The organism is Nonomuraea sp. NPDC049624 (assembly GCF_040675255.1).
Lineage (GTDB): Bacteria > Actinomycetota > Actinomycetes > Streptosporangiales > Streptosporangiaceae > Nonomuraea.
In genome coordinates, this window is the sequence record NZ_JBFAOR010000007.1 from 55,845 (window position 1) to 166,825 (window position 110,981).

116 protein-coding genes (2 of these 116 cut by a window edge) are annotated in these 110,981 nt (G+C 71.8%); 59 read left to right on the forward strand and 57 right to left on the reverse strand.

Going from position 1 to position 110,981, the window contains the following annotated elements; translation table 11 throughout:
- Positions 1-409 carry the start of a serine hydrolase domain-containing protein gene (locus AB0J76_RS28145; protein ID WP_352319450.1) on the reverse strand. The gene continues 794 nt to the left of window position 1, outside the view, so only the first 409 of its 1,203 coding nucleotides appear in the window; it begins with the start codon at positions 407-409; its stop codon lies beyond the left edge, outside the window.
- Positions 410-438: 29 nt separating this feature from the next.
- Here AB0J76_RS28145 and AB0J76_RS28150 point away from each other — a divergent pair, with 29 nt between their 5' ends.
- Entirely contained in the window at positions 439-1,347 is a 909-nt protein-coding gene (locus AB0J76_RS28150) for a cyclase family protein (protein WP_352319452.1), read from the forward strand.
- A gap of 10 nt (positions 1,348-1,357) precedes the next feature.
- On the opposite strand, the gene AB0J76_RS28155 is transcribed toward AB0J76_RS28150, so the two are convergent.
- A complete protein-coding gene (locus tag AB0J76_RS28155; RefSeq protein WP_352319454.1) occupies positions 1,358-1,525 on the reverse strand; it encodes a hypothetical protein in 168 nt (55 codons plus the stop codon).
- A 3-nt stretch (positions 1,526-1,528) separates the two neighbouring features.
- Between AB0J76_RS28155 and AB0J76_RS28160 the strand changes: the two genes are divergently transcribed.
- Both AB0J76_RS28160 and AB0J76_RS28165 read left to right on the forward strand, forming a co-directional pair.
- Complete coding sequence (locus AB0J76_RS28160; protein WP_364390956.1) at positions 1,529-1,780, forward strand: hypothetical protein; 252 nt, start codon at positions 1,529-1,531, stop codon at positions 1,778-1,780.
- A 77-nt stretch (positions 1,781-1,857) separates the two neighbouring features.
- On the forward strand, positions 1,858-2,094 hold the full coding sequence (locus AB0J76_RS28165) for a hypothetical protein (protein WP_364390959.1): 237 nt from the start codon (positions 1,858-1,860) through the stop codon (positions 2,092-2,094).
- On the opposite strand, the gene AB0J76_RS28170 is transcribed toward AB0J76_RS28165, so the two are convergent.
- Genes AB0J76_RS28170 through AB0J76_RS28180 form a run of 3 tightly spaced genes read right to left on the reverse strand, consistent with a single transcriptional unit; the run spans position 2,079 to position 5,846 of the window.
- Positions 2,079-3,566, reverse strand: coding sequence for an AMP-binding protein (locus tag AB0J76_RS28170; RefSeq protein ID WP_352319979.1), 1,488 nt, complete (start codon positions 3,564-3,566; stop codon positions 2,079-2,081). The genes AB0J76_RS28165 and AB0J76_RS28170 overlap by 16 nt on opposite strands.
- A 2-nt stretch (positions 3,567-3,568) precedes the next feature.
- Positions 3,569-4,636 carry an LLM class flavin-dependent oxidoreductase gene (locus AB0J76_RS28175; protein ID WP_352319977.1) on the reverse strand — a complete coding sequence of 356 codons (1,068 nt, stop codon included), beginning with the start codon at positions 4,634-4,636 and terminating at the stop codon, positions 3,569-3,571.
- Between the two features lie 46 nt (positions 4,637-4,682).
- Complete coding sequence (locus AB0J76_RS28180) at positions 4,683-5,846, reverse strand: MFS transporter (protein ID WP_352319975.1); 1,164 nt, start codon at positions 5,844-5,846, stop codon at positions 4,683-4,685.
- A gap of 74 nt (positions 5,847-5,920) precedes the next feature.
- On the opposite strand from AB0J76_RS28180, the gene AB0J76_RS28185 reads away from it, so the two are divergent.
- Positions 5,921-6,922 (forward strand): ROK family transcriptional regulator, encoded by a 1,002-nt coding sequence (locus AB0J76_RS28185; RefSeq protein ID WP_352319973.1) that lies wholly within the window; start codon positions 5,921-5,923, stop codon positions 6,920-6,922.
- Between the two features lie 39 nt (positions 6,923-6,961).
- On the opposite strand, the gene AB0J76_RS28190 is transcribed toward AB0J76_RS28185, so the two are convergent.
- Positions 6,962-8,392: an ATP-binding protein gene (locus AB0J76_RS28190; RefSeq protein WP_352319971.1), complete on the reverse strand. Its 1,431-nt coding sequence runs from the start codon at positions 8,390-8,392 to the stop codon at positions 6,962-6,964.
- Positions 8,389-10,038 (reverse strand): FAD-dependent oxidoreductase, encoded by a 1,650-nt coding sequence (locus tag AB0J76_RS28195; protein ID WP_352319969.1) that lies wholly within the window; start codon positions 10,036-10,038, stop codon positions 8,389-8,391. The genes AB0J76_RS28190 and AB0J76_RS28195 overlap by 4 nt, the downstream gene beginning before the upstream one ends.
- Before the next feature lie 84 nt (positions 10,039-10,122).
- Between AB0J76_RS28195 and AB0J76_RS28200 the strand changes: the two genes are divergently transcribed.
- The gene (locus AB0J76_RS28200; protein WP_352319967.1) at positions 10,123-10,695 is read left to right on the forward strand and encodes a helix-turn-helix domain-containing protein; all 573 of its coding nucleotides are present in this window, start codon (positions 10,123-10,125) and stop codon (positions 10,693-10,695) included.
- Here the strand turns inward: AB0J76_RS28200 and AB0J76_RS28205 are convergent.
- Both AB0J76_RS28205 and AB0J76_RS28210 read right to left on the reverse strand, forming a co-directional pair.
- Positions 10,685-11,446, reverse strand: coding sequence for an SDR family oxidoreductase (locus tag AB0J76_RS28205; RefSeq protein ID WP_352319965.1), 762 nt, complete (start codon positions 11,444-11,446; stop codon positions 10,685-10,687). The two genes, AB0J76_RS28200 and AB0J76_RS28205, sit on opposite strands and share 11 nt — an antisense overlap.
- Before the next feature lie 24 nt (positions 11,447-11,470).
- Entirely contained in the window at positions 11,471-12,316 is an 846-nt protein-coding gene (locus AB0J76_RS28210; protein ID WP_352319963.1) for an RNA polymerase sigma-70 factor, read from the reverse strand.
- Positions 12,317-12,434: 118 nt separating this feature from the next.
- Between AB0J76_RS28210 and AB0J76_RS28215 the strand changes: the two genes are divergently transcribed.
- Together AB0J76_RS28215 and AB0J76_RS28220 are read left to right on the forward strand one after the other, a co-directional pair.
- Positions 12,435-13,112 carry a ThuA domain-containing protein gene (locus AB0J76_RS28215; protein ID WP_352319961.1) on the forward strand — a complete coding sequence of 226 codons (678 nt, stop codon included), beginning with the start codon at positions 12,435-12,437 and terminating at the stop codon, positions 13,110-13,112.
- A 51-nt stretch (positions 13,113-13,163) separates the two neighbouring features.
- Positions 13,164-14,051: a hypothetical protein gene (locus AB0J76_RS28220; RefSeq protein ID WP_352319959.1), complete on the forward strand. Its 888-nt coding sequence runs from the start codon at positions 13,164-13,166 to the stop codon at positions 14,049-14,051.
- Between the two features lie 7 nt (positions 14,052-14,058).
- Here the strand turns inward: AB0J76_RS28220 and AB0J76_RS28225 are convergent, their stop codons facing one another.
- Positions 14,059-14,697 carry a MerR family transcriptional regulator gene (locus AB0J76_RS28225; protein ID WP_352319957.1) on the reverse strand — a complete coding sequence of 213 codons (639 nt, stop codon included), beginning with the start codon at positions 14,695-14,697 and terminating at the stop codon, positions 14,059-14,061.
- Positions 14,698-14,712: 15 nt separating this feature from the next.
- Positions 14,713-15,561, reverse strand: coding sequence for a LysR substrate-binding domain-containing protein (locus AB0J76_RS28230; protein ID WP_352319955.1), 849 nt, complete (start codon positions 15,559-15,561; stop codon positions 14,713-14,715).
- A 257-nt stretch (positions 15,562-15,818) separates the two neighbouring features.
- Between AB0J76_RS28230 and AB0J76_RS28235 the strand changes: the two genes are divergently transcribed.
- Positions 15,819-16,889: an acetyl-CoA acetyltransferase gene (locus tag AB0J76_RS28235; protein ID WP_352319954.1), complete on the forward strand. Its 1,071-nt coding sequence runs from the start codon at positions 15,819-15,821 to the stop codon at positions 16,887-16,889.
- A 78-nt stretch (positions 16,890-16,967) separates the two neighbouring features.
- Here the strand turns inward: AB0J76_RS28235 and AB0J76_RS28240 are convergent, their stop codons facing one another.
- The gene (locus AB0J76_RS28240; protein WP_352319952.1) at positions 16,968-17,918 is read right to left on the reverse strand and encodes a BadF/BadG/BcrA/BcrD ATPase family protein; all 951 of its coding nucleotides are present in this window, start codon (positions 17,916-17,918) and stop codon (positions 16,968-16,970) included.
- Positions 17,919-17,997: 79 nt separating this feature from the next.
- Between AB0J76_RS28240 and AB0J76_RS28245 the strand changes: the two genes are divergently transcribed.
- The 5 genes from AB0J76_RS28245 to AB0J76_RS28265 are packed head-to-tail and all read left to right on the forward strand — an operon-like array spanning position 17,998 to position 22,862.
- Positions 17,998-18,867, forward strand: coding sequence for a MurR/RpiR family transcriptional regulator (locus tag AB0J76_RS28245; protein ID WP_352319951.1), 870 nt, complete (start codon positions 17,998-18,000; stop codon positions 18,865-18,867).
- 1 nt (position 18,868) lies between these two features.
- The gene (locus tag AB0J76_RS28250; protein ID WP_352319949.1) at positions 18,869-19,603 is read left to right on the forward strand and encodes an SIS domain-containing protein; all 735 of its coding nucleotides are present in this window, start codon (positions 18,869-18,871) and stop codon (positions 19,601-19,603) included.
- 17 nt (positions 19,604-19,620) lie between these two features.
- Positions 19,621-21,033, forward strand: a complete 1,413-nt coding sequence (ngcE, locus tag AB0J76_RS28255; protein ID WP_352319947.1) for an N-acetylglucosamine/diacetylchitobiose ABC transporter substrate-binding protein — start codon at positions 19,621-19,623, stop codon at positions 21,031-21,033.
- Positions 21,033-21,944, forward strand: a complete 912-nt coding sequence (locus AB0J76_RS28260; protein WP_352319946.1) for a sugar ABC transporter permease — start codon at positions 21,033-21,035, stop codon at positions 21,942-21,944. The genes ngcE and AB0J76_RS28260 overlap by 1 nt, the downstream gene beginning before the upstream one ends.
- Positions 21,945-22,862 (forward strand): carbohydrate ABC transporter permease, encoded by a 918-nt coding sequence (locus AB0J76_RS28265; protein ID WP_352319944.1) that lies wholly within the window; start codon positions 21,945-21,947, stop codon positions 22,860-22,862. It begins immediately after the preceding gene.
- A gap of 254 nt (positions 22,863-23,116) precedes the next feature.
- On the opposite strand, the gene AB0J76_RS28270 is transcribed toward AB0J76_RS28265, so the two are convergent.
- Positions 23,117-23,584 carry an NUDIX domain-containing protein gene (locus AB0J76_RS28270; protein ID WP_352319942.1) on the reverse strand — a complete coding sequence of 156 codons (468 nt, stop codon included), beginning with the start codon at positions 23,582-23,584 and terminating at the stop codon, positions 23,117-23,119.
- Between the two features lie 13 nt (positions 23,585-23,597).
- Positions 23,598-23,912 carry a hypothetical protein gene (locus AB0J76_RS28275; RefSeq protein ID WP_352319940.1) on the reverse strand — a complete coding sequence of 105 codons (315 nt, stop codon included), beginning with the start codon at positions 23,910-23,912 and terminating at the stop codon, positions 23,598-23,600.
- Between the two features lie 29 nt (positions 23,913-23,941).
- On the opposite strand from AB0J76_RS28275, the gene AB0J76_RS28280 reads away from it, so the two are divergent.
- Entirely contained in the window at positions 23,942-24,124 is a 183-nt protein-coding gene (locus AB0J76_RS28280; RefSeq protein WP_352319938.1) for a hypothetical protein, read from the forward strand.
- A gap of 14 nt (positions 24,125-24,138) precedes the next feature.
- Here the strand turns inward: AB0J76_RS28280 and AB0J76_RS28285 are convergent, their stop codons facing one another.
- Positions 24,139-24,615, reverse strand: coding sequence for a MarR family transcriptional regulator (locus tag AB0J76_RS28285; RefSeq protein WP_352319936.1), 477 nt, complete (start codon positions 24,613-24,615; stop codon positions 24,139-24,141).
- A gap of 67 nt (positions 24,616-24,682) precedes the next feature.
- Between AB0J76_RS28285 and AB0J76_RS28290 the strand changes: the two genes are divergently transcribed.
- From AB0J76_RS28290 to AB0J76_RS28300, 3 genes are all read left to right on the forward strand, one after another.
- Positions 24,683-25,525: an alpha/beta fold hydrolase gene (locus AB0J76_RS28290; protein WP_352319934.1), complete on the forward strand. Its 843-nt coding sequence runs from the start codon at positions 24,683-24,685 to the stop codon at positions 25,523-25,525.
- Positions 25,526-25,671: 146 nt separating this feature from the next.
- Positions 25,672-26,586 (forward strand): ABC transporter permease, encoded by a 915-nt coding sequence (locus AB0J76_RS28295; RefSeq protein ID WP_352319933.1) that lies wholly within the window; start codon positions 25,672-25,674, stop codon positions 26,584-26,586.
- A gap of 88 nt (positions 26,587-26,674) precedes the next feature.
- Positions 26,675-27,226 carry a GNAT family protein gene (locus AB0J76_RS28300; RefSeq protein ID WP_352319931.1) on the forward strand — a complete coding sequence of 184 codons (552 nt, stop codon included), beginning with the start codon at positions 26,675-26,677 and terminating at the stop codon, positions 27,224-27,226.
- Here the strand turns inward: AB0J76_RS28300 and metE are convergent.
- Positions 27,217-29,376, reverse strand: coding sequence for a 5-methyltetrahydropteroyltriglutamate--homocysteine S-methyltransferase (gene metE, locus AB0J76_RS28305; protein ID WP_352319929.1), 2,160 nt, complete (start codon positions 29,374-29,376; stop codon positions 27,217-27,219). The genes AB0J76_RS28300 and metE overlap by 10 nt on opposite strands.
- Before the next feature lie 82 nt (positions 29,377-29,458).
- Here metE and AB0J76_RS28310 point away from each other — a divergent pair, with 82 nt between their 5' ends.
- Positions 29,459-30,298, forward strand: a complete 840-nt coding sequence (locus AB0J76_RS28310; RefSeq protein WP_352319984.1) for a LysR family transcriptional regulator — start codon at positions 29,459-29,461, stop codon at positions 30,296-30,298.
- A 67-nt stretch (positions 30,299-30,365) separates the two neighbouring features.
- Here the strand turns inward: AB0J76_RS28310 and AB0J76_RS28315 are convergent, their stop codons facing one another.
- Both AB0J76_RS28315 and AB0J76_RS28320 read right to left on the reverse strand, forming a co-directional pair.
- Positions 30,366-31,046 carry a DNA alkylation repair protein gene (locus tag AB0J76_RS28315; protein WP_352319928.1) on the reverse strand — a complete coding sequence of 227 codons (681 nt, stop codon included), beginning with the start codon at positions 31,044-31,046 and terminating at the stop codon, positions 30,366-30,368.
- A complete protein-coding gene (locus AB0J76_RS28320) occupies positions 31,043-31,714 on the reverse strand; it encodes a TetR family transcriptional regulator (RefSeq protein WP_352319927.1) in 672 nt (223 codons plus the stop codon). Before AB0J76_RS28320 ends, AB0J76_RS28315 begins: the two co-directional genes overlap by 4 nt.
- Before the next feature lie 98 nt (positions 31,715-31,812).
- On the opposite strand from AB0J76_RS28320, the gene AB0J76_RS28325 reads away from it, so the two are divergent.
- The 3 genes from AB0J76_RS28325 to AB0J76_RS28335 all read left to right on the forward strand — a co-directional run bounded on the left by AB0J76_RS28325 (position 31,813) and on the right by AB0J76_RS28335 (position 35,240).
- Positions 31,813-32,967, forward strand: a complete 1,155-nt coding sequence (locus AB0J76_RS28325; RefSeq protein WP_352319925.1) for an acetyl-CoA C-acetyltransferase — start codon at positions 31,813-31,815, stop codon at positions 32,965-32,967.
- Between the two features lie 190 nt (positions 32,968-33,157).
- Positions 33,158-34,570 (forward strand): glycoside hydrolase family 3 N-terminal domain-containing protein, encoded by a 1,413-nt coding sequence (locus AB0J76_RS28330; protein ID WP_352319923.1) that lies wholly within the window; start codon positions 33,158-33,160, stop codon positions 34,568-34,570.
- 4 nt (positions 34,571-34,574) lie between these two features.
- A complete protein-coding gene (locus AB0J76_RS28335; protein WP_352319921.1) occupies positions 34,575-35,240 on the forward strand; it encodes a pentapeptide repeat-containing protein in 666 nt (221 codons plus the stop codon).
- A gap of 48 nt (positions 35,241-35,288) precedes the next feature.
- On the opposite strand, the gene AB0J76_RS28340 is transcribed toward AB0J76_RS28335, so the two are convergent.
- Genes AB0J76_RS28340 through AB0J76_RS28355 form a run of 4 tightly spaced genes read right to left on the reverse strand, consistent with a single transcriptional unit; the run spans position 35,289 to position 38,530 of the window.
- A complete protein-coding gene (locus tag AB0J76_RS28340) occupies positions 35,289-36,311 on the reverse strand; it encodes a nitronate monooxygenase (protein WP_352319919.1) in 1,023 nt (340 codons plus the stop codon).
- Positions 36,308-37,042 carry a CoA-transferase gene (locus AB0J76_RS28345; protein WP_352319917.1) on the reverse strand — a complete coding sequence of 245 codons (735 nt, stop codon included), beginning with the start codon at positions 37,040-37,042 and terminating at the stop codon, positions 36,308-36,310. Before AB0J76_RS28345 ends, AB0J76_RS28340 begins: the two co-directional genes overlap by 4 nt.
- Positions 37,029-37,805, reverse strand: a complete 777-nt coding sequence (locus AB0J76_RS28350) for a CoA-transferase (protein ID WP_352319916.1) — start codon at positions 37,803-37,805, stop codon at positions 37,029-37,031. Before AB0J76_RS28350 ends, AB0J76_RS28345 begins: the two co-directional genes overlap by 14 nt.
- Positions 37,802-38,530, reverse strand: a complete 729-nt coding sequence (locus tag AB0J76_RS28355; RefSeq protein WP_352319914.1) for an enoyl-CoA hydratase family protein — start codon at positions 38,528-38,530, stop codon at positions 37,802-37,804. Before AB0J76_RS28355 ends, AB0J76_RS28350 begins: the two co-directional genes overlap by 4 nt.
- Before the next feature lie 46 nt (positions 38,531-38,576).
- On the opposite strand from AB0J76_RS28355, the gene AB0J76_RS28360 reads away from it, so the two are divergent.
- Positions 38,577-39,305, forward strand: coding sequence for an SDR family oxidoreductase (locus AB0J76_RS28360; RefSeq protein WP_352319912.1), 729 nt, complete (start codon positions 38,577-38,579; stop codon positions 39,303-39,305).
- Between the two features lie 29 nt (positions 39,306-39,334).
- A complete protein-coding gene (locus AB0J76_RS28365; RefSeq protein ID WP_352319910.1) occupies positions 39,335-40,243 on the forward strand; it encodes an SDR family oxidoreductase in 909 nt (302 codons plus the stop codon).
- Positions 40,244-40,253: 10 nt separating this feature from the next.
- On the opposite strand, the gene AB0J76_RS28370 is transcribed toward AB0J76_RS28365, so the two are convergent.
- Genes AB0J76_RS28370 through AB0J76_RS28380 form a run of 3 tightly spaced genes read right to left on the reverse strand, consistent with a single transcriptional unit; the run spans position 40,254 to position 42,508 of the window.
- The gene (locus AB0J76_RS28370; RefSeq protein WP_352319908.1) at positions 40,254-41,324 is read right to left on the reverse strand and encodes a hypothetical protein; all 1,071 of its coding nucleotides are present in this window, start codon (positions 41,322-41,324) and stop codon (positions 40,254-40,256) included.
- Positions 41,321-41,809 (reverse strand): SigE family RNA polymerase sigma factor, encoded by a 489-nt coding sequence (locus AB0J76_RS28375; RefSeq protein ID WP_352319906.1) that lies wholly within the window; start codon positions 41,807-41,809, stop codon positions 41,321-41,323. The genes AB0J76_RS28370 and AB0J76_RS28375 overlap by 4 nt, the downstream gene beginning before the upstream one ends.
- A gap of 45 nt (positions 41,810-41,854) precedes the next feature.
- Complete coding sequence (locus AB0J76_RS28380) at positions 41,855-42,508, reverse strand: NIPSNAP family protein (protein WP_352319904.1); 654 nt, start codon at positions 42,506-42,508, stop codon at positions 41,855-41,857.
- A 215-nt stretch (positions 42,509-42,723) separates the two neighbouring features.
- On the opposite strand from AB0J76_RS28380, the gene AB0J76_RS28385 reads away from it, so the two are divergent.
- The 3 genes from AB0J76_RS28385 (at position 42,724) to AB0J76_RS28395 (ending at position 44,177) form a co-directional block, all read left to right on the forward strand.
- Entirely contained in the window at positions 42,724-42,981 is a 258-nt protein-coding gene (locus AB0J76_RS28385; RefSeq protein ID WP_352319902.1) for a hypothetical protein, read from the forward strand.
- 32 nt (positions 42,982-43,013) lie between these two features.
- A complete protein-coding gene (locus AB0J76_RS28390) occupies positions 43,014-43,271 on the forward strand; it encodes a hypothetical protein (protein WP_352319900.1) in 258 nt (85 codons plus the stop codon).
- A gap of 90 nt (positions 43,272-43,361) precedes the next feature.
- Positions 43,362-44,177, forward strand: a complete 816-nt coding sequence (locus AB0J76_RS28395; RefSeq protein ID WP_352319898.1) for a hypothetical protein — start codon at positions 43,362-43,364, stop codon at positions 44,175-44,177.
- On the opposite strand, the gene AB0J76_RS28400 is transcribed toward AB0J76_RS28395, so the two are convergent.
- The 6 genes from AB0J76_RS28400 to AB0J76_RS28425 all read right to left on the reverse strand — a co-directional run bounded on the left by AB0J76_RS28400 (position 44,178) and on the right by AB0J76_RS28425 (position 49,966).
- Complete coding sequence (locus AB0J76_RS28400) at positions 44,178-44,924, reverse strand: SDR family oxidoreductase (protein WP_352319897.1); 747 nt, start codon at positions 44,922-44,924, stop codon at positions 44,178-44,180.
- A gap of 34 nt (positions 44,925-44,958) precedes the next feature.
- Positions 44,959-46,164: a hypothetical protein gene (locus AB0J76_RS28405; RefSeq protein ID WP_352319895.1), complete on the reverse strand. Its 1,206-nt coding sequence runs from the start codon at positions 46,162-46,164 to the stop codon at positions 44,959-44,961.
- 28 nt (positions 46,165-46,192) lie between these two features.
- Positions 46,193-47,488 carry a DUF2252 domain-containing protein gene (locus AB0J76_RS28410; protein WP_352319893.1) on the reverse strand — a complete coding sequence of 432 codons (1,296 nt, stop codon included), beginning with the start codon at positions 47,486-47,488 and terminating at the stop codon, positions 46,193-46,195.
- Positions 47,489-47,551: 63 nt separating this feature from the next.
- Positions 47,552-48,325: an SDR family oxidoreductase gene (locus AB0J76_RS28415; RefSeq protein WP_352319891.1), complete on the reverse strand. Its 774-nt coding sequence runs from the start codon at positions 48,323-48,325 to the stop codon at positions 47,552-47,554.
- An 11-nt stretch (positions 48,326-48,336) separates the two neighbouring features.
- On the reverse strand, positions 48,337-49,458 hold the full coding sequence (locus AB0J76_RS28420; protein ID WP_352319889.1) for an acyl-CoA dehydrogenase family protein: 1,122 nt from the start codon (positions 49,456-49,458) through the stop codon (positions 48,337-48,339).
- A complete protein-coding gene (locus AB0J76_RS28425; protein ID WP_352319982.1) occupies positions 49,445-49,966 on the reverse strand; it encodes a flavin reductase family protein in 522 nt (173 codons plus the stop codon). Before AB0J76_RS28425 ends, AB0J76_RS28420 begins: the two co-directional genes overlap by 14 nt.
- 286 nt (positions 49,967-50,252) lie before the next feature.
- Here AB0J76_RS28425 and AB0J76_RS28430 point away from each other — a divergent pair, with 286 nt between their 5' ends.
- Positions 50,253-51,413 (forward strand): acetyl-CoA acetyltransferase, encoded by a 1,161-nt coding sequence (locus AB0J76_RS28430; RefSeq protein WP_352319981.1) that lies wholly within the window; start codon positions 50,253-50,255, stop codon positions 51,411-51,413.
- Between the two features lie 3 nt (positions 51,414-51,416).
- Positions 51,417-51,860 carry an OB-fold domain-containing protein gene (locus AB0J76_RS28435; protein WP_352319887.1) on the forward strand — a complete coding sequence of 148 codons (444 nt, stop codon included), beginning with the start codon at positions 51,417-51,419 and terminating at the stop codon, positions 51,858-51,860.
- A gap of 377 nt (positions 51,861-52,237) precedes the next feature.
- Here the strand turns inward: AB0J76_RS28435 and AB0J76_RS28440 are convergent, their stop codons facing one another.
- A complete protein-coding gene (locus AB0J76_RS28440) occupies positions 52,238-52,561 on the reverse strand; it encodes a hypothetical protein (RefSeq protein WP_352319885.1) in 324 nt (107 codons plus the stop codon).
- Positions 52,562-52,699: 138 nt separating this feature from the next.
- On the opposite strand from AB0J76_RS28440, the gene AB0J76_RS28445 reads away from it, so the two are divergent.
- From AB0J76_RS28445 to AB0J76_RS28455, 3 genes are all read left to right on the forward strand, one after another.
- Positions 52,700-53,452: a GntR family transcriptional regulator gene (locus AB0J76_RS28445; protein ID WP_352319883.1), complete on the forward strand. Its 753-nt coding sequence runs from the start codon at positions 52,700-52,702 to the stop codon at positions 53,450-53,452.
- 265 nt (positions 53,453-53,717) lie between these two features.
- Positions 53,718-54,254, forward strand: a complete 537-nt coding sequence (locus AB0J76_RS28450; protein ID WP_352319881.1) for a GNAT family N-acetyltransferase — start codon at positions 53,718-53,720, stop codon at positions 54,252-54,254.
- Positions 54,255-54,422: 168 nt separating this feature from the next.
- The gene (locus AB0J76_RS28455; protein WP_352319879.1) at positions 54,423-55,103 is read left to right on the forward strand and encodes a copper homeostasis protein CutC; all 681 of its coding nucleotides are present in this window, start codon (positions 54,423-54,425) and stop codon (positions 55,101-55,103) included.
- A 4-nt stretch (positions 55,104-55,107) separates the two neighbouring features.
- On the opposite strand, the gene AB0J76_RS28460 is transcribed toward AB0J76_RS28455, so the two are convergent.
- From AB0J76_RS28460 to AB0J76_RS28480, 5 genes are all read right to left on the reverse strand, one after another.
- Entirely contained in the window at positions 55,108-56,244 is a 1,137-nt protein-coding gene (locus AB0J76_RS28460; protein ID WP_352319877.1) for an aldolase, read from the reverse strand.
- Between the two features lie 8 nt (positions 56,245-56,252).
- Entirely contained in the window at positions 56,253-57,575 is a 1,323-nt protein-coding gene (locus AB0J76_RS28465; RefSeq protein ID WP_352319875.1) for an FAD-dependent oxidoreductase, read from the reverse strand.
- A gap of 173 nt (positions 57,576-57,748) precedes the next feature.
- Complete coding sequence (locus AB0J76_RS28470) at positions 57,749-59,266, reverse strand: AMP-binding protein (RefSeq protein ID WP_352319873.1); 1,518 nt, start codon at positions 59,264-59,266, stop codon at positions 57,749-57,751.
- Positions 59,267-59,282: 16 nt separating this feature from the next.
- Complete coding sequence (locus AB0J76_RS28475) at positions 59,283-60,350, reverse strand: hypothetical protein (RefSeq protein WP_352319871.1); 1,068 nt, start codon at positions 60,348-60,350, stop codon at positions 59,283-59,285.
- Positions 60,347-61,414 carry an LLM class flavin-dependent oxidoreductase gene (locus AB0J76_RS28480; protein ID WP_352319869.1) on the reverse strand — a complete coding sequence of 356 codons (1,068 nt, stop codon included), beginning with the start codon at positions 61,412-61,414 and terminating at the stop codon, positions 60,347-60,349. The genes AB0J76_RS28475 and AB0J76_RS28480 overlap by 4 nt, the downstream gene beginning before the upstream one ends.
- A 101-nt stretch (positions 61,415-61,515) precedes the next feature.
- On the opposite strand from AB0J76_RS28480, the gene AB0J76_RS28485 reads away from it, so the two are divergent.
- Positions 61,516-61,989 (forward strand): hypothetical protein, encoded by a 474-nt coding sequence (locus AB0J76_RS28485; RefSeq protein WP_352319867.1) that lies wholly within the window; start codon positions 61,516-61,518, stop codon positions 61,987-61,989.
- Positions 61,990-61,995: 6 nt separating this feature from the next.
- Here AB0J76_RS28485 and AB0J76_RS28490 read toward each other — a convergent pair whose 3' ends face one another.
- Positions 61,996-62,967 (reverse strand): acyl-CoA dehydrogenase family protein, encoded by a 972-nt coding sequence (locus AB0J76_RS28490; RefSeq protein WP_352319865.1) that lies wholly within the window; start codon positions 62,965-62,967, stop codon positions 61,996-61,998.
- A gap of 133 nt (positions 62,968-63,100) precedes the next feature.
- Between AB0J76_RS28490 and AB0J76_RS28495 the strand changes: the two genes are divergently transcribed.
- The gene (locus tag AB0J76_RS28495; protein WP_352319864.1) at positions 63,101-63,772 is read left to right on the forward strand and encodes a hypothetical protein; all 672 of its coding nucleotides are present in this window, start codon (positions 63,101-63,103) and stop codon (positions 63,770-63,772) included.
- Between the two features lie 129 nt (positions 63,773-63,901).
- Positions 63,902-65,644: a proline--tRNA ligase gene (locus AB0J76_RS28500; protein WP_352319862.1), complete on the forward strand. Its 1,743-nt coding sequence runs from the start codon at positions 63,902-63,904 to the stop codon at positions 65,642-65,644.
- Positions 65,645-65,804: 160 nt separating this feature from the next.
- On the opposite strand, the gene AB0J76_RS28505 is transcribed toward AB0J76_RS28500, so the two are convergent.
- Positions 65,805-66,293: a ferritin-like domain-containing protein gene (locus tag AB0J76_RS28505; protein WP_352319860.1), complete on the reverse strand. Its 489-nt coding sequence runs from the start codon at positions 66,291-66,293 to the stop codon at positions 65,805-65,807.
- A 26-nt stretch (positions 66,294-66,319) separates the two neighbouring features.
- Positions 66,320-66,838 carry a hypothetical protein gene (locus AB0J76_RS28510; protein WP_352319858.1) on the reverse strand — a complete coding sequence of 173 codons (519 nt, stop codon included), beginning with the start codon at positions 66,836-66,838 and terminating at the stop codon, positions 66,320-66,322.
- 308 nt (positions 66,839-67,146) lie between these two features.
- On the opposite strand from AB0J76_RS28510, the gene rimP reads away from it, so the two are divergent.
- The 8 genes from rimP to truB all read left to right on the forward strand — a co-directional run bounded on the left by rimP (position 67,147) and on the right by truB (position 74,962).
- Positions 67,147-67,641 (forward strand): ribosome maturation factor RimP, encoded by a 495-nt coding sequence (rimP, locus tag AB0J76_RS28515; protein ID WP_352319856.1) that lies wholly within the window; start codon positions 67,147-67,149, stop codon positions 67,639-67,641.
- A 12-nt stretch (positions 67,642-67,653) separates the two neighbouring features.
- Positions 67,654-68,658, forward strand: coding sequence for a transcription termination factor NusA (gene nusA, locus AB0J76_RS28520; protein ID WP_352319854.1), 1,005 nt, complete (start codon positions 67,654-67,656; stop codon positions 68,656-68,658).
- Positions 68,642-68,941, forward strand: a complete 300-nt coding sequence (locus AB0J76_RS28525; RefSeq protein WP_352319852.1) for a YlxR family protein — start codon at positions 68,642-68,644, stop codon at positions 68,939-68,941. Before nusA ends, AB0J76_RS28525 begins: the two co-directional genes overlap by 17 nt.
- A gap of 125 nt (positions 68,942-69,066) precedes the next feature.
- Positions 69,067-72,177 carry a translation initiation factor IF-2 gene (infB, locus tag AB0J76_RS28530; protein WP_352319850.1) on the forward strand — a complete coding sequence of 1,037 codons (3,111 nt, stop codon included), beginning with the start codon at positions 69,067-69,069 and terminating at the stop codon, positions 72,175-72,177.
- A gap of 120 nt (positions 72,178-72,297) precedes the next feature.
- Positions 72,298-72,594 (forward strand): DUF503 domain-containing protein, encoded by a 297-nt coding sequence (locus AB0J76_RS28535; RefSeq protein ID WP_352320823.1) that lies wholly within the window; start codon positions 72,298-72,300, stop codon positions 72,592-72,594.
- 39 nt (positions 72,595-72,633) lie between these two features.
- Positions 72,634-73,074 carry a 30S ribosome-binding factor RbfA gene (gene rbfA, locus AB0J76_RS28540; RefSeq protein ID WP_352320726.1) on the forward strand — a complete coding sequence of 147 codons (441 nt, stop codon included), beginning with the start codon at positions 72,634-72,636 and terminating at the stop codon, positions 73,072-73,074.
- Entirely contained in the window at positions 73,071-74,108 is a 1,038-nt protein-coding gene (locus AB0J76_RS28545; RefSeq protein ID WP_352320728.1) for a bifunctional oligoribonuclease/PAP phosphatase NrnA, read from the forward strand. Before rbfA ends, AB0J76_RS28545 begins: the two co-directional genes overlap by 4 nt.
- Complete coding sequence (gene truB, locus AB0J76_RS28550; protein ID WP_352320730.1) at positions 74,090-74,962, forward strand: tRNA pseudouridine(55) synthase TruB; 873 nt, start codon at positions 74,090-74,092, stop codon at positions 74,960-74,962. Before AB0J76_RS28545 ends, truB begins: the two co-directional genes overlap by 19 nt.
- A gap of 19 nt (positions 74,963-74,981) precedes the next feature.
- Here truB and AB0J76_RS28555 read toward each other — a convergent pair whose 3' ends face one another.
- Positions 74,982-76,001 carry an SAM-dependent methyltransferase gene (locus tag AB0J76_RS28555; RefSeq protein ID WP_352320732.1) on the reverse strand — a complete coding sequence of 340 codons (1,020 nt, stop codon included), beginning with the start codon at positions 75,999-76,001 and terminating at the stop codon, positions 74,982-74,984.
- Positions 76,002-76,103: 102 nt separating this feature from the next.
- On the opposite strand from AB0J76_RS28555, the gene AB0J76_RS28560 reads away from it, so the two are divergent.
- The 8 genes from AB0J76_RS28560 to AB0J76_RS28595 all read left to right on the forward strand — a co-directional run bounded on the left by AB0J76_RS28560 (position 76,104) and on the right by AB0J76_RS28595 (position 85,216).
- A complete protein-coding gene (locus AB0J76_RS28560) occupies positions 76,104-77,030 on the forward strand; it encodes a bifunctional riboflavin kinase/FAD synthetase (RefSeq protein WP_352320734.1) in 927 nt (308 codons plus the stop codon).
- A 181-nt stretch (positions 77,031-77,211) separates the two neighbouring features.
- On the forward strand, positions 77,212-77,481 hold the full coding sequence (gene rpsO / locus AB0J76_RS28565) for a 30S ribosomal protein S15 (RefSeq protein ID WP_090945762.1): 270 nt from the start codon (positions 77,212-77,214) through the stop codon (positions 77,479-77,481).
- A gap of 375 nt (positions 77,482-77,856) precedes the next feature.
- Entirely contained in the window at positions 77,857-80,193 is a 2,337-nt protein-coding gene (locus AB0J76_RS28570; protein ID WP_352320736.1) for a polyribonucleotide nucleotidyltransferase, read from the forward strand.
- 46 nt (positions 80,194-80,239) lie between these two features.
- Positions 80,240-81,547: a pitrilysin family protein gene (locus AB0J76_RS28575; protein ID WP_352320738.1), complete on the forward strand. Its 1,308-nt coding sequence runs from the start codon at positions 80,240-80,242 to the stop codon at positions 81,545-81,547.
- 113 nt (positions 81,548-81,660) lie between these two features.
- Positions 81,661-82,398, forward strand: a complete 738-nt coding sequence (gene dapB / locus AB0J76_RS28580) for a 4-hydroxy-tetrahydrodipicolinate reductase (protein WP_352320740.1) — start codon at positions 81,661-81,663, stop codon at positions 82,396-82,398.
- Between the two features lie 146 nt (positions 82,399-82,544).
- Positions 82,545-83,018 (forward strand): GNAT family N-acetyltransferase, encoded by a 474-nt coding sequence (locus AB0J76_RS28585; RefSeq protein WP_352320741.1) that lies wholly within the window; start codon positions 82,545-82,547, stop codon positions 83,016-83,018.
- A gap of 9 nt (positions 83,019-83,027) precedes the next feature.
- Entirely contained in the window at positions 83,028-83,690 is a 663-nt protein-coding gene (locus AB0J76_RS28590) for a TenA family protein (RefSeq protein WP_352320742.1), read from the forward strand.
- Positions 83,681-85,216 carry a helix-turn-helix domain-containing protein gene (locus tag AB0J76_RS28595; protein ID WP_352320744.1) on the forward strand — a complete coding sequence of 512 codons (1,536 nt, stop codon included), beginning with the start codon at positions 83,681-83,683 and terminating at the stop codon, positions 85,214-85,216. The genes AB0J76_RS28590 and AB0J76_RS28595 overlap by 10 nt, the downstream gene beginning before the upstream one ends.
- A 12-nt stretch (positions 85,217-85,228) precedes the next feature.
- On the opposite strand, the gene AB0J76_RS28600 is transcribed toward AB0J76_RS28595, so the two are convergent.
- Positions 85,229-85,465: a glutaredoxin domain-containing protein gene (locus AB0J76_RS28600; protein ID WP_352320746.1), complete on the reverse strand. Its 237-nt coding sequence runs from the start codon at positions 85,463-85,465 to the stop codon at positions 85,229-85,231.
- Between the two features lie 130 nt (positions 85,466-85,595).
- On the opposite strand from AB0J76_RS28600, the gene AB0J76_RS28605 reads away from it, so the two are divergent.
- Genes AB0J76_RS28605 through AB0J76_RS28625 form a run of 5 tightly spaced genes read left to right on the forward strand, consistent with a single transcriptional unit; the run spans position 85,596 to position 92,674 of the window.
- The gene (locus AB0J76_RS28605) at positions 85,596-87,218 is read left to right on the forward strand and encodes an ABC transporter substrate-binding protein (RefSeq protein WP_352320748.1); all 1,623 of its coding nucleotides are present in this window, start codon (positions 85,596-85,598) and stop codon (positions 87,216-87,218) included.
- Positions 87,191-89,131, forward strand: coding sequence for a prolyl oligopeptidase family serine peptidase (locus AB0J76_RS28610; RefSeq protein ID WP_352320749.1), 1,941 nt, complete (start codon positions 87,191-87,193; stop codon positions 89,129-89,131). The genes AB0J76_RS28605 and AB0J76_RS28610 overlap by 28 nt, the downstream gene beginning before the upstream one ends.
- A complete protein-coding gene (locus AB0J76_RS28615; RefSeq protein WP_352320751.1) occupies positions 89,131-90,084 on the forward strand; it encodes an ABC transporter permease in 954 nt (317 codons plus the stop codon). Before AB0J76_RS28610 ends, AB0J76_RS28615 begins: the two co-directional genes overlap by 1 nt.
- Positions 90,081-90,923, forward strand: a complete 843-nt coding sequence (locus tag AB0J76_RS28620; RefSeq protein ID WP_352320753.1) for an ABC transporter permease — start codon at positions 90,081-90,083, stop codon at positions 90,921-90,923. Before AB0J76_RS28615 ends, AB0J76_RS28620 begins: the two co-directional genes overlap by 4 nt.
- 2 nt (positions 90,924-90,925) lie before the next feature.
- On the forward strand, positions 90,926-92,674 hold the full coding sequence (locus tag AB0J76_RS28625) for an ABC transporter ATP-binding protein (RefSeq protein ID WP_352320825.1): 1,749 nt from the start codon (positions 90,926-90,928) through the stop codon (positions 92,672-92,674).
- On the opposite strand, the gene AB0J76_RS28630 is transcribed toward AB0J76_RS28625, so the two are convergent.
- The 10 genes from AB0J76_RS28630 to AB0J76_RS28675 all read right to left on the reverse strand — a co-directional run bounded on the left by AB0J76_RS28630 (position 92,671) and on the right by AB0J76_RS28675 (position 102,558).
- Entirely contained in the window at positions 92,671-93,246 is a 576-nt protein-coding gene (locus AB0J76_RS28630) for an XRE family transcriptional regulator (RefSeq protein WP_352320754.1), read from the reverse strand. The genes AB0J76_RS28625 and AB0J76_RS28630 overlap by 4 nt on opposite strands.
- A gap of 35 nt (positions 93,247-93,281) precedes the next feature.
- Positions 93,282-94,127, reverse strand: coding sequence for an alpha/beta hydrolase (locus AB0J76_RS28635; RefSeq protein ID WP_352320755.1), 846 nt, complete (start codon positions 94,125-94,127; stop codon positions 93,282-93,284).
- Between the two features lie 7 nt (positions 94,128-94,134).
- Positions 94,135-94,860, reverse strand: coding sequence for a GAF and ANTAR domain-containing protein (locus AB0J76_RS28640; protein WP_352320757.1), 726 nt, complete (start codon positions 94,858-94,860; stop codon positions 94,135-94,137).
- 98 nt (positions 94,861-94,958) lie between these two features.
- Entirely contained in the window at positions 94,959-95,957 is a 999-nt protein-coding gene (locus AB0J76_RS28645) for an adenosine deaminase (protein ID WP_352320759.1), read from the reverse strand.
- Positions 95,958-95,959: 2 nt separating this feature from the next.
- Complete coding sequence (locus AB0J76_RS28650) at positions 95,960-97,699, reverse strand: adenine deaminase C-terminal domain-containing protein (RefSeq protein WP_352320761.1); 1,740 nt, start codon at positions 97,697-97,699, stop codon at positions 95,960-95,962.
- Positions 97,696-99,045: a cytosine permease gene (locus tag AB0J76_RS28655; RefSeq protein ID WP_352320763.1), complete on the reverse strand. Its 1,350-nt coding sequence runs from the start codon at positions 99,043-99,045 to the stop codon at positions 97,696-97,698. The genes AB0J76_RS28650 and AB0J76_RS28655 overlap by 4 nt, the downstream gene beginning before the upstream one ends.
- Before the next feature lie 216 nt (positions 99,046-99,261).
- Positions 99,262-100,137 (reverse strand): 1,4-dihydroxy-2-naphthoate polyprenyltransferase, encoded by an 876-nt coding sequence (locus tag AB0J76_RS28660; RefSeq protein WP_352320764.1) that lies wholly within the window; start codon positions 100,135-100,137, stop codon positions 99,262-99,264.
- 12 nt (positions 100,138-100,149) lie between these two features.
- Complete coding sequence (locus AB0J76_RS28665; protein WP_352320766.1) at positions 100,150-100,638, reverse strand: GNAT family N-acetyltransferase; 489 nt, start codon at positions 100,636-100,638, stop codon at positions 100,150-100,152.
- A gap of 164 nt (positions 100,639-100,802) precedes the next feature.
- Entirely contained in the window at positions 100,803-100,955 is a 153-nt protein-coding gene (locus AB0J76_RS28670; RefSeq protein WP_352320768.1) for a CGNR zinc finger domain-containing protein, read from the reverse strand.
- Positions 100,956-101,190: 235 nt separating this feature from the next.
- Complete coding sequence (locus AB0J76_RS28675) at positions 101,191-102,558, reverse strand: PLP-dependent aminotransferase family protein (protein WP_352320770.1); 1,368 nt, start codon at positions 102,556-102,558, stop codon at positions 101,191-101,193.
- A gap of 376 nt (positions 102,559-102,934) precedes the next feature.
- On the opposite strand from AB0J76_RS28675, the gene AB0J76_RS28680 reads away from it, so the two are divergent.
- The 3 genes from AB0J76_RS28680 to AB0J76_RS28690 all read left to right on the forward strand — a co-directional run bounded on the left by AB0J76_RS28680 (position 102,935) and on the right by AB0J76_RS28690 (position 105,306).
- Positions 102,935-103,780, forward strand: a complete 846-nt coding sequence (locus AB0J76_RS28680; protein ID WP_352320772.1) for a DMT family transporter — start codon at positions 102,935-102,937, stop codon at positions 103,778-103,780.
- A 95-nt stretch (positions 103,781-103,875) separates the two neighbouring features.
- Complete coding sequence (locus AB0J76_RS28685) at positions 103,876-104,898, forward strand: hypothetical protein (protein WP_352320774.1); 1,023 nt, start codon at positions 103,876-103,878, stop codon at positions 104,896-104,898.
- A gap of 9 nt (positions 104,899-104,907) precedes the next feature.
- A complete protein-coding gene (locus AB0J76_RS28690) occupies positions 104,908-105,306 on the forward strand; it encodes an ASCH domain-containing protein (RefSeq protein ID WP_352320775.1) in 399 nt (132 codons plus the stop codon).
- A 478-nt stretch (positions 105,307-105,784) separates the two neighbouring features.
- On the opposite strand, the gene AB0J76_RS28695 is transcribed toward AB0J76_RS28690, so the two are convergent.
- On the reverse strand, positions 105,785-106,027 hold the full coding sequence (locus tag AB0J76_RS28695; protein ID WP_352320777.1) for a GntR family transcriptional regulator: 243 nt from the start codon (positions 106,025-106,027) through the stop codon (positions 105,785-105,787).
- Between the two features lie 42 nt (positions 106,028-106,069).
- Positions 106,070-106,546 carry a GntR family transcriptional regulator gene (locus tag AB0J76_RS28700; protein ID WP_352320779.1) on the reverse strand — a complete coding sequence of 159 codons (477 nt, stop codon included), beginning with the start codon at positions 106,544-106,546 and terminating at the stop codon, positions 106,070-106,072.
- Positions 106,547-106,656: 110 nt separating this feature from the next.
- Between AB0J76_RS28700 and AB0J76_RS28705 the strand changes: the two genes are divergently transcribed.
- Entirely contained in the window at positions 106,657-106,956 is a 300-nt protein-coding gene (locus AB0J76_RS28705; RefSeq protein WP_352320780.1) for a hypothetical protein, read from the forward strand.
- A 790-nt stretch (positions 106,957-107,746) separates the two neighbouring features.
- On the opposite strand, the gene AB0J76_RS28710 is transcribed toward AB0J76_RS28705, so the two are convergent.
- The 3 genes from AB0J76_RS28710 to radC form a co-directional block, all read right to left on the reverse strand.
- Complete coding sequence (locus AB0J76_RS28710; RefSeq protein WP_352320782.1) at positions 107,747-108,058, reverse strand: hypothetical protein; 312 nt, start codon at positions 108,056-108,058, stop codon at positions 107,747-107,749.
- Positions 108,059-109,370: 1,312 nt separating this feature from the next.
- Complete coding sequence (locus AB0J76_RS28715) at positions 109,371-109,814, reverse strand: transposase (RefSeq protein WP_352320783.1); 444 nt, start codon at positions 109,812-109,814, stop codon at positions 109,371-109,373.
- A gap of 683 nt (positions 109,815-110,497) precedes the next feature.
- A protein-coding gene (gene radC, locus AB0J76_RS28720) for a DNA repair protein RadC (protein WP_352320785.1) crosses the window boundary here: on the reverse strand, positions 110,498-110,981 show its 3' portion. 173 nt of this gene lie beyond the right edge of the window; the window shows 484 of its 657 coding nt (coding positions 174-657); its start codon lies off the right edge, out of view — the gene reads right to left on this strand; it ends in the stop codon at positions 110,498-110,500.

Below are 110,981 nucleotides of genomic sequence, written 5' to 3' on the forward strand. Positions count from 1 at the left end.
GCCGGGCCGCGATGGCCGGCAGGTCCTCGAACTCCGCCACCGGCACCGGCGTCTCGATCACCGGCAGCCCGCAGGAGTGCGTCAGCACGTGCTCGACCGTGACCGCCTCCTTGCCTCCGGCGGCGAACTCCGGCCACACGTCGGCGACCGGCGCCCGAACGTCCACCAGCCCCCGCTCGGCGAGCCGCAGCAGCACGGTGGCCGCCACGGCCTTCGTGCACGAGTAGGCGAAGGCCGGGGTGTCCGCCTCCCAGGCGCGTCCCGTGTGCCGGTCGGCGACGCCGTCCCACAGGTCGACGACCAGCTCGCCGTCGAGGTGGACGGCCACCGCCGCGCCCAGCTCCTCGCCCTCGGCGAAGTTCCGCTCGAACGCCTCCCGCACGCGGGAGAACCGGGGATCGCAGTACATCAGACCTCCGCAGGAAAGGAAGCGCTTACTTGGTGCACGAGCCTAACAACTGGGGACGATTCGGCCCAGACGATCAGCGGGGCACTCTCAACCTGCTGACCCCCGCCGTCGTCCTGGAGGCCCTGCGCAGCGCCGTCACGGGCGAGGTGCTGAGCCTGGCCATGCCGATCAGGGGAGCCACCTCCTCGGCGGCCCCCACGACCGTCCCCCACCTGCGGGGCCGCCCGCTGCCGCAGCACTTCATGTCCGTGGACGGCGGCGACTACGCCGCCGGCGCCCGGCCGGTCGGCGACGGCCTGCGGGTGGCCGACGACGCCCTGCTGGTCAGCCACCACGGCACCACCACCCACATGGACGCGCTGTGCCACATGTGGACCGGCGACCGGCTCTACAACGGTCACCCGGCCGCCCGCGTCCGCTCCTACGGCGCCACCAGGTGCGGGATCGAGCACGTCGGCGGCGTGGTCGCCAGGGGCGTGCTGTTCGACGTGCCCCGGCGGCTCGGGCTCGACCACCTGCCGGCGGACTTCCGGATCCCGGCCGGGCTGCTGGAGGAGATCGCCACGCCGCGCCCCGGCGACGTCGCGGTGGTCCGTACGGGATGGCCGCTGGTGTGGCAGCGGTCGCGCGAGGAGTACTGGGCAGGGCAGCCGGGGTTGTCGGCGGAGGCCGGCGCCTGGCTGGCCGCCCGGGACGTGTCGGCGGTGGCCTGCGACAACGCCGCCGTGGGCGGCCTGAACGAACGTCAGCTCGCCGACGAGTGCGCCGCCGACGACCTGCACCTCATCCTGCTCCACCGGCACGGCGTGCACCTGCTCGAGATGTTGTGGCTGGAGGAGCTGGGCGCGGCCGGGCGGACGGAGTTCGTCTTCGTGGCCGCGCCGCTGCGCATCGAGGGAGGCACCGGCAGCCCGATCACCCCGCTCGCCGTCCTGTGAGCGCGCCGGGTCACCAGGTGACGGGCAGGCTCCTGACGCCGTAGACCGAGGCGTCGTGCTTGACCGGCACCTCGGCCGCCGGCACGGCCAGCCGCAGGCCGGGGAAACGCTCGAACAGCGCCCGGTAGCCGATCCGCAGCTCGATCCTGGCGAGCTGCTGGCCGAGACACTGGTGCACGCCGTGCCCGAAGGCCAGGTGGCGGCGCGCCTCCGGACGGCCGGGATCAGCCGGTCGGGGTCGGCGTACACGGCCGGGTCGCGGTTGATCACGGGCAGGGACAGGGCCACGGTCTCGCCCGCCCTGACCGTCACGCCCGCCACCAGCAGGATCACCGCGAGCCCGGCGAGCTCGTCGTCGAGCTCGCCGGTCAGGTCGCTGATCAGGCCGCCGTCCGGCTCCACGCGCCGGCGGCGGGCCAGGTCGCGCAGGTAGCCGGTCAGCTCGGCGAGCGCCCCCGCGCCGTCCGCGCCGAAGGTGACGAGCCGGGCGCTGAGCTCCTGGAACCAGTCGTGATCGGCGTACGGGACGCCGAGCAGCTCGCAGATGACCAGCGACGGGATCGGCAGCGCGTACGCCGTCACCAGGTCGGCCGGCGGCCCGGCGGCGGCCATGGCGTCGAGGTGGTCGGCGGCGATGCGCTCGATCCGCGGTTCGAGCAGGCGCATCCTGCGCAGCGTGAACCGGCCGGTGAGCAGCCGGCGGAACCGGGGATCGCCCAGCACCGCGCGGGTCAGGCGCCCGGGTAGTTGCCGCCGCCGTACGCGGCGTCGAGGGCGTCGTAGTCGGGGGTGAAGCCCTGCTTGGGGATGGCGTCGGCGAACACCACCTCCCGCGGCCTCTTGTACGCCGCCAGCTCACCCCTGACGTGCGCGACCAGGTCCTCCCGCGAGGCGGCGGCGTCCGGCCTGAGCACCACGACCGCCTTGACGGCCTGGTGCCAGCGCGGGTCGGGCACGCCGATCACCGCGGCGTCGGCGACGGCCGGGTGGGTCCTGAGCGCGCGCTCGACCTCGGCCGGGTAGATGTTCTCGGCGCCCGATTTGATCATGCGGAGCCGGGGGCCGATGAAGGTGATGGTGCCGTCGGGTTCGCGGCGGCCGAGGTCGCCGGTGTGATGCCAGCCGTACCGCGACTTCTCCGCATTTAAGTCGGGCCGGGCGAAATATCCGGAAAAGAGGGTCTTGCCCCTCGCGCAGATCTCGCCCACCTCGCCTGCCGGCACCTCCGCGCCCTCCGGATCCAGGATGCGCACCTGGACCAGCGGCGACGGCCGTCCCGCGAACCCCGCCCCGCCCTCGGCCAGCCCCAGGAAGGTGAGCATGCCGCCCACCTCCGTCTGCCCGTACCCGCCCATCTTCGAGCGGCACCAGGGTGAGTCGTCCACGGTGATCATGTCGTCCCACTCGGCGGAGTGGGCGACGAAGCGCAGCGAGGACAGGTCGTACTTGCCGCCCGCGTTCGCCGCCGCGACCGCGTCGATCATCGGTCCGAACAGGAACGCCTGCGTCACCCGCTCGGCGTCGACCAGCCGGCAGACCTCCTCGGCGTCGAAGGCGGGCGTGAACACGTTCGTGCCGCCGATCTGGAGGGTGGCCAGGCAGAACATCATCGTCCCGACGTGGAAGAGCGGCCCGTCGTTGAGGAAGGTGAACCCCGGCTCCATCTGCCGTACGACGAGCAGCGTGGCGCTGTGGGCCACCAGGGCGGCGCTGCTGAGCAGGGCGGCGCCCGGCCGCCCCCCGAAGGCGGCGGTGTAGAGGGCGAGCACCGGTTCGGCGTCGTCCACCTGCGGGAACTCGCGCAGCGAACCCCCGGCGACCAGCTCCTCGTACGCCTCGCCCGCGCGCACCCACGTCACCTCGTCCGCCAGCTCGGCTGCGGTGTCGGAGTGCTCCCAGACGACGACCCGCGGCGCCAGGTCGGCCAGGACGAAGCGCAGCTCGTCCCCGGACTGCCGCCAGTTGGCCGGGCAGAGCACCGCGCCCAGGCGGGAGCAGGCCAGCAGCAGCTCCAGCACGGCGTGCGAGTTCTGGCCGAGCCACATCACCCGCTCACCGGCGGCCACGCCGCGCCCGGCCAGGGCGTCGGCCAGCCGCGTCACGCGGGCGTCCAGCTCGGGGTAGGTGAGCCGCACGTCCCCGTCCACCACGGCGGTGACCAGGGGGCGGCTGCGGGCGTGGTCGGCCAGGACGTCGGACAGGGTGAGGCTGTGGATCATCGTCATCCTCCTGCGGGGGCGAAGGCCGGCATGACCTCGGCGGCGAAGAAGCGCATGACCCGCTTCATGTCCTCCAGCGGCATGGGCCTGGTGCTGCCGAAGTCGCACAGGAGGTTGCTGAAGCCGGCGTCCCTGAGCAGCGAGATCTGCTCGATCACGCGGGCGGGGTCGCCGATGACCTCCAGCTGTTCCCAGCGGAAGTCCGGCGAGACCGAGCCGCCCTTGAGGTAGCGGTCCTGGTAGTACTCGAAGCCCTCGGCGGCCTTGCCGGTCCTGGGGTCGATGGGCGCGCTGCGCTCGTTGAAGATGCGCGAGCGGTCGAAGGACGCCTCGAACCTGGCCTGGTCCTCGCGGGCCCGCTCCAGCGTGGGGGCGACATAGACGCTGCGGGCCACCACCAGGTCGGCCCCCGCCGGGTGGCCGGCCCGCGCGGCCGTCTCCCGCCAGGTCTCGGCCGCCTTGACGACCTTGCGGAACGTCGCCGCGGGGTCGGCCAGGACGGGCAGGCCGCGCTCGGCGTACATGGTGACGGTCTCGGGGGAGACCGCGGCCACGTGCAGCGGCGGGTGCGGCGACTGCAACGGACGCGGTACGAGCGAGACCTCGGCGCCGGTCCGGTAGAACTTCCCCTCGTGCCGGTACGACTCCCGCGTCCACAGCCCGAGGATCACCTCCAGCGCCTCGTTGAACCGGTCGCGCGCCTCGGCCAGGTCGATCCCGAAGCCTTCGAACTCGAAGCTCTGGTATCCCCGCCCGATCCCCAGGTCGAGCCGCCCGCCGGAGAGCACGTCCACCTGCGCGGCCTCCTCGGCCACGTGGACGGGGTTGTGCAGCGGCAGCACCACGATGCCGGTGCCGAGCCGGAGCCGGGAGGTGCGGGCGGCGGCGTGGGCGAGCATGGTGAACAGGTTGGGGGCCACGCCGTAGTCGCGGAAGTGGTGCTCGGCCAGCCGCACCCCGTCGAAGCCCAGCTCCTCGGCCAGTTCGATGAGCTCCAGATGGTAGTCGTAGACGTCCTTGAAGCTCTGGCCGTCGAAGCGGTGGAAGAGGTGGAAGGTCGAGAACTTCATGCGGCGGCCTCTCCGTATGTAAACCAAGCGCTCGCTTGGGAGCGTATCACGCCGGCTGCCGCTCCAGGACCACCTCCGTGGCGGCCTCGCGCGGCCGCAGCACCGGCGCGAGCAGCGTGAGCGCCACCAGGATCCCCGTGATCAGCGCGAACGCCGCCGGGTAGGACACGCCGTCGGCCACCCATCCCGTCACCGCCGGCGCGGTCAGCCCCGACAGGTACGTGATCGTCGCGACCCCGGCGACCCCCTCGCCCGGCGTGGGCCCCGCGTTGCCCGCCGCCGCGAACACCAGCGGCACGATGACCGCGACCCCCAGCCCGACCAGCGCGAACCCGACGATGCCCAGTGCGGGCGTGCGGGCCAGGACCACCAGCACGCCGCCCGCGACCGCGACGATCCCGCCCGTCCTGACCGCCCGCACCGGGCCGGTCAGGCGCACCACCCGGTCGCCCAGCAGCCGGGCGCCGGCCATGCAGAGCATGAAGATCGTGTAACCCGCGGCGGCCACGCCCGGCCCCGCGTCGGCGACGTTGGTGAGGTAGACCGCGGCCCAGTTGGAGCTGGCGCCCTCGGCGAACGTGCCGCAGAAGCCGACCACGCCGATGGCCGCGATGGCCCGCGAGGGCAGGGCGAACCGGCGCGGCGCGGGCCCGGCGGCGGCCCGCGGCCCGTCGGGCAGCAGCCCCCGCCCGGCGATCCCGCCCGCGACCACCAGGACGGCGGCGCCGACGCCCAGGTGCAGGCGGGCGTCGATGCCGGCGTGCGCGGCCAGGGTGCCGAGGCCGCCCGCCGCCAGGCTGCCGACGGCCCACATGCCGTGCAGGCCGGAGATGACCGGCTTCTTCAGATGCCGTTCGAGCGTGACGCCGTGGGCGTTCATGATGACGTCGCACATGCCGGCCGACGCGCCGTACAGCAGGAAGATGACGAACAGCCAGACGGGAGCGGGGGCGAAGGCGGGCAGGGCCAGGCCGCCGCACCACAACGCGAGCAGCGCGCGCGTGGTGGCGCGGCTGCCGAACCGGTGGGCCAGGCGACTGGCCAGCGGCATCGCCGCGAAGGCCCCGATCGAGGGGCAGAGCAGCGCGAACCCGAGCATCGCCGCGCTCAGGTGGACGTGCTCCTGGAGCCACGGGATGCGGGTGGCGAAACTGCCGGCGACGGCTCCGTGTGCGGCGAAGACGGCCGCGATGGCGCGATGAGGGCTCATGGCCAGAAAAACTATCAGGCAACCTTCCTGATGAAAAGAGCTATCAGGGAGGCTTCCTGACTATTATGGGCGGCGTGAAGACCGCGACCCCGTCCATGGCCCGTGCGATCAACGACCGGCTCGCCCTCGACCTGCTGCTGGAGCACGGTCCGCTGACCGCCCCGCAGCTTCGTGAGCTGACCGGCCTGTCCCGGCCCACCGTCTCCGACCTGATCGAACGGCTCAAGGGCGGCGGCCTCATCGAGGAGGCCGGCGAGCGCGGCGAGGACCGTCGCGGCCCCAACGCCCGCCTCTACGCGCTGGTCGCCGGCCGGGCCCACGTCGCCGGGGTCGACCTGCGCCGCACGGCGATCAAGGTCACGGTCGCCGACCTCACCGGCCAGGTGGTCGGCTCGGCCGTCCGCGAGATCTCCGGCGACCTGGTCGCCCTCGTCGCGGCCACGGTCGCCGAGGCCGCCGCGGGCCGCCCGCTCGACAACGTGGTCATCGGCGCGCCGGGCCTGGTCAAACCCATGGACGGCGAGCTGGCGGTGGCCAACGACGTGCCCGGGTGGCGGCCCGGCCTGGTGGGCGCCGTGCGCGAGCGGCTGGGCGTGCCCGTCGTCCTGGAGAACGAGGTGAACCTGGCCGCCGTCGCCGAGCTGCGCACCGGCGCGGCCCAGGGCAGCGACGACTTCGTGCTGCTCTGGCTGGACGACGGCATCGGCGCCGCGGTCGTGCTCGGCGGGCGGGTGCGGCGCGGCGCGTCAGGGGGCGCGGGCGAGATCGGCTTCCTCGACGTGGAGGGCACGCCGTTGTGCATCCTGCTCCAGAACACCACCCGGCCAGAGGAGCTGGCGCGCCGGGTGGCCAAGGGCGCCTTCGCCTTCGTCACCCTGCTCGACCCCGGCCTGGTGGTGCTCGGCGGGGCCACCGGCCAGCAGGGCGGCGACGAGCTGGCCGAGCAGGTCGCCGTCCGGCTGGGCGAGCTGTCGCCCGCGCCCACCGAGGTCAGGGCCACCCGGGTCGGGGGCAACGCGGTGCTGGAGGGGGCCGTGCTGACGGCCCTCGACACGGCGCGGGACAACGTCTGGTGACCCGCGCCGCGCCGGAGGGCCCGCCTCAGACGGTCCGGCTCACTGGACGGCGGCGGGCTCGCGCAGCGGCAGGCGCACCTCGAACCAGGTCTCGCCCGGCACCGAGCGCACCTTGAGCTCGCCGCCGTGCCGCCCGGCCACGATGCGGTAGGAGATGTCCAGGCCGAGCCCGGTGCCCTCGCCCACGCTCTTGGTGGTGAAGAACGGCTCGAAGATCCGGTCCTTGATCGCCTCGGGCACGCCGGGGCCGGTGTCGCCGATCTCGACGATCGCCTCGTCCTCGTCGTGGGCGGTGCGGACGGTCAGCGTGCCCTCCTCGCCCATGGCGTCGAGGGCGTTGTGGATCAGGTTCGTCCACACCTGGTTGAGCTCGCCCGCGTAGCAGGGGATGAGCGGCAGCGTGCGGTCGTAGTCGGTGACCACGCTGACGCCCGGCGGGGTCTTGCCGCGGAAGATGGCGATCGTGCTGTCGAGCAGGTCGTGCACGTCGATCATCTGGAACGGCGCCCGGTCCATCTGCGAGTACTGCTTGGCCGAGCGGATCAGCGAGGTGATGCGCTCGGTGGCCTCGGTGACCTCGTTCAGCATCTGGGAGATCTCGACGGCCTCGGCCAGCCAGTGGAGGGCGGCCGGGGTGTGCTCCTCGCCCACCTTGCCGCGGATCTTCTGCAGGTACTCGGCGGTGAAACCGGCGTTGACCAGCGCGGGAGCCAGCTCCCACGCGTCCTCGACGCCGACGTCCTCCAGCGCCTCGCCCAGCTCGTCCTCGGCGTCGGAGATCTCCAGCGGGGAGCGCTGCGGCTGGTTGCCCAGGTTGCTCGTGCACGCCTCCTGGGCCTCGATCAGCGTGCGCAGCTTCTCCGGCGGGATGCCGGCCTCGGCGAGCTGGGCCAGCTGGATGCGGGACGCCTTGATCAGCGAACGCAGCTCGCTCACCGCGCGCACGGCCGCCGCCGCCGGGTTGTTCAGCTCGTGCGTGAGCCCGGCCGTGATCGTGCCGAGCGCGGTCAGCCGCTGCCGCCGGTCGATGATCTCCCGCTGCATGCGCCCGCCCGACATCATGCCGTCGAGCAGGTGCATCGCCATCGGGAACCACTCGGCCACGATGTAGGCGAACTTCTTGGCGGGCAGCAGGAAGATCCGCGAGGGCGCGGTCGCGCGCAGCGTGTGCTGGTAGGTCTCCGGCGCCCGGTCGCCCAGGTAGGCCGAGGTCGCGCCGCCGTACACGCCGGGCTGGGAGGCGCGCGGCATGGCGACGGTGCCGGCGCTGACCGTCTCGTTGATCATCTGCACCTCGCCCTCCAGCAGCACGGCGAAGCACTCGGCCGGCTCGCCCTGCCGGACGATGTCCTCGTCCTGGGCGAACGAGCGCACCCGGCCGCTGGCGGCCAGCTTGCCGAGCTGCTCGTCGGTCAGCCGCTCGAACAGGAAGAGTTTGCGCAGTTCGTCGATGTCGACGGTGTCGGTCATTGCTTCTCCAGATAACGATGCACCAGCGCGACGGCCATCGCGCCCTCACCGACGGCGGAGGCGACCCTCTTGATCGACTCGGCCCGCACGTCCCCCGCGGCGAACACGCCGGGCACGTTGGTCTCCAGGTAGTAGGGCTCGCGGCGCAGCGCCCAGTTGCGCGGCCGCCTGCCGCCCTGCACCAGGTCGGGCCCGGTCAGCACGAACCCCTTGGCGTCCCGCTCGATCGTCTCGCCCAGCCACGACGTGTACGGCTCGGCCCCGATGAACACGAAGAGGTACTGGGCGTCGACCGTGCGCTCCTCGCCCTTGGTCGACAGCGTGAGCCGTTCGAGGTGGTCGTCACCGGCGCCGGCGACGACCTCGGTCAGGAGGCTGACCTCGATGTTGTCGATCGCGTTGATCTGCTCGATGAGGTAGTGGGACATGGACTTCTCCAAACCATCACTCCTCACCAACAAATGGACCTTGCGTGCGAATCCCGCCAGGTAGACGGCCGCCTGCCCGGCCGAGTTGGCCGCGCCGACGATGTAGACCTCGTTGTCCTTGCACGCCGGGGCCTCGGTCAGCGCGGCGCCGTAGAAGACGCCCCGGCCGACGAACTCGTCCAGGCCGGGCGCCTCCAGCCGCCGGTAGGTGACGCCGGTGGCCAGGATCACCGCGTGGGCGGCGATCTCGCCGCCGTCCTTGAACCCGATCACCCGGGCCTGCCCGCGCGGCTCCAGATGGGTGACCTTGCGCGCGCTCAGCAGCTCGGCCCCGAACTTCAGCGCCTGCCGGCGCGCCCGGTCGGCGAGCTGCTGCCCGGACACGCCGTCGGGGAAGCCCAGGTAGTTCTCGATCCTGGAGCTCTGGCCCGCCTGGCCGCCCGAGGCGTGCGCCTCGACCAGCACCGTGTTCAGGCCCTCCGACGCGCCGTAGACCGCCGCGCCGAGGCCCGCGGGCCCGCCGCCGACGACGATCAGGTCGTAGAAGTCGGTGGCCGGCGTGGTGGACAGCCCGACCGCGGTGGCCAGCGTGGCCTGGTCGGGGGACTCCAGCGTGGTGCCGTCCTCGGTGACCACCAGCGGCAGGTGACAACCCTCGCCCGCCGCCTTGACGAGCTGCGCGCCCTCAGGGTCCTCGGCCAGCATCCACTGGTAGGGCACGTGGTTGCGGGCCAGGAAGTCCCGCACCTGGTACGAGCGCGCCGACCAGCGGTCGCCCACCACGCGCAGCTCGGGACGGGCCGTGCGATCGGTCCGCATCCAGGCGTCGAGCTGGCCGTCGATCACCGGGTAGAACTTCTCCTCCGGCGGGTCCCACGGCTTGAGCAGGTAATGATCGAGGTCGACCACGTTGATCGCCTGGATCGCGGCGTCGGTGTCGGCATAGGCGGTCAGCAACACCCGGCGCGCGTACGGGTACATGTCCATGGCGGCTTCCAGGAACTGCACGCCGTTCATCTGCGGCATCCGGTAGTCGGCCAGGATCGCCGCCACCTCGTCGCCGCGCAGCCGCATCTCCTTGACCGCCTCGATGCCGTCGTGGGCAGCCTCGGCGCGGACAATCCTGTACTCATGGCCGTACCGGCGCCTGAGGTCACGAGCCACCGCCCGCGACACCCCCGGGTCGTCGTCGACCGTCACGATGACCGGCTTGTCCATTCCCCTACCTTCTCCCCAATGGTCCCTAAGGGAAGGATGTCATGCACGCGTGGGTTGGTGAGCACTCGCTCATATCATGGGCGGATGAGCACCCGTGAGCGCATCCTCGACGCCGCCGAGCAGGCCATTCGGGAGTTCGGCATCTCGGGTGCGACCACGCGGCGCATCGCCCAGGCGGCCGGCTGCTCCGAGGCGCTGCTCTACAAGCACTTCGCCGGCAAGGAGCAGATGTTCCTCGCGGTCCTGCTCGAACGGCTGCCCGCGCTCGCGCCCGCGCTGGCCCGGCTGCGGCTGAGCACGGGCGAGGGCGACCTGGCTGACAACCTCACCCGCTTCACCCTGGCGGCGCTGGAGTTCTACACCGAGGCCGCCACCATCGCCTCCGGCATGCTGGCCGACCCCTCGCTGCTGGCCCGGTTCAAGCACATGCTCGCCAGCACCGGCACCGGCCCCCACCTGCCGATCGGGGCCCTGGCCGAGATCCTCGACGCCGAACGGGCCGCGGGCCGCACCGACCCCGGCCTCGACCCCGGCCCGGCGGCCGCCCTGCTGATGGGCGCCTGCTTCCACCGGGCCAACCTGTCCTACTTCGTCGACCCGGCCGACAAGGACGAGGAGTGGGCGGCCGGCGTCGTCGCCACCCTGCTCAGGCGATGACCCGGCCCGCGCCGCCGTCGACCAGCATCGAGACGCCGTTCACGTACGAGGCCCGCTCGCTGGCCAGGAACGCGATGACGTCCCCCACCTCCTCGGCCTGACCGACCCGCCCGACCGGCACGGCCCGGCCGCGCTCCTCGACCACGTCGTCGCCGCCCGACATGCCGCGCAGGCGTTCGGTGTCGATCGCCCCCGGCAGCACGTTGTTGACCAGCACGCCGTCGCCGCCCACCTCGCGGGCCAGCGTGCGCACGAGCCCGGCGACGGCCGGGCGCATGGCGTTGGACAGCGCCAGCCCGTCGATCGCCTCGCGGACGGACGAGCTGGTGACGGTGACGATCCGGCCCCACCCCCGCGAGCGCATCTCCGGCAGCACCGCCTGGATCAGCCGGACGGTGCCGAGCAGGTTGCGCTGCACCGCGACGTCCCAGTCTTCGAGGCCGACCTCGTCGAAGCGGCCGGTGGGCGGGCCGCCCGCGTTGGCCACCAGGATGTCGACCGGGCCGAGCACGTCGCGCGTCTCGTCGGCCACCCGCTGAGCCGCCGCCGGGTCCTCCACGTCGGCCAGCACCGCGTGCACCACGTGGCCGAACTGCTGCAGCTCCACCACCGCGTCCGCGAGCCGCTCGGGGTTGCGCGCGCTGACGCACACGTCGCAGCCCTCGCGCGCGAGGCTCTTGGCGGCGGCCAGGCCGATGCCCGCGCTGCCGCCGGTGACCAGGGCGACCTTGCCCGAGATGCCGAGATCCATAAGGCGACTATAGTGACGGGCCGATCACTCCGGCCGCACCCGGGTCAGCTTGTCGGGGTTGAGCACGCCGTAAAGCCCCTGGATGCGGCCGTCGCGCACGTCCAGGGCGATGAGCTGGTCGGTCCCGGCCACGTGCGTCCACAGGGCGGGGCGGCCGTTGGCCTCGACGAGGTGCGCCCGGCTGAAGTCGTAGCGGGCCAGCAGGCCGCCGATGAAGGCGCTGACCTTGCGCCGGCCCAGGATCGGCCGCAGGGCGGCCCGGACCTTGCCGCCGCCGTCGTTCCACATGACGACGTCCTCGTGCAGCAGCTCGGTCAGCGCGTCGAGGTCGCCGCCGCCGGCCGCCTCCATGAACTTCGTCAGCAGCCTGGCGTGGTCCTCGTTCGTCGGCGTGAACCGGTCGCGGCCCTGCGACACCCGGACCGAGGCGCGGTGGTGCATCTGCCGGGCGTTGGCCACCGACGAGCCGACGATCTCGGCGATCTCGTCGTACGGCAGCTCGAACGCCTCCCGCAGCACGAACACCGCCCGCTCCGGCGGCGACAGCTTCTCCATCAGGTGCAGGGTGGCGAAGGAGACGGTGTCGCGCAGCTCGGCGGTGTCCAGCGGCCCGGCCTCGCCCGTCGCGACCGGCTCGGGCAGCCACGGCCCGGTGTAGGCCTCCCGCCGCACGCGGGCCGAGCGCAGCTGGTCGAGGGCCAGCCGCGAGACCACGGTCAGCAGGAACGCGCGGGGCTCCCTGATCTGGCTCCGGTCGGCGCCCTCCCAGCGCAGCCAGGCCTCCTGCACGACGTCCTCGGCGTCCCACATGCTGCCGAGCAGGCGGTAGGCCAGGCCCAGCAACATCGGGCGGTATTCCTCGAAGTCCACGTCCGGCATCATGCCCTGCCGCCCGGCCGGGCGGCTCGGCGGGGCGGCTCGGCGGGGTGGTACAGGTGGGCGGCTCGGGTGGGTGGTCAAGGCGGGCCGGGCGTGATGGGCTGGGGGCGTGGCGAGAAATCTGATCCTGTCAGGAGGGCTCTTCCACGACTTCGCCGCCACGTCGGCCGCGCTCGCCGACGTGCTGGGCGAGGTGGGCGTCGAGTCCGAGATCACCGAGGACATCGCGGGCGCGCTGAGCGAGCCGCCGGAGGTGCAGCTCATCACGGTCAACGCGCTGCGCTGGCAGATGGGCCAGGACCGCTTCGCCGACCTGCGCGGCGAATGGCGCTTCGCGCTGCCCGCCCAGGCCCGCACCACGCTGCTCGACCACCTCGACCGGGGCGGCGGCCTGCTCTGCGTGCACACGGCCGCGGTCTGCTTCGACGACTGGCAGGGCTGGCCGCGGGTGCTCGGCGGCTGCTGGAACTGGCCTAAGTCCCACCATCCGCCCCTCGGTTGGACCGGCGTGCGGGTGCACGGCGCCGCCCACCCCATCGTGGCGGGCCTGCGCGACTTCGACCTGGTGGACGAGGTCTACAGCGACCTCGACGTGCTGCCGGACGTGCGCCCCCTGGCCTCCGCGAACGGCCAGCCGCTGGTGTGGGCGCGTCCGGTGCGCCGCGGCCGGGTGGTCTACGACGCGCTGGGGCACGACACCAGGTCCTACGACAACGAGATCCACCGGACCCTGCTCCAGCGGGCCGCGTTGTGGCTGCTGAAACGGCCGGTGAGCGACACCGGGTGACATGTCCGGTTCGAACAAGACCCGAGCTCGCGCGGCGGGCACGATGGCCCTATGAACGTCAATCTCTCGGCGGTCGCCGGGTTCCTGGCCACGCACGCGCGGGTCCTGGACCGGCGCCGCTTCCACTTGCTCATGGGGGAGACCGGCCCGGCCTCCGTGCTCGGCGCCCTCGACGCCTACCGCAACCCCGACGGCGGCTACGGCTGGGGCCTGGAGCCCGACCTGCGCTCGCCGGAGAGCCAGCCGGGCGCGGCGCTGCACGCCTTCGAGGTGCTGGAGGAGATCGGCCCCGACACCGCGCCGCAGGCCGTCGCGCTGTGCGACTGGCTGGAGTCGGTGACGATGCCCGACGGCGGGCTGCCGTTCGCGCTGCCGCTCACCCTGACCGAGGGCACCGCGCCCTGGTGGGCGGGCGCGGACACGAGCACCTCGTCGCTGCAGATCACGGCCATCTCCGCGGCGGCGGCCCACGGCGTGGCCGCCCACGACCCGGCCGTGGCCGGGCATCCGTGGCTGGAGCGGGCCACCCGCTACTGCCTCGACGCGATCCAGGCGCTGGACGAACGGCCGCACGCCTACGTGCTCTCCTTCGCCGTGCGCTTCCTGGACGCCGTCCACGGGACGCGGCCCGAGGCGGCCGGGCTGCTCAAGCGGCTGGCCGCGTACATCCCCGAGGGCGGACGGGTGCCCGTGGAGGGCGGCACCGCGGAGGAGCGGCTGAACCCCCTCGACTTCGCGCCCTACCCCGGACGGCCGGCGCGCGAGCTGTTCGCGCCCGAGGTGATCGCCGCCGACCTCGACCGGCTGGCCGGGACGCAGCAGGAGGACGGCGGCTGGGTCGTGGACTACGCGCGGATCTCGCCCGCCGGCGCGCTCGAATGGCGGGGCGCGGCCACCGTACGGGCCGTCGAGATCCTGCGCCGCAACGGCGTGCTCTGACCGGTTCTCACCGGCCTGACCGCTGGCGCTGCCCCACCCGGCGGGCCGACTCCGACTCCTGGGCCATGCGGCGCAGCGTGTCGAACGCCTTGCCGTACAGGACGGTGCCCAGCACCAGGGCCTCCACGGCGGCGTCGCGCGGCCCGTCGAAGGGGATGGTGTCCATCTCGACCTCGGTCACCAGCTTCCTGGCGGCCTCGACGTACGGCGCGAGGTCGACGCGCAGGCCGAGCTGGCGCATGCGGACCACCGTCTGCGCCAGCTCGTCGCGGGTGGGGGCGTCCTCGACGACGGTCCAGCCCAGCTCGTCGAGCAGCCGGTCGACCTCGGCCCTGGCGGTTCGCCACTCCTCGTCCTGCTCGGGCTCGACGACCGGGCCGAGCGCGTAGTGGGCGATCCCCAGCATGCGGTGGATGGGCAGCGTCTCGTCGTCGACGGCGGCGATGACCTGCTTGATGGCGGCCACGGGGAGCCTGCCCACCTCCAGCAGGGCCCGGATCAGGCGCAGCCTGCGCAGATGGGACTCGTCGTACTCCGCGCGGGTCGCGGCGGTCTGCTCGCCCGGGTGCAGCATGCCCTCACGCAGGTAGTACTTGATCGTGGGGATGGCGACATCGGATCGGGCGCTCAGTTCTGAGATGCGCATCGATAGATAATAGCGCTATCCAGAGCGGGCGACGTGGCGGGCCGCGCTCACCACCTCGTGCACGTCGGCCTGCCGGTTCCACAGGAAGACCGCCTCCAGCGGTGGCACGTCCTCCTTGATGGGCACGAAGGCGAGCGCGTCGGGCACGGTGCTGCCCTCGTGGACGCACAGGCTGTAGCCGGCCCCCGCGGCCACCATGTCGATCACCAGGTCATGGGTGGCGGCGGCCGGGCCAAGCCGGGGATGCAGCCGATGCCGGACGAACCCCTCCAGGAACCGCCGGGCCCCGGCGACCGCGTCCGACTCCGGCATGATCAGCGGCTCGCCGGCCAGGTCCGCCAGTGACAGCGCCTCCCGCCCGGCCAGGGGATGGTCGCGCGGGAGCAGCGCGCGGACCGGGAAACGATGGACGAGCATGCGGGCCACGCCCCTCGGCAGCGATCCGGGGGCGTAACCGAGGCCGGCCTGCAACGTGCCGTCGGCGATGGAGATCAACTGCTCGGCCGTGCTCATCGGCGCGATCCGCACCGGCACGTTCTGGAGCTGGGCGAGCAGCCGGGCGGCCACGTCGGCCAGCCCGTCGGCCACGCCCAGGCGGGCGGTGCGGCCCTTGCCGCGCGCGGCGGCCACGGCCCGTTCGTAGGCGTCGAGCGCGACCGTGGCCTGGGCCAGGAACGCCTCGCCCGCCTCGGTGAGCCGCACACCGCTGGACGAACGGCTGAACAGCTCGACGCCTATCTCCTTCTCCAGCGCCCTGAGCTGCTCCGACAGGGTGGGCTGCGCGATGTGCAGCGCGGTCGCGGCGCGGCGGAGGCTGCCGGCGCGCGCGATCGCCATCGCGTATCTGACGTAGCGCAGATCCATCTCTCACCTCGGGGTGATGATGATGGGCTATCGGCTGATCACCTCTCCGTATTACAAGACGGGGCAGCCCGCGTGAAGACATCCAGTCACGGCTCATGCCTTCCCGCTGCTCAGGGCCTCGCCCGACCTGGCGGCGAAGACCTTCGGACGGAAGACGCCGTCGTTGCGGCCGCCCGGAAACACCGCGTTCGGCGCGCTGGGAGCCTCGGCCGTCCGCGTGCCGAGCAAGCGCTTGTCTACGCGTGTTATCGTGCGGGATGCAGTCCTTCGCCGGGTGCGCGGCCGTGGCCGGGATCGGGATGACCGCGCTGACCAGGACGTCCGGGCGCACCGAGCTGGAGCTGGCCGCCGAGGCGTGCCGGGCCGCCTGCGCGGATGCCGGGATCACACCCGGCGAGGTCGACGGGCTGCTCAGCTACCACATGAACGACTCGGCGCCGGTCGTCCAGGTCGCCCGCGCGCTGGGGATCGAGCGGCTGCGCTGGCACAACGACATCTCCGGCGGCGGCACGCAGGCCGCGTCCGTGCTGGGGGACGCGGCCATGCTGATCCACGCCGGTCTGGCCAGGAACGTCCTGGTCTTCCGGGCGCTCAACGGGCGGTCCGGCACGCGGATGAACACCGCCTCCACCGGCCCCCTGGAACGCCACACCTACGGCCTGGCGGGGCCGATCCCGCTGTTCGCCATGGCCGCCACCCGCTACCTGCACGACACCGGACTCACCGCCGAGCACCTGCACGCCGTGGTCGGCCAGTCCAGGCGCAACGCCGCCGCCAACCCGCGCGCCCTGCGCCGCGAGCCCCTGGACCTGGCCGCCTACCTGGCCAAACCGTACGTCTGCACGCCGCTGCGCACCGCCGACTGCTGCCTGGAGACCGACGGCGCGTGCGCCCTGCTGGTGAGCGGCGTCCTGGACGGCCCGCGCATCCGGGCGGTCGTCCGCGGGGGAGGGCCCGGCTGCTCCTCCATGGACCGCTCGCCGGACGTGACGGCCGTCTTCTCCGAGCACGTCGCGCCGATGTTGTGGGCGGCGTCCGGGATGCGGCCCTCGGACGTCCGGGCGGCGCTGCTCTACGACGCCTACTCCTGGCTGGTGCCCCGGCAACTGGCGGACTTCGGGCTGGTGGCACGGGAGGACCTGGGGGCGTACCTGCTGGAACGGCGGCACGCGTGGGTGAACCCGCACGGCGGCCTGCTGTCGGAGGGGTACGTGCACGGGCTCAACAACGTGGCCCAGGCGGTGCGGGAACTGCGCGCCGGGCACGAGACCGCCCTGGTGACCGGTTTCGGCGGCAGCTACGGCAGCGCGGCCCTGCTCACCCGTTGAGCGTCAGGGAACGAGCGTGAACTGAACGTCAGGGAATGAGCGTGAACTGAACGTCAGGGAATGAGCGTGAACTGAACGTCAGGGAGTGAGCGTGAACGCCGCGTGCGAGCTCCGGCCGTCGTCGCCGGGCAGCACGCCGCGGGCCGCCAGCCAGGCCGCCGCGCCCGCCGCGTCGCGCGCCGTGCGCACCCGCTCGCCGGACAGCCGCGCCAGCACGGCCCGGCGCACCGGCCCCTCGCTGGTCAGCACGCTGCCCGCGAGCACGACGTCGCCCGAGACGTGCACCCTGCGCAGGGTGGCCACCAGACGGTCGGCGGCCTCCTCGGCGACCTTGAGCGCCATCGGGTCACCGGCCTCGGCCGCCCGGCTGACCAGGGCGGACAGCGCGGCCAGGCGCATGTGGTGGGCCTGCGCGAGCCGGACGAACCGGTCGGCGACCGCCCGCGGCGACCCCGGACGCTCCTCGCCCAGGAAGTGCTCGACGACGAGCGCGACCAGGCTGCCTGGCTCGCCCGTCGCGCCCCGGTCGAGGGCGGAGACCACGGCCTTGGCGGCGGCGCGGCCGATCCAGAAGCCCGAGCCCTCGTCGCCCAGCAGCCAGCCGAGCCCGTCGGCGATCGTGTCGATGCGGTGGCCGGCGACCCTGGCCGCGACCGCGCCCGTGCCCGACAGCAGCAGCGAGCCGTCGGGCTCGGCGGTGCCGGCGGCGTAGGCCACCGCCACGTCGCGCTCGATCAGCGGGCCCGCCTCGATGCCGTGGCCGGCCCAGACCCGGGCCAGCTCGGGGACCAGCGTGTCGACCTGGCCCGCGACCCCGGCCAGCGAGGCCACGACCTGGCCGCCGTCGTGCGACCCCAGCGCCTGCCCGAGCGCCGTGCCGATCGCCGCCACCGCCTTGTCCAGACCGTGCGCCGAGGGGTTGCCGGCGCCCGCCCGCGCGTAGCCGACCCGGGTGCCGTCGAGGGTGTGGACGGAGACGCGCGTCGAGGTGGCTCCCGCGTCGACACCGACCACCAGCGATTTGGTCACGGTCAAATTCTGGGGGTTGACGTGACCGGGAAGCAAGAATAATTTTCGCCAGAAGACCGAGTATTCGGAAGGAATATTCGTGACTTCAGGAGCCCTCGGGCGCGTCGAAACAGAACTGCCCGGCCTGCCGGAGGCGTTGCGCCGGGTCGGCGAGGTGATACTCGGCGACCCCGCCGAGGCCGCCCGGTCGACCATCATCGCGCTGGCCGAACGGGCGGGCAGCTCGCCCGCCACCGTGACGAGGTTCTGCCGGGCGTTCGGCTTCTCCGGCTACGCCGAGCTGCGGGTCGCCCTCGCCACGGAGACCGGCAGGGCCGCGCAGGCCGGCTGGGGCGCGGGCGTCGGGCACGAGATCGGCCCCGACGACCCGCTCGACTCGGCCATCGAGGTGATGGCCGCCGCCGACGCCAGGCTCATCCAGGACACCGCCGCCCAACTCGACCTCGCGATGGTCGCCCAGGTCGCCGACGCCGTCGTCAGGGCCCGCCGGGTGCTGCTGATCGGCGTCTCCACCAGCGGGAACGTCGCCACCATGCTCGAAGGCAGGCTGCGCCGCATCGGCATCCCGTGCTGGAGCGCCGGCGACGCGCACGTGGCGCTGTCGGAGGCGGCGCTGCTCGGCGCGGACGACGTCGCCATCGGCATCAGCCACCGGGGCCGCACCCGCGAGGTCATGGAGGCGCTGGCCGAGGCGGGCAGCCACGGCGCGACGACGGTCGCCGTCACCTCCTTCGCCCGCTCGCCGCTGGCCGAGCTGGCCGGCCTGGTGCTGACCACGGCCAGCAGGGAGACCACGTTCCGGCTGGGCGGGCTGGCGGCCGTGCACTCGCAGCTCTTCGTGCTCGACGCCGTCTACGTGGCGGTCGCGCAGCGCACGTACGAGCGCACCAACGAGGCGTTCGAGCTGACGATCAGCGCGGTGGAGAGCCACCGCGTGGAGAGAGGCTGACATGCGGTACGCGTCCAAGGCCCTCGCCCTCGCCGGGCAGGTCGCCGAGAGCCAGGCGGAGCCGGTGCGCCGGGCCGCCGCCCTGATCGTCGCCGCGCTGCGCGCCGGCGGGGTGGTCAACGCGTTCGGGTCGGGGCACTCCGAGGCCATCGCCATGGAGATCGCCGGACGGGCCGGCGGCCTGGTGCCCAGCAACCGCCTCTCCCCGCGCGACCTCGTCCTGTACGGCGGCCGGCCGCCGAGCGTGCTCACCCCGGAGCTGGAACGCGACCCGGCCGTCGCCCACGAGATCTACGACCTGGCCCCCGTCGAGCCGCAGGACGTGTTCGTCCTGATCTCCAGCTCCGGCGTGAACGGCACGGTCGTGGAGCTGGCCACGCTGGTCAAGGAGCGCGGCCACCCGCTCGTCGCGATCACCTCGGTCGCGCACAGCACGCGCATGACCTCGCGCCATCCCTCGGGCGGCAAGCTCATGGACCTGGCCGACGTCGTGCTCGACAACGGCTCCCCGTACGGGGACGCCGTCCTCGACCTGCCGGACGGCGGCACGTACGGCGCGGTCTCCACGATCACCTCGGCGCTGCTCGCGCAGATGGTGGTCACCGAGGCGGTGGAGGAGCTCGTCGCCCTGGGCGAGCGGCCCCCCGTCTACCTGTCGGTCAACGTGACCGGCGGCGACGAGCACAACAAGGCCCTGGAGAGCCGGTACGCAGGGCGAATACGACGAGGATCATGAACAGCTAGGAGCCATCAATGCCTGACACCCCCCATATCAGCCGTCGTCAACTCCTGCGCGGCGCGGCCCTCGTCCCCGTCGCGGGGGCGCTGGCCGCCTGCGCCACCCCGGCCGCCAAGCCCACGGCCACCGCCTCTTCCGCGCCGGTGGCGACCAGCGCGGCCAACCCGTTCGGCGTCGCGGACGGCAAGCCCCTGGAGGTGTGGATCTTCGACGGCGGCTTCGGCCAGGACTACGCCAAGAACATCCACGAGCCCCTGTTCAAGACGAAGTACCCGAAGAGCGAGATCAAGCACAACGCCACCAAGGAGATCACCAAGGTCCTGCAGCCGCGGTTCGCCGGCGGCAACCCGCCGGAGGTCATCGACAACTCCGGCGCCAACTTCATGGACTTCGGCGCCCTGTCCCAGGACGGCCAGCTCCAGGACCTCACCGCCCTGCTCGACGCGCCGAGCTGGGACGACCCCGCCGTCAAGGTCCGGGACACCATCGACCAGTCGGTCATCGACATCGGCACCTACGACGGCAAGTTCAGCGTGCTGGGTTACGTGAACTACATCCACGGCATCTGGTACTCACAGAAGGTGTTCAGGGACAACGGCTGGGAGATCCCCAAGACCTGGGACGAGTTCGTCAAGCTCTGCGAGACGATCAAGAAGTCCGGCAAGATGGCGCCCTTCACGTACGCGGGCAAGTTCCCCCAGTACCTGTACGAGCCGCTGCTGACCATGGCCGCCAAGGTCGGCGGCAACGAGGTGCTGGTCAACATCGACAACCTGGAGGACGGCGCCTGGACCACCGAGGCCATGAAGACCGCCGCCACGGCCTGGGCCGAGGTGGGCGCCAAGTACCTCATGGAGGGCACGACCGGCCTCGACCACGTGCAGACCCAGACAGCCCAGAACAAGTACAAGGTGGCCATGCTGCCGTCCGGGTCGTGGCTGGAGAACGAGCAGAAGAGCACCACCCCGCCCGACTTCGAGTACGGCATGTTCCCGATCCCCGACGTCACCGGCTCCGACAAGATGCCGTACGGCACCCTGCACACCCAGCCCGGCGAGAACTTCATGGTCTCGGCCAGGAGCGCCAACCCGCAGGGCGGCATCGAGTACCTGCGCGGCATGTTGTCGAAGAAGGCGGCCGGCGACTTCAGCGAGATGGTCAAGACGGTGACCGCGGTCAAGGGCGCGACCGAGGGCCGGACGATCTCGCCCGGCGTCACCAGCGCCTCCAAGGCCGTCGCCGACGCGGGCGCCAACACCGTCTACTACCGCTGGTACACCTGGTACGGCCAGCTCAAGGACGAGGGCATCGCCGCCACCGGCGAGCTGATGTCCGGCGGCCTGACGCCGGAGAAGTACCTGGAGCGCATGCAGAAGAAGGCCGACGAGATCAAGAACGACTCCTCGATCAAGAAGTACAAGCGCTGATGTTGTTCAACAGGTATCGCCGCGGGCTGTTCATCACCGCGTTCCTGGCAGCCCCGGTGATCCTCTACCTCGCCTACGTCATCTCGCCGCTGATCCAGGCGTTCCGGATCGCGATGACCGACTGGCGCGGCGTGACGGCCACACCGGACTTCATCGGGCTGGACAACTTCGTCCGGCTGTTCAAGGACGGCGTCTTCTGGAAGGCCGTCAGCCACAACGCCATGCTGCTCGTGCTGCTGCCGCTGCTCACGATCGTCATCGCGCTGTTCTTCGCCTTCCTGCTCAACGTGGGCGGGCGCAAGGGCTCCTCGGGCATCGCGGGCTCGAAGTTCTACCGGGTGGTGTTCTTCTTCCCGCAGGTCCTGGCCGTGGCCGTGGTGGGCGTGCTGTTCCAGCAGGTGTTCCGGCCCGACGGCAGCGGCATGCTGAACGGGCCGCTGATCGCGCTCGGCGCCAAGCCGGTCGGCTTCCTGTCCGACCCCGGCGTGGCCTTCTGGTCGGTGCTCGGCGTGCTGGTCTGGCAGGCGGTCGGCTTCTACGTCGTGCTGTTCTCGGCCGGGCTGGCCTCCATCCCGCGCGACATGTTCGAGGCGGCGCAGATCGACGGCGCGGGCCGGTTCAGCCTGTTCTTCCGCATCACGCTGCCGCTGCTGTGGGACACCATCCAGGTGGCCTGGGTCTACCTCGGCATCCTGGCGCTCGACGCGTTCGCGATCGTGTGGGTGATGACCGACCAGCACGGCGGCCCCGACTGGTCGACCACCGTCATGGCCGCCGAGATCTACCGCAACGCCTTCCAGTACTTCCGCTTCGGCTACGCCTCGGCCCTCGGCGTCATGATGTTCTTCTTCACCGTCGGCTTCGCCATCCTCTCGCTGCGCCTGTCACGCCGCGAACGAATCGAGTACTAGATGACAACGACGACCACATGGACGGTGGCGAACTCCCGCAAACTGGCCCGCCAGGAGCGCCGGCGACGGCTCGGGCCGATGGCCCTGCTCTCCCACGTCGCGCTCCTGGTGTGGACGGTGCTCGTCGTGGTGCCGATCCTGTGGACCTTCCTGGCCTCGGTGAAGAGCGAGGACGAGATCTTCGGCGAGGCATGGGGGCTGCCGGCCAGGCTCAACTGGGACAACTTCGCCCGCGCCTGGGAACAGGCGCACATCGGGCAGTACATGCTCAACAGCGTCATCGTCGTCACCTTCAGCGTGGCCGGGACGATGCTGCTCGGCTCGATGGCCGCGTACGTGCTGGCCCGGTACCCCTTCCGCGCCAACCGGCCGATCTACTTCCTGTTCGTGTCCGGGCTGGCCTTCCCGGTGTACCTGAAACTCACGCCGCTGTTCTTCGTCGTGCAGAACATGGGGGCGGTGCCGGTGGTGGGGCCGTACATCGGGCTGAACACGCACGCGGGGCTGGTGCTGGTCTACATCGCGTACTCGATGCCGTTCACGGTGTTCTTCCTGACGGCGTTCTTCCGTACGCTGCCCACGGCGGTGGGGGAGGCGGCCATGGTGGACGGGGCCTCGCACACCCGCGTGTTCTTCCAGATCATGTTGCCGATGGCCAGACCGGGCATCATCAGCATCACGATCTTCAACGTGCTCGGGCAGTGGAACCAGTACCAGCTGCCGCTGGTGTTGCTGCAGGATCGGGACAAGTGGGTGCTCACGCAGGGGATCGCTGACATCTCCACGTCCGCCGGGTACGACCAGGACTGGTCGGCGCTGTTCGCCGCGCTGACGCTGGCGATCCTGCCGATGCTGGTCGTCTACACGGTGTTCCAGCGCCAGATCCAGTCCGGCCTGACCTCGGGAGCCCTCAAGTAGGGAGGTCGCCTTCGGCCGATGGTCTTCGCCGAGGGGGCGCTTCGCGCCTCGGGAGCTCAGGCAGTTCAATCTGAGGCGCCTGGCGGCGCAACCCACGCGCCTGGCGGCGCCATGGTCCGGCCCGCTCACGGCCGGCTACTACCGGGTTGCTCCTGGGCTCTGCCGGGAGGCCCATCGCAGTCGGCATGGTGTCGCCCTGGGTGGGCCCGAACCTCGTTCCGCTTCCACGAGACATCGACGACAACGGATCCAGGTCAATCGATATGCGGATTCCTCTGCTGCAGATAGTCGTTGAGCTGTCGCCACTGGGTCGGATGGATGTCGAGGATATGCAGTTTGTCCGGCTCGACCCAGCGCACGTCGCTCGCCTCGTCGTTGGCCTCCGGACGGCCGCCGACCGGGCGGGCGATCAGCATCACCTCGTACTCCTGGCGGACCTCGCCGTCGGTGTAGGCCACGATGTGGCCAGGGTCGGAGTAGACGCCGAGGAGGCCGGTGGGCTCGACGCGGACGCCGGTCTCCTCTTCCGTCTCCCGTACGGCGCACTGTGAGGGGGTCTCGCCGATCTCCATCTTGCCCATCGGCAGCGCCCACTGACCGGTGTCGCGCCGGCGCTGCATGAGGATGCGGCCGGCGTCGTCCACGGTCACCGTGCCGCAGGCCGGCACCAGGCTGTTCGCCTTCGGGGCGTCCGGGTCGTTCCAGTACTCGACTCGTCCCATGGGCGATGCCTCCTCAGACTTCCGCGCCGGACCACGGAACGGCTCCGGCCCAGACTCGCTCGAACGATGACATGTAGTGCTCGGCCATCGTCCCTCCGTCGAGACGATGGAAGTGGAAGGTCGGGTTGGCAGAAGCTGGTTCGCCGTACGCGTGCGGGTTGACCAGGAGGTCGTCGTCGTAGCGGAACAGCGAGGCGTACAGAGTGGTCGCGTGCAGACGGATCTCGCAGCCATCGAGGTCCGGCAGCGTCCGGTAGCAGGTCAAGGATGAGCGGATCTTGGCCGGCAGCGTTCCGCCCAGCCCTTCCTCGCGGTCTCGCGTCTCCACCGACTGCGCGCCGGGATCGCCGAATCACCTTGCGGGAGGTTCTCGGCAGGTTTCCCGGGTGGCGGATCATCGACGTGACCGGCGGCTGGGTCGCGTTCCGCGTGCCTCTCGTGTCCGGTGACAGCGGGCTCTCGAACGTCCGCTGCGGGGCGACCATGGCGGAACTGGCCGGCAACCTCCAGACCGAGAGCAGGCTGCAACAGCCAGGCTGACTTGCGCCGTCGGCCTAACTCCGGGTGACGGTTTTGTGGACGTCGCCGAGGAAGCGTTCGATGGTGGCCCGTTCCGCGGGGTCGTACCGGCCCATGAGGGCGACGATCTCCTGGATGAGCGGGCCGAAGAAGCTCCAGCCCAGCGTGACGGCGCCCTCGTCGACCTTCAGCAGCACCCGCCGCCGGTCCCGGGTGTCGCGTTCCCGGCGGACGTGGCCGAGCCGTTCCAGACGGTCCACCACCGCCGTGGTGCCCGCGGAGTTGAGGCCGAGGTGCGTGCCCAGCGTTCCTGGGGTGGCGGGGGCGCCGGTGCGGGCGGCGTCGAGCAGGCAGATGAGGGCGCGTACGTCGGTCGGGTGCAGGGCGTGCGCGGCGGCGAACCGCTCGCCCATGCGGTCGAGTTCCACGGTGACGGCGCGCAGCAGATGGACCAGCCGCATCCCGGCGTCCTGATCGTCCACGTTTTCGGCATGCTCCGGCCGCATCGTCATGCCACCAGTATGGCATTATCTCGCCGAGCGAGATTGTTGGTGAGCAAGCTATTTAGTTAGGTGCGGCATGTCCGACTTCTTCTCCGCCTACGACGCGGTCCTCGAACGCTGGCCGGTTCCGGTCGAGCCGATCGACCTGCCGTCGGCGTACGGCACGACCCGGGTGAACGCGTGCGGCCCCGCCGATGGCCCGCCGCTGGTCCTGCTGCACGGCGGTGGCACCACGGCGGCGATGTGGTACGCCAACGTCGCCGCGTTCGCCTGCCGCCATCGCGTCTACGCCGTGGACCGCATCGGCGAGCCGGGCCGCAGCGTCCGCGGCGAACGCCCCCTGCGCACCGTCGGCGACCTGCTCGGCTGGCTGGACGGCGTGCTCGACGGCCTCGGCATCGACGGCGCCGCGGTGTGCGGACACTCCTACGGCGGATGGATCGCCCTGACGTACGCGCTCCACGCGCCCCGGCGGGTCGAGCGGCTCGTCCTCCTCGACCCGACGCAGTGCTTCGGCGGGTTCCGGCCGGGATACCTGGCCCGCGCACTGCCCACCCTGCTGCGGCCGACGGCCGCTCGCGCGCGGGCCTTCCTGGAGTGGGAGACCGGCGGCGCGCCCGCCGACCCCGCCTGGCTGCGGCTCTACGGCCTGGCCGCGGAGTTCCCGGACACGAAGGTCGTCACCGGGAAACGGCCCGAGCCGGGATCGCTGCGCGCGCTCACCACGCCCGCTCTCGTGCTCGTCGCCGGACGCGGCAAGGCGCACTCCCCGCACCGCGTCGCGTCGGCCGCCGCCCGCCTGCTGCCGGGCGCGCGGACCGAGGTGCTGCCGCACCTGTCCCATCACGCGATGCCGTGGCACGACCCCGCCGACCTCAACGCCCGCGTCGTCGACTTCCTCGACGGACGAGCCACCTGACCCGCCGCCCGCGCCGCCGCCCTTCTCAAAAGCGCCCGGACGCCCGCGCCGCCGCCCCTCTCCAAAGCGCCAGGACGCCCGTCCCGCCACGCCGGAGCCTAGACTCCTGGGCATTCCGCGACGCAGCAGGCCGTGAGGAGACTCCCATGTCATCCGCGCCCGAACAGGAATCACTCGCCGCCCTCGCGACCCGGCACGGGCTGAGGCGAGCCATGGCCCGCCCGGACCTGCACGTCTACCTGCGCCGATTATGGGAACGCCGGCACTTCATCCTGGTGTACGCGACCTCGCGCACCGCCTCGAAGTACTCCGGCTCCGCGCTCGGGCAACTCTGGCAGGTGCTGACGCCGCTGCTGAACGCCGGCATCTACTGGGTCATGTTCGGCCTCGTCCTGGGCGGACACGACCACATCGAGAACTATGCCGCGTTCCTTGTCACGGGGATGTTCGTCTTCACCTACAGCCAGCGGTCGGCCTCGGCGGGGGCCAAGTCCGTCTCGGGGAACCTCTCGCTCATCCGCGCCCTGCACTTCCCGCGCGCCGCGCTTCCCCTGGCCTACACCCTTCAGGAGTTGCGGCAGGCGGCGGTCTCCATGGGGGTGCTGCTCGTGCTCGTGGTCGTCATGGGGGAGTTCCCCACCTGGTTCTGGCTGCTGATCCCGGTCGCCGTGCTGCTGCAGACGATGTTCAACATCGGGCTGAGCCTGGTCCTGGCGCGGTTGGGGGCCTCGCTGCGCGACGTGAACCAGCTCCTGCCGTTCGTTTTGCGGACCTGGTTGTACGCCTCCGGGGTCTTCTTCTCGATCCAGTACAAGATCGTGGGATATCCGGACCCGGTCACCGGCGAGCCGGTCGGCGGGGTGGGGCTGCCGCAGTGGGTGGCCGACGTCATGTATCTCAACCCCGCGGCCTCCATCATCGAGTTCATGCGCGACATCCTGATCCACGCGTCCAGCCCGCGCCCGCTCGTCTGGCTGAGCTGCGCGTTCTGGGCGGTCGCCGGGCTGACCCTCGGGCTCTGGTACTTCTGGCGGGCCGAGGACACGTACGGGCGCGGGTGAGGGCCGGAAAGCGGGTGAGGGCCGGAAAGCGGGTGGGGGCCGGAAAAGGGTTCGCGCGCCGGGGGCGTGCTCTGGTTTGCTCCCCATCATGACGTCTGCGTGGGTCGGCGAGCGCGTGCGCCTGAGGGCCATCGAACCGGAGGACTGGGCGGCGCTCTTCGCCTTCGAGGAGGACACCGACGCGGCCAGGAACGGCTGGCGGCTGCCTCCGCCCCGCTCGGCCGCCCAGGCGCAGAAGTGGGCCAGGGAGCTGGCCGAGCAGGAGTCCGACATGGACGAGCTCCGCCTGGTGATCGCCGACGCGGCCGACGGCCGGCCGGTCGGCATGCTCAACACGCACGAGGTCGAGCGCATGCACGGCACGTTCTGCTACGGCATCTCCATCGGCACCCCCCACCACCGCAAGGGCTACGCCAGCGAGGCGATCGTCCTGCTGCTGCGCTACATGTTCGCCGAGCGCCGCTTCCAGAAGGCCGAGGCGTGGGTCTACAGCTCCAACGAACCGTCGCAGGCCCTGCACCGGCGGCTCGGCTTCGTCGAGGAGGGCCGCCGGCGCAGGAGCCGCTTCGCCGCCGGGCGCTACGACGACGGGATCCTGTTCGGGATGACGGTCGAGGAGTTCACCGAGCTCTACGGCTGAAGCTCGGCCCGCAGCCGCCGGGTGGCCTCGACGACGTGCGCCAGCGAGGCTTCCACCTGCTCGTACGTGCGCGTCTTCAGCCCGCAGTCGGGGTTGACCCAGACCCGCTCGGCCGGCAGCGCCGCCAGCGTCCTGCGCAGCAGGTCCTCGACCTCGTCCGCGCCGGGCACGCGCGGGGAGTGGATGTCGTACACGCCGGGGCCGAGGCCGCGGCCGAACGTGCGCACCGCGCCCAGGATGCGCGCCCCCGAGCGGGCCGACTCGATCGTGGTGACGTCGGCGTCCAGGCCGTCGATGGCGGCCAGGATCTGGTCGGCGTCCGAATAGCACAGGTGGGTGTGGATCTGGGTGCGGTCGGCCGCGCCGGAGGTGGCCCGCCGGTACGCCGCCACCGCCCACTCCAGGTAGTCGGCCTGAGCGGCCCGCCGCAGCGGCAGCAGCTCGCGCAGGGCGGGCTCGTCCACCTGGATGATCGACACGCCGGCCGCCTCCAGGTCGCGCACCTCCTCGCGCACCGCGTCGGCCACCTGGAACACCACGTCCCGCAGCGGCAGGTCGTCGCGGACGAACGACCAGGCGACGATCGTCACCGGCCCGGTGAGCATGCCCTTGACCGGCTTGGCGGTGAGCGACTGCGCGTAGGAGGCCCAGCGCACGGTGATGGGCCCGGGACGGCCGACGTCGCCGTGCAGGATCGGCGGCCGGGTGCAGCGCGACCCGTACGACTGGACCCAGCCGTTCGTGGTGACCGCGAACCCGTCCAGGTGCTCGGCGAAGTATTGGACCATGTCGTTGCGCTCGGGCTCGCCGTGCACGAGCACGTCCAGGCCGAGGCGTTCCTGCACCCTGACGACGCGCTCGATCTCGGCCTCGACGCGCCGCTCGTAGTCCTCCTCCGACAGCGTTCCGGCCACCACGGCCGCCCTGGCCGCGCGCAGCTCGCCGGTCTGCGGGAACGAGCCGATGGTGGTGATCGGCAGTACGGGCAGGCCCAGGTGGGCGGCCTGGGCGGCGGCCCGCACCGGGTACGGCGCCCGCTCCTCCGGCGCGGCCGGCGCGGTCAGCGGCACGGAGGGCGCGGCCGGGACCGGCCCCCGGAAGTCCGGCCCCTCGGCGACGGTGAGGGCCAGCGCCACCACCTCGGCCACCTTCTGCTCGGCGAACGCCAGCCGTTCCCGCAGCGCCGGGTCCAGGTCGGGCTCGGCGGCCACGTCGTAGGGCACGTGCAGCAGCGAGCACGACGTGCTCACCGTCACCCGGTCCGCGCGCACGCCGCCGAGGGCGGCCAGGGCGCGTTCCGGCGCGGTGCGCCACACGTCGCGGCCCGACACCACGCCCGCGACCACGGTCTTGCCCGGCAGGTCGGGCACGGCGCCGCCGCGCACCAGGTCCACGCCGATCGCCTCGACGGGCGTGCCCGCCAGCACCGGCAGCGCGGGCCCGAGGTCGCCGAAGTAGGAGGCCACGAACAGCCCCGGGCGGACGGCCGCCGACCCCAGCCGGTCGTAGGCGAGCCGCACGGTCGCCAGCTCCTCGGGCGTGCGGTCGCCGACCAGCGCCGGCTCGTCGAGCTGCACCCAGTCGACGCCCTCGGCGGCCAGCGCCGCGAGCAGCTCCTCGTAGCAGCCGAGCACGTCCTCCAGCCGCTCGGGCGCCCCGGCCAGCAGCAGGAACGTCACCGGCCCGACCACGACGGGCCGCGTCTCGTAGCCCAGCGCGCGGGCCTCGCGCACCTCGGCGAGCGGCTTGGCGGCGTCCAGCTTGAAGACGGTCTCCGGGCCGATCTCCGGCACGATGTAGTGGTAGTTGGTGTCGAACCACTTCGTCATCCGCAGCGGCGCCAGCCCCTCGGTGCCCCTGGCCATCGCGAAGTAGGGGTCCTCGGCCGCGCGGTAGCGCTCGGGCACCGCGCCCAGCAGCACCGCCGTGTCCAGCACGTGGTCGTACAGGGAGAAGGTGTTGGACGGCAGCCCTTCCAGGCCCAGCTCGGCCAGCCGCCGCCAGGTCCGCTCCCTGATCTCCGCGCCCGTCCGCTCCAGCTCCGCGCGGCCGGACCGCCCGTCCCAGTACGACTCCAGGGCCCGCTTCAGCTCCCGTCGCGGCCCGATCCTCGGGTACCCGAGCACCGTGGACGTGGGGAATGGCGACATCTCAGCTCCTCGATCACGTCGGTCAGATGCGGGAATCGTGTCCGGCGAGGCCGACGTGGTGCATCATCGATAAGTGCTGCTTATGCTCAAGGAGATCCACTGCTTCCTCCTGGTCGCCGAGCGGCTCGGCTTCTCGGCCGCCGCCGCCGACCTGGGCATGTCGCAGCCCGCCGTCAGCCAGGCCATCACCCGGCTCGAACGCGCCGCCGGGGTCAGGCTCTTCGAGCGCAACGCCCGCGAGGTGCGGCTGACGGCCGAGGGCAAGGGCCTGCTGCCGTACGCCCGGCAGGTGCTCGAATCGGCCCAGGCGTTCACCGCGGAAGCCGCCAGACTGGCCCGCCCGACCATTCACCTGGCTTATCCACCGCTGGTGGGCACCCTCGCCGCGCGCATCGCCAGACGGCTGGCCGGACGTGCCCCGGCGATCGGCGTCGAACTCGTCGTGGCCGGGCGGGGCGCCGCGGCCCAGGCGCTGGGCAGCGGGGAGGTCTCGGCCGCGATCCTGGCCACGCCGGCGCCCGCGCAGTTCGTCACGGCGGCCCGCTTCCACGTGACCGTGGACCATCTGGCCGTCCCGCTCGGGCACCGGCTGGCCGGGCACGGCAGGGTGACGCCGGACGACCTGGGCGGGCAGGTGCTGCTGACGCCGGGGAGCCGGCCGTGGGCGGGGCTGCCGGGGCGGGCGCGGATGGTGGCCGACGACGACTTCGCCGCCGCGCTCGATCTCGTGGCCGCCGGGGCGGGGGTGCTGCCGATCCCGCAGCTCCTGGTCAGGGCCGTCAGGCGGGACGACGTGCGGTTCGTGCCGCTGGAGGCGGGGGAGCTGCGCATCACCTACGCGCTGGCCTGGGCGCGCGAGCGGGTGACGCCGGAGCTGATGGCGCTGGTGCAGGCGGTGCAGGACGCGCTCTGGACCAGGTGAGAGCAGGTGAGAGCAGGTGGGAGCAGGTGAGGGCAGGTGAGAGCGGATGAGGCCGGATGAGGAGGGGCTAACTCACGGGCAGGTTCTTCAGGGCCTCGCGGCGGCTCAGGCCGGAGATGCCCTTGGCGCGGACGTACCGGATGACTTCGTCGGGGTTGGTCTTGGCGTACTCGCGTAAGGACCAGCCGATGGCCTTGCGGGCGAAGAAGTCGGTGTCGGACAGGCTGGGCTCGATGCAGGCGTATAACAGGGCCGTGTCGGTGCGGGACTTGAAGCGGTTCTGGCACAGGATCGCCGTGCGGCGCTTCCACAGGTCGGCGTCGGCCGCCCATTCCAGCATGAGCGGGCGCATGGTGTCGGGGAAGGCCGCCAGCAGGTCGCCGACGCGATGGGTGGCCAGCTCGTCGACCAGGTCCCACCAGGCGCCGGTGACGATCATCTCCTCGTACATCGGCACGGTGTAGAGGGTCTGGAAGTCGCGGTAGTAGCGGTGGCCGGTCAGCTCGACGGCGGCGTAACGCTCCTCGCGGTACTCGGCCTCCCGCCACAGCGAGAGCACCGCGCGCCGCCACTCGGGCGCGGAGTCGAGGCGGTGGCGGGCGAACACCCGCCGCAGCGCCGCCCGCCTCGGCGTGGCCTGCACGCCGAGGAAGGGCATCTCCGACTTCATGTACGCGCGCATCGGCTCGGCCTTGTCCGGCTCGGCGACCTCCTCAAGGGCCAGCCGCACCGCCTTGCCGAGGCTCATCCCTGACGCTGGGTCGTGCGCTCGCCGGTGGCGAGCCCGTCGAACAGCACCGTGATGTAGTGCTCGGCCAGCGCGGTGGTGTTGAGCCGGCCGCCGGGACGGAACCAGCGCACGGCCACCCAGATGGTGTCGCGGATCATCCGGTAGGTCAGCTTGGGGTCGACGTCGGCCCTGAACAGCCCGGCCGCCTGACCGGCCTTGATCTGGGTCACCCAGATCTGCTCGACCTCGTCCTCGGCCTTGACCAGGTAGTTGAAGCGCTCGAACTGGCGCAGGTAGTTCCAGTCGTTCTGCATGACGGTGATCGCGGCGCGGTGGGGCTCCAGCGTGCCGAAGCCGATGCGCACCATCTCCGACAGGACCGTGCGGGCGTCGGAGTTGGTGTCGACGGCGGCGCGGTAGCGGGCGATGAGGTCGTCGAGGAAGGTGGACAGCACCTCGTCGACGATCGTCTCCTTGGAGTCGAAGTGGTGGTAGAGGCTGCCGGACAGGATGCCCGCCTCGTCGGCGATCTCGCGTACGGTCGTGGCCTGGAAGCCCTTGCGCGCGAAGAGCTCCGCGGCGAGTTTGACGAGGTGGTCGCGCCGCTCTGAGGCCGCCCCAGTGGAGGAGGCGCGCTGGCGCTTCGCCGGTGACGTGGTGGTGCCGGAGTTCTTTCGCGTGGTCACGTTTCCCATTATGAGCCCTCAGACAATCGCTTGTTCACGCGTCAGGCCCAGCTCGTAGGGCATTATCCTACTTACCAAGCGCTTGTTAGGATGCGGGGATGAACGAGGCTTACATCGTCGCCGCCGTCCGTACCCCCGTCGGGCGCAGGAACGGCGGGCTGGCCGCGGCCCACCCGGCCGACCTCGGCGCGCACGTCCTGCGCGAGCTGATGCGGCGGGCCGACGCCGATCCCGCCGCCGTCGAGGACGTGATCTTCGGCTGCGTGGACACGATCGGGCCGCAGGCCGGGGACGTCGCGCGTACCTGCTGGCTGGCCGCCGGGCTGCCCGAGCAGGTGCCGGGCGTCACCGTCGACCGCCAGTGCGGCTCCTCGCAGCAGGCCCTGCACTTCGCCGCCCAGGCCGTGCTGTCGGGAACCAGCGACCTGGTGGTGGCGGGCGGCGTGCAGAACATGAGCATGATCCCGATCTCCTCGGCCATGCTGGCGGGCCGGCCGCTCGGGCACGAGACCCCGTACGCCGGGTCCAAGGGCTGGGCGGCCCGCTACGGCGCGGCGGAGGTCTCCCAGTTCGCCGGGGCCGAGCAGATGGCGGTGGCCTGGGACCTGTCGCGCGAGGAGATGGAGCTCTACGCCTACGAGTCCCACCGCCGCGCGCTGCGGGCCGTGGACGAGGGGCGCTTCCGGCGCGAGATCGTCCCCTGTGAGGGCGTCGCCGACGACGAGGCCCCCCGCCGGGACACCTCGCCGGAGAAGATGGCCGTGCTCAGGCCGTTGAGCGAAGGGGGACGGCTCACGGCGGCGCTGGCCTCCCAGATCTCCGACGGCGCGGCGGCGCTGCTGGTCGCCTCGCCCCGGGCCGTACGCGACCACGGGCTGACCCCGCGCGCCCGCGTGCATCACCTCTCGGCGCGCGGCGCGGACCCGATCATGATGCTCTCCGCCCCCATCCCCGCCACGGCCCACGCCCTGGGCCGGACCGGCCTGGCCATCGACGACTTCGACGCGATCGAGATCAACGAGGCGTTCGCCTCCGTCGTGCTGGCCTGGATGAAGGAGACCGGCGCCGACCCGTCCAGGGTGAACCCCAACGGCGGCGCCATCGCGCTCGGCCATCCGCTCGGCGCGACCGGCGCGGTCCTGACCGTGAAGCTGCTGCACGAACTGGAACGCACCGGCGGCCGGTACGGCCTGCAGACCATGTGCGAAGGCGGGGGACAGGCGAACGTCACCGTCATCGAACGTCTCGGCTGAAAGGCCGTGCCGCGCAACTGAAGTGAGCATTTACGGCAATGGTTGAATAAGACACGGAAGGAACCGGGCTGACATCAGAAAATGCCTCTAGCAAATAGGAAACTTTCCTATTAGATTTCGGGTCATGCCCCTCAGCGGTGACCTTCTTCGCCTCGCCGATGCCGTCCTCCTCCCTGGTTTCGTGGGACAGATGCCTCCGGACTGGATCCGCCGACGACTCGGCGAGGGACTGGCCGGCGTGGTGCTGTTCTCCCGCAACATCGCCGACCCCGCGCAGGTCGCCCGGCTCACCGCCGCACTGCGCGCGGAGAACCCCGCGGTGCTCGTCGGCACCGACGAGGAGTCCGGCGAGGTCACCCGGCTGGAGGTGAGCACCGGCAGCAGCCGTCCCGGCGGCTACGCGCTCGGCGTCGTGGACGACGTCGGCCTCACCGAGGCTCTGGCCAGGGACATGGGCGGCGAGCTGGCGGCCGCGGGCATCACGATCGACTTCGCCCCGTCCGCCGACGTCAACTCCAACCCCGACAACCCGGTCATCGGCCTGCGCTCCTTCGGCGCCGACCCCGCGCTCGTCGCCCGGCACACCAGGGCGTTCGTCCGCGGCCTGCAGTCGGCCGGGGTGGCCGCCTGCGCCAAGCACTTCCCCGGCCACGGGGACACCACCGTCGACTCCCACCACGGCGTGCCCGTGGTGGCCGACGCCGGCATCGAGGAGGCGCTCTTCCCGTTCCGGGAGGCGATCAAGGAGGGGGTCCGGTCGATCATGACCGGCCACCTGCTCGTGCCCTCCTACGACGCCGAGCTGCCCGCCACGCTCAGCCCCAAGGTCCTCACGGGCCTGCTGCGCGAGGAGCTGGGCTTCCAGGGAATGATCATCACGGACGGCATAGAAATGGCTGCGGTGTCGGGGGCGTACGGGATCGGGGGCGCCTCCGCCCGCGCCATAGCCGCGGGGGCCGACGCGATCTGCGTGGGCGGCGAGCGGGCCGACGAGGCCACCGCCATCGAGGTCCGCGACGCCATCGCCGCCGCCGTGACCGAAGGACTGCTGCCCGAGGAGCGACTGGCCGACGCCGCACGCAGGGTCCGCGAGCTGGCCGCCTGGACCACCTCCTCGGGCAGCCCCGTACCGGAGGACGGCTACCTCGGGCTCTCCGCGGCCCGCCGGGCCGTCCGCGTCACCCGCAGGTCCACGGCGGCCGTGCTGCCGCTGACCGGGGCGGCGCACGTGGTCGAGCTGACGCCCGAGATGAACCTGGCCATCGACAAGGGCACCCCGTGGGGCGTCGGCGAACCGCTCGGACGGCTGCTGCCCGGCACCGCCGTCACCCGGCTGGCGGCCGGGGACACCACCGGGCCCAGGCTGGAGCGGCTGATAGGCGAGGCGGCGCAGCGCCCGCTGGTGATCGTGGTCCGCGACGCCCACCGCTACGCCTGGCAGGGCGAGGCGCTGCGGCACCTGCTCAGCGCCCGGCCGGACGCCGTCGTCGTGGAGATGGGCCTGCCCGCCCGCTCCGACCTCGGCGCCGTGCACATCGCCACGTACGGGTCGGCGCGGGTCTGCGGCCAGGCGGCGGCGGAGGTGCTCACCGGTACGCTGTGACACCGTGATCCTCGACGGCGAAGACCTCTCCCACAGCCGCCCCGCCCTCCACGACGACGGGCCGCACGTCTTCCGCGACTGCGACCTGACAGAGGCCGACCTGTCCGGAGCCGCGCTGGCCGGCGCCCGCTTCGAGTCCTGCGTGCTCGACGGCGCCGACCTGCGCAAGGCCGACCTCGACGGCGCGGTCTTCGCGGGCGGCGGCGGCATGCGGCCGAGGTTCAACGACGCCGACCTGATCGACGCGACCTTCACCGACGTCGACCTGTCCTCGGCCCAGTTCGGCGGCGCCCTGCTCACCGACGCCTCCTTCCAGGGCTGCCGCATGATCGGCGCCGCGCTCACGGCCTCGCGCGGCACCGGCTTCAAGGTCGCGCGGTGCAACCTGACGCTGGCCAACCTCGGCGGCTGCTCGCTGCGCGGCGAGTTCATCGAGGGCGTGCGCTTCGACGACGCCGACCTGTCGGGCTGCGACTTCACCGAGGCCACCTTCAGCGACTGCCGGCTCATCGGCACGCGACTGCTCAACACCACCTTCGCCAAGGCCGACCTGCGCGGCGCCGACCTCGGGCAGCCCGACGACGCCAAGCTGCGCGCCTTCGCCGGCGCGATCATCAACCAGACCCAGGCCAACGCCATCCTGCTGGCCAGGGGCATCACCGTCGTGTGAGCCAGACGCGCCGCGGATCAGACCAGCACGGATCAGGCGCCGTGCGGGTCAGGGCAGGCGCTTGAGCACCGCCTCGGCCTCGGCCATCACCCGGCCGATCAGCTCGGCGCACGACGGCAGGTCCTCGATCACGCCCACCACCTGGCCGGAGGCCATCACCCCGAGGTCGGCCCGGCCGTCCACCATCGCCGCGCGCAGCAGCACCGGCGTGTTGGCCGCCTGGAGCACCTGCGCCCAGGTCAGCTCCCGGCCGCGGCGCATCCGGCGTCCCTCGCGGACCAGCGCGCCCCACGACAGGCCGGACAGCCGCCGGAACCGTGCGCCGTTCAGCACCGCGCGCAGCAGCCGCGACCGTTCCAGCGAGGCCACGAACGGGGTGCTGAGCACGCGGTGCGGCACGCCGTCCACCCTGGTCGTCACGACGGTCTCGCGGGCGGTCAGGTAGACGTCCTTGACCGTGTCCGGCACCGGGGACTCGCGGGTCAGCAGGAACCGGGTGCCCATGGCGATCCCGCACGCGCCGTAGGCCAGCGCGGCGACCAGGCCCCGGCCGTCGAAGAAGCCGCCCGCCGCGATCACCGGGATGTCGACCGCGTCCACGACCTGCGGCAGCAGCAGCGTGGTGGCCAGCGGGCCGGTGTGCCCGCCGCCCTCGCCGCCCTGCACGATCACCGCGTCCACGCCCCACGCGGCCACCTTCTCGGCGTGCCGGCGCGCCCCCACCGACGGGATGGTGACGACCCCCGCGTCCTTGAGCCGGGCGATCAGCTCGCGCCGGGGCGCCTGGGCGAACGACGCCACCCGCACGCCCTCCCTGATCATCACCTCCACCCGCTCGGCCGCGTCGTCGGCGTCGGAGCGGATGTTCACCCCGAAGGGAGCGTCGGTCCGCTCCTTGACCCGCCTGACCGCCGCCGTCATCTCGGGCACCGACATGGTGGCGGCGCCGATCACGCCCAGCCCGCCCGCCGCCGAGACGGCCGCGGCCAGTCGGGCGCCCGCGACGTACCCCATGCCGGTCTGGACGACGGGATGGCGGCAGCCGGTGAGCTCGGTCAGCGCCGTCCTCACCCGGCCACCTCGCGGTCGCGCGCCCGGCCGGGATCCAGCCGGTCCAGGACGGCCAGCTCGACCGCGTCCGGCTCCCGCGTCGTGGGCACCTGCGGCGGGACGACCAGGTCGAAGCCGGTGGCGGCCAGCACGTCGGCCACGCCCACCCCCGGATGCGTGGACACCAGGCGCATCGAGCCGTCGGGCGTGGCGAAGTCGAGCACCGCCAGGTCCGTCACCACCCGCCGCAGCTCGTACGCCCCCCGGTCGGTGCCCAGCCCGCTCACCATGTCCACCTCGGGCACGAACACCCGCCGCGAGTGCCGCGGGATCCAGTAGCTCGTCGGGTCGCACCGCGTGTTCCCCGGCGCCCCGCGCACCCCGAGGAGCTGGGCCTTGGGCCGGGCCCAGTCGCCGATGCAGGAGATGTTGCTGTTCCCGTGCCGGTCGATCTGGCTCGCGCCGAGCATCACGTGCCGGCGGCCGTTCAGCACCAGCCACAGGTGCTCCCGGAACGGCAGCCACCCCTCCACCACCCCGGGCGCCGCCCCCAGCGCGGGCACGTCGCCGGTGAGCAGGCAGACGCCGTCGGAGGTGAGCAGCTCGGGCTCGAACGTCAGCCGGGCCAGCCGCGCGGCCAGCACCGTGATCGCGCCGCCGATCCCGGCCGCCAGGATCTCCCCGTCGCCCCTGAACGCCTCCGCGCAGGCCAGCACACAAACGTCCGCCCTGCTCACCTCAGTTCTCGTCATCGACGCCGCCCTCCACGTACCGCCGCTGCCGTTCCTCGTCGCGCGGGTAGTCCGGCTCGCACGAGGTGAACCCGGCCCCGCCGGGCGCCTCGACCACGCCGGTCACCATCGACCGGCTGATCAGCAACGACTGCACCGGGCCCTCCTTCAGCAGGTCGGCGGTGTCCACCAGCCGCTCGCAGGACACGTAGCAGCGCGCGGCAGCCTTGGCGTACAGGTCGTCGAAGTACGGGTCGGGCCCGAGGTACTGGGCGTTCCCGCGGGCGTCGGCCCGGTTCAGGTGCACCAGCGCCACGTCCATGGTCAGGGCGGGCACCGCGACCAGCTCCTCCCCGTCCCCGTACGGCGAGCGCACGGTCCGCAGCTCCGGATTGACCCGCAGCACGCCGGACCCGAGCCCCGCCCGCGTCGGCAGGAACGGCAGCCGGTGCGCCGCCGCCAGCAGCCCGAACATGAACATGCCCTCGTCGTACTCGGTGAACTCGACCGCGCCCGCCTGCCTGGCCGCCCGGAAGTGCGGTTCGAGGGGGATGGAGTCGAGCGTGACGAACGGCGCCACGACCCTGCGCACCTTGCCCGCCGCGCACAACATGCCGACGTCCGGGCCGCCGTAGGAGACGACCGTCAGATCCCGGACGGACGTCCGCAGCAGGCCGCCCACCAGGGCCATGGGCTTGCGCCGCGAGCCCCAGCCGCCGATCCCGACCGTCATCCCGCTCTCCACCGAGGCCGCGACCTCCTCGACGGACATCACCTTGCTCATCGGAACCGCTCCCTGTGCTCGTCGCCCATGCCCATGAGGTTCAGCTCGAAGGTGAAGCCCTGCTCGAAGCGGTAGCTGCGCCGCACGTCCACCGGGTCGATGCCGTTCAGCGACTCCTTGGCGCGGCGGATGACGTACGGATCCTTGGCCGCGATCTGCCCGGCCACCTCCATCGCCGCCGCGCGCAGCTTGTCGCGCGGCACCACCTCCAGGACCGACCCGAACGCGCGCAGCTCGGCCGCCGTGACGTTCCGACACGTGTAGACCATGGCCCGCATGAGGTGCTGGGGCACCAGCCGGGCCAGGTGCGTGGCGGCCCCGAGCGCCCCGCGGTCCACCTCGGGCAGCCCGAAGTAGGCGTCCTCGCTGGCCACCACCACGTCGGCGTTGCCGGCCAGGCCGACGCCGCCGCCCAGGCAGTGTCCGTGCACGGCGGCGACCACCGGCACCTCGCACTCGTAGACGGCCGCGAACGCCTCGAAACACTGCCGGTTCGCCCCGACGAGCGCCGTGTGCCCGGCGTCGGCTTGCATCTCCTTGATGTCCACGCCGGCGTTGAACCCGCGGCCCTCGGCCCGCAGCACCACCACCCTGGTCGCCGGGTCGCGCCCGGCCGCGCGCACCGCCGCCGCCAGGTCGGCCCAGCCCTGGACGGTCAACGCGTTCACCGGCGGCACGTCCACCACGACCTCGGCGACCGGCCCGTCCCGCAGTGTGATCCCCATCGCGCTCCCTGGTCGCACCTAACGCTTGCTTGGTACGGTAGCACCCGTGACGGTCACTTACGACTACACGGGCAGGTCCGTGCTGGTGACGGGCGGCACCCAGGGCATCGGCGCGGGCATCGCCAGGGCCTTCCGCGCGGCCGGCGCCGACGTGACGGTCTGCGCCAGGAAGGATCCCGGCCCGCTGGACGGACTCCGCTTCGTCCAGGCCGACGTGCGCGTCCCGGCGGACGTCGAACGGCTGGTCGCCGGGTTCGACCGCCTGGACGTGCTGGTCAACAACGCCGGCGGCTCGCCGCCCGCCCCCGTGTCGGGCACCTCGCCGCGCCTGCACGCCCGCGTCATCGAGCTCAACCTGACCGCCCCCCTGCTGGTCTCCCAGCGGGCCCACCCGCTGCTGGCGGCCGCCCGCGGGGCGATCGTGATGATCGGCAGCGTCAGCGGCGCCCGTCCCTCGCCCGGCACAGCCGCGTACGGCGCCGCCAAGGCGGGCCTGCACCACCTGGCCCGCTGCCTGGCCGCCGAATGGGCCCCCGAGGTCAGAGTCAACTCGGTGGTGGTCGGCCTGGCCGACACCACGGCGGCCGAGCGGTACACCGGACAGGGCCGGGCGGACGCCACCATCCCCGCGGGCCGCCCGGCCACGCCCGCCGACGTGGCCGCGGCGTGCCTGTGGCTGGCCGCCCCCGGCTACGTCACCGGCGCCGAGGTACGGGTGGACGGCGGCGGCGAGATCCCCGCCTGGCAACACCTGGCTTCTGACGATATTTCCTGATATCTGTGCATGATCCCTTGGGAGGTCTTGTGGGCATTTGCGCTGGCCGCGTGGTGATCGTGACAGGCGCCGGACGCGGCATCGGCAGGCAGCACGCCCTGGAGTTCGCCCGGCAGGGCGTCCGCGTCGTGGTGAACGACCTCGGCACCGCCCGCGACGGCGGCGGCGCGTCCGCCGGCCCGGCCCACGAGGTCGTCGCCGAGATCGAGGCCCTCGGCGGCCGGGCGGTGGCCAACTGCGACGACGTGTCCGACTGGGCCGGCGCCGCCCGGCTGGTCAAGACCGCCGTCAGCGCGTACGGCCGGCTGGACGTCCTGGTCAACAACGCCGGCTTCCTGCGCGACCGCATGCTGGTCTCGATGACCGAGCAGGACTGGGACGACGTCGTCCGCGTGCACCTCAAAGGCCACTTCCTGCCGCTGCGGCACGCGGCCGCGTACTGGCGGGAGCGCTCGAAGGCGGGCGAGGAGGTGTCCGGCAGGGTGGTCAACACCTCCTCGGGCGCGGGCCTGCTGGGCAGCGTCGGCCAGGCAGGCTACTCGGCGGCCAAGGCCGGGATCGCCGCGCTCACCCAGGTCGCCGCCGCCGAGCTGGCCCGCTACGGCGTCACCGTCAACGCCATCGCGCCGGCCGCCCGCACCCGGATGACCGAGGAGGTGTTCGCGGCGACCATGGCCAGGCCGCAGGACGGGTTCGACCCCATGGACCCGGCGAACGTCGCCCCGCTCGTGGTCTGGCTCGGCTCGGCGGCCTCCGCGCACGTGACGGGCCGGGTCTTCGAGGTCGAGGGCGGCACGATCGCGCTCGCCACCGGCTGGCGCCACGGCCCCGCCGTGGACCGGGGCGCCCGGTGGTCGCCGGAGGAGGTGGGGGAGGCCGTCGCCACGCTCCTGGAGGCCGCGCCCGCCCCCGAACCGGTCTACGGCGCGGCCCCCTGACCCCCGCCGGCTAGCGGACCAGTCCGGGCACGGACGACTGGCCGTCCCCCCGCAGCGCGAACAGCTCGGTGGCACGTCCCGAGTCCACGTCCACCGCGTAGACCACGGCGGTGGCGCGGGGGTCGTCGTCCGGATAGGCCAGCATCGTCACCTCACGGGCGGACGTCCAGCCGCCCAGTTTGGCCGGCCGCAGCCCCGCGGCGAGCCCGGCCGGCCTGACCCGGCGCTCCGCGCCTCCCGTGACGTCGAAGACGACGATCGTGCCGTCGCGCCGCACCATGGGCTCGCGGTTCCGGTCGAGGGTCGTGCCGACGCGGGCGATCGTGCGGCCGTCCGGGGCCAGGGCGCTGAAGTCGTAGGTGTGCTCCGGGACCGTCAGCGGGTCGCGGCCGGACACCCACAACGACGTGGTGTCCCCCTTGGCCCTGGCCAGCACGACCGGGCCCGTCCCGTCGGCCACGCTCACCGGCCACGAGCCCTTCGGCAGCGAGGCCGACGTGCCGGCCCGCACGTCCACGAGCCGGGGCGCGCCCGTCGCCGACACCGCGAACCGCAGGCCGCCGGGGGAGAGCCGCAGCGCGTACTCGCCGGCGAAGTCCCGGTCGTCCTGCTTCAGCGGCGACGTCCACACCTGGCCGCCGGCCAGGTCCCGGACGACGATCGCGCGCTTGCCAGGGCTGTAGTAGGCGATCCGGCGCCCGTCGGCCGTCGCCTCGACCGGCCCGTTCCGCGGCCCGTCGGTCAGCTCGTACGTGGCGCCGTCCCGGGTGACCAGCCGCCACCGGCACGCCGGACCGTCGGTGCGGCACATCGGCCGGTAGAACTGCTCGACCGGCGCGACCCCCTTGGCGGGCAGCGGAGGGGCGGTGGCCGCCGGCGGCGTGAGCACGATCGGCGGCGCCGGACGCGCCTGCTGCAGCAGCACGGCGCCGCCGCCCCCGACCACGCAGAGCGCCGCCGCGACGCTCACCGCCAGCCGGGTCGCGCGCCTGCGCCGGGCGCGCAGGACGGCCCGCGCCCCCAGGTCGACGACCGGCGCCTGCTCGGCCAGCGCGTGCAGGTCCTCGCGCAGCGTCTTCATCGGTACACCTCCGCGGGGGTCAGGGCGCGCAGCCTGGACAGCGCGTAGTGCGTCTGGCTCTTGACCGTGCCGAGCGAGACGCCCATGAGCCGGGCGGTCTCGTGCTCGGTGCGGTCCTCGTAGAAGCGCAGCACGATCACCGCGCGCTGTTTCGGGGTGAGCCGGGCCAGCGCCTTGAGCAGGGTCAGGCGGCGCACGGTCGCCTCGTCGTGCGCGTGCCCGCCGATCTCCGGCAGCTCGGCGGCGGGCAGCTCGGGCCGTCTGCGCCGGCGCCAGGAGATGGTCTGGTTCACCAGCGCCCGGCGCGCGTACGCCTCGGGGTTGCCGTCCTTCGCGAGCTTGCCCCAATGCGAGGCGACACGGGTGAGGACGGTCTGCAACAGGTCCTCGGCGAGATGGGGGTCTCCGGTGAGCAGGTACGCGGTCCGCATCAGCGACTGCTGACGGGCGCGGACGAACTCGTGGAACCCCTCGTAGCGGTCCATGTAGGAAATCAACTCCGCCGAGGGCCCGAGGGTTGGAAGAAGTCGTCAGCGCATCGACGACCGGGCGGTGGGACGCAGGCGCAGCCGCACCGGCGGGGCGGTCAGGCGGGCGTCCAGCATGGGCAGGTCCGCCTGGCGCTCGACCTCCGGCCGGGCGAACCGGGTGAACCACACGAACACGTTCTCCCCGGTCCGGACGGGCAGGCGGGGGAAGGTGTTCTCGGCGTGCTCGCTCTCCAGGCAGCCGACCGGCGGCGTCCCGGCCTCGGCCAGCGCGGGCGCGACCTGCCCGGCGAAGAACTCGGCGAAGCCCTCCCCGACGTGGCAGATGGTGGCGACGTACAGGGCGGCGGGGAGCTCGGCCGCACCCGCGGGGGGCCGTTCCCAGGAGGGCAGCTCCGGGCCGGACGGGCGGAGCAGCAGCACGTCGTCGGAGTCGATCATGGTGGCGTTGGCGGCGTCGCGGTGCGCCCGCCAGACCGGGCCGTCGTAGAAGCCCTCCAGTGCCGCCCGGCGCGCCTCCATGTCGGGGAAGGCGCGCAGCCAGGTGAAGGTGTCGGGCGCGTCCGGATCGCGGAAGGTGCCCGCGACGCGCATGCCGACCGCCTCCTGCGGCTCGACGAACTCGCGCTCGAACAGCGTGATCAGGGTGTCGCGCCGTCCGGGGTGAAGGGTGTACCGCCGTAGTTCGTAGATCATGGCCGGACGCTAGGGCGGGGTCACTGCCATCTCGTGTCAGGGTAGGCGGCGAACAATGTTCTGATAACTCTCTGCTACCGATTGGCAACGCAGAGTTATATAGTCGCATTGACCTTGATCCCAATGGGTCACAGAAGGTCAAAAAGAGGGCGGCGGCTGCCCAGGGCCCTGGCTCCCGCCTCCTCGCAGGGGTCCACACCGGTGAAGGAGCAGAAGTGATCAAAAGGCTGTGCGCCGCAGGGGCCGTGCTGGCCGCGGCCGCCGGCGTCGCCATGGCGGCCGTTCCCGCCCACGCTGACACCTGGTCCGACAACTGGAGCAGCAACAGCGACTCGTCGCAGTCGGGCAACAACTTCGGCGACGTCTCCGCGGCCAACCGTGGTGGCTGGGACTCGACCAACGTCAACAACATCAACGGCGTCGCGACCACCGCCACCGACGGCGGCATCGCGGTGACCTACATCTTCTACTGACCTCCGTACAGCTCCGAGGAAGGGACATCGACATGATGAAGAAGCTCTGCGTGACCTCCGGCGCCGTCGCCGCGGCCGCCGCCCTGACGCTCCTGTCCGCCCCGGCCCACGCCGACGTCACCGCGGGCAACTCCAGCTCCAACCACGACACCTCCCAGTCGGGCAACAACTTCGGCAACGTCGTGAACGTCAACGTGAGCGGCACCGACGCCACCAGCGTCAACAACGTCAACGGCAACGCCACGACCGCCACCGACGACAGCCACGCCGGCACCAGCGTCGACTCCTAGCCAGGCCCGGGGGCGCCCTCCGGCGCGGAGAGGGCGTCCCCGTGCGGGCCGGGTCGAGGCGGCCCGGCCCGCCCCCACTACCATCCCTGGATGACGAACTGTGCATATGTCACCTTTGATGACCCAACCGGCCTGGACGACGAGCGTGACCTCGCGCTCTCCCACTGGCACGCCCACGGCATCGAGGGCCGCGCCGAACGCTGGGACGACCCCGCGGCCGACTGGAGCGCCTACGACGCCGTCGTGGTGCGATCGGCCTGGGACTACATCGACCGGCGCGCGGAGTTCCTGGCCTGGGCCCGCCGCGTCGAGTCCGTCACCAGGCTGCTCAACCCGGCCGTCGTCCTGGAGGGCAACACCGACAAGACGTACCTGAGAGACCTGGGCGTGCCGACCGTGCCGACCCACTGGTCCGCCCACGACCTGCCCGACTGGCCCGAGTACGTCGTCAAGCCCGCGATCTCCGCCGGAGCCCGCGACACGACCAGGACCACCGACCGCGACCGGGCGGCCGAACTGGCCGCCGCGCTCCAGGCCGCGGGGCGGCAGCCGATGGTCCAGCCCTACCTCGACATGGTGGAGTCGGAGGGCGAGACCTCCCTGCTGTACTTCAACGGCCGCCTCAGCCACGCCGTCCGCCGCCATCCGATGCTGAAGGCGGGGGCCACCCTCGACCACAACGCGCGGGCCGAGCTCCGCACCCCGGCCCCGGACCAGGTCGACCTGGCCGAGAAGGTGCTCGCAGCCATTCCCCACGCCCTTCTCTACGCCAGGATCGACCTGGTCCGGCTGTCCGACGGCACGCCGGTGGTCATCGAGCTGGAGCTGACCGAGCCGTACCTGTTCCTGCGCTACGCCCCGGACGCCCCGGCGAACTTCGCCAGGGCCCTGAAGGCGCTGGTCTGATCAGCAGGAGATCCCGCCGTCCACCGGGATGACCGTGCCCGTCAGGTACGACCCCGCCCGCGAGGACAGGAAGACGGCCGTGCCCGCCATGTCGTCGGGACGGCCGATCCGCCCCAGGGGCACGTTCGAGGCGATGGCGGCGCGGGTGGCGGGGTCGTCCAGGGCGAAGGCCATCATCTTGGAGTCGAACGGCCCGGGGGCGATGGCGTTGACCGTGATGTGCTCCTTGGCCAGCTGCCTGGCCAGGTGGCGGGTCAGCATGTGCACGGCCGCCTTGGTGGAGGAGTAGGCGTAGCTCTCCAGGGCGGGCACCCGGATGCCGTCGATCGAACCCACGTTGATCACCCGGGCCGGGTCGTCCGGGCCGGCCGCCTCGCGCAGGTTCGGCAGGAACTTCTGGGTCAGGTAGAAGACGCCCTTGACGTTGATGTCCCAGAGCTTGTCGAAGGCGTGCTCCGGATACTCCTCCAGAGGCGCGCCCCAGGTGGCGCCGGCGTTGTTGACCAGCACGTGCAGCGGGCCGCCCACCGCCGTGACCAGCGTGTCCACCCCCTCGGGCGTGGACAGGTCGGCCTGGACGGCCGTGCACCCCAGCTCGGCGGCGGTCTTGTCGACCTCCGCCGCCTTGCGTGCCGATATGACGACGGTCGCGCCGGCCGCCACGAACCCGGCGGCGATCATGCGGCCGATGCCGCGCGAACCGCCGGTGACGACGACCGTCTTGCCTTCCACCGAGAACAGACTCATGTTCCGGAAGCATGCCATACCGACTGGTCGGTTACTAGCTGCCCTCGTCCTTCACCCAGAGTCGCAGCAGCCCCCGGAAGTGCTCGGTGAACCGCTCGCGCTCGGCCGCCGGGTACGTGGCCGCCACCGTGTCGACCAGCAACCGGTCGAACTCCGGCCCGTCCACCCACTCCAGGACGATCTCGTCGAGGTGCGCCAGATGCGTGCGGCAGAACTCCTCGTACCGGTCCACCTCGAAGTAGCGGTCGGCCAGCTTGCGGTACTGGGCCAGCCGTTCCCCGTAGTCGCCGGTGACCTCGAAGTAGTCGTGCGTCTCCAGGTCGATGCGCGGCCGGCGGCGGGTGGCCACGCAGAACACGCTCCACTTCACCAGCGCCTTGATCGCCCACGGGAAGTAGTAGTGCAGGCTGGTCAGCGCCACGTCGGGGCAGGCGTTGGCGTAGTCGATCGGGTGCACGTCGGCGCCCTTGACCAGCGTCTCGCAGGAGTTGAACTCCCAGCGGAAGAACGCGTTCACCAGCCGCCCGACGGTGACGACCTCCTCGCCCACGGACGGCGAGAGGAACTCGTGGTCCACGGCGTACCTCGCGTGCATCGGCTCGTCGGGGCGGAAGCGCATGACCATGGTCTCCGCGCCGATCGACAACGACCTGGCGAAGGCGTCGTACCCCTCGACGGACTGCTGGAGGTGCATGAGCATCGCGCCGCTCTCGTCGTAGGCGCGGTGCAGCTCGTCGCGGTCGCGGACGCGGGAGACGCCCCGCCAGGCGCCGCCGTCGTAGGGCTTCATGAACAGCGGATAGCCGATGCGCTCGGCGACCGCGTCGAGGTCGAAGGCCCGGTTGTAGCGCTCGGCGGTGTAGGCGTACCGGGAGTTGTCCACCGGGTTCTTGTACGGCACCAGCACCGTCTCCGGCACCTTGAGCCCGAGCCGCATCATCGCGCAGTAGGCCGCGTGCTTCTCCATCGACTGGAACGTGAACGGGCTGTTCAGCAGATAGACGTCGTCCATCATGGCGATCTTCTTCAGCCACTCGCGGGGGTGGTAGTACCAGTACGCCAGCCGGTCGATCACCAGCTCGTGACGTGGCTTGGCGCGCAGGTCGAACGGCTCGATCGTGATGCGCTCGACGTCGAACTCGCCCACCCCCTTGATCGGCCCCACCCGGCGTAACACGGTCTCGAACGCCGCCGGCCAGTCCTCCTCGGTCCCCAGCAGCAGCCCAATGAGATGACGCACGATGCTCCTCCGCGGCCGCCGCGAGGGCTCACAGGCCGGGCAGGCGACCGTTCCTGAACAGGTCGACGAACCGTTGATGGTCTTCACGGGCCTGTGCCCCATATCGGTGGGCGAAATCCACCAGCATGCCGATAAATCCGGATTGATCGCCGTCGATGACCGCCACGATCGCCTCCTCCGTCGAGAAGTCCACCAGGTCGTGGCTGGACTCGTCGTCGGCCACCGAGTGCATGCGCGCCACCGCCCGTCCCAGGTCGCGCATGATGGAACGCAGCTCGTCGGGCTCGTTGACGTCGTCCCAGTCGAGGTCGGCCGAGTACGGCGACACCTCGGCCACGAGCTGGCCCACCCCGTCGAGCGAGGCGTACCCGAGCCAGGGGTCGGCGTAGGCCTGCAGCGCCCGCTGCGACTCGGCCGTGCGGTGGCCCTGGTGCAGGAAGTAGGAGGCCGCCTTCTCGTTGTCGACGTACCGGGCCACGGCCGGCGCCTGGGCCTGCTTCATGTAGAGGATGACGTCGTTCTCCAGCGCCTGCGAACGCCCCTCCAGCAGCAGGTTGTACGACGGCAGCCCCGCCGACCCGATGCCCACGCCCTTGCGCAGCGCCACGTCCTTGACGACGTGCTCGACCGGGCTGGACGGCGTGGGCAGCGTCCCGAGGTAGCCCTCGAACGCCGCCAGCACCTTCTCCCGGGTCGCGGCGTCGACCTCCTCCCGGCCGTCCATGAGGGCGAAGCGCCGGTCGTAGTCGTCGATCACGGTCTCCACGTCGAGCATCGCCACCCGCGTGCTGAGCCGCGCCGTCTGCAGCACCCGGTGCAGCACGCCGCCGGTGGTCTCCAGGGTGAGCGAGCCGATGGCGTCGTCGCCGCCGGTCGCGATGCCGTGCAGCTCGGTCAGGTACGCCCGCGCGAACTCGGTCACCAGCACGCTGATCGTCTCGTCCGACAGCGCCTTGGCGTAGCCGATCAGCGCCACGCTGGCGGCGAAGCGCTTGAGGTCCCAGACGTAGGGGCCGACGTAGGCCTCGTCGAAGTCGTTGACGTTGAAGACCAGCACCCCGGAGGCGTTCATGTACGTGCCGAAGTTCTCGGCGTGCAGGTCGCCGTGGATCCAGACCCGGCCCGTGGGCTCGTCGAGGTAGGAGCCGTCGGCGAAGTCGCCGGTCAGGTCGGCGTAGAACAGGCCGGCGCTGCCCCGGTAGAAGGCGAAGGGGGAGGCCGCCATCTTGCGGAACTTGCGCCGGAAGGCGGCCGGGTCGCGTTTGATCGACTCGCCGAACTCGCTGATCAGGACGTCGAGCAGGAAGGAGGAGCGTGTGCCCATGCAACGGACGGTAGCCCGCCCGATGCCCGCCGCCTACCCCGAATTCTCCCTGACAGGGCCAGGTCAGGGATGTTGCGAGGACACCGAGACGGTCTCGCCCGTCATGTACGAGGAGTAGTCGCTGGCCAGGAAGACGATCACGTTGGCCACCTCCCACGGCTCGGCCGACCGCCCGAACGCCTCCTTGGCGGCCAGCTCCGCCAGCAGCTCCTCGCTCGTCACCTTCGCCAGGAAGGGGTGCACGGCCAGTGACGGCGCCACCGCGTTCACCCGTACGCCGTGCTCGGCGACCTCCAGCGCGACGCACCTGGTCAGCGCCATCACCCCGGCCTTGGCCGCCGCGTAGTGCGCCTGCCCGCGCTGAGCCCGCCAGCCGACCACCGAGGCGTTGTTGACGATCACGCCCGAGCCCTGGCCGATCATGTGCCGGACCGCCGCCCTGGTGCACCGCATGGTGCCGTTGAGGGTGACGTCGAGGACCGTGTGCCACTGCTCGTCGGTCATCTCGGCCAGCGGGGCCGTACCGCCGAGGCCGGCGTTGTTGATCACCACGTCGAGCCGGCCGTGCGCCTCCACCACCGCGTCGAACAGCGCCAGCACCTGCGGCTCCGACGTCACGTCGCACGGGACCGCCAGGGGCTTGACGCCGGTCAGCTCGGTCAGCGCGTCGGCGGCGGCGGCCAGGCGGCGCTCGTGCCGGTCGGACAGGACGATCGTCGCCCCCTCCTCGGCGCAGCGCCTGGCGGTGGCGTAGCCGATGCCCGCGCCCGCGGCGGCGGTCACCAGCGTGACCTTGCCGTCGAGCAGACCGTGCGACTTCGGATAGGGCGGTGCCATCCGTGCTCCAATCAGCGGGGGAGTCCAAGAGTGCGCTCGGCGATGATGTTCCGCTGGATCTCACTCGACCCGGCATAGATCGTGTCCGCCCGGCTGAACAAATACAAGCGCTGCAGGTCGTTCAGCCCGCCCGCCGCCACGAGCCCGGCCTTCCCCTGCACCTCCTGCGCCAGCTCGCCCAGCCGGCGATGCCACTCCGACCAGTAGAGCTTGGCGATCGACGCCTCCGGACCCGGGCTCGGGCCCAGCATCCGCAGGGCGTTCAGCCGCATGATCTCCAGCTCCAGCCACGACCGCACGAGCCGGTCGCGCAGCACCGGGTCCTCGGCCGCCCCCGTCCGCCGGGCGGTCGCGATCACCTCGGCCAGCTCCCGCCGGAACCCGATCTGCTGCCCCAGCGTGGACGCGCCGCGCTCGTGGCCCAGCGTGGCCATGGCCACCCGCCAGCCGTCGCCCGGCGCCCCGAGCAGGTTCCCCGCCGCCGTGCGGGCGCCGTCGAAGAACACCTCGTTGAACTCGGAGGTGCCGGTGAGCTGCCTGATCGGACGCACGGTGACGCCCGGCCCGCCCATCGGCACCAGCAGGTACGACAGCCCGCGATGCCGCTGCGAGCCCTCCTCGGTCCGGCACAGGACGAAACACCAGTCGGCGACGTGGGCCAGCGACGTCCAGACCTTCTGCCCGGTGATCACCCATTCGTCGCCTTCGAGCCGCGCCCTGGTCTGGACGTTGGCCAGGTCGGACCCGGCCTCGGGCTCGGAGTAGCCCTGGCACCACAGCTCCTCGCCCCGCTGGATCGGCGGGAGGAACCGGTCCTTCTGCTCGTCGGTGCCGAACTCCAGGATGGTCGGGCCGATCAGCCCCTCGCCGATCAGGCCGACCCGGGCGGGGGCGCCGGCCCTGGCGTACTCCTCGTAGAAGGCGACCTGGTCGTCGAGGGAGGCGGCCCGGCCGCCGTACCGCTCGGGCCAGCTCAGGCAGGTCCACCCCGCCTGGCCGAGCCGGCGTTCCCAGGCCAGGCGCAGGTCGTGCCCCTCGTGCTCCCTGCCGGGCCCGCCGAGGCCGCGGACGTGCGCGAACTCGCCGGACAGGCTCTCCTCCAGCCAGGCGCGGGCCTGCTCACGAAGGCTCAACAAAGCCCCCGTAGCCGCCCTGGAAGAAGACCAGGGGGCCGCCGTCGGCGTGCGTGTCGAGCTGCAGCACCCGGGCCACCACGATCATGTGGTCGCCGGCCGGGTGCTCGGCCTCGATCACGCAGTCGAGCCAGGCCAGCGCGCCTTCGAGCACCGGGTTGCCGCCGGGGGAGCCGGTCCAGGCCAGGCCGGCGAACTTGTCGCCGCCCTTGGCCGCCATCTGCGCGCAGACCGGCTGCTGGTGCTCGGCCAGCACGTTGACGGTGACGACCTTCGCACCGCGCACCCGGGGCCAGCTCGTGCTGGTGTGGGCCACGCAGAAGGCCACCAGCGGCGGGTCGAGCGAGACGGAGGTGAAGGAGTTGGCCGCCAGGCCGCACGGCTGGTCGTTCGCCGGGTCGAGGGCGGTGATCGCCACCACGCCGGTCGCGAACCTGCCGAGGACCTGGCGGAACCGGCGGCCGTCGATGTGGCCGTTCCCGTTGTGCTGTGCTGGGCCGGGCGGCATGGCGGCTCCGTTACGAGTCCTGCTGCGCTGGTAGGGCGTCGGAAGGCCGCGACAGCCGTCCGGCGCGATGAGCCGGGCAGCGTGTGTGCTCATGGGGTCCGCCTCCTCGTCACCGACTGCGCCCATCATACATACCAAGCGCTTGCTTGGACACTAGGCTCGTTCCGGAAAGCCTGTCAAGCCGCCCGCAGCCCGCTGCGGCTGCCGCCCGCCTTCCGGCGGCCGGGTCGTTCGCGGTTGACATGGGGAAAAGGGTGGGCATAGCGTGATCTATGTGCCCAAGCGCTTGCTTGATTTTCGGGATGTGACCGCCATCGCGGGGATCGGCTACACCCCCTTCACCAAGAACTCGGGCGTCAGCACCCTCACCCTGGCCTGCCGGGCCGTCCTGGCCGCCCTCGACGACGCCGGCCTGCCCTCGGACGCCGTGGACGGCCTGGCCACCCACCGCGTCGGCGACTCGGCCCCGCCCTCCCTGGTGGCCCCCGCCCTCGGTCTGCCCGACCTCGCCTGGCACCTCGACCAGTTCGGCGGCGGCAGCGTCTCGCACGCCGTCGTCGGCCAGGCCGCCCTGGCCGTGGCCACCGGGATGGCCGAGACCGTCGTCTGCTACCGCGCGATCAACGCCCGTTCCGAGTTCCGCATGGGCGGCACTGGGCGTGGGGTGCCGGTCAGCCCCGAGGTCCAGTACCAGGCCCCGTACGGCTACGTCGCCCCGCCGCAGCAGTACGCCATGTACGCCCGCGCCCACATGCTGCGGTACGGCACCAGGCCCGAGCACTTCGGCCGCGTCGCGGTCACCCAGCGCGCCAACGCGGTCAAGAACCCGCGGGCCCTCATGCGCACCCCGATCACGCTGGAGGACTACCTGGCCGGCAGGTGGATCGCCGAGCCGTTCCGCCTCCTGGACTGCTGCCTGGAGACCGACGGCGCCTGCGCCCTCGTCGTCACCACCGCCGAACGCGCCCGCGACCTGCGCCGTCACCCCGTCCTGATCTCGGCGGCGGCCTGGGGCGGCGGCACGTCCCACCTGTCGGGCACGGGCCCGGCCGATCCCACGGTGACCGCGGCCGCCGCCCTGGCCCCGCGCCTGTACGCGCAGGCCGGCCTCGGGCCCGGCGACGTGGACGTGGCCGAGATCTACGACTGCTTCACCTACTCGGTGATCGTGCAGCTGGAGGACTACGGCTTCTGCGCCAAGGGCGAGGGCGGCCCGTACGTGGAGTCGGGCGCCACGGCCCCGGACGGCGAGCTGCCCGTGAACACCCACGGCGGCTTCCTGTCGGAGGGGTACGTGCACGGCGTCAACCACGTCGCCGAGGCGGTCGCCCAGCTCAGGGGCGAGGCCGGCGACCGGCAGGTGCCCGGCGCCGAGGTGGCGCTCTCGACCGCCCAGCCCGGCTACATCCTGCCCGCCACCTCCGCGCTGATCCTCAGGAGGTCGTGACCCATGCCCTACGGTCCCCGCCCCGAGCCCGACCGCGACTCCGCCGAGTGGTGGGAGCGCCTGGCGCGCGAGGGGTTCGCGGTGCAGCGCTGCGACGGCTGCGGCACCGCGCGCTTCCCGGCGCGGGCCTTCTGCCCGTCCTGCCGGGGCGAGGCGTGGCGGTGGCTGCCGGTGCCGGCCGAGGGCGTGGTCGAGAGCTGGATCGTCAACCGCCGGGCCTTCCTGCCGGGGGCGGGGGAGCCGTACGTCGTGGTGATGGTCCGGCTGGACGCCGTGCCCGGCTGCCTGGTGCACGGGAACTGGCGCGGCGCCGCGCCCGAGCCGCTGCCCGGCCAGCGCGTACGAGGGGTGCGCACGCGCGTCGACGACCGGCTGACCCTGCTCGACTGGGAGCCCCTGGACGGGGACGCGGATGCCCATTCGCCCGAGCGCACATCCTCCCGCTGATCGGTCCAGATCCGGACTTTCGATTCGTACCGGAAAATCCCACCAGTCCCACCATTGCGAAGGTGCCTACAGGTTGGCCCGTGAGGGTTGATGATGAAGCTGAGGCGTCAACCATGGAGGCGACCCGGACGTGGCGGCGTACGTGTGCGGTAGCGACTCGGCGACAGACGTGACACCGAGGTCACGACCGCTGACCCCTGCCGCCGGCCCGGGCCCGCGTCGGACGGCGCGCAGCCCTCCGGGCACGGGGGCGGTACGGCGGCGCAAGACAGGTCCCTCTCGGAGGAAGGCGCGTCCTGGCGGGCGTGGGGGACCCGCCAGGACGCGCTTCCTGCCCCGTGCGCGGCGACGCCAGGACTCCGGCGAGGGATGGAGTCCTAGGCCGCGAGTTCGCGCACGGAGTCGGTGGGGGTGTGCGAAGGCACGTGCCGCCGGTGACGAACGGTGCTGCGTCGAGCCGCACCGACAGGGTCATCGATGGGGTGCGTGACGGGGGCGCCACCCTCCTCGTTCCAGACAAAGGATCCGTCTATGCACCACACGGTCAGTTCGGTCGACACCGAGAGCACGGACAATGCCTTTTCGTTGCTCTGGTGCTTGTGGGAGAACCCGTCGCGGCGCAACGCGTAACGCAGTAAACGAGTTGCTTCGCGGGGGTCCTGCCAGGGCAGGAACGGCGTGTCCGAGTGAACCGGCAACACTTGGCCTCCACCCCCTCACCGGCCTTTAGATGGATTTGTACCAACGAATGGATGATGGGCCGGTCGAGGGGCTTCGGTCAAGGGGTTGTGGCCTGCTAGAACCAGATCGTCTAAATTGTTGGAACAAAAGGGGTGAAAGTGGCAAGGTCGGTGCTGTATCAGCAGGTGGCGGCGGAATTGCGTCGAGCCATCTACTCGGGTGTCCTCGGCCCCGGGGCGCAGCTGCCGACCGAGGCACAGCTCATGGAAGACCACGGGGTGAGCAGGAACACCGTCAGGCTGGCTCTCGGGGAGCTCGTCAACGAGGGGCTGGTCACGCGCACGCCGAGGCGCGGCACGGTGGTCCGCGACCGCAGGCCGCTGCTCATCTACCCGCAGCGCGAGCTGGAGCCGCAGCCCACCGGTGAACTGAAGGAGGCCTTCGCCTACGCCGTTGCGCAGGAAGGCCGGGCGCCGAGCCAGTACATTGAAGTGCTGACGGTTTCTCCCGTCGAGGAGATCGCCAGCAGGCTGGAACTGGCCGACGGAGAGCTGGCGGTCGTGCGTCGCCGCCTGCGGTTCGTCGACGGCCAGCCGTACAACACCAACGACTCCTACTTCCCCCGTGATCTGGTCGCCGACTCCGAGATCGCCAGGCCCGGAGACATCGCGCGCGGGGCGAACAGGGTTCTGGAAGAACTCGGGCACGCGCAGATACGCGTCGTCGACGACATCTGGGCCCGCATGCCCAACCAGGAGGAGGCCGAGCGCCTCCAACTCGAACTCGGCACGCCAGTCATGGTCTACGTCCGAGTCGGATACGACGGGGCCGACATGCCAGTGCGTGTCGCTGTGTCGGTGCTGCCCGCCGACAAACATCTGATCAGATACGAGCTCGATCGTCGCCGCTGACGGGCTCGGTTGAAGGGGTGATCCCGCCGGCCGGGCGCAGCGAGAAAGCCGCCTCGCTGGCCTAGGGGAGTCGTGCATACTCCCCTAAATCGCCATTTATCCATATATATCGGGTTGAGGACCCATATCGCCCCTGCGCGACATTGCGTCATCACGCTGTGTGTCGGCACGGGCACCCAACGCATCGAAGGGCTGTATTATGCACACAAACACCCTCCTTCACCCCCTCGCACTCCGGCGCGCGGAGCCCTCGGACCTTCCCGGCGTGCTCCGGCTTCTCGCGGACACCGCCGAGTGGCTGCACACCCAGGGAGTGCGGCAGTGGCCGCGGCAGGGATTCGGCCCCGAGCGGATCGAGCCGCTCATCGAGGAGCGGGTCCTGTACCTGCTCGACGACGAACTGCGCTATCTCGACCCCGACGTCCAGGCCCCGCCCGTGGCGACCATCGCCCTCGACGGCAACGCCGACCCGGAGTTCTGGACCCCGGCCGACGACCCGGGGGCCGCGCTCTACGTCCACAAGCTGGCCGTGGCCAGGCCGTGGTCCGGCAGCGGGCTCGGCGACGCGCTCCTCGACTGGGCCTGCTCCGCGGCCCGTTCCGCCGGGCTGCCCTGGCTCCGGCTCGACTGCGCCAAGGCCAACCCGCGGCTGCAGGAGTACTACCGCATGCGCGGCTTCCGGCACGTCCGCACGGTGGATCTGCCGCACCGCTCGTCCGGGGCCCTGTTCCAGCGGCCGTCGCGCGACCTGACCACGACGGCCTTCCGTGACCTGACGGTCGCGGAGCTGATCAGCGCCTAGCGAACCCCTCTGGCCGGATCCGGTCCGGAAGGCGGCCGGGTCCGGCCGGTGGTCGCGCGCCGTCTCGCGCCAGGCGGCAGGTCACCTCGCCGGCATGTACCGCAGCGGCCCCGATGGGCCCGTGCGTTTCCGGCGCAAGTGGACAGAGCGCCATATAACCTCTTTGCCATGACCGGATCCCTCCTTGAGGTGATCGCGCTCAATGTGCGCGACGCCGTGGCCGCCGAGCAGGGCGGCGCCGACCGCCTGGAGGTCGTCGCCGACATGGCGGCCGACGGGCTCACCCCTGCACCGGAGACGGTCGCCGCGATCGCCGCGGAGTGCCCCCTGCCCCAGATGGTGATGCTCCGCTGCGCGGCCAACTTCACCGCCGACCCCGAGGTCCTGGACCGGCTGCGCCGCGACGCCAAGGCGCTCGCGCAGGCCGGCGCGGCCGGGTTCGTGTTCGGCTTCCTGGACGGCGCCGGCGTGGTCGACCTGGCGGCCACCGAGGCGCTCATCCACGCCGTCTCGCCGCTCCCGTGGACCTTCCACCGCGCGGTCGACCACGCCGCCGACGTGCAGGCGTCCTGGCGGGCCGTGCGGCTGCTGCCCAACCTGGCCACCGTGCTCACCTCCGGCTCCCCCCAGGGCGTCGGCGCAGGGCTGTCCACGCTCAGGTCCAGGGCCGAGGCCGGCGACGGGTCGATCATCCTGGCCGGCGGCGGGCTCAAGCCCGCGCACGTGCCCGACCTGCTGGACTACGGCATCCGCGCCTTCCACGTGGGCTCGGCCGTACGGGCGAGCTGGACGGACCCCGTCGAGTGGCGGCTGGTCCGGCAGTGGCGCTCCCTGGTCGAGCGCGACTGAGCCCTCAGGGATCCCCGGGCCGCCCGGCTCGGAGGGACAGGGCCGCGTCGGCGCGGCGGAGGGCGGCGGCCAGCGTCCTGACGGTGGCCGGCTCGTCCATGACGCCGCCCCCGGCCGCCCGCCGCTCCTCCCAGGCCCGTACGCGCTCCCGGTAGGAGTCGTAATGGGCCAGGTGGAAGGCGTAGACGGTGGCGAACCTGCTGACGAGCTGCGCCGGATGCATGTCCCAGCCCTGGTGGAAGCCATGGGCCAGGGAGTGGCCGACCAGCCGGGCGTGCCTGCCCCACAGGGCGTGGACGTCGTCCGCCCGGTCGGAGGCGGGCCCGGCGGCCAGCGAGCCGTCGGACAGCTCGACGCCCGTGCCCGCGAACGCCGTCTGCATCACGTGCCTGGCGTGGTCGCAGGCCGGATGGTCGAGCCGCTGCTCGTGCGGCGGCAGGCCGATGGCGGCGGTGTAGTCGAACACGCCGAAGTGCGCCGCGGCCAGCCGCCCGCCGAGCGTCCCGGGCAGCTCGGCCCGCAGGAAGGGCAGCGTCTGGGGAGCCTCCACCTGCATCTCGAAGCGCAGTCCGGCCAGGCCGAGCCGCGCCTCCAGCCGTTCCAGCACGCCCGCGAACTGCCCGAGGTACTCCTCCATCAGCACCTTCGGGAACGTCACAGTGAACCCCGCCGGCAGCTCGCCCGCCCGCTCCAGCACCCCGGCCAGGAAGCCGCCGAGCGTGCGCACCGACCTCGCCGGGTCGCCGTCGGCGAACGACTTCACCCGCAGCCCCCACCGCCGCGGCAGGGTCCCGGCGGCGTGCAGGGCGGCCACGGCCCGCGCGGCCCGCTCGGCGTGCCCGTCCTCCTCCTCGGGCGGGCGCACGCCGTAGCCGTCCTCGAAGTCGATCCGCAGGTCCTCGACCGGCTCGCGGGCCAGCTTGCCGAGCACCCGGTCGCGCATGTCCGGTGCGAACGCCTCCAGATGGGCCTCGGCCAGCGACAGCGCCCGCCCGCCCCACTCGGCGACGGTCGAGGCGGAGAACCGGTCGGCCGGCACGTAGACGGTGTGGACCGGCTGCCAGCCCGGCTCGGCCATGGGGTACCGAGCCTGCTGCGCCGCGTGAACCTCGGCGAAGCCGGGCACGGGCTCGTCGTGCACGTACGGGCTCATTCCCGGTGGGCGCAGGCGCGGAGCATGGTGTCGACGCCGACCAGTTTGACGCGTTCGCCCCGGCCGAGCGACCTGGCCAGCTCGCCCTCGGCCCGTTCGATGGCCAGCCAGTCGTCGTAGGTGACCGGCCGCACGCCCCGCTCGGCCAGCAGCGACTCGACCGTCGGCCGCGACGCGGGCGCACCGCCCTCCGGCGACCCGCCCTCCAGGTCGGCCAGCAGCGTGCGGACCGTCTCGGCGGCGTCGGACTTGTTGGTGCCGATGACGCCGGTCGGCCCGCGTTTGAGCCAGCCCGCCACGTACTCGCGCGGACGCACCCGGCCCGCCTCGTTGGGCACGGTCATGGTCCGCTCGGAGAACGGCACGCCGGGCAGCGGGACGCTCTGGTAGCCGACCGAGCGCAGCACCATGCCGACGGGCAGCGTCTCGTACTCGCCGGTGCCGACCACGCGGCCCTCCTCCGACAGGCGGGTGCGTTCGAGCCGGAGCCCCTCGACCCGGTCGGCGCCCAGGATCTCCACCGGCCGCAGCCAGAAACGCACGTCGAGGCGGCGCGGCCGGCCCACGGGCTCGCGACCGGCCCACGACTGCAGGACCTTGATGTTGCCCTGGACCTGGCGCGGGAAGTCGGCGCCCAGCACGGCCGCCTCGTCGGGGCGCACGCAGACGTCGGCGTTGGCCAGCTCGCCGAGCTCGCGCAGCTCCTTCAGGGTGAACTTGGCGTGCTCGGGCCCGCGCCTGCCGACCATGTGGATCGCCTTGACCTGGCTCTGGCTCAGCCGGTCGAGGACGTCGTGGGGCACGTCGGTGTGTCGCAGCTCCTCGGCGGTCTTGGCCAGCACGCGGACGACGTCGACGGCCACGTTGCCGACGCCGATCACCGCGACCTCGGAGCTGTCCAGGGTGAAACGGCCGGGATCGACGTCGGGGTGACCGCAGTACCAGTTGACGAAGTCGGTGGCCGCCACGCTGCCCGGCAGGTCCTCGCCGGGGATGCCGAGCCGCCGGTCGACCATCGCGCCCGTGCAGTAGACGACCGCGTCGTAGACGCCGAGCAGGTCCGCGACGGAGACGTGGTCGCCCAGCGTGACGCCGCCGAGGAAGCGCACCTGGGGCAGTTCGAGGACCCTGCGCAGGTAGTTCGCGATCGACTTGATCGAGGTGTGGTCGGGCGCCACGCCGTACCTGACCAGCCCGTACGGCGTGGGCAGCCGTTCCAGGACGTCGACCAGCACAGGCCCGGCCGACTGCTTGACCAGCGCCTCGGCCGTGTAGATCCCGGCCGGGCCCGACCCGATGACCGCCACGTGCAACGCCACGCTGCCTCCTCATGCCGGTGAAGGTGCGACGCGGAGGACGCGTCCCAAGAGGTGCAACCGGCCCGTGTGCTCGATGTATCCCCGGTCGCCCGCGGGTGAACCCGTCTCCCGTGAATACCCCTCCAACCGGATTCTCGCTCACGGGACCCCGCATGGCAGCCCCTGAAACGCCGCTATCCGGCGACGGCCCGCGCGCGCAGGGCGAGCTTGTCGACCTTGCCGTTGACGTTGACGGGCAGCGCGTCCACCACCTCGACGCGCTTGGGCACCTTGTAGTTGGACATGTTGGCCTTCGCCCAGGCCAGCAGCGCGCCGGCGGTGACGCGCGCGTCCGGGCGGGGCACCACGTACGCCACGCCGGCCTCGCCGGAGACCGGGTCGGGCACGCCGACCACGGCGGCCTGGGCCAGCGAGCCCTCGCGCAGCAGGAGCGCCTCGACCTCGGCGGGGGAGACGTTGAACCCGTTGACGATGTAGAGCTCCTTCTTCCTGTCCACGATGGCGAGGTTGCCCGCCTCGTCCAGCACGCCGACGTCGCCGGTGTGCAGCCAGCCGTCGGCGTCGATCACCTCGGCCGTCCTGGCGGGCTCGTCCCAGTAGCCGCGCATGACGCCGTAGCCGCGTTGCAGGATCTCGCCGCGCCGGCCGGGCGGGACCTCCTTGCCGTCGTCGTCCACGATCTTGACCTCGATGCCCGGGACGGCCCTGCCGGTGGTGTTCGCGATCACGTCGATGGGGTCGCCGGCCCGCGTCATGGACACGACCGTGCCCTCCATCAGCCCGTACGCGTTGATCATCCGTTCCAGGCCGACCCGCTCGGCCAGCCGGGTGATCAGCGTGGCGGGCACGGAGGCGGCCCCGCAGATGGCCACCCGCAGGGAGGAGACGTCCCAGTCGGCGCGGTCCAGCTCGTCCAGGATCCGGGCGAACAGGGTGGGCGGCCCGGCCAGGATCGTCACCTTCTCCGCGGAGATCAGCGACATCAGGGCGTCCGGCGAGAACACCGGGATCGGCAACATCGTGGCCCGCCGCAGCACGCACGCGACGAGCCCGGCGTTCAGCCCGAACCCGTGGTTGAACGGCGCGATCACCGGATAGCGGTCGTGCTCGTCCAGCGTGACGATCTCCGCCCAGTCCCAGTAGCCGCGCAGGACCTGGGCGTGGTCGAGCATCACGCCCTTCGGCGTGCCCGTGGTGCCGGACGTGGACATGATCTCGCACAGGTCGCCGGGCCCGACCGCCAGCGCCCGTTCCTCGGCCGCCCGTCCGCTCACCCCGCCCGCCTCCAGGCTGCCGGCCGCGCGCACGGCGACCCGGGCGTCCATGGGCGGCAGCAGGCCGGCGAGCGGCGGATCGCCGACGATGACGACCTTCACCCCGGTCCGGCCGATCAGCCCGGCCGCCTCGATGCCCTTGTACCGCGACGACAACGGCACGAGGACGGCCCCCGCGTCCCAGACGCCGAACGCGTGCCGCACCCACGACGCCGAGTTCGGGCCCCAGATCGCCACCCGGTCGCCGGGTTCCACGCCGAGGGCGATCAGCCCGCGGGCCACCTCGGCGGCCCCCGTCCTGAGCTCCGACAGCGTGACGCGCGCGCCGCCCTCGACGACCGCGACGGTGTCCGGATGGCGTGCGGCCTGGTCGCGCAGCATGCGGGGGAGCGTCCCCCAGTCGGGCATCGATGCCATCGGCTACTCCGTCGCGCTAGCTGACGAGGGCCCTGTCCCGGCCGAGATGGTGGCCGCGCCGGTCGTCCACCGTGCCGGGCACGGGGGTCTCCTGGACGTCCTGGGCGATGCGCACGTCGATCGAGATCGGGGTCAGGGCGCGCACGGCCTGCTCGATCCGTGACCGCCACATCGGGTTCCTGACCAGGCTCTCCCGGCCGAACGAGACGGTCAGGGCGGCGGCGTCCAGGGTGCCCTGGCGTTCGACCGACAGCTCCCAGCCGGTCACGCCGTCGATCTTCGACAGCGCCTTCTCGACCCGCGGCAACGCCAGCCACACGCCCCTGACCAGCACGTGGTCGCCTACGGTGTGCGCGGGCGCGGGCAGCCCTGAGCCGCCGGCCCTGGCCACCAGGCCGGTCCTGAGCACGGCGTCGCCCAGCGTGGAGTGCCCGGACGGAGTGAGGACCAGCTCCGCCAGCGCGTGCTGCGGGCCGGCCAGGTCGTCCTTGGTCAGCGAGGCCAGGCCCAGCACGCCGTCCGCGAGCGGCGTGAGCGGCGCGTCCTCGGCGGCCCTGAACGCGAGCGCGGCCCCGCCGAACGGGCTGGCGAGCACTTCGGTGACCGCGCAGCCGAACTCGCCGGCCAGATGTCCCATCGTGCGCCTGGAGGCGATCTCGCCGGTCAGGACGATGTGGTCGAGCCCGAGGTCGAGCGGGTCGAGGAGGAACTCCAGGTGCAGGCGGGCCAGCAGGTCCATCGCCCCCGTCGGGGTGCTGACCAGCGTGGTCGCGCCGAGCGCGGTCAGCGCGTGGTGCAGGCGCAGGCGGCCGCGCGGCCCGACGGCGGCGGCGGCCCGCGCGACCTGCGCGGCGGCGGCGGCCCACAACGCGCCCGCGGGCTCGGCGAGCGCCACCACGACCCGGTCGCGCCCGCCGACCCCGGCCGCGCGCAGCGCCGCCGCGGTGAGCCCGGTCGCGACGGCGGCGTCCTCGGGGCCGAGCGGGAACACGCTGGACAGGTCGGGCGCCGCGAGCAGCAGCCCTTCGGCGGAGCGTGCGGCCGAGGCGAGGTCGTCGCGGGTCAGCCAGCGGGCGGCGGTCAACGGGCCACCTCGTTCATGAACAGCGTCATCGACTCGCAGACCCGCTCGTGGGCCAGCCCGCCGACCTGCGCCTGGATGATCAGGTCCGTGGCGCCGGCCTCGGCGATCCTGGCCAGGGCCTTGCGCGAGCCCTCGACGTCGTCCACCACGACCATGAGGTGCTCGCGCAGGGTGGCCATCGCCTCCTCCGGCGGCATCCCGGCGGCGAGCTGGCCCAGCACGCGGTGGGTGGCGTGCCGGGCGTCGTAGTAGTCGGGCGGGGTGACCAGGTTGACCTGACGGCGGATGTACCACAGGACGGCGTCGGCGGCGGTGGCGGTGGCCTCGTCCCGGGTGGGGGCGGCGAACCAGGGGATCATCAGCGCCACGCGCCGGGAGGCGGGGTCGAAACCGCTCTCGGCCAGGCACTCCCGGTATTTCGCGATGTCGGCGGCGACGTCGTCGATGCCCTTGAGCATCGTCATGCCCAGCAGGTTGTAGCCGTGCCGGGCGGCGGCCAGGTAGCCCTCCAGCGAGGTGGAGGCCACCCACACGGGCGGGTGCGGCTCCTGGACCGGACGCGGGTAGACGGCCACGTCGGGGATCTCGAAGAACTCGTTCGACCTGCTGATCGGCTCGCCGTCGGCGCGCCAGATGGCGAGGGTGGCCTCCAGCGAGTCCTCCCAGATCTGCCGCGACTTCTCGAACGGCCGCTGGAAGGCCTGGTACTCCAGGGGGGAGGCGCCGCGTCCGGTGCCGAACTCGACCCGGCCGCCGCTCAGCACGTCGAGGGTGGCGACCCGCTCGGCGGTGCGGATGGGCGACTGGAACGGCAGCAGCACCACGCCGAGCCCGAGGTGGATGCGCTCGGTGCGCTGCGAGATGGCCGCGAGGACCAGGTCGGGGGCGGAGGAGTGGGAGAAGCCCCTGGTGAAGTGGTGCTCGACGAACCAGGCCGTGTCGAACCCCAGCCGATCGCCGAGGACGACCTGCTCGATCACGTTCTGGAACGCCTGTCGTTCGACCCCGCGGGTGCGGCCGCGGACCTCCAGTTCGTACCCCAGGCTGATCCGTAGGGACGTCATCGCGCCTCCGGCGAAAGTAGTGAACCAAGCGCTCGCTTGGTAGAGCGTATCAGGGCCGAACACTTGCGGGAAGGGCGCGCCGCCGATCAGAGTGGTTGCTCGTGAGGCGAAAGCACGCGCTGCGGCGGTCGAAGGACGGCACGTTCCACGACCATGGCGACGACGGTCCCTCGCTCCCCGACGCGCGCGGTTACGAGGCTTTCGGCCGGGTCATGGCCGCCCTCGCGACCGAGGCCGACGTCATCGAGTCGTGCCGCGACCTGACGTGGTGGCGCGGCGCCGACCGGAGCTGGCACATCGAGTGGCGCGACGGGCCGTACGCCTCGGAGGTGGCCGCGCTGCTCGCCGGCCAGGTCGGCGACGCGGGCGGCGCGCCGCTCACGGCCGCCGGCCCCGCGGGCGCGGGCTCGGCGGTGCTGGAGGTGCTGGGGGTGCGCTTCGAGCTGCGCGCGATCGACCCCATGGGCCGGGCGCGGGTGCGCGCGCGACCGGGGTTGTGGCGGCTGGCCGAGGCCCTCGACACCACCCGCCGCACCAACACCCGCCACCCGTGGGAGGAGCTGCTCGGCGGCTGAGCCGCCTCACGCCTCGCCGAAGACGTGCGCGGCCAGGCGGGCGCGGTGCGTCCGCGGCGGGCACAGGAGCTGGGCGTCGGACGTGGCCCGCTTGAGGTACCGGTGCGCCGGATGCTCCCAGGTCACCCCGATCCCGCCGTGCACCTGGATGTTCTCGCCCGCCGCCGTCAGGTAGGCCTCCGCGCAGTACGACCCGGCGACGGCGGCGAAGACCTCCGTCTCCGGTCCCGACGCCGCCTCCGCCGCGGCCCGTGCCGCCGAGCGGGCCGACTCCACGAGCAGCAGCACGTCGGCCAGCTTGTGCTTGATCGCCTGGAACGAGCCGATCGGCCGGCCGAACTGCCGCCGCGAGCGCGCGTACTCGGTGGCCATCTCCAGGCAGCGCGCCGCGCCGCCGGTCTGCTCAGCCGCCAGGGCCGCGATCCCGAGGTCGCGTACGCGGGCCCAGGACGTCCCCGGGCCCAGCCGTCGTACGGGTGCGCGGTCGAAGGCCAGGGAGGTCAGGGGGCGGGTCTCGTCCATGGTCGGGTACGCCGTCCGCCGCGTCGGCGCGGCCTCCACGAGGTGCTCGCCGGTGTAGACCAGCACGATCTCGCCGTCCAGCGCGTACGGCACCGCGCCCGAGAGCCGGTCGTCGGCCAGCGCCAGCTCCCCGTCGCCCGGCAGCACGACGGTCGCGGTCGCCGCCCCCGAGGCCAGCTCCGGCAGCAGCCGGGCCCGCGCCTCCTCGTCCCCGTCGGCCATCAGCGCCCCGACGGCCAGCACGGCCGACTGCAGGAACGGGTGGGGTGACAGCGCCCGGCCCAGCTCCTCGGCCACGGCCGCCGCCTCGGCCGGGCCGCAGCCCGCGCCGCCGTACCGGTCGGGCACGAGCAGCCCCGCCGCGCCCACGTCCCGCGCGAACGCCTGCCAGGTCGCGTCCGGCCGGTCGGCGAGGTAGGCGCGGACGACGGCGCCGAGCTCATCGGAGAGGGTCATCCGAGCATCGTAAACCAAGCGATTGCTTGCCTTAGATACGGATGACCGAAATTTGCCTTTTGTGGATGGATACATAATCTGGATGCGGTCATCCCTAGACATTTCCGGGGGAGGGATTGACCAGGGAATGAAGATGAACCACACCGCCATCGAGTACGCCGACTTCGCCGAATGCGACCGGCGTCTGCGCCGCATGGAACGCCATGTGCTGGCGGCCTTCCTGGCAGGACTGGCCGTCGGCCTCGTCGGCATGTTCACCGCCGGCAAGGGCCCGGAATGGTTCGGCCAGCTCTACGACCCGTACGCCTACCTGACCCTCGCGCTGGTCGTGGGCGCCACCGCGTCGGGGTTCGGCTGGGCGCTGCTGACCACGTTCCTGGCGGCCGTGTCCACCGTGGTCGCGGCCATGGGCGCGGGCGCGCTGCGCGGTGTGGACGGCTTCGACGTCATCGGCGGCGGCGTCGCCGGGCTGAACTGGACGGTCGGCCTGCTCGTCGGCCTCGGCCTGCTCGCCTACGTCACCCGCAGGCGGGACCGCTGGGGCGACCTGGCCGCGGGCGCGATCGGCGCCCTGCTGATCGCCGACGTCGTCGACCGGGCGACCCCCGGCTTCATCGACAGCGAGCAGTCGTTCTGGCCCGGGCCCGCCACGGTGGTCGCGCTGCTGGCCGTGGCCCTGGTCGTGGTGCTGCGCAGGAACCGGCGGGCACGCGTGCGCGCCCTGGCGGTCTCGGCCGTCTTCGCCGGCCTGTTCACCCTGTGCCTGGGCGTCTTCGTGGGCGGCTGGCTGCCCCTGTCGGCCTGAGCCGGCGTACCGGCCGCGAACCCGGCGATCCGGCCGATCAGGACCCGCGCCCGATTAACGCCGCGCGGCGCGGCTCCCCGAGTCGATAGCCTGTAATCCTTCAGATCCAGGCCCGAGCAAGGAGTAGCCGTGTTGCTGCGCATGTCGTCGTTGTTTCTTCGCACCCTGCGGGACGACCCGGCAGACGCGGAAGTGCCGAGCCACAAGCTCCTCGTCCGCGCCGGCTACGTCCGTCGCGTGGCCCCCGGCATCTACTCGTGGCTGCCCCTCGGCAAGCTGGTGCTGGAGAACGTCACCAGGATCGTCCGCGAGGAGATGAACCGGATGGGCGGCCAGGAGGTGCTCTTCCCCGCCCTGCTGCCCCGCGAGTACTACGAGGCCACCGGCCGCTGGACCGAATACGGCGACACCCTGTTCCGGCTCCAGGACCGCAAGGGCGCCGACTACCTCCTCGGCCCCACGCACGAGGAGCTCTTCACCGACATGGTCAAGGGCGAATACTCCTCGTACAAGGACTACCCGGTCACGCTCTACCAGATCCAGACCAAATACCGCGACGAAGCCAGGCCCAGGGCCGGCATCCTGCGCGGCCGCGAGTTCCTCATGAAGGACTCCTACTCCTTCGACCTCGACGACGACGGCCTCAAGCGCTCCTACGAGCAGCACCGCGAGACCTACATCCGCACGTTCGACCGGCTCGGCATCCAGTACAAGATCGTGTTCGCCACCTCGGGCGCGATGGGCGGCTCGGCCTCCGAGGAGTTCCTGGCGCCGACCCCCACCGGCGAGGACACGTTCGTCGCCTGCCACTCCTGCGGCTACGCGGCCAACGCCGAGGCCGTCACCACCACCGCGCCGCCCGCCCGCGACCTCGACGGCGCCGCGCCGATGCGGGTCCTCGACACGCCCGACACCCCGACCATCGAGTCCCTGGTGTCCTACGTCAACGAGCGCCACGGCCTGTCCGTCACCGCCGCCGACACGCTGAAGAACGTCGTCGTCAAGGTCACCACCCCCGGCTCCGACAAGGTCGAGACGCTGATCGTCGGCGTGCCCGGCGACCGCGAGGTCGACTTCAAGCGCCTGGAGGCCGCGCTCGCGCCCGGCGAGCCCGCCATCTTCGAGGCCGCCGACTTCGCCGCCCACCCCGGCCTCGTCCGCGGCTACATCGGCCCGCAGATCCTGCGCGAGCTCGGCATCCGCTACCTCGTCGACCCCCGCGTCGTCACCGGCAGCTCCTGGGTCACCGGCGCCAACGAGCCCGGCAAGCACGCCGTCGACGTGGTCGCCGGGCGCGACTTCGTCCCCGACGGCACGATCGAGGCCGCCGAGGTGCGCGCCGGCGACCCCTGCCCCCGCTGCGGCTCCCCGCTGTCCATCGACCGCGGCATCGAGATCGGCCACATCTTCCAGCTCGGCCGCAAGTACGCCGACGCCGCCGGCCTCGACGCCCTCGGCCCCGACGGCAAGCCCGTCCGCATCACCATGGGCTCCTACGGCATCGGCGTCTCGCGGGCCGTGGCCGTCATCGCCGAGCAGGCCCACGACCAGCTCGGCCTGGTGTGGCCGCGCGAGGTCGCGCCCGCCGACGTGCACATCGTCGGCACCGGCAAGGAGAACCAGGTCGAGGCGGCCCTCGAGCTGGCCGGCGAGCTGGAGGCGCAGGGGCTGCGGGTGCTCGTCGACGACCGCGCCCAGGTCTCGCCGGGCGTCAAGTTCAAGGACGCCGAGCTGCTGGGCGTGCCCACGATCGTGGTGATCGGGCGCGGGCTGTCGCAGGGCGTCATCGAGCTGCGCGACCGGGTGACCGGCGTCAAGGAGGAGATCCCCCTCGCCGAGGCCGCCCCCCGCATCCTGGCCGCCTGCCGCTGACCCACCCCCCGCGGGCCGATCCGCGGTCCCGGCTCCCGTGCGGGGGTCGGGCCGCTGTCCCGGCTGTCGTGATGAGACCGGGCCGCTGTCCCGGCTCCTGTGGCGGGGCCGGGCCGCTGTCCCGGCTTCCGCTTCGGGCGCCGGCCCGTTCGTGGTGTCGTCAGCCGCCGGAGCGGGACGGGGCCGGCGTGGGAGGCGGCGTGGGGGGCGGAGTGCTGCCCGGCATGCCGGGGAAGGCCGCGGGCGGCGCCGGCTGGAAGGCGTAGGCGCGGGTCGCCGACTCCTGCATGGCCAGGGCGGCGTACTTGCGCAGCGCGGGGTCGCCGGCGGCGGCCAGCTCCAGATAGGCGGCCGTGACGCCGTTCTCCACCTGCACGGCCAGCCGGGCGGCCTGCGCGGCGCCCGTGGGCACGTACGGCAGCGCGTAGGAGGGCTCCGACTCGCTCGGCCGGCCCCCGCGGCCGACGATCAGGTTGCGCAGCTGGTCGCGGCGGGCCCGGTGGGCCTCGTACGCGGCGCCGGTCAGGTCCCGCAGGGAGCCGGTCGTGCGCGCCCCCAGGAGCCCGTAGGCGAACACGGCGGCGTGCTCGGCGGCCAGAGCCTTGCGCAGCTTCCCGACGTCGTCCCCGTCCATCAGGGCGCTGTTCATCCCGATCCCCATCATCCCGATCCCGTTCACGACGACTTGGGCAGCGACACGGCGTGGACCGCCTCGCACGCCCCGATGCTGGCGAGGAGCTGGGCCACGCCGGGCGACAGGCCGGCGAGCTGACGGGGCCGCTGCGCCGCGGCCCGGCGCTCGACGTCCCGCAGCCGTGACAGCGTGGGCCTGGGGGACTGCGACGGCGTGGCGCCGGGCGACGCGCCCGGCGATGCGGGCGAGGAGACGGCGGGCGAGGAGACGGCGGGCGAGGAGACGGGCGGCGGGCCCGCGGGCAGGTACTTGCGCAGCTCGGCCAGGTGCGCCTGGTGCCGGGCGCGGAAGGGCTCCAAGGAGTCGGCGCCGCCCGCGATCAGCGCCGAGTAGAGGGCGACCGTGCGCTCCTTGTCGGCGACCACCTGCCGCAGCAGGACGGTCTCGGGCGAGTCGGGCGCCGGGGTCGCGGGCCCGGCGGGGCCCGAGGCGCTGCAGGCCGTCAGGGCGGCCGCTCCGCCCGCCAGCACGGCTCGCCTGGAGAGGTGACGCGGGCGCACGGGCTTGGACCTCCGGTGACTACGGACCCGGTGACGAGGGACCCCAGTGACCGGGGCGCCGACGGCGACGGCTCCAGGTGACTGCGGACGCAGATAGCATCGTACGGGCTGGTGCCCGGGAACGCCGTCAGGCGACGCCCCACCACTCGCCCCGCCACTCGACCCGCCACTCGACCACGACGAGTGGCGCTCTCCCCGTGCCTCCGTACAGATAGGGTGTCAACTGTCGTCGCTGGCTGCGCAGCCAGACGGCGGAGAGCCAGTGGCGAGGTCCGCCCGGCTGAGACATGACAATAGGGGAGGTCGATATGGGCAGCGCATCACCCCGCGACCACCTGATGAAGCTCCTGGAGCCTGTGGTCGGCGCGGAGGGCCTCGATCTGGAGGACGTCACGGTCACCCAGGCGGGCAAGAGGCGGTTGCTGCGCGTGATCGTCGATCGCGACGGCGGCGTGAGCCTCGACGACATCGCCGACGTGAGCCAGGCCGTCTCCACGGCGCTCGACGAGGACGACGTGATGGGACAGGCCGCCTACACCCTTGAGGTCTCCTCTCCGGGCGTCGACCGCCCGCTCACCGAGCCGCGCCACTGGCGCCGCGCCGCCAAGCGGCTGGTGAAGGCCGAGATGAGAGACGGCACCGTGGTGGAGGGCCGTGTTCTGGCGGCGGACGAGAGCGGCGTCGACCTCGACGTCGCCGGCTCCGCCCGCCGGCTTGATTACCAGGACCTGACCCGAGGCCGGGTGCAGGTGGAGTTCCGCCGGATCGACGACACCGACGACGTCGACGGCGACGAAGGCTAAGGGGGAAGCCTCGTGGACATCGACATGAGCGTCCTGCGCAGCCTGGAGCGGGAGAAGGACATCTCCTTCGACCTGGTCGTCAAGGCGATCGAGGACGCGCTGCTGATCGCCTACTTCCGCACCGAGGGGGCGGCGCCCAAGGCGCGCGCCGAGCTCGACCGCGGCAGCGGCCACGTCACGATCTGGGCGGCCGAGCTCGACGACGAGGGCGACGTCGTCAGGGAGTTCGACGACACTCCGGGCAACTTCAGCCGGATCGCCGCGACCACCGCCAAGCAGGTCATCCTGCAGCAGCTCCGCGACGCCGAGGACGAGATCAACTTCGGCGAGTTCGCCAGCCGCGAGGGCGAGCTGGTCTCGGGCGTGATCCAGCAGGGCAAGGACCCGCGCGTGGTGCTGGTCGACCTCGGCAAGATCGAGGCCGTGCTGCCGCACGCCGAGCAGGTCCCGGGCGAGGACTACGTGCACGGCGAGCGCATCCGCGCCTACGTGGTGCAGGTGAAGAAGGGCCACAAGGGGCCGTCGGTGACGTTGTCGCGCACCCACCCCGGCCTGGTCAAGAAGCTCTTCGCGCTGGAGGTGCCCGAGATCGCCGACGGCACCGTGGAGATCGCCGCGGTGGCCCGCGAGGCCGGCCACCGCACGAAGATCGCGGTCCGCTCGCGCAAGCCGGGCGTCAACGCCAAGGGCGCCTGCATCGGCCCGATGGGCTCGCGCGTCCGCAACGTGATGACCGAGCTGCACGGCGAGAAGATCGACATCATCGACTGGTCCGAGGATCCGGGCGAGTTCGTCGGGAATGCGCTGTCACCGGCCCGTGTTTCCCATGTCGAGGTTCTCGATCTCGAAGGACGGGTCGCACGGGTGACGGTCCCCGACTACCAGCTTTCGCTGGCCATCGGCAAGGAAGGGCAGAACGCCCGGCTTGCCGCAAGGCTCACCGGATGGCGTATTGACATCCGGCCTGACACACAAGCCGAGGATGCCGCCGGTTCCGTAGATGCGTCAACACGGTAAGCTGGAATATGGTGGCCACGCGGCCCCACAGCGCACCTGTGTGGGCTGCAGGGTTCGCACGGCAAAGTCCGAGCTGCTCCGCCTGGTGCGGATCGAGGACCATCTGGTCCCTGATCTGCGAGGACGGCTTTCTGGCCGCGGTGCATCGCTGCATCCGTCCTTGAGCTGTCTGGAGCTCGCCGAGCGTCGCCGAGCGTTCCCGCGCGCGTTCCGCGTGCCGGGACCGCTTGACAGCTCGCGTGTGCGGGCACACCTGGAGGAGGAATCACGAAATGTCATGTAGGACGCCGAGTTGATGGGCGGAGTCAGATTGCTATGAGCGCCTGATGAGCACGCGGCGATGAAGACGTCAAGTTAACGACGGTCCGGACGGCACAGCCAGCCTCCCGGGCCGAGTAAGGGAGTGCAGTGGCGAAGGTCCGGGTATACGAGCTCGCTAAGGAGTTCGGCGTAGAGAGCAAGGTCGTCATGGCCAAGCTCCAAGAGATGGGGGAGTTCGTCCGATCGGCGTCCTCGACCATCGAGGCGCCGGTGGTCCGCAGGCTCACCGAAGCTCTGGGCGCATCGAAGGGTGGGCCCTCCAGGGGCGGCGGTTCGTCGTCCAACAGGCCGCAGCCGCCCAAGGCTGCGCCCCGTCCGGCAGAACACCAGGCCGGCAACGGCGCCGCGGAGGCGCCGACCCCTATTACTCCGCGTCCAGGCCCGGCCCCGAGGCCCGGCCCGCGTCCCGGCCCCGCGGGCGGCGCGCAGCCGCGTCCGCCGGTGCCGATGCCCCACCAGCCGCAGCAGCAGCCCGAGGCGGCGCGCGGCGAGACCTCCGGGGCTCCGCAGGCCCGCTTCGAGAGCGCGGCCGGTTCCGGCGCGCCCGCCCGTCCGACTCCGGGGCCGCGCCCGGGTCCCGCCGCCCGTCCGGGTCCCAAGCCCGGTCCGGCGCCGCGTCCCGGGCAGCCTTCCGGTGGTGGCGGCGGCCAGCAGCAGGCTCCGCGTCCGGGTGCGCCCGCAGGCGGCGGCCCGCGTCCCGGTCCCGGTCCCAAGCCGGGTCCGCGTGGCCCGCGTCCGGGTAACAACCCGTTCTCGTCCAACGCCAGTGGCATGGGCCAGTCCCGTCCGCCGCGTCCCGGCGGCAACCGCGACGGCGGTGGCCCCGGTCAGCGCGAGCGTCGTGAGGGTCCGCCGCGTGACGGCGCGATGCCGCGTCCGCCGCGTCCCGGTGGCGGCGGCGAGGCCGGTCCGCGTCCCGCGGGTCCGCGTCCCGGTCCGCCCGGTGCGGCCGGTCCGCGTCCGGGTCCCGGCGCCGGTGGTCCGCGTCCCGGTGGGCCGCGTCCCAACCCGATGATGATGCCGCAGGGTCGTCCTGCCGGTCCGGGCGGTGGCCCGCGTCCCGGTGGCGGCGGCGGTGGCGGTCGTCCCGGCGGCGGTGGCGGCGGTGGCCGTCCCGGCGGTGGCGGCGGTCGTCCTGGTGGCGGCGGCGGCTTCGCCGGTCGTCCCGGTGGCGGCGGCGCCGGTCCCCGTACCGGCACCGGTGGTCCCGGTGGCGGCGGCGGTGGCTTCGGCGGTCGCCCGGGTGGCGGCGGCCGTGGTCGCGGCGGTGGCACGGCGGGCGCGTTCGGGCGTCCCGGCGGCCGTCCCGCGCGTGGTCGTAAGAGCAAGCGTCAGAGGCGCCAGGAGTTCGACAACATGTCGGCGCCGGCGATCGGCGGTGTGCAGGTCGCTCGCGGCAACGGCGCGACGATCCGCCTGCCGCGCGGCGCGTCGCTGTCCGACTTCGCCGACCGCATCGGCGCGAACCCCGCCTCGCTCGTGCAGATCATGCTGCACCTCGGCGAGATGGTGACCGCGACCCAGTCGGTCAACGAGGAGACGTTGCAGCTCCTCGGCGCGGAGCTCGACTACAACATCCAGGTCGTCAGCCCGGAGGAGGAGGACCGCGAGCTTCTCGAGGCCTTCGACATCGAGTTCGGCGAGGACGAGGGCGACGAGGCCGACCTGGCCGCGCGTCCGCCGGTCGTGACCGTCATGGGTCACGTCGACCACGGTAAGACCAAGCTGCTCGACGCCATCCGCAAGACCAACGTGGTGGCGCGCGAGGCGGGTGGCATCACCCAGCACATCGGTGCCTACCAGGTCGCCACGACGCACGAGGGCGAAGACCGCAAGGTCACCTTCATCGACACCCCGGGTCACGAGGCGTTCACCGCCATGCGTGCCCGAGGCGCCAAGTCCACCGACATCGCGGTGCTGGTGGTCGCGGCCGACGACGGTGTGAAGCCGCAGACGATCGAGGCGCTCAACCACGCCCAGGCGGCCGACGTGCCGGTCGTGGTCGCGGTGAACAAGGTCGACAAGGAGGGTGCCGACCCCAACAAGGTCCGCGCCCAGCTCACCGAGTACGGCCTGGTCGCCGAGGAGTACGGCGGCTCGACCCTGTTCGTCGACATCTCGGCGAAGAACGGCACGGGCATCGACAACCTCCTCGAGGCGATCCTGCTCACCGCCGACGCCGAGCTCGACCTGCGGGCCAACCCGACGATGGACGCCCAGGGCATCGCGATCGAGGCGCACCTCGACAAGGGCCGCGGCCCCGTCGCGACCGTCCTGGTCCAGCGCGGCACGCTGCGCGTGGGCGACTCGATCGTGTGTGGCGAGGCCTTCGGCCGCGTCCGCGCGATGCTCGACGACAACGGCGACCCGGTCGAGGAGGCCACGCCGTCCCGTCCGGTCCTGGTCATGGGTCTGACGGCCGTGCCGAGCGCCGGTGACAACTTCATCGTCGTCACCGACGACCGGATGGCCCGCCAGATCGCCCAGCAGCGCGCGGCGCGCAAGCGCAGCGCCGACATGGCGAAGTCGAGCCGTCGCCGCACCCTCGAAGAGCTGTTCAGCGACCTTGAGAAGGGTCGCGTCGACGAGCTCAAGCTCATCATCAAGGGTGACGTGTCCGGTTCGGTGGAAGCCCTGGAAGACGCCCTGCTCAAGATCGACGTCGGCGACGAGGTCAGGCTCCGTGTCCTGCACCGCGCGGTCGGCGCCATCACCGAGTACGACGTCAACCTGGCCGTCGCCGACGACAACGCGGTCATCATCGGCTTCAACGTGCGCCCCGAGCCTCGGGCGCGCGACCTGGCCGAGCGCGAGGGCGTCGACATCCGCTACTACTCGGTCATCTACCAGGCGATCGAGGAGATCGAGGCGGCGCTCAAGGGCATGCTCAAGCCCGAGTTCGAAGAGGTCCAGATGGGCACCGCCGAAGTCCGCGAGGTCTTCAAGGTGCCGAAGATCGGCAACGTCGCCGGTTCGCTGGTCCGCTCCGGCACGATCGTCCGCAACAGCAAGGCCAGGGTGATCCGCGATGGCGTCGTCATCGCCGACAACCTGACCGTCTCGTCCCTGCGTCGCTTCAAGGATGACGCCACCGAGGTCCGCGAGGGCTTCGAGTGCGGCATCGGTGTCGGTTACAACGACATCCGGATCGACGACACGATCGAGACGTTCGAGATGCGGGAGAAGCCGCGGGCCTGACCCGCGGCCGGGCGCCCGGCGGAACCTCCGCCGGGCGCCTCTCGCACGCCCGGGCCCCCTTCCCACCGCAGCGGGCCGGTCGTGCTTCCACCCCACCAGGCCAAGCGGTGGTTTCACACGATGTATGTGGGTGCTCTGACCCTGGACATCCTGCTCGGCGACGTGCGTTCGCTGAAGCAGAAGCGCTCTGTCGTCCGGCCTCTGATCGCCGAGCTGCAGCGACGTTACCCGTCCATCGCGGTGGCCGAGACCGGTCATCTTGACCTGCATCGCAGGTGCGAGGTGGGCGTCGCGGTGATCTCCGCCTCCGCGGGTAACTGCAAAGAGGTGATGGACGCCTGCGAGCGGATGGTGGCCTTCCGCCCTGAGATCGAGTTGCTGTCAGCCAGACAGCGCCTCTACAACGACGAAGATTGAACGACAGCACGGCCAGGTCGTGCGTGAGGGGGAGCGAACATGGTGGATGCCGCACGAGCGCGCAAGCTCGCCGACCGCATCCAGCAGATCGTCGCCGAGATGCTGGAGCGCCGGATCAAGGACCCGCGCCTGGGCTTCGTCACCGTGACCGACACGCGGATCACGGCCGACCTGCGTGAGGCGACGGTGTTCTACACGGTGTTCGGCTCCGACGCGGAGCGGTCCGACAGCGCGGCCGCCCTGGAGAGCGCCAAGGGCATCATCCGCGCCGAGGTGGGCCGCCAGACCGGCGTGCGCTTCACCCCGACGCTGACGTTCCGGCACGACCCGCTGCCCGACAGCGCCCGCCAGCTCGACGACCTGATCAACGCCGCCAGGGCGCGGGACGCCGAGGTGGCGCGCCGGGCCGAGGGCGCGGCCTACGCCGGCGAGGCCGACCCCTACAAGAAGCCCGATGAGGGTGAGGACGACCAGGCGTGACGTCGCACGTGCGCGCCCGAGCCGAGCAGCCCTCCCAGGAGGCCACGGACATCCCCGAGGCCGCCTGGGAGCGCGCGGTCCAGCTCATCGGCCAGGTCGACGAGGTCGCCCTGGCCTGTCACGTGTCGCCCGACGGCGACGCGCTCGGCTCGATGCTGGCCGTCGGTTACGTGCTGCGCTCGATCGGCAAGCAGGTCGTGGCCTCCTTCGGTGACCAGTACTTCGCGGTCCCGCGGATCCTGCGGTTCCTGCCGGGGCAGGAGATGTTGTGCCCGCCGGCCGACTATCCCGAGGCCCCGGCGCTGATGATCACCTTCGACTCCTCCACGTTCGAGCGGCTGGGCCTGCTCAGCCCCAACGCGGCCAGGGCGGAGGAGGTCATCGTGATCGACCATCACCCGTCCAACGCCGGGTTCGGCACGCACAGCCTCATCGACCCGCGGGCGGCGGCCACGGCCATGCTGGCCGAGCAGCTCATCTACCGGCTCGGCGGCAGCCTCGACCGGGACATCGCCACCTGCCTGTACACCGGCCTGGTGACCGACACGGGCTCCTTCCGGTACGCCTCCACCACGCCGGCCGTGCACCGGATGGCGTCCCGGCTGGTGGCCACGGGCCTGCACACCGACGAGATCGCCCGCGAGCTGTGGGACCGCTCGCCGTTCGGCTACCTCAAGGTGCTGGCCAGGGCGCTCGACCGGGTGCAGCTGGAGGGCTCGATGGTCTGGACGTACGTGCCGCGGGTCGACCGGGCCGCGTACGGGCTGCCGTACTCGGAGATCGAGGGCATGATCGACATCGTCCGCCGTACCGACGAGGCCGAGGTCGCGGTCGTGCTCAAGGAGGACGACCACGGCGACTGGCAGGTGTCGACCAGGTCCAAGGGCGGGGTCGACGTGGCGGCCGTGTGCGCCGCGCTGGGCGGCGGCGGACATCACAACGCGGCCGGGTTCACCTCCTACGACAGCGTGGAGGAGACCATGGCCAAGTTCAGACGAGAGCTGGGGAAGGCTGGATGGCCGAGAGCGGTCTGATCATCGTCGACAAGCCGGGCGAGTGGACCTCGCACGACGTGGTGGCCAAGATGCGGCGCATCGCGGGCACCCGCCGCGTCGGGCACGCCGGCACGCTCGACCCGATGGCCACGGGCGTGCTGGTGATCGGGGTGGAGAAGGCGACCCGGCTGCTCGGGCACCTGGCGCTGACCGAGAAGGTCTACGAGGCCACGATCCGGCTGGGCGTGTCCACCAACACCGACGACGCCGAGGGCGAGACCGTGGCCACGGCGTCGGCGGCGCAGGTGGGCGCGGCCGAGGTGCACAAGGGCGTCGAGGCGCTCACCGGCGCCATCATGCAGGTGCCGCCGCAGGTCAGCGCCATCAAGGTCAACGGGCAGCGGGCGTACAAGATGGCCCGCGCCGGCGAGGAGGTCGCGCTCGCGGCCCGGCCCGTGACCGTGTACGGCTTCGACGTGCTCGACATCAGGGCTGCCGGCGACGTCGTGGACGTCGACGCGGTCGTCACCTGCTCCAGCGGCACCTACATCCGGGCTTTGGCCCGCGACCTCGGGGCCGCGCTCGCCGTCGGCGGCCACCTGACGAGCCTGCGCCGGACCCGGGTCGGCCCCTATGACCTGTCGCTGGCCCGCAGCATCGACCAGCTCGCCGAGGAGTGCGTGGTGCTGCCCATCGGCGAGGCGGTGTCGGCGGCCTTCCCGCGCCGGGACGTGACCGCCGAGGAGGCGCGCGTGATCGGCCACGGCGGCCGGCTGCCCGCGGCCGGGCTCGGGGACGGGCCGATCGGCGTGTTCGGGCCGGCGGGCGAGCTGCTGGCGCTGGTGGAGGAGCAGGGCCGGATCGCCAGGCCCCTGGCCGTGTTCGCGGGCTGAGCCGCGACGCCGTCGCTTGTCAGGCGGGTTTGCGGGCGACCAGGATGTCGCGGACGATCGCCTGGTCGACCCAGTGCTCGAAGTCGGGGTAGTCCATGACCTCCAGGCCCGCGCCGGTGAGGATCGCGGCCAGCTCGGCGCTCTTGCCGCCGTAGGTGTTCCAGGAGATGCCCATCGCGCCGCCGGGGCGCAGCAGCTCGGCCCAGACCGGCACGGCCTGCCTGAGCAGCTCCAGCGGGCTGCGGGACAGGCCGCCGCCGCCCTTGCTGCCGTGCTGGACGCCGTAGGGGGCGTCGGTCACGACGACGTCGAACGTGCGGGGCTTGAAGAACTCGCGGCTCTTGAGCGTGTCGGCGTTGACCACGGCGAGCTGCTGCACGTCGCCCGCCTTGACGGCCTCCTTCGACAGCCCGAACGTGACGTTGAGCCGCCGCCCCACCAGCGCCCGCGCCCGCCGCACCGGCACGGTCTCGGCGGTGTGCTTGAGCCGCTTGTTGCGCAGCCAGGTCTTGATGAACGTCGTGTACGCCTCGAAGTCCTTGCCGTCGACGTCGAGGCCGTAGGCGTCGTAGCCGTACATGAGGGCCTGGTTGAGGGTGGTGCCGCGGCCGCACATCGGGTCGAACACCGACAACTTCCCGGACATGGGCCGGTCGGAGGCGAGCACGGTGACGTTGAGCAGCAGCTTGGTGAAGTGCTCGTTGGTCTTGCCGGCGTATTTCTGGATGGTCAGCAGGTCGCTGCTCAGCCGGTCGAGGGGGCGCATGGCCAGCGGGCGCAGCAGGTCGCCCTCGACGCCGAAGACCGCGTAGACGGAGGACAGGTTGGACAGCAGCGCGACGTCGGGCTCCGACAGCGGCTCGGCGGTCTCGAACGTGATGTACGGGACGCCGCCGATGGTGGTCTCCGCGCTGTCCAGCACGGTGTTCTCGATGGCGTGGTCGCTGAAGACGGCCAGCTCGCCCCTGGTCAGACGTGGGGAGCTCTCGCCGTAGACCCGGTTGAAGGCGGGCAGGATCAGGAGCGCGTATCGAGGCATGATGGCTCATCCTACTTGCGGGAATACCGCGCTCCGCCCCTCGATTGGAGGTGAGCGGGAGGTGCATGGCAGGCTTGTGTCGGATTGATCTGCCACGAACGAATGGGGCCTAGCGTGCGGGGTTCGAGAGGGTCTGTGGTGACCATCGGCGTGTACGACGGGGTCCATCGCGGGCATCGCAAGGTGATCGAGCGGACGGTCGAGCTGGCCCGCGAGCGAGGGGCGCGCAGCGTGGCGGTCACGTTCGAGCCGCATCCCGACGAGGTGGTGCGGCCGGGCACCCGGCGGGCGCGGCTGACCACGCTCAAGCGGCGCGCCGAGCTGCTGGCCGAGCTGGGCATCGACGACGTCGAGGTGGTGGAGTTCACCCTCGACCTGTCCAGGACGAGCCCCGACGACTTCGCCCAGGGCGTGCTGGGTGAACGCCTCGGGGCGGCGGTGGTCGTGGTCGGGGCGGACTTCACGTTCGGGCACCACGCCGTCGGCGACGTCGAGACGCTGCGCACGCTGGGCGACAAGTACGACTTCGAGGTCGAGGTGGTGCCCCTGCTCGACGGCGTCTCCTCGACCTCCGCGCGCGAGCGGATCGTCGCCGGTGACGTCGAGGGGGCCGCCGCCGAGCTGGGCCGTCCGCATCGGGTGGAGGGCGTGGTGGTGCGCGGCTACCAGCGGGGGCGGCAGCTCGGCTTCCCGACCGCCAACGTCGAGACGCCGCAGCAGACGGCCATCCCGGCCGACGGGGTCTACGCGGGGTGGCTGGAGTGCGTCCCGGTGGCCAACCTGCCCGCGCCGTACGAGGGCGAGCGGTGGCCGGCGGCGATCTCGGTGGGCACGAACCCGACGTTCGAGGGCGTGCCGCGTACCGTGGAGGCGTACGCGCTCGACCGTGACGACCTGGAGCTCTACGGGGTGCACGTGGCGGTGGAGTTCGCCGCCCGGCTGCGGGGCAACACCCGCTTCGAGTCGATCGAGGCGCTGATCGACCAGATCCACGCCGACGTCGACGCCGCCCGCCGCATCACGTCGTGACATCAGGTGCGAGGCCCTTGTGGGCGCGGAACGCTTGACTCCGATGGTAACCTTGCATGTCGGCTCTGTGACGGTGGCGCTGCTGCGCTGCCCATGACGGCCTTCACGCGGCGACTGTAGGCACGCACGGTCGTTCGCACTCTCATCTCATTCGCGCGTGTCCGTAGATCGAAGGAGAGCCGTGTCCCTCGACACCGCTGCCAAGAAGACCATCATCAGTGAGTACGCGACGGCCGAAGGCGACACCGGTTCGCCCGAGGTGCAGATCGCGCTGCTCAGCAAGCGCATCAGCGAGCTCACCGAGCACCTGAAGACGCACAAGCACGACCACCACAGCCGTCGTGGCCTGCTTCTGCTCGTCGGTCGCCGGCGTCGTCTGCTGAAGTACCTGCAGAAGGTCGACATCCAGCGTTACCGTTCGCTCATCGAGCGACTCGGTCTGCGCCGATAACATGAAAGGGAGCGGCGCGCGGCGCCGCTCCCTTCTCATATGGCTCCGCCCATGTGGGTAGGAGCACACACGAGCGCCGCGCCGTCGGCGTACAACTGAATATCCGAGACACACAGCCCCCGCGTCCGATTCAGCACCATGCGACCCGCGACGCCTGCGGGCCGGTCCTCGGTAGTGGCTTCCGGTAAGAATGACCGGGCGCTTCGATCGAAGACCGGCGCTGCACCTTCTATGGGGAGACACGCTGATGGATCTCCGCCACCGTGCCACCGGGCACGACGGATGGGCGGCGGTCTGACGAGCGGGTCCTTTCATAGGCACGAGGGTGCCGGTGAGAAAAGAGGGCGCGGGTGACCGACCACAAGGAGGTCCCCCGTGGAGGGTGTCCACACCGCTGAAGCCGTCATTGACAACGGCTCTTTCGGCACGCGCACGGTCCGGTTCGAGACCGGTCGTCTCGCGCGCCAGGCGGCGGGTTCCGCCGTCGCCTATCTCGACAACGACACGATGGTGCTCTCGGCCACCACCGCGTCCAAGGCTCCCAAGGAGAACTTCGACTTCTTCCCCCTCACGGTCGACGTCGAAGAGCGCATGTACGCCGCGGGCCGCATCCCCGGCTCGTTCTTCCGCCGTGAGGGCCGTCCGTCCGAGGACGCGATCCTGACCTGCCGCCTGATCGACCGGCCGCTGCGCCCGTCGTTCGTCAAGGGCCTGCGCAACGAGATCCAGGTCGTCGCCACGGTCATGGCGCTCAACCCCGACCACCTCTACGACGTGGTCGCCATCAACGCCGCCTCGCTGTCCACGCAGCTCGCCGGGCTGCCGTTCTCCGGCCCGATCGGCGGCGTGCGGGTCGCGCTGATCGAGGGCCAGTGGGTGGCCTTCCCGACGCACCCCGAGCTGGAGCGGGCCACGTTCGACATGGTCGTGGCGGGCCGCCTGCTCGACGACGGCGACGTCGCGATCATGATGGTCGAGGCCGAGTCCACCAAGGACACGCTCAAGCTGGTCGCCGACGGCGCGGTCGCGCCGACCGAGGAGACCGTCGCGCAGGGTCTTGAGGCCGCCAAGCCGTTCATCAAGGTGCTGTGCGAGGCGCAGTCCCGCATCGCGCAGGTCGCCGCCAAGGAGACCGCCGAGTACCCGGTCTTCCTCGACTACCAGGACGACGTCTACAACGCGGTCGAGGCCGCGATCAAGACCGAGCTGGCCGCCGCGCTGACCATCGCCGGCAAGCAGGAGCGCGAGACCGAGCTCGACAAGGTCAAGGCGCTGGCCGCCGAGCGGCTGCTGCCCGAGTTCGAGGGGCGCGAGAAGGAGATCTCCGCCGCGTTCCGCTCGGTGATGAAGAAGCTCATGCGCGAGCGGGTCGTCAAGGAGGGCGTCCGCATCGACGGCCGCGGCACCAAGGACATCCGCGCCCTGTCGGCCGAGGTCCACGTGGTGCCCCGGGTGCACGGCTCGGCCCTGTTCGAGCGCGGCGAGACCCAGATCCTGGGCATCACCACGCTGAACATGCTGCGCATGGAGCAGAACATCGACACGCTCAACCCCGAGCGGACCAAGCGCTACATGCACAACTACAACTTCCCGCCGTACTCCACCGGTGAGACGGGCCGCGTGGGCTCGCCCAAGCGCCGCGAGATCGGTCACGGCGCGCTGGCCGAGCGGGCGCTCATCCCGGTGCTGCCCTCGCGCGAGGAGTTCCCGTACGCCATCCGCCAGGTCTCCGAGGCCCTCGGCTCCAACGGCTCCACCTCGATGGGCTCGGTCTGCGCGTCCACGATGGCGCTGCTGGACGCCGGTGTGCCGCTCAGGGAGATGGTCGCCGGCATCGCGATGGGCCTGATCAGCGAGGGCGGCAGCTACGTCACGCTGACGGACATCCTCGGCGCCGAGGACGCCATGGGCGACATGGACTTCAAGGTCGCCGGCACCAAGGACGTCATCACCGCCCTGCAGCTCGACACCAAGCTCGACGGCATCCCCGCCTCCGTGCTGGCCGCCGCGCTGAAGCAGGCCAAGGGCGCCCGCCTGGCGATCCTCGACGTGATGCAGGAGGCGATCGACTCCCCGGCGGAGATGAACCCGACCGCGCCGCGCATCATCACGATCAAGGTCCCGGTCGACAAGATCGGCGAGGTCATCGGCCCGAAGGGCAAGATGATCAACCAGATCCAGGACGACACGGGCGCCGAGATCACCATCGAGGACGACGGCACGATCTACATCGGCGCCACCGACGGGCCCTCCGCCGAGGCGGCCCGTTCGGCGATCAACGGCATCGCGAACCCGCACATGCCCGAGGTCGGCGAGCGTTACCTGGGCACGGTCGTCAAGATCGCGGCTTTCGGCGCGTTCATCTCGCTCATGCCCGGCAAGGACGGCCTGCTGCACGTCTCCCAGATCCGCAAGCTGCACGGCGGCAAGCGCATCGAGAACGTCGAGGACGTCATGGGCGTCGGCGAGAAGATCCAGGTCGAGATCGCCGAGATCGACGGCCGGGGCAAGCTCTCCCTCGTGCCCGTCGAGGTCATCGAGAAGGAGGCCGCCGAGAAGGAGGCCAAGGCCGCGGCCGGCGCCGAGGACGGCGAGGCTCCCGCGCCCGAGGCCGACTCCGCCGCCGCCGAGGACAAGCCGGAGCGGCCGCGCCGCACCCGGACCCGCGTGCGCACCAGCCGCCCCAACGAGGGCGACGACCGCAACTCGTGACCGCGCAACCACAGTTCTCGGCACCCCCGAAGCAGGAGGCCTCGTGATGACCACCACGCTGCACCCCGGCAAGGACGGAGCCGGGGTCGTCAGGCGCACCGTCCTGCCGGGCGGGCTCCGTGTGGTGACCGAGACCATGCCGACCGTGCGTAGCGTCGCGGTCGGCATGTGGGTCGGCATCGGCTCGCGTGACGAGGCCCCCGAGCACATGGGGGCCACCCACTTCCTCGAACACCTGCTGTTCAAGGGCACGCCCACGCGGGACGCGATGGAGATCTCGGCCTCCATCGAGGGCATCGGCGGCGAGATCAACGCCTTCACCGCCAAGGAGTACACCTGCTACTACGCGCGGGTCCTCGACGAGGACCTGCCCGTGGCGGTCGACGTGCTCGCCGACGTGGTGACCAGCTCGCTGATCACCGACGAGGACGTCGAGTCCGAGCGCGGGGTGATCCTGGAAGAGATCGCCATGCACGACGACGACCCGTCCGACGTGGTGCACGAGCAGTTCGCCGCGGCTCTCTACGGTGACTCGCCGATCGGCCGGCCCATCCTGGGCACGGTCGACTCGATCAACGCCCTGGGCCGTGAGCGCATCGCCGAGTACTACCACCGGTACTACCGGCCGCGTACCACGGTGGTGTCGGTGGCGGGCAACGTGCGGCACGAGGAGGTCGTCGAGCTGGTCGCCCGCGCGTACGAGCGGGCGGGCGCGCTGGAGGGCCCCTACGAGTTCGCCCCGCCGCGCACCAGCGGTCCGGGCGCCGAGACCCGTTCCGGGGTCAGGGTGCTGGACCGGCCGACCGAGCAGGCCAACCTGGTGCTCGGCACGACCGGCATGTCCCGCACCGACGACCGCAGGTTCGCGCTCGGCGTGCTCAACGCCGCGCTGGGCGGCGGCATGTCCTCCCGGCTCTTCCAGGAGATCAGGGAGAAGCGCGGGCTGGCCTACTCGGCCTACAGCTACACCTCGGCCTACGCCGACACCGGGCAGTTCGGGATCTACGTGGGCTGCCTGCCCTCGAAGATCGACGACGTGCTCAAGATCTGCCGGGACGAGGTGTCCCGGGTGGTGGCCGAGGGGATCACCGCCGACGAGATCATGCGCGGCAAGGGGCAGATGCGCGGCGGGCTCGTGCTGGGGCTGGAGGACACCGGGTCGCGCATGTCGCGGATCGGGAAGAACGAGCTGGTCTACGACGAGCTGATGTCGGTCGACGAGGTGCTGGCCCGGATCGAGGCGGTCACCCCCGACGAGATCGGGGAGGTCGCCCGTGACGTCCTGAACCGGCCGCTCACACTGGCCGTCATCGGGCCGTACGGGGACAAGGACTTCTCGGAGGCCATCGCCTGACGGGGTTCGCCCTGGCCGGGGCTGTTTTCGAGGGGGAGAGCGGGGTTCCGCTCTCCCCCTTCTCGGTTCGGGGGGTGCTTGGGAGGGGGTGGCGGGCGTAATAGGGTTGGGGCGTGATCAGGGTTGGTGTGCTGGGCGCGCGTGGTCGCGTGGGCGTCGAGGTGTGCAGGGCGGTCGAGGCGGCGGACGACCTGGAGCTGGTGGCCGCGCTCGACAAGGACGATCCCGTCGAGGGGCTCGAAGGCGCCGAGGTGGTGGTCGACTTCACCCATCCCGACGTGGTCATGGGCAACCTGGAATGGGCCATCGCCCACGGCGTGCACCCGGTGGTGGGCACCACGGGGTTCGACGCCGGCCGGCTGGAGACCGTGCGGGGGTGGCTGGAGCGCTCGCCGGGCGTCAACTGCCTGATCGCTCCCAACTTCGGCATCGCGGCCGTGCTCATGATGCACTTCGCGCAGCAGGCGGCCCGCCACTTCGAGTCCGTCGAGATCATCGAGCTGCACCACCCGAACAAGGCCGACGCCCCCTCGGGCACCGCCCGGCGTACCGCTGAGCTGGTGGCCGAGGCGCGCGGCAAGGCCGGGCTCGGCGGGATGCCCGACGCCACCAGCACCGCCCTCGACGGCGCCCGCGGCGCCGACGTGGGCGGGGTGCACGTGCACGCGGTGCGCCTGTCCGGGCTGATCGCCCACCAGGAGGTGCTGCTCGGCGGCGACGGCGAGATCCTCACCATCCGGCACGACACGATGAGCAGGTCGGCGTTCACGCCTGGCGTGCTGCTGGGCGTGCGCCGGGTGCGCGAGCTGCCCGGCCTCACCGTGGGCCTGGAGCCCCTGCTCGACCTGTGACCGCTGCACGACGTGCCCATGACCGCGTGTGACCGGGGTCATGGGCACGTCGTGAGGAGAGGGTCCCGGCTCCGCACAGCCGGGCCTACGATCATCAACACTAATACCAGCGGCGTGGTCCACCCGAAACATGAGACCGTGTCGTCATGGTGCGATGGGCCGACCCGGACGAGCTGGCCGGGCTGATCTCCGTGGAACTGGCCGCCGACAAGCTGTTCGAGCAGGCCGGCATAGTCTTCCCGCCGGGCACGACCATGGTCGAGGAGGTCACGGACGCGGCCTCGGTGCTGGTCGAGGGCGACCCGCCGGCGGGGTTCGCGATGATCGGCCGGGTCGACGGAAACCTGCATCTCGACCAGCTCGCGGTGCATCCCGACCACATGCGGCAGGGCATCGGCGGGCGGCTGATCGAGGCGGTGGCCGACCACGCGCGGGCGGTCGGGGCCCCGGCGGTCACGCTGACGACGTTCCGTGACGTGCCCTGGAACGCCCCCTGGTACGAGCGGCACGGCTTCGCGGTGCTGCCCGAGGCCGAGTGGGGCCCGGAGCTGCGTGCGCTGGTGGAACACGAGCGCGAGCTGGGCATCGAGGTGGCGCCGCGGGTCGTGATGCGCCGATAGCCTGGGCGGGTGAGCCGGTTTCGTGATGAGTTGTGGCAGGTCGTCGGCGGTGTGTACGACCAGATCCTGGCCCACCCGTTCCTGTCGGGGCTGACCGACGGCTCCCTGCCGCGGGAGGCGTTCCGCCACTACGTGGTGCAGGAGGCGCACTTCCTGCCCGACTACGCCAGGGCGCTGGCGGCGTGCGCGGCGCGTTCGCCGGAGCCGTCCGGCGTGCAGCGGTTCGCCCGCGACGCCGCCATGACCGTCGAGGTGGAGCACAGCCTGGTGGTGGAGCTGCTGGCCGCGTTCGGGCTGGACGAGGCCGATGCGCGCAAGACGCCCGCCGGGCCCACGACGGTCGGATACACCTCGTACCTGGTGCGTACGTGCTCGCTGGGCACGTTCCCGGAGGCGCTGGGCGCGATCGTGCCCTGCTACTGGATCTACGCCCGGGTCGGCGAGACCCTGCTCGGCCGGTCCTCGCCCGACCCGCTGTACGCCTGGTGGATCGACACCTACGGCGGCGAGGGCTACCAGGAGACCGTGGCCGGGGTGCTCGACCTGCTCGACGGGCTGGCGCCGGCCGGCGAGGAGCGGCTGCGGCTGCTCGACCGCGCGCTCACCACGGCCCGCTACGAGTGGATGTTCTGGGACGCGGCCTGGCGCCGGGAAGGCTGGCCATGCGGCTGAGGGACCTTCTCCAGGCCGGTCAGCTGGCCCTGAAGGTGCTGACCGGGCACGACCTGCTCGACCGGCGCGTACGCGGCGTCACCACGACCGACCTGCCCGACCCGGCCATGTTCGTCAAGGCGGGCGAGCTGGTGCTCACCGAGCTGACCTGGCACACCGGCCCGGCCTCCTCGCGCGACTTCGTCGCCAAGCTCGGGGACGTGGCGGCGCTGGTCGCCGGCACCGCGCTCAAGGTGCCGCCGGCCGACCTGATCGACGCCTGCGCCGAGGCCGGGCTGCCGCTGCTCACCCTGCCGGTGGACGTGCCGTTCAGCCAGCTCACCGAGCACGTCCTGCGGGCGCTGATCGCCGAGCTGGGCACGCCGCCGCGGCCCGCGTACGCCGCCCGCAGGCGGCTGGCCAGCACCCTGGTCGACGGCGGCAGCCTCACCAAGCTCGTCACGGCGGTGGCGGGCGAGCTGGACGTGCCCTGCTGGGTGCTCTCGCCAACGGGCCGGGTGGTCGTCGGCTCCCAGCCGCTGGACGCCGCGGCCCGGCTGCGGCTGGCGCACACGTTCTTGACCGCGCGGTTCCTGCCGGGGATGGTGACGCAGGAGGACGGCACGACGCTGTCGGTGTTCCCGGTCAGCAAGGGGGCGCCGCACCGCATCGCCAACTGGTTCCTGGCGTACGCGGGCGAGCAGGTGCAGGGCGAGAACGAGGACCTGGTCGTCGAGCTGGCCGCGCTGGTGGCGCTGGAGCGCTCGCGGCTGGAGGCGGCGCAGCGCATCGAGCGGCGGGTGCTCGACCAGCTCCTGACGCTGCTGGAGTCGGGCGACGCGGCGCTGCCCGGCGTGGTGTCGCGGCTGCACACGCTGCACGTGGAGACCGAGCACGGCCTGCTGGCCGTCGCCCTGTCGGCGCGGCTCGACGGCGGCGGCGGCGAGGTCGCCGTGCCCGTCCTGGACGAGCTGCTGCGGCCGCTGGCGCCCGGCATCGTCACGGCCACCGGCCCCGCCGAGGCGGTCGCGCTCGTCCCGCTGGCGGGCAACACGGCCGACGAGCTGACGGCCCACGTGCTCAGGGGCGCGCGCACCCTGGAGGCGGGGCTCGGTCAGGGCCGCATCACGCTCGGGGTGAGCAGCGTGACGACCGGCCCGGCGGCGCTGAGCAGCCTGATCGAGGAGGCCAGGCACGCGCTCACGCTGGCCGGCCTGAGCGGCGACCGGGTCAGCGTGATCACCGGCGACGACGTCAGCTCCCACCGCACGCTGCTGGCCGCCATCCCGGGGGAGCTGCGGCGGGCGTTCCGGTCGCGGCTGCTGGGGCGGCTGGAGTCGTACGACGCGGCCAACCAGACGGACCTGCTGGAGACGTTGCAGGCGTACCTGGAGGAGTCGGGCTCGTGGGCGGCCACGGCCGAGCGCCTGCACGTGCACGTCAACACGCTGCGCTACCGGATGCGCCGGATCGAGGAGCTGACCGGCAGGTCGCTCAACTCCTGGGACGAGCGGGTCGACTTCATGCTGGCCCTCAGGATGCGCTGAGAACGCCGGCCCTCAGGAGGCGCCGAGCCGCGCCCGCACCTCCTCCACGCCGGGGTTGACCAGGGCAGAGCCGTCCGGGAAGACGACCGTGGGGATGAGCCAGGAGCCGCCGTTGAGCTCGGCGATGAGGTCGACGGCGCCGGGGGTCTCGTCCACGTCGATCTCGGTGTACGGGATGCCGGCGCGGGAGAGCTGCGTCTTCAGCCGGTGGCAGTGACCGCACCAGGGAGCGCTGTACACGGTGATCATGTATTTCCGATTCGATAGGTGGGTTTGACTGGTGGCGCAGGCGCCGAATACTCTCGTGTGCCAACTGGAGTTTACCGGTAGACACTGCAGCTAGGCGGGTTGGCCGGTCGTGTGAAAGTAGGGTCCCCCGGTGACCGATCTGCCTGTCTCCCGGCGTTCTGTCCTGCGGTCCGCCGCCTTCGCGGGGGCGCTCGCCGTGCTGCCCGGCCTGCTGTCGGCGTGCGGGCCGGCCGAGCAGGAGGCCGGGACGGCCGCCAAGAAGAGCCTCGACGTCCTGCGCGTCGCGCTGCCCTCCTCCATCGGGTCGCTGGACGCGGCCAAGGAGGCGGGCATCATGAACTACGTCGTCGCCCTCCTCGTGCAGGAGTCCCTGGTCGGCGTCGGCCCGGACGGCAGCCTCCAGCCGTCCCTGGCCGAGTCCTGGGCCAGGAAGGACGCCACCACCTACGTCTACAAGCTGCGCCCCGGCGTGACGTTCTCCGACGGCAGCCCGCTCACGGCCGCCGACGTGGTCGCCAGCCTGAACCTGCACGCCAAGAAGGGCTCGACCACCGCCTTCGCCTACGCCTACGCCAACGTGGACACGATCGAGGCCACCGGCGACGCCGAGGTGACGATCAGGCTCAAGAGCCCCGACGCGGCGTTCGCGTGGGTGCCCACGCCCGGCACGCTGCTGGTGACCAGCGCGAAGTTCATCGAGGCCACCGGCGAGCGCATCGGCACGCCGGAGGGCAAGCTGCTGGGGACGGGGCCGTACAAGGTGGCCGAGTTCGCCCCCGACTCGCACGTCACGCTGGAGCGCAACGACGCCTACCGGGGCGGCGAGCCGGCCTTCCGGCAGATCAGGATCGACTTCATCCCCGAGGAGTCCACGCGGCTGCTGGCCATGCGCGGCGACAACGTGGACGTCGCGCTCAACGTGCCGGCCGAGCAGATCGACCAGTGGAAGGCCGTGCCCGGCGCGCAGGTGCTGACCGCCGCCGACCGTTCGCTGGTCACGCTGGCCTTCAACACGGCCAAGAAGCCCTGGGACGACGTGCACGTGCGCCGGGCCGTCGCCCACGCCGTGGACCGGGAGGGCATCGTCAGGAGCGTGCTGCGCGGCCACGGCAAGGTCGCCACCGCCATCCCGGACCCGGCCCAGTGGGGCGGCGTGCTGGCCGAGGCCGAGGTCACCGCCCTGTACGCGGCCATCCCCCAGTGCGGCTTCGACCTGGCCCAGGCCAAGGCCGAGCTGGCGAAGTCGGCCACGCCGCAGGGGTTCGCCGACACGCTCACGTACCCGAGCAGCGGCCCGCAGCTCGGGCGGGCGGCGCTCACCCTGGCCGAGAACCTCAAGACCATCGGCATCACGCTGGAGGTCAAGGAGGTGCCGCTCGAACAGTGGATCGCCGACCTCGGCAAGCACGGCTCCGGCGTCTACCTCGGCTGGTACTTCGCCACCACCGGCGACCCCGCCGAGTACGTCCAGCAGCTCCTGCACGGCGGCGCCACCGGCGAGAACGGCACCAACATCGCCGAGTACGACAACGCCGAGGTGACCGGCCTGCTGGACCGGGCCAAGGCGGGCACCGACGACGCCGCCCGGGGCAAGCTGCTCGGCCAGGCGCTGGTCAGGGCGGCGGCGGACGTGCCGTACCAGCCGCTGTGGTGGGGCGAGGCGGCCACCGCGTTCGGCAGGGCGGTCGCCGCCGAGGGCTTCGGGCCCTACTTCTTCGTCGGCCCGTGGGCGACGAAGGTGGCCGCACGCTGATGACCGACCCCACCGACCCGACCGGCCCCACCCGCCCCACCGACCCGACCGACCTCACCTACGCGAACCGGACGGACGGGACGCGCGACCCCATCGACGTGCATCAGGCGCTGGCCGGGATGCGCTATCCCGAGTCGGTGTCGCTGCACCCCGGCGGCGACCGCGTCGCCTGCGTGATCGACGGCGTCGCGTACGTCGTCGGGCTCGACGGCGCCATGGAGGCCGCGGGCGACTGCCACGGCCCGGTCCGGTGGCTGCCCGACGGGCGGCTGCTGCGCACGCCGTCGCCGTCCGAGCTGGCCGTCGACGGCTGGCGGGCCCGCGTGGACGGCGAGATCGAGGACCTGATCCCCGGCGCGGACGGCACCGTCCTGGTCCGGCTGGCCGACCCCGGCAGCGAGCGCGACGGCAGCCACCTGGGCCTGCGCGTGCACGACCCGTCCGACCCCTTCGTCCTGACGCCGGGCGGCCGGCTGCGCCGCCTGGCCTGGTTCGAGATCGGCGACGACCGGCCGCGCGAGCTCCCGCTGCCCGGCCTGACCGTGTGGGACGCCGACTGGCGCGCAGGCCGCGCCCTGGCCGTGACCTCGCCGGACGAGACGCCCGCCGGGTACTACCGGCCCCGGCTCGACCTGGTCGAGGACGGCGAGGTGCGCACGTTGCACCGCACGTCCTGGCAGCTCGCCCGGCCCCGGCTGGCCCCGGGCGGCCGGATCGCCGTGGTGGTCGAGGGGCTGTCGATCGTCTCGGGCCGCGTCCTGCGGGCCGACCTGGTCACGGGGGAGGTCGCCTACCTGGGCGACCTGGACGACGTCACCGACCTCGGCTGGCTGGACGACGACACCCTGTGGTTCACCGGCTGGTCGGGCACCGGCGTGCACGGCGGGGTGCTCAGCGCCGCCGACGGCCGCGTCCTGAGCCGCTGGACGGCGCGGGGGACGCTGGGCGGCCGCGACGGCCAGCCCTCGCTGTCCGTGGACCGCGCCGGCACGGTGGCCGCGGCCTGCTGGGAGAGCCCCGGGCAGCCGCCCGAGGTCGCCGTGGCCGTCCTCAGGGAGGGCGACTGGCGTCCGGTCACCGCGCTCAACGCCGGGCTGGCCGCGCTGGCGGCACGCCAGGAGGAGATCACCTGGACGGGCCGCGACGGCCTGCCGGTCAGCGGCCTGCTGCTCACCACCCCCGGCGCCGGAGAGGGCCCCAGGCCGCTGGTCGTCATGGTGCACGGCGGGCCCACCTGGTTGTGGTCCAGCTCGTTCGCGCCCGCCGAGTCCAACCAGCTCGCCCTGCCGCTCGCGCACGCCGGCGCCGCCGTCCTGCTGCCGAACCCCAGGGGCAGCAGCGGCCGCGGCCAGGACTACGCCCGCGCGGTCATCGGCCAGGTCGGCGCGGCGGACCTGGACGACGTGCTGGCCGGCGTGGACCACCTCGTCGCCACCGGCGTCGCCGACCCCGGCCGGACCGCGGTCATGGGCCTGAGCTACGGCGGCTACCTGACCGCCTGGGCCGTCACCCGCACCGACCGCTTCCGCGCCGCCGTCGTCATGTCCGGCGTGAGCGACTGGCTGAGCTTCTCCACCGCCAGCAACCTCGCGGGCGGCTTCGACCCGCTCTACCACGCCGGCGCCGACCCGGCCACCAGCGAGGGACGCGAACGCCTGGCCGCCCGCTCACCCGTGCACCACGCCGCCAAGGCCGCCGAGGCCGCCACCCCGACCCTGATCCTGCACGGCGAGCGCGACCGCACCACCCCTCCCGGCCAGGCGGAACAGCTCTATCGTGCCTGGTCGGCGGCGGGCGTGAGCACTCAGCTGGTCCTCTACCCTCGGGAGGGTCACGAGCTGGTCGAGCCCGCCCACCGCAGGGACGCGGCGGAGCGCGTGATCGGCTGGCTGACCGGGGGCGGGGTGTTGTGATGGGCTGGGCCGGGTTCCTGCTGCGCAGGTCCGCGGGCACCGCGGCCGTCGTGCTGCTGCTGTCGGCCGGCGTGTTCGGCCTGCTCTACCTGGCCCCGGGCGACATCCAGCAGACCCTGCTCGGCACCCGTCCGGCCACCGCCGACACGATCGCCGCCCTGCGCATCCGCTACCACCTCGACGACCCCGTCGCCGTCCAGTACCTGCGCTGGCTCGGCGGGGTGCTCGGCGGCGACCTCGGCACCTCCATCAGGACCGGCCAGCCGGTCGCCGCGATGCTCGGCGAACGCCTGCCGCGCACGCTCGTCCTGACCGGCTACGGCACGCTGCTGGCCGCGCTGGCGGGCCTGCCGCTCGGCGTGCTGGGCGCGCTGCGCAAGGGCCGGGCGAGCGACCGCCTGGTGGTGACCGCCGGGGTGGTGGGGCTCAGCGCGCCGCCGTTCGCGGTCGGCCTGCTGCTGCTCGTGGTGTTCGCGCTGGGGCTCGGCTGGTTCCCCGTCTACGGCACGGGGGAGGGGTTCGCGAGCGAGCTGTGGCACCTGACGCTGCCCGCCGTCGCGCTGGCGGCCGGGGCGGCCGGGATGCTGCTGCGCTTCAGCAGGGCCGCGCTCGTCCGCGAGCTCGACCAGGACTACGTGGTCTTCGCCCGCGCCCGCGGCCTGAGCGCGCCCGTCGTGCTCGGCTACGCCATGCGCAACTCGCTGGTGCCGGTCCAGACCGCGGCCGGGCTCGTCGTCACCGGCATGCTCGCCGGGACCGTGCTGGTGGAGGTCACGTTCGCGCTGCCGGGGCTCGGGTCGCTGCTGGTCGACTCGGTCACCTTCAAGGACGTGCCGGTGGTGCAGGCGCTCGCGCTGCTGCTCACCCTCCTGATCGCCGCCGTCAACCTGCTGGTGGACGTCGCCTACTCGGTGGCCGACCCGCGCGTGCGGCTCGGCGGGGGCGCGTCGTGACCGCGCCGGCCCGTACGCGCGGGCGTGCCGTGATCCGCCGGTTCCCGATCGCCGTGCCGCTGGCGCTGGCCGTGCTCGCGGTCGTCGTGGCCGCCGCCGCGTTCGCGCCCTGGCTGGTCCCCGGCGCCACCGCGCAGGACCTGATGACCGGCATCTCCATGCCCGGCCCCGGCCACCCGCTCGGCACCGACGACCTGGGCCGCGACGTGCTGAGCCTGCTCGTCGCGGGGGCCCGCACCGCCGTGCCGGGGGCGTTCGCCGTGGCCGCCGGCTCCATGCTGATCGGCAACCTGCTCGGCCTGGCCGCCGGGTACTTCGGCGGCTGGACGGACACCCTGGTCATGCGCTGGGCCGACCTGATGTTCTCGCTGCCCGCGCTGCTGGTCGCGATCGTCGTGGCGGGCGTGCTGGGCGGCGGTTACGGCCTGGCCGTCGCCGTGCTGGTGGTGCTGTTCGCGCCCACCGACACCCGCGTGGTGCGCGGCGCGGTCCTGGAGCAGCGGCACCGGCCCTACGTCGAGGCGGCCCTGCTCAAGAACCTGTCGTCCTGGCGGATCATGACCCGGCACATCTGGCCGAACATCGTCCCGGTCAGCCTGGCCTCGGCGTTCCTGAACTTCGCCTTCGCCCTGGTCTCCCTGTCGTCGTTGTCGTTCCTCGGCCTGGGCGTGCCGGCCGGATCGCCCGACTGGGGGCGCACGCTGGCCGACAACCGCACCCAGCTGCTGGCCAATCCGTGGGCGGTCATCGCGCCCGGCCTGGCCGTGATCGTCACCGCCGCCGCGCTCAACCTGGTGGGCGACTGGCTGCACGAACGTTTCGAGCGGAGGGCCCGGTGACCATGCTGCGGGTGGCCGACCTGACCGTACGGCAGCCGGACACCGGCCGTACGCTGCTGTCGCAGGTGTCCTTCGAGGTCGCCGCCGGCGAGTCGGTGGCGATCGTGGGCGAGTCCGGCTCGGGCAAGTCGCTGACCGTCCGCGCGCTGCTCGGGCTGCTGCCCGCCGGGCTGGAGTCCACCGGCCTGGTCGAGATCGACGGGCGGCGGGTCGACGACGACCCCAGGGCCAGGCGGCGGCAGCGCGGCGGCACGGTCTCGCTGCTCATGCAGGACCCGTTCACGCTGCTCAACCCCCTGCGCAGGGCCGGCAAGCAGATCGCCGACGGCCTGCCAGACGGCGCCGACCCGAAGACCGAGGTGCCGCGGCTGCTGGCCGAGGTGGGCCTGCCAGGCGAGGTGGCGGGCCGCTACCCGTTCCAGCTCTCCGGCGGCATGCGCCAGCGGGTGGGCCTGGCCTGCGCGCTGGCCGCCGCGCCGCGGATCCTGCTGGCCGACGAGCCGACCACCGCGCTCGACGCCACCACGCAGCGCGAGGTCCTCGCCCTCATCCGCCGCATCCAGCGCGAACGGGACATGACGTTCCTGCTCATCACCCACGACCTGCGGCTGGCGTTCTCGATGTGCGACCGGGTCGTGGTCATGTACGCGGGCCGGGTCATGGAGGTCGGGCGCGCCGCCGAGCTGCGCAGGGAGCAGCGGCATCCGTACACGCGGGCGCTGCTGGCCGCCGAGCCGCCCGCCGACCGGCGGCTGCCGGTCATCCCATCCGTGCCGGGCTCGGTGCCGGCCCACGACGCGGTGGCCGGGCGCTGCGGGTTCGCCGACCGGTGCGCGCACGCGGGGGAGGAGTGCCGGGCGGGCGTCCCGGCCCTGGTTCCGGTGCCGGGCGCGGAGGTTCGCCTGTCGGCCTGCGTACGGGCCGCCGCGCTGCCCGAGGCGCCGCCGCCCCCGCCGGGCGTGCCGTCGCCGCCGCGCACCGCCGCCGCGCCGCTGCTGGCGGTGACGGGCCTGCGCAAGACGTACGCGGGCGCGTCGCGGCCGGCCCTGGCCGGTGTGGACCTGACCGTGGCGCCGGGCGAGGTCGTGGCCGTCGTCGGCGAGTCGGGGTCGGGCAAGACCACGCTGGCCCGCTGCGTCACCGGCCTGGAACGGCCCGACGCGGGCGTCGTCACCCTCGACGGGCTCGACTGCTCCGACCACACCCGCCTGTCCCGCCAGGCGGTGCGCCAGGCCCGCCGGACGGCACAGATGATCTTCCAGGACCCGTACTCGACGCTCAACCCGGCGCGTACCGTCGGTGCGACACTCAAGGAGGCGCTCGCCGCCGAGGGACGCCCCACGGACGTCGGCGCGCTGCTGCGCCTGGTGGGCCTCGACCCGGCACTCGCCCGCAAGCGCCCAGCCGGCCTGTCGGGCGGCGAGCGCCAGCGCGTGGCCATCGCGCGGGCCGTGGCCGGCGAGCCCCGCCTGCTGGTCTGCGACGAACCCGTCTCCGCCCTCGACGTCTCCGTGCAGGCGCAGGTGCTCACCCTGCTCGCCGGGCTCAAGGAACGCCTGGGCATGGGCCTGCTGTTCATCACCCACGACCTGGCCGTCGTCCGCCAGCTCGCCGACCGCCTGTACGTGCTGCGGGCCGGCGAATGCGTCGAGACCGGCGACGTGGACCGGGTGCTGGACGCCCCCGCCCACCCCTACACCCGCGAGCTGCTGGCCAGCGTGCCCGACGGAAGCAGCCGCTGGCCCGGCTAGTCGTAGGAGATCAGCGTGAGCATCCGGCAGCCGCGCTCGCCGGTGGAGTAGACGTGGTCGACCTCGGCCCCGAACCGCACCGCGTCGCCCTCGCCCAGCCGCACCGACCACGTGTCGCTCTCGACCGTCACCTCGCCGGACACCACGTAGGCGTGCTCCACGGACCCGTGCCCGTGGGCGCTCCTGGCGCTGCGCGTCAGCGGCGGCAGCTCGCCCTCGGCCAGCTCGAACCGCCGTCGGTCGGCCGCGGCGAACAGGCCGCGCACGGTCGTGTCGCCCACCGCCACCGGCAGGCCCTCGCTCCTGCGCAGCACCTCGGGCTCGGCGAGCTGGGTACGGGTCAGCTCGGCGAAGGTGAGCTCCAGCGCCCCCGCCAGCCGGGTCAGCACCTCGATCGTGGGGTTGGCGACGCCGCGCTCGATCTGCGAGATCAGCGCCTTGCTCACCCCGGTCAGCTCGGCCAGCTCGCGGACGCTGAACCCCCGGGCCAGCCGCGTGCGCCGCAGGTTGCCCGCCAGCGCGCCGCGCACCCCGGCGGCCTGCCCGTTGGTGACCGCGAGTTCCTGCCGCACGTGGTGAGTCCTTCCTGTCCCGGCGTCCACCCCCATCATGCCCTGCGCGTCAGGCCGTCTCGTCCGGCCGCCGCGTCCAGGAATCCGGACACCGCCGAGACGAACGCGGCGGGGTCGTCCACCCACGGGAAGTGCCCGGCGCCGGGCAGCGTCACCAGCGTGGCGTCGCGGAACAGGGCGGCGAAGGGCCGCGCGTGCAGGCGGCAGGGGTGGACGTCCAGGTCGCCGGTCAGCAGTAGCGCCGGCGCGTCCAGCGTGGCCAGCCCGGCCCTGACCTCCTCGGGCGTCACCGGGGACCGCGCGTAGAAGCCGTCCGCGGCGGCCTCGCCGCACTCCTCCTCGGCCCGGGCGGAATGGGCCGCGGCGCGTTCGGTCCAGGGGCCGTAGAAGAACCGGTGGCGCTGCACGCCCTCGTCCGCCAGGAACTCCGCCAGGGCGGCGGCGTACCACGGCTCGTGCGCGCGCAGCTCCAGACCGGCCCGCCAGTCCTCCTCCGTCGGCGCGAAGCCCACGGCGACCGGCGAGGGCGCGACCAGGCACAACGACCTCAGGCGGGCCGGATGCAGCCCGGCGTACCGGACGGCCACGTTCGCGCCCGCCGAGTGGGCCAGCAGGTCCATGCGGTCCAGCCCCAGGTGCTGCCGCAGGGCCTCGACGTCCGCGGCCAGCCGGTCCCACCGGTACGTCCCGGTGTCGGCCGGGATCGCCGAGTCGCCGGTGCCGCGGCCGTCCAGCCGGATCAGCCGCCGGGGCAGGCCGCCGAGGTCGCCCAGGTAGACGGAGGCGCGGCCCGGGCCGCCTGGCACGCACACCAGCGGCTCGCCCGTCCCGTGGACGTGGTAGGCCAGCACGGTCCCGTCGTGGGCGAGGAAGGAGGGCATGGGGCGATTATGCCGAATGCCCCTGGTCGCCGGGCGGCGGATCCTCGAACCGCGGCCGCTGCGGCGGGCCGCCGCTCACAGACCGGACGATCGTCGCCGCGACGTGGTGCACCTTGAGGTTGCGGTCCTGGGAGACGTTGCGCAGGATCTCGAACGCCTGGTGCGCGGTGCAGCGGCGCTGCGCCATGACGATCCCGATCGCCTGGTCGATGACCGGCCGGGTGCCGAGCGCCTCCTTCAGCTGCGCCGCCACCTCCCGCGTACGGGCCGCGCCGATCGCCACGTCGAACAGCACGCCGATCGAGGCGGCGCTCACCTGCGCCGCGACGTGCGTCCGCGCGGCGAAGCCGGCCGTGCCCGCCGAGTAGAGGTTGAGCGTGCCCAGCAGCCGCCCCTGGGTGGTCAGCGGCTCGGCGTGCAGGCTGAGTATCCCGTGCGGCTGCGGGCAGAAGGACCCCCAGCGGGCGTCGCCGGCCGCCAGACCGGCCGCCGTGACCGGGCGCCCGGCCTCGATCGCGTCGAAGCTCGGCCCCCGCCCGGCCGCCGACTGCATGCCGTCGAGCACCCTGGCACGGGCGTGCGCCCACGCCGCCGACCGGATGCCGCGTTCGGTGCACAACGTCACGCTGACCAGCGGAGAGTCGGGCATCGCACGGGCGGCGACGACGACACTCCGCGTCAGTGCCCGTTCGAACTCGTCGATTCCGGCCGGAACAGCGGTCCTGTTCAACAAATCCCTCGCGCTCGGCTGCGGCTCACGCCTGCGACCAGACAGCCTGCCCCTCCAGCGGGGTTCTAAGCGGCCCCCGCCGGAGGTTTTCCCGGGACCGCTCAGGCGAGGTAGGCGTCGACCTCGGCCAGGTAGGCGTCCTTCAGGTGCCGCGGCAGCCAGGTGATCTCGAACGCGTTGCGCTCCAGCCGGGCCAGCTCCTCGCGGGTGAGCTGCAGCTCCTCCTGCAGCGCCGCCAGGTTCTCGCCCACGTACCCGTTGAAGTACGCCGGGTCGTCGGAGTTGATCGTCACCCGGACGCCGAGCTCCATGAGCTTGCGGATGCCCTCGGCCTTCATGGAGTCGGTGACGTACCCGTTGGAGATCGGGCAGCAGGTCAGGCCGATGCCGCGGGCCAGCACCAGGTCCACCAGCCGCTGGTCCTCCAGGATGTTGACGCCGTGGTCGATCCGGTCGACGCCGATCTCCTCGATCGCCTGCCGGATGTGCTCGATCGAGTTGTCCTGGTCGACGTCGCAGTGCATGGTCAGCAGGTAGCCCTCCTGGCGGGCCCGCTCGTACACGGCGGCGAACTTGGCCGGCGGGTTGCCCTTCTCGTCGGAGTCCAGGCCGATGCCGACGATCCACTCCTTGTACGGCAGCGACTCCAGCAGCGTCGCCATCGCGTACTCGGCCTGGAAGTCGCGCAGGAAGCACATGATGAGCTGGGCCCGCACGCCGAGCTGCCGGTCGGCGTCGATCAGCGCTCGCCGCAGCCCGCGGATCACCACGTCGAACGGCACCCCGCGCGAGGTGTGCGCCTGCGGGTCGAAGAAGATCTCGGCGTAGCGCACGTTCTGCTCGGCGGCCTTGCGCAGGTAGGCCATGGCCAGGTCGTAGAAGTCGGGCTCGGTGCGCAGCACCTGCATGCCCTCGTAGTAGACCGTGAGGAAGGAGGGGAGGTCGTCGAAGGAGTAGGCGGCCCGCATCTCCTCGACCGACGTGTAGGGCAGCGCGATGCCGTTGCGCCGGGCCAGGTCGAACTTGAGCTCCGGCTCCAGCGTGCCCTCGATGTGCAGGTGCAGCTCGCACTTGGGGAGACCGGCGATGAAGTCCTTCATGATCAAACCTCCGTGAGGATGGGGTCGACGACCTCGAGCCGTACGCAGTCGACCAGCCCGAGGTCGGTGACGGCGTAGTCGGGGATCGCGGTGATCGACAGGAAGAACAGGTACATCAGCGGCGCCGGCAGCGTGCAGCCCAGCTCGCGGGCCAGGTCGTCGAGCCGCTCCTCCAGCACCGCCATCTCGGCGGCCGGCAGGTCGGAGACGATGCCGCCGACCGGCAGCGGCAGCAGCGCCCGCACCTCGCCGTCCACCACCACGGCCTGGCCGCCGCCGTGCTCGGCGACGGTGTTGACGGCCAGCGCCATGTCCTCGCGGGAGGCGCCCACGCAGATGATGTTGTTGTCGTCGGGCGCCGCGCTGGTGGCGATCGCGCCGGCCCGCAGGCCCATGCCGCTGACCATGGCGACCGGCTTGTTGCCGGTCTTGCCGTAGCGCTCGACGACCGTGACGAGCAGCGCGTCCTGCTCCACGGACGGCTCCACGACGCCGTCGGTCACCGGCAGGGTCACGTCCCGCCTCCTGCGGACGAAGACCTGGTCGGTGAAGCCGAGGGTCAGCACGGTCGCCTGCTCGCCCTCGGCGCGCAGCACCAGGTCGCCGGCGGTGACCGGGGCGATCGGGAACGGCCGGACCGGGCCACGCTCGGGGGCGGGCGTCGGCGTGACCATCCGGCCGTCGCGGGCGGCGGGCACGCCGTTCGCGATCACCTCGCGGACCCGGAAGTCCTCCAGCGAGTCGACGATCAGCACGTCCGCGAACCGGCCGGGGGACAGGCTGCCCACCAGGTGGTCGATGCGGTACATCTCCGCGCAGTTCACCGTGGCCATCTGGATCGCCGTCACCGGGTCGACCCCCGCCGCGACCGCCATCCGGACCAGCTTGTCCATATGGCCGCCCGCCAGCACGTCGGCGGCGTGCACGTCGTCGGTGCAGAACGCCAGCCTGCGGGAGCCGGCCAGGGCCACGGCCTTGATGTTCTCGTCGAGGAAGTGGGCGACGGAGGACTCGCGGATGATGCCGTACATGCCGCGGCGCAGCTTCTCCAGCATCTCCTCGTGCGAGTAGGACTCGTGGTCGAGCCGCACCCCGGCCGCCGCCAGCCCGCTGATCCGGCGCGGGTCGGACAGCGGCGCGCAGCCGAACACCGGCAGCCGCCGCTCCCGGGCCAGGTCGAGGGCCTCCATGACGGCAGGATCGGAGTGTTCCACCATCTCCTGGACGGTCTCCCAGATCCCCACACATTCCGGCCATTCGTGGGCGATCCTGTGCTCAGCCGGACCGAACGGGTGCCCGACGGTCGACTCAGGCACGGTGTAGGGCGCCTTGGCGGGTGCACCCCACCAGATTCGCATGCCGGTCGCCGCCGACTCGTCCAGGAAACGCCGGACGCCCGGCAGCCCCTCGGCCACGAGGATCTGGTCCAGCCCCGACACCACGCTCGTCGTGCCGAACGGCACCACCAGGTCGGCGAAGCTGGTGACCGACAACTTGCTGCACTCGATGTGCAGGTGGCCGTCGATCAGGCCGGGGACCAGGTAACCGCCCCGGGCGTCGACGATCTCGGTGTCCGGGCCGCGCTCCAGCACCGGCTCGACGGCGGCGATCCGGCCGCCCACGATGCCGATCTCGGCCGGGTACAGCTCGCCGGTCAGCACGTTGACGAGCGTGCCGTTCGTGATGATCGTGTCCGCGGGCCTGCGCCCGTACGCCACGTCCAGCAGGTCGCGGTCCATCATGCCTCCACAGTCCGTACGGCGGGCCGCGGGACGAGCAGCGCGTAGGCCGCGCCCGCCACCAGGAAGCCCGCGAAGATGCTGAAGTCGCTGCCGCCCGTCGCCTCCGACAGCGGCCCGACGAAGACGGCCGAGTTGATCCACAGGGCCGCCGCCACCATGCCCAGGACCTGCGCGATGATCGCCGGCCACCGGACCTGGCCGGGCGCCTGCTCGTCGAACAGCGCCTCGGCGTCGTAGCGTCCCCTCCTGCGCAGCCAGTCGGTGATGTAGACCCCGGCCCAGGGCGCCAGCCAGATGATCAGCAGCGCGAGGAAGTTGTTGAGCATGGTGTTGAAGCTGTTCGAGGTGACCGCCACGAACGTGATGATCACGCACAGCACGAGGTCGCCGACGACCGCCACCCAGCGCTTGACCTTGATCCCGGCCGCCTGCAGGTTCAGCCCCGAGGAGTACAGGTCGGTGGTGTTGACCGCGAACAGCGACACGATCGCCAGCAGCAGGTACGGCACCACGAACCACTGCGGCAGCGCGCCCGGCAGCCCCGAGATCGGGTCGGTGTTGTCCTTGACCACGGTCGCCACGGCCGCCCCGAGCGTCATCAGCAGCACGTACGGGACGAACCCGCCCAGGGCCGCGTACCCGAAGACCGCCTTCCTGGAGGAGCTCGCCGGCAGGTAGCGGGAGTAGTCGCCACCCAGCGGCCCCCACGACAGCCCACCCGCCGACATGATCATCGCGATCGCCATCGTGAACGTGGCGAAGTCCGCCGACCCGCCGCCGCCCCCGAGCTCCACCTTGGGCGCGATCAGGATCGCCATCAGGCCGAACAGCACGACGAACACCCAGGTGAAGTACTTCTGCGCCTTCATCACCGCGGCGTGCCCGATCAGCGGCAGCACCAACTGGATCGCCGCCGCCACCAGGATGACCACGACCTTGAGCCCGAGCCCCTGGTCGCTCACCCCCGCCTGCTCCAGCAGCGACAGCGCCGCGAACGTGATGAGCACCATGCCGCCGGCCTCGAAGCCCACCATGTTGAGCCAGCCGAAGAAGCTGAGCACGCGGGCGCCCTTGGGGCCGTAGGCGGCCCTGGAGACCGCCATGGTGGAGGTGCCGGTGGCCGGGCCCTGCAGGCTGGTCAGGCCGACCAGCGGGAACGACAGCAGGTTGCCGATGACGATCGCGACGACCGCCTGCGTGAAGCTGAGCTGGAACGCCGCCACGATGGTGATGCCGTAGACGAGGGTGAAGATGCCCATCGTCGTCCCGGACCAGAGGAAAAGCAGGTCACGCGGGCGGCCGTACCTTTCGCCGGCCGAGACCAGTTCGATCCCGCGTTGTTCCATGGCCCCTCCTGAGGGTCGCTGGGTGTGTGCGCACACAGTGAACCGTAGGGGGGTGACCTGGTGAGTTATCGGGACATACGAGCGTGCTGGGGGCCAGTTGTGCCCTGCCTACAAAGTGATCGCCAAGCCGACTGCCGTACCTGGCTAGAGGGTGATCACCAAGCTGACTGCCGTACCTGGCTAGAGAGTGATCGCCAAGCCGACCGCTGTAACTGGCTACAGGGTGATCGCCAAGCCGACCGCGAACAGCAGGCCGTACGCCATCTGCAGTTTGCCCGTCTGCTGCAGGACCGCGATCAGCGCCGGCCCGACGGCCTTGCCCAGCACGGTCCTGATCGGCGTGACCGCGAGCGGCGCGGCCAGCGCCGCGAGCGCCGCCCAGGGCGTGACCGCGATCATCGCCAGCGCCACCACGAACGGCACCACCTGGCACAACACGTACAACGCCCGGGTGCGCTCGGCGCCGAGCACCACCGCCAGCGTGCGCTTGCCCGACGTGCCGTCCGTCTGGACGTCGCGCAGGTTGTTGACCACCAGCATCGAGCACGACAACAACCCCACCGGGATCGAGGCCAGGAACGCCGTCCAGCTCAGCTGCTCGGTCTGCACGTACGCGGTGCCCATCACCGGGACCACGCCGAAGAACACGAAGACCGCCAGCTCGCCCAGGCCGCGGTAGCCGTAGGGCCGCTTGCCGCCGGTGTAGAACCAGGCCGCCGCGATGCACGCGACCCCCACCAGCAGAATCCACCACGCCCGCGTCACGACCACCAGCACCAGCCCGAGCACCGCCGCGACCGCGAAGCAGCCCAGCGCCGCCGTCAGGACCTGCCGGGGCGTGGCCGCCCGCGAGCCCACGAGCCGCATCGGGCCGACGCGCTGGTCGTCGGTGCCGCGGATGCCGTCGCTGTAGTCGTTGGCGTAGTTGACGCCGATCTGCAAGGACAGCGCCACGAGCAGCGCCAGGACCGCGCGCCACCAGACGAATCCGCCGTCGCCGATCGCCACGCCCGTACCGACCATGACGGGGACTACGGCGTTGGGAAGCGTGCGCGGGCGTGCGCCCGCGATCCACTGACCGGGGGTTGCCATGCTGTCGAACCTCTAGCTGATATCCGTGGTGAGCCTGACCATGCGGATCGGACGGCCCATGTCGAGGACGCGTTCGGCCATGTCCTCGCCCCAGCCGGCCGACTCCAGGAAACCGAGCACCGCGTAGTTGTCGGCGAACACCCAGGTGACGATCTGGCGGAAGCCGTCCTCACGCAGGTAGTCGACGGTGGCGTTGAGCAGGCGGCTGCCGTGGCCGCGACGCACGAAGTCGGGGTCGACCAGCAGCGTCAGCATCTCGGCGACCCTGCCCGGATCCAGGTCGGGGTCCTCGGCGGGGGCGTGCGAGGCCAGCCCCACCACCCGCTCGCCGCCGCGCGGGGTCGTCAGCGCCGCGCTGCCGCCCGCGCCCAGCGCGGGGAAACCTTCGGTGTCGAGGATGGTCTCCACCGCGACCAGCACCCGGTGCGAGGGGCCGGGCGGGGCGACGATCGCCTCGTCCCACTGACGCAGCCACATCTTCTCGGCCGCCGGCCCCGTCATCTGCTCGAGTGGGCCTTCCGGGAGGAACTCCCGATATCCGTAGCGCCAGGCGCGGATCTGAGTATTCGCAACCTGGAGAACATCCTCGCGCCGGGCCGCCCGGACGCCTACGTCTGCCATCTCGGCCCGCTCCTTCGCCTGCCGTTCGTGCCACAAGGCACGAGTTACACCGTATCGGTGTTTGAGCCTTGGAGACGACGCGAACCCCGCTTCCCCGCCCGGTAAGCGCGTGTCTTGGTGTTGTCACCGCATACCCGCATCGAACACCATGAGCGCGAACGATTCCCGGACACCTGGACGACCACCCGCCGACACATTCCCCTACTGGGCCGACGGCCCACCCCAACCGCCTCCAACGAGCTTCCGCCCGCCCGCCGCTGCCTGCCCGCCGCTGCCCGCCGGCTGCCGTTGCCCGTCGGGGCCCTCCGCCGCCGTCTGCCGCCGCCCGTCGATCCACGCGTGTCGATCGCAGCCGTCGGCTGAGGTGGCTGGGACCGGTGCGGCGGCGGTCGCGGTCGGGCGCGTCCCGGTCGTCACTGACCGGGCGTCCGATCACCGGACCTGTGCGTCCAGCGCCTGCCCGAGCCTCCGCACCCCTTCGGCCAGGACCGTCAGGTTGGCGGCGGCCATGTGCGTCACCCTGATCCGCGGGCCCGGCGGCTCCGACGGGTAGTACATCCGCCCCGGGCTCACCAGCGTCCCGTACCGCCGGGCCGTCTCGACCAGGGCGTTCTCGTCCACCTCGGCGGGCAGCCGCAGCCACAGGTGCAGGCCGCCGATCGGCAGCAGATGCACCTCCGCCCCCGGGACGTGGGCCGCCAGCCCCGCCGCGAGCGCGTCCCGCCTGGTCGCGATCTCGGCGTGCACGGCGTTCAGATGCCTGCCCCACGCCGCCGAGCCCACGAACTCCAGCGCCGTCTCCTGCAACGGCCGCGCCACGAAGAACGACTCGACGAGCTGGCTGGCCCGCAACCGGTGCGCGGCCGGCCCACGGGCCACGACCGCCGCCACCCGCAGGCTGGGGGACAGGATCTTGGTCAGCGAGCCGACGTTGACGACGGTGCCGTGCGCGTCCATGGAGGCCAGCGACGGGGGAGCGGTGGGGGACAGGTAGCGGGCGTAGTCGTCCTCGATCACGAACGCCCCCGCCGCCCTGGCCACCTCCAGCACCTGCGTGCGCCGCTCCAGGGGCAACGTCGCGCCGGTGGGGTTGTGCAGGGTGGGCTGGCAGAAGAACACCCGCGCGCCGGTGACGGCGAACGCCTCGGCGAGCAGGTCCGGCCGTACGCCGTCGCGGTCCATCGGCACGGCGGTCGCCCGCAGCCCGGCCGCCTTGGCCGCCGCCAGCGCTCCGGGATAGGTGGGCGTCTCGACCAGCACCGGCGTCCCGGGGGCCGCCAGCGCCCTGAACGCGTGCGTCAGCGCCGCCTGGCCGCCGCTGACGATCAGCGCGTCCGCCGCCGTCACGTCGCCCCCGGCCTGACGGGCGAACCAGCCGCGCAGCTCGTGCAGGCCGGTCAACGGCGGCGTCGACCAGACGTCCGGACGGCGCACCGCCCGCGCGGCGGCCGCCGCCAGCTGCCGGTCCGGCCTCAGCCCCGGGTTCAGGTAGCCGCCGGTCAGCGGCACCACCTCCTCGGACGGCTGCGCGAGCAGCGCCGCCACCGGCCCGTCGTCCACCACCCGGTCGCCGAGGGCGACCGTCTGCCAGGACAGGTCCAGGGGGTCCTGACCGCGCACGACCTGCCGCGGCGCCACGAAGGCGCCGCTCCCCGGACGCGACACCACTCGCCCTTCGGCGGCGAGCTGGCTGATGGCACGCGAGACCGTGACAGGACTGACGTTGTGCCGCCGCATGATCTCCCGGCTGGACGGCAGCCGCCCACCAGGCCCCAGACGGGCGGCCTCTTCACGCAGCATCGCCGCAATCTGGGCGATACTGCTATCGTTGGTCATGAAGGACAAGGATAGCGCTACCGTTCAAAACGCAGTAGCACCCCCTCCCACCCCCCACCCTGCAACGCCCCCCACCACCGGCTCTTCTGCCACCGACTCTCCCACCCCCCTCAACCAACCGGCCGCCCCTCCCAGCCCTCCCAACAGGACCGGCACCGCACCCTCCTCTCCAGCCTCTGTCCCGAAGCCCGCCCCCGCGACCGGCACCGCACCCTCGACCGGCACCACCTCGTCGAACGCCGCCTCCTCGACCGGCACCGCCTCCTCGACCGGCGCCCGCACGCTCCGCGACGCCCTAACAGGAACCGGCGGGACCGCCGCCCGCGCCCGGCAAGGGACGATGCTTGCCTTCCTGGGCGTCCTGGCCTTCTCCGGCAGCTTCCCCGGCACCGTCTACGCGATGCGCGGCTTCGACCCCTGGCTCGTCGCCATCGGCCGCGCCGCCGTCGCCGGCGTCATCGCCCTGGTCTGCCTCAAGGTCGCCCGCCTGCCCCTCCTCCCGCAGCGTCGCCACTGGCCCTCCTACGCCGTGATCTCCCTGGGCGTGGTCTTCGGCTTCCCGGTGTTCAGCAGCCTCGCCCTGGACCTGGGCGCCAGCACCTCCCACGCCGCCGTGGTCATCGCCCTGCTCCCCGCGGCCACCGCCGCCTGCGCCGTCGTACGGGCGGGCGAACGCCCCCGCCCCCTGTTCTGGGCCGCCTGCGCTACCGGCGCCGCCGCGATCACCGCCTTCACCCTCACCCGAGGCCAGGCCGGCGCCGCCTGGCCGGACCTGCTCCTGGTCGGCGCCCTCCTGTCAGCCGCGCTCGGCTACACCGAGGGCGGCCGCCTGACCAGGACGACCCCCGGCTGGCAGGTGATCAGCCACGCTCTCGTCCTCTCCCTCCCGCTGACCGCCCCGATCACGGCGATCCTGACCCTCACCACCCCCATCACGCCGACCGCCCCCGCCCTGGCCGGCTTCGCCTACGTGGCGCTGATCTCAATGTTCCTCGGCTTCATCCCCTGGTACGCCGGCCTGGCCAGAGGCGGCATCGCGAGGGCCGGCCAGACCCAGCTGGCGCAGCCGCTGCTGACCCTCATCTGGGCCTGGGTCCTGATGGGTGAACGTTTCGGCCTCGCCACCGTGGCGGCGGCGCTCGCCGTCCTGGCCTGCGTCGCCGTCACGCAGCGCACCCGCTCGTAGGGAAAGGCCTGGTACGACGACGTGCGCACCGGGCCGCGGCGAAGCTTGCAAGGCGTGACGCCGCCGCGCAGGATGGCAGGGGAGGTGTCACAACCATGGCGGACCTCACGATCCCGGAAGGCGGCTTCTGGCCCGCGCCGGAGATCCCGCAGCCCAACATCTATCCGATGGAATGGCGCGTGGAGACCGAGAAGCTCGCGGCCATCTACGAGAAGTCCAAGCGCAAACTCTGGAACCCGGCCGACCTCCCATGGGACGGCCTCAACCCGGACGACTTCACCCGCGAACAGCGCCTGGGCATCATGTACTGGTTCGCCGTCCTCGCCAATTTCGACGCCTCGGGCCCGGCCGTGTTCGCCCGCGCAACCGTCCAGGCTTTCGAGAAACACGAGGAAGACCCGGTCAGGAAGTGCTTCTTCTCCATCACCCGCGACGAGATGAACCATGAGGAGTGCTGCCAGCGCACCATCGCCCGGCTGTGGCCCGGCGGCCCCCTGAACTGGACCCCCGAAGACGATCTCGAAAAGGCCGCCCACAACAACATCGGCTGGCTCTACCACAACGGCGGCCGCTACTGGAACGGCTACACCAGCGCCGTCGGAAGATACTCGCTGCCGGTCCTGTTCACGAGCTTCATGATGGGCGAGATGGCCGCGTCCACGCTGTTCAGAGGCATGGCCACGGGCACCCGGCATCCGGTCTTCGGCGAGATGTTCCAGCGCATCGGCCTCGACGAGTCCCGCCATCTGCAAATCTGCATGACCATTCTGGAAAACGAATGGCCGGGCCTCACCGACGAGACCCGCAGCCTCATCACCCGCCAGCTGCGAGCCGGTTTCGTGTTCCTCTCCATGATTCTCTGGGAGCCTCCGGAAGGTTTCTGGGAACTTCCGCCGTACTTCCTCGCCAACCATCGCGTCCTGATGGACCACGCCAGGGAAGCGGGCCTCGGCGTGCTCTCGTACGAGGAACAGAAGGAGAACTGGCGCGTGGCCATGGCGAAGGTCCGCGCGATCGTCGAACGATGGGGCATCGCCTTCCCCGCCATTCCCGAACTGGACCTGGAAGGCGTCGAGGTGAACGTCATCGACCCGGAGGAGATCATCCCCGTCTTCTAGGATGCGCCTATGTGGCCCCGCATCGACGGACGCAGAGTCCTCGCCCTCGGCACCCCCGGCAAGGTACGCACCCTGCTGACCGACCTCACCCTCGCAGGCACGAAGACCGCCACCGCCGGCCTCCTGCCCCTCGACTACGAGGCGGAAGGCGAAGAGGTGGAACACGTCGGCGAACACCTTATCCTCGTGAACGACGCTGGCGAGAAGGCCGCGACCATCGAGATCACCTCAGTGGCGCTGGTGCCGTTCGCCGAGGTGCCGTGGGAGTTCGCCGAGGCGGAAGGCGAAGGATTCACCTCGATCCAACACTGGCGAGAAGTCCACCAACGCTACTGGTCATCCCTGGGCCACGACGTGAACGACACCTCCACCATCGTCTGCCTCCACTACCGCCTACTCCCGGAATAACCCCCAGCCACAAAAGCCCCAAGCCCCCCGAACACACCCAGCCCCCAACACCCACCCACCAGCCGCACTGCCCCTCACCCCCCGCCACGCCCTGGGGGAGTGCACCATGAACCACCCGTACACAGCCCCGACCACACCCCTCGGCCAAGCAGTCGCCTGGAGGCCATGCATCCGCCTGTAGGCCGAGCATCCGGTCCGGGCCAAGCTTCCACGCCTGGGCCAAGCATCCTCTCCCCGCCGAGCATCCACCTCCCGTCAGGCACACATTCGCAGCCCCCAGGCAAGAGCCTTACCGCAAAGGCGAGCCGCCTCGCGCCGCCGTCACTCCGCACCGCCGGCCTCAGCGAACCGCCCGACCAGGCTCCCGCGTACTCCCGCCTCTGTCGTCCCCTGTGCTGTCGTCCCCTGTGCTGTCGTCCCCTGTGCTGTCGTCCCCTGTGCTGTCGTCCCCTGTGCTGTCGTCCCCTGTGCTGTCGTCCTACACCCCATCCGCGGCGGCCCCGACGAACGTCCCCTTCCCCTTCACCGTGTGCACGAGCTGCCGCCGACGCAGCTCCCGCACCACGTTCCGGACAGTTGACCGCGCCACGTCGAACTCGGCCTCCATGGCCAGCTCGCTCATCACCGCCTCACCGGCCAGCAGCTCACCTCTCAGAATCTGACCCTCGATCATCTCGGCAATCTGCACATAGATCGGCACGGGGCCGTCTCGGTCGAGCATGCTCATACCTTAGACGTCTGGATACAAGCAGATGAGTGAATCTCAATCCTGGGGCCACGACTCTTCGGGCGACACGTAACTCCCACGCTGCGGCACGGTGTAGATCCATCCCTGCTCCCGCAACAACGCCATGGCCCGCCGCACCGTCTCGCGCGCCACGTCGTACTGCTGCACCAACGCCGTCTCACCCGGAATCGCCCGCTTGGGCTGGAAGTGCCCCGCCCTGATCTGCTTGGCCACATCGGCAGCGATCTGCCGATAGAGCGGCACTTTCCGCTGCTTACGCGGCGCTTCATCAGGTGCACCGACGAACGTTCCCTCGCCCTGGACCGTGTAGATGAGCCCTTCCTCGCGCAACACGTGGATGGCCCGGCGGGCCGTCGTCCGCGCGACCCCGAACTCGTGCTGAATGTCGGCCTCGCTCGGCACGGGATGCCCGGACGCGAGCCCCTCGACCCGCCGTCGAAGGATCTCCGCGATCTGTACGTAGATATGGGTGTCGCCGTCGTAGTCCAGCACACCGGCAACATAGACGAAGGTGTACGAGCCCTCCCATATCCTCCTGCCTGCTCAGACAGAGTCATCTTTCCGAATAGACGAGCGGATACAACCAGACGTATTCTGTGACCATGACCGTCCTCCCCCTGGACTACGAACACTGCATCGGCATCCACCTCCCCGAACCCTGTCCAGACCGCACAGTCATCCACTGGTATCCCACGTACTCCCCCTACGAACGCGTACGGGTCCGGGCATATACCTGCCACTGCGCGCCCCTGATCTACGAGCTCTGCCAGATCGGCGGGCAGCGCTTCATCCGCCGAACTCGCAAGAACGGCAGGACCCCGATCCGGGAGGAGACCGTCCGAGGCTCCGCACTCAAGACCGAGTTGCTCTGGGACAGTCTGCTGACCGGCAACGCCCGATAACCCGGGCACCTACCAGACCAGTACTCAACTTCGGCTCATCCTCTTGGCCCTGGAGGACCCCGGCCCCTGGCTGCTACCTGCAGCAGCACGACCCCCCGCATTGTCTGCCCGCCTGAGGCCACCCATCGGGAGAGCCTGACAGAACCAGCCCTCTCGTCGAACGCACCCCTCAAGCTCCCGTGCAGCTCAAACGCGGCGCTGCGGCCCCGCGTAGGCCCGCTTCTGGAGACCTCTTCGTCGCGCGACACGAACACTCTCTACATACGTGCGGCCGTCCGAGTGGCCGGCCGCGCCAGCCCGCCACGATGGCAACACCGCCACAAAGCTCGCAGATCTCGCACCAGAGGCTTCTCGAGATCCCTTGCCCTCTGGATATAGTCATGCGCCATCCTGAGCAACGCTTGGCAGCCCCGGTCGCCGTACTGCAATTTCGCCAACAAGCTGTCACTCAAGCCCGATTTTCCTGACTATGAGGGACACATCGGCATTCCGTCCGAAGCCGGGCCGGAAAGAGAGAAGTAGGAGCCACAGTTCCAAAACAGCTTTGCATGCCATCTCGAAGGCGGCACACTGTTCCTCGCGGCCATCACGTTGGCTCCTTCGTTCTCGGACAAGGCCCTAGAAGGAGTACGGGATGGCCGTCACCATTTCCCGATACCGTCCCCACTCCTGGCCGATCCGCTCAAACCAGCCCTGAAACCGGCCTCCAGCATCATTGCCATCAAACGTCGGATCGGTCAAGCAGCCTCATTCAAGAGCCCCCAACCTGAACCGGGGGCTCAAATGCCACTCAGGCATCATCTTTCGCCAACAGGCGATCCAATCTGAGCCCGAGATCATCGAGCTGGAACCGTAGCCCTTCCAACATCGTCAACGTCTCCTCCAGGCTGGCCTTGCAGCTCTCGTCTATCCGTTCCCGAAGGCGCGCGATCTCGAAGTTGAGGATCTCAAAGTCCCGCCCGACCCCTGAGCGAACCTCGACGATCTCCGCCCTCGCCGTAGCCAGCCCGGCCAACACCGCATCACGGCCACCCGTACACGAGCGAGCCTCCAGCGCCTGCAGACGGAGTTGTAGATCGAGGATCTCCACCTCAACGTTCACGAACCCCCACCCCTTACCAGTGGACGACGAGGGAACCCGCCCACGGCGGCCGGCCCCACTTGCTGCGAGCACATATTGGCAAGACGCCCCTGCCTGAAGCGATACCCGTCAAGCCGCCCGGAGTGGTTTTCTTCCTCCGGCGTCCCAAGCATTTCCTGTGAACGTCCACATCCGCCCGTCTTGTCGGAGGAAATAACCTCACCTAGGCGAGGAGGATCAATCCGCCGCCCCCAGCAATGGACCGCCCGCCAGACCGGAGCGCCTAAACAGCCACCCGGACCGAAGATGATTCATCGATCAGTCTGGCTCGCTCGGATGTAGAAGCACGCAGAAATAGGGATGCAGCGCTGTCATGTCACCTCATGCCGGCCAGGTGCGCCGGAGTCTGGTAATCCTTGGCCGAAATCCTGATATGAGACGGCAACCTGCCGAAACAGGTACCGCAGAATTAGCTGAACTCGTGGGTGTCACACACCCTGCTGACTGGCCCACCGCCCGACATACAGGGGAGCCGTTCGTAATAGGCGGCGGGCCGGCGACCGAAGCTCAGTCTCGTCCGAACTACCACACACGGCACTCGTGATCACCATCCTTCACACAGAGTGGCCCTGGACCAACGACGTCACGAGACCTCCCGTTACCTCGTCGAACGCGGCCGCCTCTGCCGCCTGCCGCCCAACGTCCCGGCCGAGGGGCGCAGGCAGCCACCGCATTCGCCGCGCTCCTTGTGCGCATTGACGTGACCTGTCGGCAACGGAACAAGCTCGCTGGCCCACCCAGTGACCCTCCGAGCGAAGTCGTCCGCGACCGCACGGGGCGACACATCTAAAAGGGCAATACTCACGACGCTGACTGCCCCCGACGTCAAGGCCTGACACTCGGGTCCTCGCCGCCGATCCCCGGCGACACAGCGAGGAGCCCAACGACGTCGGCAGCCCCACCTCAACGGCAACAGCAGCGTTCAAGCGGTCACCCAGGGCGCCGGTCGTCACCTTGGCGACATCAGGCGCCCGCTACAGCCGATACATCCACCGCATAACGAGATCCTTCGGCCTGATCCCCGCCCTTGGCCGCAGAGTGACCTGCAACGGACAACCTCTGGAAGAGCCTCACCTGTCGTCCAGCAATGTGGCGAGTAGGCGATGATCAGCCTGACGCTTGATCCTTGCCCGTGGGCCTGATGAACCCCATGCGATGCGCTACACCGCGTCTCCCGCCGCCCCTCGCTCACGAACAGGCCGATCGAGGCCGGGATGGCAGGCGCCCTGCCCAAACACCGAACAGGCGCCTGCCAAGCACCAGCGCCCTCACTTCAACCTTTACGCTTCCCCATCTTGATCACCTCGGTCAGCCGGAGCTCCAGGCTCGCCAGCACCGGATCTCTCTGCTGTACCGCTCCGGACCCCGCCTCGCGGCCAGCCCCAGCCGACGGCCCGATGTCGTAAGTCATGACAGCGCCAGGATGCACCACAACATCGCCGTTCATGTGCCTACCGATGCCTTGCGCGGCCTGCACATCTCTGAGCAGACGCCCCCAGGTTCCGTCCGCCGCCCAGCGGCGCTGCCGTTTGTAGACCGTGATCCAGCATCCGAACCGATCCGGGAGGCTCCGCCAAGGCGACCCGGTGCGCGCTTGATAGAGCACCCCGTTGATCAGCATTCGCTGGTCTCCGCGCCGCCGGCGTCCAGCGTCGCCGTCAGGCAGCAACGGCGCCAGCCGTTCCCACTCCGCATTCGTCAGGTCCGTATGGCGCATTTATCCCTATCCTCGACTGCTTTATACTCTCAGCCTCGTCACAAAGGACAATAAGGACGGCCATCGCAAGACTCCTTCGAATAGCAACGATTCAAGGGGTGAAGGAGGCTTGCAATGGCCGCAGGAACAAGTGTGCCTTCTTCGTCATGGTCAGCGCAGCAGATCGGCAAGGATTGGCCAAAATTTTCGAGCAACTGCGACGAGGGCGTAGACCATCACCGACCGTTCCTCATGACTACCGTCTCGCTGCAACAGTAATCTGTCACACGAACAGCCACATCCTAGAGACAATGGACAATCCGGCCCAATGTCTCCTGGAATAGCTAAGCGTGAGCCTCGGGCATGTGACTTGCCTCAGCGCCGCCGCGTCACGCTTCCTTGGCGGGCGGATACAGTTGTGGGCTTCCGTGTGCTGCCGGCCATCGAGACGGCTCAGAGGCAGCGGTCCGTTCTTGCTGTCGGTCCCTTGCCCCACGAACTAAAGCGTGGTCCCGCGCATCCCGGAGAGCACGGGACCACGCTTGCACGAGTCTGTTGGCCGGCCGACGTCCATTACGGCCTCAACTCGTGTCATTAGGCTCTCATGACCGCCTCATGCGCTTCTCCTGTTCGACGCTATCGGAGGATGGTTCCTTTTGGGCCCCCGCGTTCGCCCGCCCGCCGCGGTCGTGGATGAAGGTGATTCACATGGAGATCCGCCTCCAAGCCGCATCCGTGATGATGAGATGGTCGAGGAGACGCAGCCCCACTGTCCGGGCGGCCTCGGCGAGGTGGGCCGTGACTTCCAGATCGGCCTCGCTGGGATCGAGAGAGCCTCCAGGGTGATTGTGGGCAACGCCGAACATGGCGCCACCGGTGGTGAGCACAAGGGAGATCGTCTCCCGCACGGGCACCGTCGTGTGATCGGCGCCGCCCTCCGTCAACACCGAACGTTTCAGCACGCCGCCCCGCGTATCGCAAACCACCACGACGAAGCGTTCGTGCCCGAGGCCACGCAGTAAGGGGGCACAGACCTCCGCCAGGTCAGATGTGCTGGCGATGCGCATCCGCGCAGGTTCCGACGCCGCACGCCGTACGAGATGAAAGGCCGCCGCCACGCGCGCGGCCTTGGCCGGCCCTATGCCTCGCAGTGTGAGCAGCCGGTGCGGATCGGCGCGCCCGAGCGCA

Coding starts and splice junctions, on each gene's coding strand:
- AB0J76_RS28425 (WP_352319982.1), bottom strand. CDS start 49,966: ATGCCGCCCGGCCCAGCACAGCACAACGGGAACGGCCACATCGACGGC.
- AB0J76_RS28680 (WP_352320772.1), top strand. CDS start 102,935: ATGCTTGCCTTCCTGGGCGTCCTGGCCTTCTCCGGCAGCTTCCCCGGC.
- AB0J76_RS28665 (WP_352320766.1), bottom strand. CDS start 100,638: ATGACGGGGCCGGCGGCCGAGAAGATGTGGCTGCGTCAGTGGGACGAG.
- AB0J76_RS28555 (WP_352320732.1), bottom strand. CDS start 76,001: ATGCCTCGATACGCGCTCCTGATCCTGCCCGCCTTCAACCGGGTCTAC.
- AB0J76_RS28585 (WP_352320741.1), top strand. CDS start 82,545: ATGGTGCGATGGGCCGACCCGGACGAGCTGGCCGGGCTGATCTCCGTG.
- AB0J76_RS28265 (WP_352319944.1), top strand. CDS start 21,945: ATGACAACGACGACCACATGGACGGTGGCGAACTCCCGCAAACTGGCC.
- AB0J76_RS28690 (WP_352320775.1), top strand. CDS start 104,908: ATGTGGCCCCGCATCGACGGACGCAGAGTCCTCGCCCTCGGCACCCCC.
- AB0J76_RS28380 (WP_352319904.1), bottom strand. CDS start 42,508: ATGATCTACGAACTACGGCGGTACACCCTTCACCCCGGACGGCGCGAC.
- AB0J76_RS28315 (WP_352319928.1), bottom strand. CDS start 31,046: ATGAGCCTCGGCAAGGCGGTGCGGCTGGCCCTTGAGGAGGTCGCCGAG.
- AB0J76_RS28575 (WP_352320738.1), top strand. CDS start 80,240: ATGACCACCACGCTGCACCCCGGCAAGGACGGAGCCGGGGTCGTCAGG.
- metE (WP_352319929.1), bottom strand. CDS start 29,376: ATGTCGCCATTCCCCACGTCCACGGTGCTCGGGTACCCGAGGATCGGG.
- AB0J76_RS28525 (WP_352319852.1), top strand. CDS start 68,642: ATGCGTCAACACGGTAAGCTGGAATATGGTGGCCACGCGGCCCCACAG.
- AB0J76_RS28370 (WP_352319908.1), bottom strand. CDS start 41,324: ATGAAGACGCTGCGCGAGGACCTGCACGCGCTGGCCGAGCAGGCGCCG.
- AB0J76_RS28200 (WP_352319967.1), top strand. CDS start 10,123: ATGAGCACCCGTGAGCGCATCCTCGACGCCGCCGAGCAGGCCATTCGG.
- AB0J76_RS28250 (WP_352319949.1), top strand. CDS start 18,869: ATGCGGTACGCGTCCAAGGCCCTCGCCCTCGCCGGGCAGGTCGCCGAG.
- AB0J76_RS28645 (WP_352320759.1), bottom strand. CDS start 95,957: ATGAAGGACTTCATCGCCGGTCTCCCCAAGTGCGAGCTGCACCTGCAC.
- AB0J76_RS28455 (WP_352319879.1), top strand. CDS start 54,423: ATGACCGGATCCCTCCTTGAGGTGATCGCGCTCAATGTGCGCGACGCC.
- AB0J76_RS28230 (WP_352319955.1), bottom strand. CDS start 15,561: ATGGATCTGCGCTACGTCAGATACGCGATGGCGATCGCGCGCGCCGGC.
- AB0J76_RS28625 (WP_352320825.1), top strand. CDS start 90,926: ATGCTGCGGGTGGCCGACCTGACCGTACGGCAGCCGGACACCGGCCGT.
- AB0J76_RS28490 (WP_352319865.1), bottom strand. CDS start 62,967: ATGACCCTCTCCGATGAGCTCGGCGCCGTCGTCCGCGCCTACCTCGCC.
- AB0J76_RS28435 (WP_352319887.1), top strand. CDS start 51,417: ATGCCCTACGGTCCCCGCCCCGAGCCCGACCGCGACTCCGCCGAGTGG.
- AB0J76_RS28505 (WP_352319860.1), bottom strand. CDS start 66,293: ATGAACAGCGCCCTGATGGACGGGGACGACGTCGGGAAGCTGCGCAAG.
- AB0J76_RS28355 (WP_352319914.1), bottom strand. CDS start 38,530: ATGGGGATCACACTGCGGGACGGGCCGGTCGCCGAGGTCGTGGTGGAC.
- AB0J76_RS28235 (WP_352319954.1), top strand. CDS start 15,819: ATGCAGTCCTTCGCCGGGTGCGCGGCCGTGGCCGGGATCGGGATGACC.
- AB0J76_RS28260 (WP_352319946.1), top strand. CDS start 21,033: ATGTTGTTCAACAGGTATCGCCGCGGGCTGTTCATCACCGCGTTCCTG.
- AB0J76_RS28310 (WP_352319984.1), top strand. CDS start 29,459: ATGCTCAAGGAGATCCACTGCTTCCTCCTGGTCGCCGAGCGGCTCGGC.
- AB0J76_RS28705 (WP_352320780.1), top strand. CDS start 106,657: ATGACCGTCCTCCCCCTGGACTACGAACACTGCATCGGCATCCACCTC.
- AB0J76_RS28205 (WP_352319965.1), bottom strand. CDS start 11,446: ATGGATCTCGGCATCTCGGGCAAGGTCGCCCTGGTCACCGGCGGCAGC.
- AB0J76_RS28470 (WP_352319873.1), bottom strand. CDS start 59,266: ATGGCATCGATGCCCGACTGGGGGACGCTCCCCCGCATGCTGCGCGAC.
- AB0J76_RS28175 (WP_352319977.1), bottom strand. CDS start 4,636: ATGAAGTTCTCGACCTTCCACCTCTTCCACCGCTTCGACGGCCAGAGC.
- AB0J76_RS28615 (WP_352320751.1), top strand. CDS start 89,131: ATGGGCTGGGCCGGGTTCCTGCTGCGCAGGTCCGCGGGCACCGCGGCC.
- AB0J76_RS28325 (WP_352319925.1), top strand. CDS start 31,813: ATGAACGAGGCTTACATCGTCGCCGCCGTCCGTACCCCCGTCGGGCGC.
- rbfA (WP_352320726.1), top strand. CDS start 72,634: ATGGTGGATGCCGCACGAGCGCGCAAGCTCGCCGACCGCATCCAGCAG.
- AB0J76_RS28345 (WP_352319917.1), bottom strand. CDS start 37,042: ATGACGAGAACTGAGGTGAGCAGGGCGGACGTTTGTGTGCTGGCCTGC.
- AB0J76_RS28220 (WP_352319959.1), top strand. CDS start 13,164: ATGAACGTCAATCTCTCGGCGGTCGCCGGGTTCCTGGCCACGCACGCG.
- AB0J76_RS28670 (WP_352320768.1), bottom strand. CDS start 100,955: ATGTGTCGGCGGGTGGTCGTCCAGGTGTCCGGGAATCGTTCGCGCTCA.
- AB0J76_RS28330 (WP_352319923.1), top strand. CDS start 33,158: ATGCCTCCGGACTGGATCCGCCGACGACTCGGCGAGGGACTGGCCGGC.
- AB0J76_RS28655 (WP_352320763.1), bottom strand. CDS start 99,045: ATGGAACAACGCGGGATCGAACTGGTCTCGGCCGGCGAAAGGTACGGC.
- AB0J76_RS28480 (WP_352319869.1), bottom strand. CDS start 61,414: ATGACGTCCCTACGGATCAGCCTGGGGTACGAACTGGAGGTCCGCGGC.
- AB0J76_RS28660 (WP_352320764.1), bottom strand. CDS start 100,137: ATGGCAACCCCCGGTCAGTGGATCGCGGGCGCACGCCCGCGCACGCTT.
- AB0J76_RS28495 (WP_352319864.1), top strand. CDS start 63,101: ATGAACCACACCGCCATCGAGTACGCCGACTTCGCCGAATGCGACCGG.
- AB0J76_RS28560 (WP_352320734.1), top strand. CDS start 76,104: ATGGGGCCTAGCGTGCGGGGTTCGAGAGGGTCTGTGGTGACCATCGGC.
- AB0J76_RS28375 (WP_352319906.1), bottom strand. CDS start 41,809: ATGGACCGCTACGAGGGGTTCCACGAGTTCGTCCGCGCCCGTCAGCAG.
- rimP (WP_352319856.1), top strand. CDS start 67,147: ATGGGCAGCGCATCACCCCGCGACCACCTGATGAAGCTCCTGGAGCCT.
- AB0J76_RS28295 (WP_352319933.1), top strand. CDS start 25,672: ATGTCATCCGCGCCCGAACAGGAATCACTCGCCGCCCTCGCGACCCGG.
- ngcE (WP_352319947.1), top strand. CDS start 19,621: ATGCCTGACACCCCCCATATCAGCCGTCGTCAACTCCTGCGCGGCGCG.
- AB0J76_RS28535 (WP_352320823.1), top strand. CDS start 72,298: ATGTATGTGGGTGCTCTGACCCTGGACATCCTGCTCGGCGACGTGCGT.
- AB0J76_RS28675 (WP_352320770.1), bottom strand. CDS start 102,558: ATGCTGCGTGAAGAGGCCGCCCGTCTGGGGCCTGGTGGGCGGCTGCCG.
- AB0J76_RS28400 (WP_352319897.1), bottom strand. CDS start 44,924: ATGAGTCTGTTCTCGGTGGAAGGCAAGACGGTCGTCGTCACCGGCGGT.
- AB0J76_RS28410 (WP_352319893.1), bottom strand. CDS start 47,488: ATGGGCACACGCTCCTCCTTCCTGCTCGACGTCCTGATCAGCGAGTTC.
- AB0J76_RS28635 (WP_352320755.1), bottom strand. CDS start 94,127: ATGCCCTCCTTCCTCGCCCACGACGGGACCGTGCTGGCCTACCACGTC.
- AB0J76_RS28390 (WP_352319900.1), top strand. CDS start 43,014: ATGATGAAGAAGCTCTGCGTGACCTCCGGCGCCGTCGCCGCGGCCGCC.
- AB0J76_RS28225 (WP_352319957.1), bottom strand. CDS start 14,697: ATGCGCATCTCAGAACTGAGCGCCCGATCCGATGTCGCCATCCCCACG.
- AB0J76_RS28685 (WP_352320774.1), top strand. CDS start 103,876: ATGGCGGACCTCACGATCCCGGAAGGCGGCTTCTGGCCCGCGCCGGAG.
- truB (WP_352320730.1), top strand. CDS start 74,090: ATGGCCGAGAGCGGTCTGATCATCGTCGACAAGCCGGGCGAGTGGACC.
- AB0J76_RS28285 (WP_352319936.1), bottom strand. CDS start 24,615: ATGACGATGCGGCCGGAGCATGCCGAAAACGTGGACGATCAGGACGCC.
- AB0J76_RS28600 (WP_352320746.1), bottom strand. CDS start 85,465: ATGATCACCGTGTACAGCGCTCCCTGGTGCGGTCACTGCCACCGGCTG.
- AB0J76_RS28415 (WP_352319891.1), bottom strand. CDS start 48,325: ATGGCACCGCCCTATCCGAAGTCGCACGGTCTGCTCGACGGCAAGGTC.
- AB0J76_RS28300 (WP_352319931.1), top strand. CDS start 26,675: ATGACGTCTGCGTGGGTCGGCGAGCGCGTGCGCCTGAGGGCCATCGAA.
- AB0J76_RS28170 (WP_352319979.1), bottom strand. CDS start 3,566: ATGATCCACAGCCTCACCCTGTCCGACGTCCTGGCCGACCACGCCCGC.
- AB0J76_RS28350 (WP_352319916.1), bottom strand. CDS start 37,805: ATGAGCAAGGTGATGTCCGTCGAGGAGGTCGCGGCCTCGGTGGAGAGC.
- AB0J76_RS28595 (WP_352320744.1), top strand. CDS start 83,681: ATGCGGCTGAGGGACCTTCTCCAGGCCGGTCAGCTGGCCCTGAAGGTG.
- AB0J76_RS28395 (WP_352319898.1), top strand. CDS start 43,362: ATGACGAACTGTGCATATGTCACCTTTGATGACCCAACCGGCCTGGAC.
- AB0J76_RS28190 (WP_352319971.1), bottom strand. CDS start 8,392: ATGACCGACACCGTCGACATCGACGAACTGCGCAAACTCTTCCTGTTC.
- AB0J76_RS28695 (WP_352320777.1), bottom strand. CDS start 106,027: ATGCTCGACCGAGACGGCCCCGTGCCGATCTATGTGCAGATTGCCGAG.
- AB0J76_RS28715 (WP_352320783.1), bottom strand. CDS start 109,814: ATGCGCCATACGGACCTGACGAATGCGGAGTGGGAACGGCTGGCGCCG.
- AB0J76_RS28180 (WP_352319975.1), bottom strand. CDS start 5,846: ATGAGCCCTCATCGCGCCATCGCGGCCGTCTTCGCCGCACACGGAGCC.
- AB0J76_RS28195 (WP_352319969.1), bottom strand. CDS start 10,038: ATGGACAAGCCGGTCATCGTGACGGTCGACGACGACCCGGGGGTGTCG.
- AB0J76_RS28290 (WP_352319934.1), top strand. CDS start 24,683: ATGTCCGACTTCTTCTCCGCCTACGACGCGGTCCTCGAACGCTGGCCG.
- AB0J76_RS28270 (WP_352319942.1), bottom strand. CDS start 23,584: ATGGGACGAGTCGAGTACTGGAACGACCCGGACGCCCCGAAGGCGAAC.
- AB0J76_RS28650 (WP_352320761.1), bottom strand. CDS start 97,699: ATGATGGACCGCGACCTGCTGGACGTGGCGTACGGGCGCAGGCCCGCG.